This window comes from Halorubrum aquaticum (assembly GCF_900113615.1).
GTDB classification, from domain to species: Archaea; Halobacteriota; Halobacteria; order Halobacteriales; family Haloferacaceae; genus Halorubrum; species Halorubrum aquaticum.
This window is the reverse complement of the sequence record NZ_FOPZ01000003.1, coordinates 1-114,114: the sequence shown is the minus strand read 5'-3', so window position 1 is coordinate 114,114 and position 114,114 is coordinate 1. Positions and strand designations below refer to the sequence as shown.

The window sequence follows — 114,114 nt, the reverse complement described above, 5'->3', positions numbered from 1 at the left end:
TCCGGGTCGTCGATCCGCTCGGTTCCCTCGCCCACGTCGAAGACGCCGACCCCGGCGAAGCCGACGCAGAACCGCTCGCGGTACTGGAAGCATCCCATCGCCGCCCCGTACAGCGGAAACGTCGTGAGGACCAGCGTCCAGTGCGGCCAGCCGACGGCGAGGACCGCGGCGACGAGCGCGGCCGCGGCCAGAATCGAGACGCCGCCGAGCAGGAGCCGTCGCCGTCGCTGAGTCGGTCCGATGTTACAGACGCCGGGTTGATACTCCATGCCGGACCGTCGGTCGGCACGACGAAAAGGACATCGCGGCTCGATGGAAGCGGTCGGGTCACGCGGATTCGATCGGACGGGTCCGACCGCGCCGACTCGATCGAGCGCTCGGACGATCGCTTTATGATCCAAGCGGACACAGTGGGGACCGAGTAGCCACATGAGCGATCGAACGCGCCGCGATCGGGAGCTGCGGCGGTACGAGACCGTCCTGGAGTCGCTCGAGGACGGGGTGTACGCCGTCGACCCCGACGGGACCATCGTGTACGTCAACGACCGGTACGCCGAGATGAAGCGGGCGGACCGCGAGGAACTGATCGGGACGCACATCTACGAGTGGGCCACCGAGGAGGCCGCGGAGAAGGCGCGGCGGGCGCGCGAGGAGCTCGCCGCGGGCGACCGCGACGTCGGCGTGATCGAGTACGACTTCCAGACGGCCGACGGCGACACGTTCCCGGTGGAGATGCGGTTCGCCCGAGTTCCCGACGACGACGGCATCGACCGCGTCGGCGTCATCCGTGACGTCACGGACCGGAAGCGGCGGGAGGAGTCGCTCCGGCGGAAGAACGAGCGCCTCGACGAGTTCGCGAGCATCGTCAGCCACGACCTGCGGAACCCCCTCAACGTCGCCAGCGGGCGGCTCGAACTCCTTCGGGAGGAGTGTGAGTCCCCGCAGATCGACGAGATCGAGCGCGCACACGACCGGATGCGGTCGCTCGTCGACGACCTGTTGTCGCTGGCGCGGGCCGGCGACGAACTGGACGAGCCGGAGCGGGTGGAGCTGTCCGGGATCGTCGAGCGGGCGTGGGCCAACGTCGCGACGGGTGAGGCGACCCTCCGGATGGACGGTGACCTGTCGTTCGCCGCCGACGAGAGCCGGCTGGAAGGGCTCTTGGAGAACCTGATCAGGAACTCGGTCGAACACGGCGACGGCGCGGTGACCGTCGCCGCGGGCGTCCTCGAGGACGGTGGCGGGTTCTACGTCGCGGACGACGGACCGGGGATCGCCGAGGACCACCGCGAGGCGGTCTTCGAGAGCGGCTACACGACCGCCGAGGAGGGGACCGGATTCGGCCTGAGCATCGTCGAGCGGGTCGCCGAGGCGCACGGCTGGGAGGTCCGTGCGACCGAGAGTGCCGACGGCGGTGCGCGCTTCGAGGTGGCGGGGGTCGACGCTTCGGGGTGACGGGGATCGTCCGATTCGGGGTGAGTGGCATCGACGCCTCCGGGAACGGGGATCGTCCGGTTCCGGCGATCGCACCCGCGGTAGCAATCCTGAAGGGGGACCCCGTCGATCGACGGACGTGAAACGGATCCAGCTCGGGAACACCGTCTTCGAGGGCGAGAACGACGCCTACCTGATCGAGGCGGACCGGACGACGCTCGTCGACACCGCCGTCTCGATCCCGGCGGTGCGCGCGGACCTGCGGGAGGGACTATCGGAACTCGGCGTCGGGTTCGCCGACGTCGACGCGGTGGTGCTCACCCACTGGCACCCCGATCACGCCGGGCTGGCCGGCGAGATCCAGACGGAAGGCGGGGCCGAGGTGTACGTCCACGAGGCGGACGCGCCGCTCGTCGACGGCCGGGAACGCCCCTTCGCGACGAACCCGGCGGCCCAACGGGAGACGTTCGAGCGGTGGGGGATGCCCGCGGCGGCGCGCGACCGACTGACCGAGTTCTTCGAGACGGAGGGGACAGACATCTACGGCCGCGACGCCGAGGTGACGCCGATCGCCGACGGCGAGACGATCGACCTCGGCGGCGTGAAACTGGAGACGGTTCACCTGCCGGGACACACCGCCGGACTCTGTGCGTTCGCGTTCGACCCGCGGACGGTTCCGGGACACGAGCCCGTGAGCGGGAACGGCGGGGACGGAAACGGGGGAGAGTCGCCGGTAGAGGCGTTCACCGGCGACGCGCTGCTCCCGCGGTACACCCCGAACGTCGGCGGGGCGGACGTCCGGGTCGAGGAGCCGCTGGCCGCCTACGCCGACAGCCTCGTCCGGATCGTCGACCGCGACTGGGACGCCGCGCACCCGGGCCACCGCGAGCGGATCGACGAACCGAGCCGGCGGGCCGCGGAGATCCTCGACCACCACCGCGACCGCACTCGGCGGGTGATCGACGTCCTGGAGTCCGGACCGGCCACCGCGTGGGAGGTCTCGGCGGCGCTTTTCGGCGACCTCGAGGAGATCCACACGCTCCACGGCCCGGGCGAGGCGTTCGCGCACCTCGACCACCTGGAGCGCGCCGGCGTCCTCGAGCGCGACGGGACCGCCTACCGCCTGCTCGATCCGGACCCGAACGTGGACGACCTGTTCCCGACGACGGCGCTCGATGCCGCGAGCACGTGACTCGACCGCACAGAGAGCTCGTCGTCGCCGAACGCTCCCGTGCTGAAAGTCCCGTCGTCGCCGAAAGCTATTCCCGCACGAGCGCGCATCTACCGTCGTGAAGCGGGAGACCCTCTCGACCGCCCTCCTCGCCCTCCTCGCGGTCGTCGCTCTCGGCGTCGCGGCGGCGACGCTGGACTCCGCGGTCGCCGTCGACGGAGGCGGCGGGTTCAGCGGCGGCGTCGAGGGCGGCGCGGGCCCGACCGACGACCCCGGCGAGATCAGCCCCTCGGAGACGCCGGGCGGGCCGACGATGCTGGCGCTGCCGCCGGTCTGTTATCCGGTCTTACGGCAGCTACCGGCGCTGTTGCTTCTCGCGGGTGCGCTGATCGCGATCGGGGCGTTCGCGTATCGCGACACCGGGTCGCGGTTCGCCGCGGCCGTCGTCGCCGGCACGGTGGGCTTCCCGGTCGGCGTGATATGGTACGGGCTCTCGAGCTGTCGGGACCCCGAGAGCGTCGGCGAGCTCGACCTCGGACTGGCGGGCGAGGAGGACGGGCTGCTCCCCGCGGGCGGCGGCGGGGGCGCCGGCCTCGGGAGCGGCTCCGGGAGCGTCTCGACGCCCGAGGCGGCGTTCGTCGCGGTGGTTCTCATCGCCATCCTCGTCAGCCTCCTCGTGTTGGTGGCGGCCGCCGGCGACGACGAGGACGAGTCCGGGAGGAGCGTGCCCGCGGAGCCCGACCCGGACCCGGCGGACCCCGACCTCGCGGCGGTCGCGCGGACCGCGGGGGAGGCGGCCGACCGGATCGAGGGCGACGCCGGCGACAACGAGGTGTACCGCGCGTGGCGCGAGATGACCGAGGCGCTCGAGATCGACCGCCCCGCCTCCGCGACGCCGGGGGAGTTCGCGACCGCCGCGGTCGAGGCCGGCGTCGACGAGGAGCCCGTCTCGGAGCTCACCGACGTCTTCGAGCGGGTGCGGTACGGCGGCGCGGACCCGACCGACGACCGGGAGCGTCGGGCCGCGGCCGCGCTCCGTCGCATCGAGGACGAACACGGGGGTGAGACGTAGTGCGCCCGCTCGCGGCCGTCGGCGTCGCGGCGGTCGCGGTCGGCTTCCTCGTCGCCGTCGATCGGGGGCTCGCGAGCACGCTCGACCTCTCGTTCGTCGTCGTCACGCTGATCGGCGTGCTCAGCGTCCTCCAGGGCGTTCGATACGCGAGCGCTCGGCGTGGGCAGGAGCGCCGGTCCACGGACCTCGGCGAACCGGAGCGGCGGGAGCGGGCGGCGGTCCCCGGAGCCGACTTCGACGCGGCGGTCTCACGGGCCGCCTCCGTCCGACGGCGACGGGGACGCACCGCGCGCGACGACGTGCGGTCGCGGGTTCGGACGGCCGCGGTCCGGGCGGTCGCCCGCGAGCGGAACTGCTCGCGCGAGCGGGCCGCGGAGCTCGTCGACGAGGGGGACTGGACCGACGACCGCACCGCCGCGGCGTTCTGCTCGCGGTCGATCGCCTACCCGATCCGCGACCAGATACTGGGCGGGCTGCCCGGTCGGTCGACGTTTCGAGCCGGCGTGACCGCCGCCGTCGACGCCCTCGAACGGGCGACGGTCGGGATCGACGCCGGAGCCGATCGGGACGGCGAACGGACCGCCGGCGACGGGAGAGGATCGGCCGGCGACGGGAGAGGATCGGCCGGCGACGGGAGAGGATCGACCGGCGACGGGAGGGAGGGGGATCGATGACGGCGGCCGAGCGGGATCGGGTCGATTCCGCGGCGACCCCGGCGGACGAAACGTACGCGAGGGACGGGGACGACGGGGATGGAGACGGCGGGGAGAGAGACGGCGACGGCGATCAGAGGGACGAGGGCGGCCGCGACGACGCCGACGAGATCGACACCGGCCACGACGACCACCCGACTGACCGCCGGGCGCTTCGCCCGTTCGACACGGGACGGTGGGTCGGGGTCACCGGCGTCGCGCTCACGCTGGTGGGGCTCGGCGTCGCGCTCAGACAGCCGGGGATGGTCCTCGTCGGGGCGGCGGCGGTCGGGTACGGGCTGTACGCGCGCCTCGGCGAGGCGGGAGAGGCGGTACTCGAGATCGACCGCGAGGTGAGCGATCCGACGCCGGACCCGGGCGACGAGGTGTCGGTGACGGTGCGCGCGCGGAACGTCGGCGACGCGCCGTGTCTCGATCTCCGGATCGTCGACGGGGTGCCGCCCGGCCTCGAGGTCGTCGACGGCCCCGCACGGGTCGCCACCGCGCTCCGCCCGGGCGCGAGCGTGACGTTCTCGTACGCGGTCCGCGCGAGCCGCGGGGACCACGAGTGGGGGACGACGCGGGCGGTGGTCCGCAACGCCGCCGGCTCCCGCGAGCGGCTGACGGAGCTCGAGACGCCGACCCGCTTGACGTGTACCCCGGAGCTGGCCGCGGGGGGCGACCTCCCGCTCCGGGGACTGACGACCGTGTCACACGGCCGCGTTCCGACGGACGTGGGCGGCTCGGGCGTCGAGTTCCACGCCACCCGCGAGTACCGTCGGGGCGACCCGCTCAAGCGGGTCGACTGGAACCGGCGGGCCCGGACCGGCGAGCTGGCGACGCTGGAGCTCCGCGAGGAGCGCGCCGCGACGGTCGTCCTGCTCGTCGACGCGCGCGAGGCGGCGTACGTCGCCGATCGGCCGGACGGAGACACCGCGGTGGAGGCGAGCGTCGAGGCGGCGGGGGCCGTCTTCACCGCCCTGCTCGCCGGCGGCGACCGGGTCGGGATCGCGACGATGGGGCCGCGTGACTGCTGGCTGCCGCCGGGCGCGGGGAACGACCACGCGGTCCGGGGTCGCGAGACGCTGGCGACGGACCCCGCGCTCGCGCCGACGCCGTCCGAGGACCGGTTCTACCGCACCCTGTGGCGCCGCCGGTTCCGTCGGCGGCTTCCGGGCGACGCCCAGGTGCTGTTCTTCACGCCGCTCGTCGACGACGTCCCGGTCGACACCGCGCGCCGGCTCGACGCGTACGGCCACCTCGTCACCGTCCTTTCACCGGACACGACGGCGACGCGGTCGTCGCGGTTGTCGTCGCGGTTGCCGTCGCGGTCGACGAGCACGCCCGGCCGGAAACTGGCCGCGATCGAGCGTCGCGAGCGAATCCGGACGCTCCGGGGCGCGGGGATCCGGGTCGTCGAGTGGGGCGACCGGTCGTTCCCGGCCGCGGTCGCCGGCGCGAACGGACGGTGGTCGCGGTGAGCGCGGAGCGGAACCGGGGATCCGTGACGGACGGGGATCGCGGGGCGGAGGCGGACGGGAGCCGCGGGCCCGAGGCCGCCGAGGAGCGTGAGCGCGACGCGCGCCCGCCGACGCTCGCGGTCGTCTCGAGCCTCGTCGCCGCGACGGTCGCGACGGTCGCCGCGCTCGTCGCCGATCCGACGGGCGGGGCGGTCGTCGGAGCGTCGGTCGTCTGTCTCGCGGGCGGGTCGCTCCTCGGCTCCGCACGCGTCCTGTCCTGGGGGGCCGCCGCCGGGATCGGCGGGATCGCGCTCGCCGCGGCGTTCGGCGGCGGCGCGGAGCCGCTTCTCGTCGCCGGCGTCGCGCTCGCGGTCGCGTGGGACGTCGCCGACCACGGCCTCTCGGTCGGTCGACAGGTGGGAAGGAAGGCCCGGACCCGACGGAACGTGGCCGTCCACGCCGGGACGACCCTGCTCGCGGGGACGATCTCGGCCGGGGTCGTCTACGGGACGTACGTGGTCGCCGCCGGTGGGCAGCCGATCGCCGCGCTCGCGCTGCTCTGTTTCGGCGGCGTCGTGCTGGCGTCGGCGTTCCGGTGATCGTGTTGGCGTCGGCGTTCCGGTGAGGCGGATCGGCGTCGCTTTTGTACCCAGCGGACGACGAGCGGACATGGACACCGACGCGACCGCGCCGGGGTGGTCGGCGTGACGGACCTCGTGACGTTCGGCGAGACGATGCTCCGGCTCTCCCCGCCGCGGGGCGAACGGCTGGAGCGGACCCGTGAACTCGACGTTCAGGCCGGCGGCGCGGAGAGCAACGTCGCGGTCGGCGCGGCTCGGCTCGGCGCGGACGCGGTCTGGTTCTCGAAGCTCCCGGACTCGCCGCTCGGCCGTCGGGTCGTGAGCGAGCTCCGGAGCCACGGCGTCCGGACGGGCGTGGCGTGGGACGACCCCGACTCGAGCCGCGTCGGGACCTACTACCTCGAACACGGCGGCGAGCCGCGGGGGACGGACGTGATCTACGACCGCGCGGACGCCGCGGTCACGACGGTCGAACCCGCGGAGCTGCCGACGGCCGCCCTCGAGGCGGCCACGTACTTCCACACCACCGGGATCACCCCGGCGCTCTCGGAGACGGCCCGCGAGACGACGCGGGCGCTGTTGCGGACGGCCGGCGAGGCCGGCGTGGTCCGGACGTTCGACCTGAACTACCGGGCGAAGCTGTGGGAGCCGGAAACCGCGCGGGAGACGTATGAGAGCCTGTTCGCGGACGTCGACGTGCTGTTCGTTCCACAGCGGGACGCCCACGAGGTGCTCGAACGCGAGGGCGACGCGGTCGAGATCGCCCACGGCCTCGCCTCCGAGCACGGCTTCGAGTGCGTGGTCGTCACCCGCGGGACCGGCGGCGCGCTCGCGCTCCGGGACGGCTCGGTCCACGAGCAGGGCGTCTTCGAGGCGGAGACGTTCGACGCGATCGGGACCGGCGACGCGTTCGTCGCCGGCTTCCTCGCCGCGCGGATCGACGGCGGCGACGTGTCCACGGCCCTCGAACGGGCGGCCGCGACGGCGGCGCTCAAACGCACCGTCGGCGGCGACATCGCGGTCGTGACGCCCGCGGAGGTCGACCGCGTCCTCGAGGGCGACGCCGGGATCGACCGGTAAGCCGTCGGCGAGCGACCGATGACCGAACGGGGAACGGCCGATGACCGAACGGGGAACGGCCGATGACCGGGCGGCGAGCGACCGTCGACGGTCGGCCCGTCCCGCCGTTCCGACCGGTTTATAATCGCTCCGCGAGCCGGATCGGACATGACCGACGACGACCGACGGGACGACCTGATCGCGGCGTTGCGCGCGGCCGACGCCGTCAGGTTCGGCGAGTTCGAGCTCTCACACGGCGGCACGAGCGACTACTACGTCGACAAGTACCTCTTCGAGACCGACCCGGACTGCCTGACGCGGATCGCCGACGCGTTCGCCGGCCGGCTCGCCGACACGGACGCGAAGCTGGCCGGCGTCGCGCTCGGCGCGGTCCCGCTCGTGGCGGTGACCGCCGCGGAGCTCGGCAGGCCGTACGTCATCGCGCGGAAACGGGCCAAGGAGTACGGCACCGGCAACCGGATCGAGGGGAGACTCGAGGCGGGCGAGGAGGTCGTCGTCTTGGAGGACATCGCGACGACCGGGCAGTCGGCCGTCGACGCGGTCGAGGCGCTCCGCGAGGCGGGCGCGACCGTGAACCGCGTGCTCGTCGTCGTCGACCGCGAGGAGGGTGCCGCGGAGCTACTAGCCGACCACGACGTGGAACTGGAGGCGCTGTTGACGGCCTCGGAGCTGCTCGCCGATCGGGACGCCTGAATCGGCCGCTCACGCCTCCGGCGGCTCCACCGTCGGCACCGCGACGCGGTCGAGCGCGTCGGCGATCACGTCGGCCTTCTCCACGTCGTTGACGGTCGCGTCCGGCGTCAACACCAGCCGGTGTGCGAGCGTCGGCTCCGCGACGCGTTTCACGTCGTCGGGGGTGAGGAACTCGCGGCCGGCGACGGTCGCGTTGGCGCGGGCGGCCTCGAAGAGCCGCTGGGTCCCGCGGGGGGAGACGCCGACCTCGACCCGGCGGTCCTCGCGGGTCCGGTGGACGATGGACGCCATGTACGCGAGGAGGTCGTCGTCCACGCGGACCGTCTCGGGGACCGCTCGGAGGTCGGCCACGTCCGCGGGATCGAGCACGCGCTCGACGGTCGGACTCCGGTCGGTTCGGCCGGCACGCCGGCGGAGGATCTCCACCTCGCCGGCCTCGTCGGGATAGCCGAGCGACGTCTTGATCATGAACCGGTCGAGCTGTGCCTCGGGCAGCGGGAACGCGCCCTCGCTCTCGACGGGGTTCTGGGTCGCGATGACGTAGAACGGGTCGGGGAGCGCGTGGGTCTCGCCGTCGGCGGTGACCTGTCCCTCCTCCATCGCCTCCAGGAGCGCCGCCTGTGTCTTCGGCGGGGCGCGGTTGATCTCGTCGGCGAGCACGACGTTCGCGAAGATCGGTCCCGGCGAGAACGAGAAGGAGCCGTCCCGCTCGTCGAAGACGTTGGTGCCGGTCACGTCGGAGGGGAGGAGGTCCGGCGTGAACTGGATCCGCGAGAACTCCAGACCGAGCGCGGTCGCGAACGACCGCGCCGAGAGGGTCTTTCCGGTCCCGGGTACGTCCTCCAAGAGGACGTGGCCGCGGGCGATGATCCCGAGCGTGACGCGCTCGAGGAACTCGCGGTCGGCGACGACCGCGGATCCGATCTCGTCCATCACCCGCGAACAGGCATCGGCCGCGTCGGGGACGTCCATACGAGCGTCAACGGCGGAGGCGGCAAAAGGGTTGTCGCGGGCGGCGAAGACGGGAGGACGGACCGACCGCGATCGAAACCCATAACATCGGAAGCGGCGAATCGGGAGACGAGCCGAGGTAGCCTAGCCTGGCCAAGGCGGTAGATTCGAAATCTACTGTCCATTCGGACACCGGAGTTCAAATCTCCGCCTCGGCGCTCTCTCGTGGAACTCCTCGACCGAGAGACCCGTCTCTCGACGTTACGGCGGGCTTCCGAGCGACGCCTGTTCGGGGTCGGCGTCGCCGCGGAGTCGACGCCGGCGCTTGTCGTAGGCCGCCTCGAGCTTGGCGTTCGTCGCTCGCGAGACCAGATAGAGGTCGGCGACGCCGCCGTCTCGGGGGTGGGCGGCGGCGACCCACACGTGGCCGTCGCCCGCGGAGAGGTCGTCGGCCCAGCGCTCCGCGGCCTCGCGGCTCTCGAAGGCGTGTCGGGAACCGTCCTCGAAGACGATCCGGCCGACCTTCGCGTTGCGCTTGCGGGCGGACGGTTTGACCGCGACGACGACGCTCACGACCGATACTGGGGGCTCACCGATTAAAAACCCCGTCAGACGGGGATCGACCCCGGAGACGGTCGAGCGCCCGTCGGTTCGGCGATCGAAAGGAATCACACCCCCGGCCGCCCTAGCGGCCCGCATGAGCGATCCCGACTGGTACGAGGACGCGACCGTCTACTCCTTCGACGTGAAGACGTTCGACGACGGCGACGGCGACGGATGGGGGGACTTCCAGGGAGCGATCGACCGGCTGGGATACCTCGAGGAACTCGGCGTCGACGCCGTCTGGATCCGGCCGTTCTACCCGAGCCCGCTGCGGGACAACGGGTACGACGTGGCCGACTACTACGCGGTCGACGAGCGGCTCGGGACCCTGGCGGACTTCCGGGAGTTCGCCGAGCGCGCACACGACCGCGGGATCCGCGTGATCACCGACCTCGTGTTCAACCACACCTCGATCGAACACGAGTGGTTCCGGCGGGCCCGCGAGGACCCCGAATCGGAGTATCACGACTACTACTGCTGGACGAGCCACCTCGAGGACGCCCACCACCGCGGCAACATCTTCCCGGAGTACGAGGACGGCGTCTGGTCGTACGACGAGGTCGCCGGGAAACACTACTTCCACCAGTTCTACGGCCACCAGCCCGACCTCAACGTGGCGAACCCCGCGGTCCGCGAGGAGCTGTACGACGTGCTCCGATTCTGGCTCGAGCAGGGCGCGGACGGCTTCCGGATCGACGCCGCCCACCCTATGCTCATGCCGAAGGGGCATAACGCGACGACCCTCGAGGACACCGAACTCGACGAGCCCATCGACCTGTTCAAGCGCATGCGCGAGGTCGTCGAGGCCGAGCAGTCCGACGCCGTCCTGCTGGCGGAGGCCGACGACGAGCCCGAACACCTCGACTACTACTTCGGCGAGGGCGAGGCGTTCCACCTCCAGTTCAACTTCGTGATGAACGCGCACCTCACGTACGCGATCGGGGTGCGTGACGCGTGGCCGCTCTATCGGGCACACGAGGTCCTGCCCGACGTCGAGGGCGTCGGCGGCTGGGTGAACTTCCTGCGGAACCACGACGAGTGGAACCTGCTGAAGCTGCCCGAGGAGGCGTTCGAACACGCCCGCGAGTACTTCGGCGACGACGCGGGCAACTCGTGGATCTTCGAGCGGGGCCACAGGCTCCGGCTTGCGGACCTGTACGACGGCGATCACGACCGGATCGCGTTGGCTCACGCCCTGCTGTTCGCGCTGCCGGGGTCGGTCGCGCTCCAGTCGGGCGACGAGATCGGCATGGGCGCGGACCTCTCGTTGCCCGAACGCGAGGCGGTCCGCACCCCGATGCAGTGGGACGACTCGAGAAACGGCGGGTTCTCGACGGCCGACCCCGACGAGTGTTACAATCCCGTCGTCGACGAGGGCGAGTACGCGTACGACCGGGTGAACGTCGCCGCCCAGCGCGACGACCCCGACTCGCTCCTCTCGCGAGTTCGGGAGCTGTCACGCGCCCGCGGTCGGTGTCCCGAGGTCGCCCGTGGCGACTTCGGGATCGTCGACGCGGATCCGAAGGAGGTGTGGGTCCATCGGTTCGACCACGAGGGGGAGGTCCTGTTGTGCGCGCACAACTTCGCCGCGGAGCCGCGCGACGCCGTCTGCGGGTTCGACGTGGACCCCGCGGCGGCAGAGCGCGTCGTCGGCGAGGGCGGGTTCCGCGTCGCGGACGGCGGCGTCACGCTCGAGTTGGGCGGCCACGAGTACGTCTGGATCCGCGGCGAGAAGCGGTAGGGCGGTGTGAGAAAATACCGCGGTGCCAGGGAGTCGGGTCAGACGCCTTCCGGAGTCGCTGTGTATCGATCGTACAGCCGAACAAGATCGCCGGAGCGGTGGCGTCGCCGGCGCTACGCGCCGGCTTCAAGCGAGAGCTTCGCTCTCGCCCTGCGCCTGCGAGCGCCCGGGAGGGTGCGAGCAGCACGCGAGGGACGCTGCGAGCGGTGCGAGGTACGAACGAAGTGAGTACCTCGATAAGCGAGTGGCGAAGCCGCGAGCAGCGAGCAGCGAGGCTGGGGAGGCGTGAGGTGCGGGGCTGTGCGGTTGGGTGGGACGCAAAGGGGCAGTCGCGAGGGCGACTGGGGCTTTGGAGACGGTCACCGCGCCGGCAACGACCTCGTCCTCACCGGCCCGATTCCCGTCGAAACGACCGTACCACTACGCGTTCAGGCCGTCTCCATCTCGCGTTCGAGGTCGCGGAGCCGGTCGATCCGCTTCTCGGTCTGGGGGTGCGTCGAGGCGATCCGGCTGAGGAACCCCGCGCTGATCGGGATGATGAAGAAGGCGTTCATCTCCGAGCTGCCGTCGCGGAGGTCCTCCTGTGGGACGCGGTCCATCCGGCCGTCGATGCTGACGAGCGCGGACGCCAGCGCGCCGGGCTTCCCGGTGATGACCGCCGCGCCGCGGTCCGCGGCGTACTCGCGGTACCGCGAGAGCGCGCGGATCAGGAGGAACGAGACGATCCAGACGACGATCGACACCGCGATGGCGACGATCACCGGCGCGCCGCCGCCCTGCCGGTTGTTCCCGCCGAAGAGCCACCCCCACCGCACGATGAAGAAGGCGATGGTCGAGAGGAACGAGGCGATGGTCATCACCATCACGTCGCGGTTCTTCACGTGCGCGAGCTCGTGGGCGAGCACGCCCTCCAGTTCGTCCTGATCGAGCGTCCGGAGCAGCTCGGTCGTCACCGCGACCGTCGCGTTCTTCTGGTTCCGGCCGGTCGCGAACGCGTTCGGCACCCGCGAGTCGGCGACGGCGACGGCCGGCTTCGGCAGGTCGGCCTGCTGGCAGAGCCGCTCGATCGTGCGGTGGAGTTCGGGGTACTCCTCGGCGGTGACCTCCCGGGCCCCCATGCTCCGGAGCGCGAGCTTGTCGCTGAAGAAGAACTGGGCGATCGCGAACCCGCCGAGCATGACGAGCGGGAACAGGAAGTTATTGAAATACAGGGACAGCACGCCGACGAACACGACGTAGAGGGCGAAAAGCAGGAACATCGTGAACGCCATCCGTCCACGCAGTCCCCAGTCGGTCTTCCAGTCCATACCCATGGCTTACCGTTCGTGGCGTTAAAGCTTGCCGGAGCGGGAAGGCGCCCTCGTCGATCGACTGCGAGGCCGTGTGAGATCGACAGCAAGGCCGAGACGACACCGCCGAACGACGGCCTTTTTTCCGGGCTCCGCGAGGCCCGCACATGGACACCGTCCTCGTCACCGGCGGCCGCGGCGCGTCCGGCCGCTGGGTCGTCGACCGGATCGCCGGCGAGTACGACGTCGTCGTCGCGGACTACGACCACCCGGGGCTCGGGGTCGACCCGGCCCCGAACGTCTCGTTTCGCGCGGCCGACCTCGCCGACCGCGGCGAGGCGCTCGACGTCGTGAGCGCGGTCGATCCCGACGCGGTCGTCCACTGGGCGGCGATCCCCGTCGCGGGCACCCACCCGGAGGGCCGCGTCTTCGAGACGAACGCGCTCGCCGTCCACAACGTCCTGACCGCGGCGGGACGCGCCGACGCGCCGGTGGTCCAGGCGTCGAGCGACGGCGCGTACGGCTTCTTCTTCGCCGACCCCACGCCGCTGCCGGACGAGCTGCCGGTGACGGAGGAGCACCCGCGGCGGCCCGAGGACCCCTACGGGCTCTCGAAGGTGACCGCCGAGGAGAACGCCGCGGCGGTCGCCCGCCGACACGGCGTCCCCGCGGTCTCGATCCGCCCGTCGTGGATCCAGTATCCCGGCGCGTACGCGTGTCGAGAGGCGGAGTACGTGGAGGACCTCGCGGCCGGCGCGGGCAACTTCTGGTCGTACGTCGACGCCCGCGACGTGGCGGGTCTCGTCGACGCGGCGGTCGCGGACCTCCTCGGAAACGACCCCGCCGTCGAGCCGGGGGACCACGAGGCGGTCAACTGCGTCGCCGCCGACAACGCGCTCGGCCGCCCCCTGCTGGACCTCCTGCGGGAGGCGTACGGCGGGGTCCCCGACGACTGTGCGGTCGCCGAGGGCGACGACCGGGGCGCGTACGCGATCGAGAAGGCGAGGCGGCTGTTCGGCTGGGAGCCGACCCGGTCGTGGCGGGAGGCGGCCGAGGAGACCGTCGAGGAGCCGACGCTGTTCGAGCGGTAGGCCGGGAGCACGACGGCGAACCGACGCCCTCAGATCGACAGGATCGCGTTCACGAGCGTCCGGGTCGCGATCGCGGTCGCCGCGCCGAGCCACGTCAACAACACGAAGTGGATGTAGCCGTTCGCCGGGTTGCCGCCGTCGATCTTCCGGATCATCTGCGAGGAGAGCGCGGCGTTGAAGAGCACGACCGTGAGGAGCAGGTACTCGATGAGCGGGATGTCGTACGCGCCGGGATAGACGATCTGGCCGATGTCCATCTGGTCGATCTCGAAGTCGGCGGTCAGGTCGGCGAGGATGGCGACGATCTCGAGCCCGATGAAGAAGGCGAACGTCGCCGCCGCGGTGATCCCGTACAGGAGCCCGATGAACGTCACGGCGGACTGCCGGCGCTGCTCGCGGAGCTGGTTGACGGTGTTCATGTTCCGCGAGATCAGCTCGCCGAGCAGCTTCGGGTCCCCGCCCATCTCCCGGCCGACGAGGTACATCTCGGAGAACTTCTGGATGAGGTACGACCGCGTGTCACGCGAGAAGGCGCGCCACGCCCCCTCGGTGCTGATCCGCATGTTCAGCCGGCGGTACAGCCGGGTGATGGACGGCGAGAGCGCGCCGAAGTCCTTGTCGCGAAGCGTGGTCAACACGTCCGAGGTGGTGGACTGCTTGGCGCTCTCGGTCGCACCCAGCGCGCGGACGAACGAGGGGAACTCCCCGTCGCGGGCGGTGATCGCCTGCTCTTCGGTCCGGAGGATCACCCCGGTGATGAAAAGCGGGGTGATCGGGACCGCGATGTACAGCGGGAGCCTGACGTCCTCGAGAAAGAAGAGGAGGCCGGGTAGCCCCGGTCCGTACCCAAACATCCCGGCGGCGGTGAACCCGATGAGGAGAAGCGAGAGCGCGGCACCGATACCCAACGACGCCCACAGCTTCAGGTCGCCGGGCGCGCGGTCCTCGGGGTGATACCAGATCGGGTCGTACGGCGAGGTGGCCCGGATCATCGCGTAGAACCCGAGCTGGACGAAGACGAAGAGGACGATCACGGCCGCGACCGTCGCCGTGGGGTCGTTGCCCGTCAGGATGGGGAGCACGATGGCGAACACCAACGCGAACGTCATCGAGAGGATCATCGACATGTAGAGGTCCTTCATCACCTCCAGGTTCGACAGCGACGACTCGTACAGCGTCTCGTACTGGGCCAGCATGACGTCCTGTTCGGAGACGAGGAAGTCCTCGAGCGACTGGCCGGCCCCGAGCGTGTAGCCGAGCCGGTCGAAGAAGTCGGCCATGGCGTCGGAGGGGACCTCCTTGGCGCGACGACGACACGCGTCGTCGAGGCTCTGGTTCCAGGTGTCGACGAGGTGGACGACGCGACCGATCTCCTCGGCTGCGGCCCCGTACTCCCCCTCTTTCGCCAGCGTCCGGAACACCTCCATGCGGTCGATGTTCGTCGTCGACAGCACGGTCATGTGCGTCATCACGAGGTGGAGCTGGTTGTCGATCCGGTTCTCGACGCCGCTGAGGTAGATCTTCGGATAGACGACCGCCGACAGCAGCGTGAGCGCGCCGAACATCGGGATCGGCACCCGCGCGGCGACGGGCAACGGGAGGAGGAACCCCCCGGCCACGGTGGCCGCGAACACCAGGATCGCCGGGACGAGCACGTAGCCGACGTACTGTCGCTTGGAGATGTCGAGCTTCTCGTAGGAGTCAAGCACCTCCTCGGTGAGCCGCATCGCGGTCGCGAGCCCGTCTCCAGCCGCCTTCACGTTCATCGGGTCACCTGGTCCATGCGCGTGAACTCACCTGACGTTGCGGTGCATCTCGAAGGGTAGCCCCTCGACGCCGTCGCGCTGGAAGGCGTCGATCGCCTGGTTGACCTCGTGATAGCCCAGGATTCCCTCACTGATCATCCGCTCTATCAGCTCCGCGCGGAAATCCAGATCGTCGTAGATGTCGCGGGTGTCCGCGTACCCCAGAAGCGTCGCGATCTGCTCTTCGAGCACGTAGGAGTTGTTCATTCCCTGAAAGACGATGTCGTCCTCGACGGGGTCCCAACTGAACACCTCGCGGGTGACGACCCCCTCCATCTCCTTCGAGTACCCCTCGATCTCCTGGACGCTCGTCACCCGGCGGAGCACGTCGTCGCCCTGTTTCACCCGGTTCTGGAACAGCGCCACGTCGGCGTTGTCCATGAACGTCTCCGGGACGTTGATCGGGTCGGAGGTGAACCGCTGGATCATCGAGACGATGTCCGAGGCGTGGAACGTCAACATGACGGGGTGACCCGTCTGGGCCGCCTGGAAGGCCATGCGACCCTCCGCGCCCCGGACCTCGCCCACGACGATGTAGTCGGGCCGCGAGCGCAACGCGGCGGCGACCAAGTCGAACATGTCGACGTCGGAGGAGCCCTCGCCGCCGCCCTCGCGGGTCAGGAGCTGCTGCCAGGTGTTGTGCGGCGGGACGACCTCGGCGGTGTCCTCCGCGGTGTATATCTTCGATTCCTGCGGGATGTACGAGAGGATGGCGTTCAGCGTCGTCGTCTTCCCCGAAGCCGTCTCGCCGACGACGAAGACGGTCTGTTCGTTCTCCAGACACAGCCAGAGGTACGCCGCGAGCTGCGGCGAGAGCGTCCCCCAGTTCGTGATCTGGTTAATCGACAGCGGGACGTCCTCGCCCTGTCGGATGGTGAGCGAGGAGCCCTTCAGCGAGACGTCATCGGAGTAGATGATGTTGATACGCGACCCGTCCGGCAGCGTCGAGTCGACGATCGGATCGGAGTCGGAGAGCGGGTCGCCGATCCGCTCGCCCATGTTGCGGAGCCAGTTGTCGAACTCCTTCGGCGTCCCGAAGTCGACGGTGGTCTCGAGCATGCCGAACGTGCCGTGATCGACGTGACACTCGTGGGGACCGATCACGTGGATGTCCTCGTTCGCCGGGTCGCGCATCACGGGTTCGAGCGGACCGAGCCCGACGATGTCCCGGTTGAGACGGTACCGGATGCTCTCGTAGGTCTCCTCGGTGACCGAGAGCTTCCCGACGTTGAGGAGCTTCGAGACGCTCGATCGCCACCCGGTCTGCCCGTTCTGGATGTGGGTGACGTCCTCGAGCAACTCCTCGATGAGGTCGTCGTACTCCGCCTCCGAGGACGGAGCGGTGTGGCCGCCGCTGGCGGCGAGCAGCTTGTTCTTCACCCGCTCGAGGACGGTCGCCTGCGGGCCGGACATCTCCGGTTCGATCGCGTAGTACTTCGTCTCCTGGCCGAGGTCGCCGTACACGTGACAGTAGATCGGCCCGCCGACCGGGTAGAGCACGTTCGGACGGTTCGACTCGTACTCGTCCTTCGGCTCCTCGATGTACAGCGGGAACTCCCCGGTGATCTGTTTGAACTCCTTGAGGTGCTCTCTGAGGTGCGGCCGACGCATGGCGGCCTTCCGGAGCTCGTCTGAAGGTTTCGCGGTGCCGTGTTCGGTCATCGTTCGTGTCTCGTATCGTCGCTCCCCGCCGGGGGTGCCCCCGCGGCGGTCTCCTCAGGCGACACTGCGGCTCTCGATGACGATCCCCGTCCCCGAGCGGACGGAGAACCCGATGGTGTCGCCGACCTGTTCGCCCATGCCCGCGAAGCGTTTCACGTTGATCTGTCGACGGATGTCGTTGCCGACCTCGATCATCTCGAGCTGGAGGAAGACGTCGGCGATCGACCGGAACGGGCCGATCGCGTCGTCGTCGACGGCCGACGGGTCGACGGTGAGGACGACGATCTTTCCCTGCGAGATGATCTCGCGGAAGAACGAGATGATCTCGAGGGCTGCCTGCCGTTCCTCGTTCTTCCGGACGAGCGCCTCGAAGGTCGGGTCGTTCCGGAAGATCGCGTCGAACGTGTCGAGGAAGATCACGTCCGAGCGCCACATCGCGTCGGCGTTCATCAGCCGCTTGAGCAGCTCCTTGCGCTCGCCGTCGTCGTCGGAGAACGCCCCGCCGGAGTCGAAGTCGGCGTGGAGAAAGAGCAGCTCCTCGTTCAAGAGCGGCTTCACCATGTCGTACTCCAGCGAGTGCATCTGGTCGATGAACCCGCGGACGGTGAGCTCCGTCGACATCAGCGTCACCGACGCGCCCTCCTCGACGAGCCCGTAGGAGAACCGCTGGGACATGGCGCTTTTCCCCGCGCCGTAATCGCCCTCGATGAGCACGATGCTCCCGCGGGGGATCCCGCCGCCGAGCTCCTTGTTCAGCCGGTCGTGCTCGCCCAGGCCCAGGGACAGCAGGTTGTCGGCGCGGGGCATCTACGCCTCCACCCGGAACTGGAACAGTTCCTCGTCCCCGTTGACCGTGAGGTACACCCGGTGGTCGCTCGTGCCGCTCGATTCGCCGGGGTTGACGCCGACCACGTCGAGGTCGATCGTGAGCCGGAGCACGTCGCCGCGGCTCCAGGCGGTCGCGCCGTCGACGGAGACGAGTTCGCCGGTCGTCGCGTCCGGCCGCACGTACTCGCCGTCGAAGACGACGTCGACCCCGGAGCCGTCGGGGGCGAGCCGCTGGGTGCCGGTGTTCTTCACGAGGAGCGTGACGTTGTTCTCGGTCCCGTTGTACACCCCGCCGTTGGGATCGGAGATCACCGTCACGTCCGTGCGGAGCTGTTGGGTCGCGTCGAGGCTGCCGTCCTCGACGGCCGCGCTCACCCTGTCGACCCCGGTGGTGACCGTGCCGACGACGCCGGCGGCGATCACGAGGCTGGCGACGAACAGGATGAGGTGTGAGACCGGGACGCTGGCCATCTACGCGCTCACCCCCGTCGCGTCGCGGACGCCGGACTCGACGACGAGGACGACGCGGGAGTCGTTCGTGACGCCCGTCTCGAGGGAGTTCCCGTCGACCTCGACGGAGAGTCGCTCCCCGCCGAGCCAGAGGTCCGTGTCGCCGTCGCCGTCGACGGTCGTGGTCGCGTTGGCGACGTCGACGTACTCGTTGTCGACGACGAGGGTCGTGTCGCTCACGACGAGCCCGACCGACCCCTCGTTGGTCGCGTTCACGACGAGCCGGTCGTTCCCGCTCGCGTTGAACGTCGCGGAGTCGACGGAAAACGCCGTGTTCTGTCGTTCGAGCGCGCGCTCGTGGACGTCGCGTTCGCCCTCGGTGACGCGGTCGAACCCGTTGGCCGCGACCGGGTAGAAGGCGGTGAACGCGAAGAACATCCCCGCGACGATGATGGCCGTCGACGCCGAGACGCTAACGCCCATCTCCCCACCCTCCGTCCGCCGGGTCGGCGCGGTCGGGATGCGGATCCGGGTCGTTCATCGGTCGGGGCGACCTGCCGTTTCGACCGCGACCGTCGTCGGGTCGCGAACGGCGATCGCTTCCGTCCCGTGGGCCCGTCCCGTTCGACCGTTCCCGGGCGTTCTCGGCGGCGCGATTGGACGCCGACTCCCGTCCGTCACGCCCACGGGAGTCAGGGGAACCACGAGAGCCGCGGGCGGGAGCCGGCGGCCCGCCGCCGACCATCGAGCCGCCGGCGAGGTCGTCCCACCTGTCGAGGAGGACGAGGTTCCCGCCCGTGCCGTTGAGCTGCGTGATGTACCGCAGGCTCCGGGTGTGGTGTTCACGGACCAGTCGGTCGGTCCCCGGCCGGTCGACGAGGTTGCGGTCGATCGTTCCGAATCCGGACAGGAAGTCCCGGAGCCGCGCGGCGGCGTCCGGGCCGACCCACTCGATCCGCTCGTAGTAGTTCACCGCGCGCACCGCGTCGGTGACGTCGCTCTCGGAGACGAGGAACTCCAGCCACTCCATCACGAGCAGGTCGCCGACGTAGTCGCCGGGTAACTCGGTGAGGTACGGCTTCCCCCGGCGGCTCGAGAGGTCGTCGTCCCCGACGTACTCGAAGCCGTCCCCGGTCGCCTCGGCGGGATCGCCGCCCGGCGTCGGCCCGCGGGATCCGGCCGCGGAGTCGTCCTCGAACGTCCCGCCGACGTCGTCGTCGAAGTCGTCGCCGTCTTCGAGACCCTCGTCGTCGAACGGGTCCGGGTCGTCCTCGAAGCCGTCCCCCTCGGGTGCCGTCTCGTCGCCGGCGTCATCGGCCCAGTCGGCCTCCCCGGCGTCGTACTCCTCTTTGAGTTCGCTGAAGCTCTTTCCGTCGTCGTTCATGTCGTCGTCTTCCTCCGCCGGTTCGGTCTCGGACGCGGCGTCGGCGGGTTCGCCGTCGTCCGGTTCGCCGTTCGATCCGTCTCCGTCGTCCGCGTCCTCGAGCTCGTCGAAGTCGTCGAGCCCGTCGTCGTCGTCGAGCAGCTCCTCGTCGAAGAAGCCGTCCGCGTCCGCGCTCGCGACGTCGTCGTCGAGCTCCGCCTCGGCCTCGTCGTCGCCGTCGTCGTCGAAGAGGCCGAAGGAGTTGTCCGCGCCACCGCCGCCGCCGTTGAAGCCGCTGGATTCGTCGACGAACGGGTTGATCCCGCGGGTGACCATCTCGTAGATGTCGAGGAGGTTCCGGACGTCCTCCTCGATGTCGTCGACCGCGGCGGAGATCTCCTCGTTCTCCGAGCGCACCGTCGACACCGTCGAGGAGAGGGTGGCGACCTCGGCTTCGAGGTCGTCGAGGCGCTTTTCCAACTCGTCGGTGTCGGAGCCGCCCCCACCGTCGTCGAAGCCGTCGTCCCACTCGTCCATGCCGTCGAAGTCGTCGAAGCCGCCGTCACCCATCCCGCCGTCGCTCATGCCCCCACCGCCGTCCATTCCGCCGCCACCCATGCCGCCGCCACCGCCGCCTCCCAATCCGCCGCCCATACCACCGCCGTCTCCCCCCATACCGCCACCACCGCCTCCCATTCCATCGCTGCCGAAGACGTCGTCGCCACCGTCCGCGTCGTCCCCGTCGTCGTCGAGGAATCGGTCGAGAACGCTCGCACCGACGAGCCCCAGCGTGGCGACTGTCCAAGCGACCGTCGAGACGCCCCACACCGATAGTTCGAGGCCCATTGATCACAGCAATCCCCAGACGACACTTCAACCCACCCCTCAAAATATCAGGCGTGAGAACACAGGGGAGCGGGAGGATTTCCGGCGGGCGCTACAGCGTTCGCTCGAAGCCGTCGGCCGCCCGGACGGCGAGGTCCCCGCCGGGCAGGAACCGGACCGTCCGCCCGACCGCGTCGCCGACATCGCTGGCGACGAGGGGGATCCCGGCCGCCGCCAGGCTCTCGCGAGCCCGTTCGACGTTCCGTGGCCCGACCGCGGCCGTGAGATCGAGCATCTCCGCGCCCCCGACGAGCCGCGCCTCGAGCCGACCGGGCGACGCACCGGACGTCTCGAGCTCGTCGACGAGCGTGTCGAGCCCCGAGTCGACGTACTTCGCCGGACGGGGCGTCCGCCTCTCGTCCCCGTCAGCGGACGGTAACATGGCGTGGAGGAGCCCGCGGATCTCGGTCGCCGGATCGACGAGCGCGATCGCGACACAGGAGCCGAGCCCGCTCGTCGTCAACACCGCGCCGTCGCTCGAAACGGCGAGATCGCCGACGCCGACCTTCACGCGCCGGGGAGGGTCGTCCCGGTCCGAGACGGGCCGGTCCCCCGACGGCGTGAGATGGCTCATGTCTCCGAGAGGCGTTCCAGCGCCGCGGCCAGTTCGCGCTCGTCGGGGAGCGCGTACACGTCACAGCGCGCCTGGACGCCCTCCGTCCGGATGGCGGCGTCGATGACGAACCCGTAGTCCTGGCGTCGGCTCAGCGAGGCGACGAGCGGGCTGACCGTCGCCGAGCCGATGTCGTGGACGAATTCCGGCGGCGAGTGCGAGATGGACGTGCCGAGGACGTTCGCCCAGCCGTCGATGAAGCCGCTCGTCATCACGTTGCCGAGCTCACAGAGCGCGTTCTCGGCCATCCCGCCGAGCGGCTCGTTCGGCTCCATCGGCAGCATCTCCTCGGCGATCGCTGCCGCCGACTCCTCGGAGAAGAGGATCGCGAGGTAGCCGCTCGGCTTCCCCTGAAGCTCGAAGACGGTCCCCGCGTGCGGCTCCGTGCCCACCTCGCTCGGCACGTCCGCGAGCGGGACGAACCGGAGCCGGCTCACGTCGACGGTGGTCTCGAGCCCGGTCATCATCCCGATGTTGTCGGCGGCGTTCGCCGAGCCGCGCTTCGCCAGCGACGCGAACGTCGAGAGCGACTCGTAGGGGACCGCGGTGGCGTTCGCGCCCGCCGCGGAGCCGCGGGCACCCTCCGCGCCCGCGGTCGCCGCCGTGGCGGTCTTGCCGACCACGAGGTCGCGGAACGGCCCGGAGTCGGGCAGCATGTAGATCGAGAAGTCGAGGTCGGTTCCCGTGGCGTCGAGCCGGCTCTCGAAGAGGAAGACGCCGTCTCCGGCGAGCGCGCCGTCCGGCAACACCGCCGCGCCGTCGGCCTCGAAGTACCGCGGCGGGGTCATGTCGATCGCCCGCCCGAGGTAGTTCGCCCAGCCGTCGAGGAAGCCGCCGAGCGCGATGTTGCCGACCTCCGTCACCGCGCTCCGCCCCATCGACGAGCCGCCGGGGAGCACCGAGAGCAGCCCGTCGATCTGTTCGGCGTCGAACGCGAGCACGGCCGCGCCCTCAAGGCCGCCGTCGAGCCCGACGCGCACGCCGATTGACTCGCGGCCGGAGAAGGCCTCCGCGAGGTCCTCCCCGGTGGCGACGCTCGCGCCCGTCACCTCAACCGCGAGGTCCGACCCCGTCAGCTCGCCCAGCGCGTTGGCCGCGCGTTCGGCGCCGCGCTCGGCGAGCCGGTTACACGCGCCGAGCGCTCGAACGTCGACGCGCATCAGACTGCCGACCCGATCGCGTCGAGGACGTTCGGCTTCTGGAACGGCTTCGTGATATACCCCTCGGCGCCGGCCTTGATCGCCGCCTTCATCTTCTCCTCCTGACCGACGCTGGTACACATGATCACCGTCGCCTCCGGGTCCTCGCCTTTGATCTCCGTCGTCGCCTCGATCCCGTCGCGGATGGGCATCACGATGTCCATCATCACGAGGTCGGGACCGTGTTCGTCGTACATGTTCACCGCCTCCACCCCGTTCTCGGCCTCGCCGACGATCTCGAACTCCCCTTCGAGGATCTCACGGAGCAGGTTCCGCATGAACTCCGAGTCGTCAGCGATGAGCACGCGCTTCGCCATATCACGAACTCGGAGCCAGCGTCCACTTAACCGCTCGCCTGCGGTTCTCATCGTTGAGAACGGACTACACACTCGTCCGAGCGGAATTCAGATCCAATGGCCGAGCAGATACGTCACGCCCACGACCACGGTGCCACCGAACGCCTCGCGGGTGCCGACCGGGATCAACGCGGGTGACGCCGGGTCGGCGGGAGTTCCCGGGCCGTCGCCGTCGCTTCCGTTGGGGGGTGAGCCGTTCTCGGCGTCCGTGCCGTTCTCCGTCTCCGCGCCGGTTCCGTTCGTCGTCCCCATGCCGTTTCCGGCCTCCGTGCCGGTTCCAGCCTCCGTATCGTTTCCAGCGTCCGTGCCGTTTCCGGAGTCGGTTTCGCTTCCGGGTCCCGTGTCGTCGGGTTCCGTCCCGTTCGCAACCTCGGTTCCGTTCTCCGTCTCCGCGTCGCTTCCGGGTTCCGTGCCGTTTCCGGTTCCGCCAGCGTCGCTCCCGTCGCCGTCGTTGGCGTTCCCGTCGTCGCTCGTTCCACCGCCGTCCGTTCCGTCGTCGATCCGTGTCACGGCGGGGTCGGGATCGACCGTCAGCGTGCCCGCCGTCTCGTCGTCGGCGATCGCCAGCGTGTACGAATACGTGCCGGGCTCGAGGTCGACTCTCGTCCCGTTGAACGTCTCGTTTCTCGGCTCGTCCGGGCCGACGGTCACGTACCGTTCCTCGTAGATCTCCCCGCCGGCGACGTCGAGCGACAGCGGCTCCCGCCCCTCGACGACGCCGGCGTTGCGAACCGTCACGGACAGCTCGGAGAGCGTGTCGCCGCGGGTCACGTTGAGCTCGGTGGTTTCGTCGTCGAGCCGCAGCCGATCGGGGTCGGTGGCGTCCGAGGCGACGATCGCCGTCCGGCTGTCGTAGGGCCTCGAATCGGCGTACAGGTCGACCGTCAGGCGGTCGCCGGGCTGCGCCTCGCCGATGCCGGGATCGACGCTGAAGTTCCCGCCGTCGTCGATCCGGACCGTCGCCTCCGAGGTTCGCGGCGTCTCGCCGCCGTCGTAGGCGAACACGGCGGTCAGTTCGGTCGCGGGCAACAGCGTGGTGGTTCCGGTGACGCCGTCGCCGTCGACGAGGACCTCGCCGTCGTCGGTGACGTGATCGTACCGGAGGTATCGCTCGCTGACCGAGAACGTCGCGTCGGCTGAGACGCCGGTCTCGTCCGTCGAGAGGTACGGGAACTGCTCTGGTACCCCGTCGTCGCCGACGGACGCGGCGGCAAAGGGAGCATCGGCGTCGACGGCGCTGGGATCCTCCGCGAACCGATACCGCTCGCCGTCCGCTCCGTCGAGTCCGAACTCGACGCGGTACTCCTCGCCGGGCTTGAGCCGGTCGCCGAGCGCGTTCCCGTCGCTCGTGTCGATCACGACGTAGAGGCGGCCGGCGGTCGGGTCGTCGGGCGCGGCCTCGAGCTCGCTCGCCGACTCGAAGATCAGCGTGGCGTCCTCGAGTTCGTCGGGGCCGATCCGTGTCGCTTGGTTCGGCCGGTTCGTCTGTTCGATCCGCAGGTGAACGCCCTCCTCGGCGGCGAGCAGGTCGGCAAGGACTGCGCCGGTCGCGTTCTCGCCGGCGGCCACCGGCCCCGCGTCCCGCTCGTCCGCGAAATGCGACAGCGCGCCCCAGATCCCGGCCGCCTCGACGCCGATCACGAGCCGGTCGCCCTTCGTGACGGCCGACCGCTCGAGGCCGTCGCTCCGGAGGGACCCCACCGGCTCGATCCCGGCGTCCGACTCCGACTCCGCCGGCATCGTCGTGAACATCTCGATCTCCTCCGCGATCCGCCGCTCCGGCTCGGTCACGACGAGCTCCGCCCGGTTGGAGGCGGCCGCGGGGGCGACGACGCTGGACTCGTCGACGGTGAACGTCGCGTTGTCGACGAGCGAGAGCCGGTACCGCTCGGGGACGAGCGGGCGCACCAGCCCGTCTGCGCCCGCTCTCGACGGGAGCCCGGAGAGGGAGTTCGCGACGGGCTCGCCGTCCTCGTCGACGAACGAGAGCGAGCAGGCGGAGACCGAACAGCTGGTCGCACTGCCCCCCTCGCTCGTGACGGACGCGTACTCAACCCCGGTGCCGGCCGTGCGGGTGTTGAGGGTTACGGTGGTCGAGCCCTCGCCGCTGACCTCGATCACGTCGACGAACCCCACCGGCGCGTTCGGGTCGCTCAGCCGGTTCCCGCCCACGAGGAGATACTTCGTTCCGTCCTCGACCTCGACGGTGAGTTCCACGGGGTCGCCGGCGGTCGTCGTGTACGTGTCCGACCCGAAGGAGGCGTTCACCGCGGCGGGACCGCCCGCGACCCCCTCGGCGTCGATCGCCATCGAGCCGGACTCGGCGACTGCGGAGCTGTCGGATGCGCCATCCCCGACCGGAGTCGCGCCGATGGCCGGTGCCGCGCCCGCAAGGAGGAGTCCGAGGAGGGCGACAGCGAGGACCCCGACGGCGAGGACGCGCGCGGTCGATCCTCGTGTGGGATGGGTGCGACGGGTCCGTTCGGCTTCATCGGTGGAGTCAGCGTCGACGGACGGGTCGGGCTCGTTCGTCGACGGTTGCGGGGGTGGCTGTGACATCGTTTGGTCGTTCACGCGGCCCGTTCGCGGACGGACCGCCGGTCGTCTGGGTCGACTCGGCGGCGTGTCGACTAAAACGTGCGCCCCCGATTATCAGCGTGGAAAACGAGGCGATCGGCCGTGAAATAAGGGGAGAGCGCCCGAGTGGTCGGATGAGCGATCCGAGATCCCGGTCGAATAGAGCCGCGGACCGAAGAGTTAAGCCCGACCGCGGTGCCGTTCCGATGAGGATGAAGTCCTGTCCCCGTTGTGAGGCGCCGATCGACGACTCCGCCCGGTTCTGCTCGCAGTGCGGCGCGCCGCAGAACGAGGAGGCCGCCGAGGAGCTCGACCAGTACGTAAAGCGTCAGGCGAAGCAGGTGGTCGGGGGGTCGGGCGGCGGTAGCGGAGCCGGCGGGGGCGGAAGCGGCGACGTCACCGCGGCCGACGTCTTCGGCGTCGCCGCCGAGGAACTCACGGAGCGGGAACAGCTGTGGCGACGGGGGAGCTACGTGCTCGGGTACGCGACGATCGTCGTCGCGCTCACGCAGATCACGAACCCCGGCGCGTGGCTCCTGCTTCTGGGCGGGATCGCGATCCTCCCGCCGACCCGCCGGCTGCTCGGGCTGCCCGTCGGCGGGACGTTCAAGCGGGAGGCGATGGCGGGGCTGTACGTCGTCTTCGTGGTCCTCGGTGCGGCGCTGTTCTTCGTGTTATAGTTCGAGATATGGTCGGTTTAAACGGTGGCGCGCCTCCGAGCGCCCGACAGGGCGCGAGGAGCCCGCGAGGGAGTCGGTCGCCGCTGGCGACCGACGAGGCTGGGGAGGCGTGAGGTGCGGTGCTGGGCGGTCTGGATGGGACTCAAAGAGGCAGTCGCGAGGACGCCGTAAGCGAGTACGGCGTCCTCGCGACTGGGGCTTTGGTGGTGTTCGCCGCGTCAGAATCGATCACGACCAACCGATCGCCCGATCTCACTCGATCCGAAACCCGCCGGCCTCCTCGGCGGCGCGGATCAGATCGCCGATGGAGTCGTTCGCGGAGAGCCCCTGGCTCGCGGCGAACCGCTTGATCGCGACCGGCGGCACGTCGATCGGGGTGTCGGCGGCGACGAGCAGCAGCCCGAGCGCCTCCGCCGAATCGGTTCCCGGCCCGGCGTTGGAGACGAACCACGAGAGGGTGTTGTCGAACGTCGCCGTCACGTCGTTCGAGACCATGCGGTTGCGGGCGGTCGACCCCTTCGCGTGGAGCGTCATGTCGACGCCGTAGTCGAAGCCGTCGTCGTCGAAGGAGTCCGCCAGCCACCGACTCACCGCGCGGCGGTCGACGCCGGCGTCGCCTCTCGACGAACTGGTCTCAGCACCCGAATTGCGGCGATCTCCGGCGACCGGTTCGCGCTCGTCGGCGGGGGCGGGGTCCGTCGGCGACCGGAACCCCGAGTCGTCGGCCGGGCCGGGTTCCGGCTCGGGGGACCGGCGGCGGACGTTGGGGCGGCCGTCGGTCCCGACGACGTACCGACCCTCCCCGATCTCCACGACGTTCTCGTCGTCGGTGAAATCGAGTTCCTCGGGGTCGGCCGGCGATGCGTCGTGGTCACTCATGGCGTAGCCGTGGTGACGCGAGAAAATAGGTGTTCCGGGCGGACGTGCCGCCGGGGACGTGGTTAGCAGGCCGTTCGTGGCTCGTTAGAGCTGGACCGCTGCACCGCCCTCACTGAAGAGGTCAGGAGCACGGAGTTCGACCGTCGTCGTCGCACCGGCAGGCGAGACGATGTCGAGAGTCGCAGTGTTTCCTTCACCGAAGGTACCCTCGTTAAATGCACCCGCGCTGGGGTTGATCAGGATCGTGTACTGATTTTCGCTGTTGAGGACGGGCGAACTCTCAAAGTCACCATCAGGATCGTCAATGGCAAACTCGTCACCATCAAGATTCTGGACTGTTGCCGCATCATCGACTGTACCAGTCAACTCAGCAGGACCGTCCTGTGCACCAACAGTTTGTGTGACAGTACCGATTTCTTCGTCCTCAGCACCAGAAGTATCGTAAATCGTGACAGTAATCTCGTCAGGATTCACAATTTCGCTTGTAGGAGCAGCAAGGTCCGTGCTGGCAGAATCAGCAGTACTCTGATCAACGATATTGAAATCAGTATTTCCTGAATCGTCTCCAGTTTGTTCGGTAGTTACAGTCGAACCTTCAGAATCATCAGTGAGGCTGAACTCAACTCTCTGGGCAGTAGTCGAATCGAAGGAATCAAACGCATCGTAGTTAGTCGAAACAGACACTGTCACAGGCCCATTATTGGTTAGATCTGATTCTTCATCCACTTGTGGGATCGAGAGTGCCGCAACGTCGCTCGTCGGCTGATCAGTGAACACGAGATTCGATTGACCACCCGGACCCACTGCCTGAAGTGTTGTGTCGGCGAGGTTGATATCGTCAGCCCCTGCAGCACCGGAAACCGTGAGACGGATCTCGTCGAGCGCAGACGGATCCTGACCAGTCTCAACGATACCGACCTCGCTCGTAACGTCGATCCGTTCGGACACGAGGTCCGTACTGTCTTGCCCAGTCGCCTCCGCCTGTGTCTGGAGGAACCCAGCCGTGTTGATCAGGACGCCGGCAGCGATCGCCGCCACCAGCACCATCGCAATGAACACGATGAGCGTCCCGATCCCCACTTGACCGCGCTCTTCCGTGTTAGTAATGAATTCGAACATTGTTACAGCCTCACCGAATCTCTAACTACGGTACTCGGAACACGCAGTTCCGTCGTTGTCGTCGCCCCCGACGGCGTAGTGAACGTAACGGTCAACGAATCACCTTCTTCGACAAGATAGCCGTCGTTACCGACGATATGACTGATCTCCCCACTTGAATCATCCAAATTGAGAGTAACCTCGGCACGATCACTTGTGTCAGTTAATACAACATCACCGGGACTACCAGTGAAGATGTTGATCTGGGATCCGTCATCGTTGAAATCCGAACTCAGAGTGAATGTCTCTTGACCGTCTCCTCCGAGGATCTCAACGGATGTCTCACTCAGATCGATATTATCTGAACCCGGAGACTGCGCAACAACGAAGTCAACGGATTCGATCACACCTTCTGCATCATTGAATGAGCCGGACTGGCTCACGACCTGTAGCCGATCGCTGACCTGGCTCGTACTCTCCTGCCCCGTCGCCTCCGCCTGCGTCTGGAGGAACCCGGCGGTGTTGATCAGGACGCCGGCGGCGATCGCCGCCACCAGCACCATCGCGATGAACACGATGAGCGTCCCGATCCCCACTTGACCGCGCTCTTCCTCGTCCAGTATGGTTTCGAACATTGGTTGTTGTGTGGGCCCGCGGTCCGCCCGGCGGGCGTTATCGCTACGGAGCGGGAATCACCTATTAAAGACACGGGGCAGATTATTCGAGTTGATAAACTACCGCAGTCGTGCGTTTTTGGGGATAATTCCAAAAAAATAGTAAAAGAATCAAAAAACGACATGCCCATCTGATTATCAGAGATGGATCCGATGAGTCACTGGTCTCCAACCTCGCTGATCTCCGACTCGGAGATCACGAACTCGCGCGTACCCGGCTCGTAGACCACGAGACTCCCCGCGACGAGCGCCATCGACCCCGCGAGCAGGCCGGTGTTGACCAAGAGCAGCGCTCGGGGGTTCGCGAACGCCGTCCGAAACGCCGCGAGGGGAGTGGCGAGCGCGGCGACGACGACCAGTCCGAACCCGACGGCGAGGTACGCCATCGCGGTCCGCCCGGAGGAGCGGTACGCCGTCACCGCGAACGCCGACAGCGTCGCGCCCGCCCCCGCGAGCACGGTGGTCGTCACGAGATACAGTCCTTCGATGAGGTCCATACGCGGCCTGCCCGCTCGGCCACGATAAAGCTCCTGTAACGGGTATCAATACCGATAACGTTCGGCGGATCGACGATCGGTCATACGCGACCGATCGCCGCGCGGCCGCAGACCCTCGGAAACCCGACCGTTCCGCGTCGACGACTCGACGAATGCCGGCGGCGGCCGTGCTCCCTATCAATATCTTTTTGGGTCCGGGACTCACAATTGATAACGATAATGGTGGGGGACGACCTGATCACGGTGCTCGGAAACAAGTACAACACGGACATCCTGACGGCGACGGGCGACGCCAAGTCCGCCCAGGACCTGAGCGAGGAGCTGGAGGTCCCCATCGCGACGTGTTACCGCCGGATCAACGAGCTGGAGGAGGCCGACCTGCTCGAACTCCACGACCGACCGCTCTCCGACGAGCACCGCCGGGTGAAGGTGTACCGCCGGAAGGTCGACGGCGTCGACGTCGACTTCCGGGACGGGCTCACCGTCGAGGTCGAGGAGCGCTCCGCGGTCAAGAACCGCCTCGACGACGTGTGGCGCGACCTCTCGGCGAAGGGCGACTGAGTCAGAACGACGGCTCGTCGGACCGGCTCATCATCGAGAACCCCCCCGCCCGCTCGTGGACCGTGATCCCTCCCTGTCCGATCTCCATCGGGAAGATGTCCGTGTCGATGTCCTGTTTGCGCATCTTCGCGACCCAGACGTAGCGGTTGACACCCGAGTCCGTCGGCGTCTGGATGAAGTAGATGTTGCCGTCGGTGAGGAAGTTCTCCAGACCGACCTCGGTGTCGGGGAACACCGCGCCCTGCTCGTTGATGAGAAGCGAGGTCAGCCCGTTCGCCTTGAGGATGTCGGAGAACTTCAGCAGGTAGGTCCGTTTCTCCTGTTCGTCCTCGAAGAACAGCTGGAACATCGACAGCGAGTCGAGCACGAGCCGGTCGAAGTCCTCGCCCTCGATCGTGTCGAGCAACTTGTCGACGGCGGTCGAGAAGTCGGTCTCCCGGAGCATCTGTCGCTTGTCGAGGATCACGATCTCGCCGTCGTCGACCAGATCGCCGAAGTCCTCGAACCCGACCGATTCGGCGGCGGCGCGGATGTCGGCCTCGTCCTCCTCGAAGGAGACGTACACGCCGCGCTCGTCGTGGTCGGTGACGCCCGTATAGAGGTACTGGATCCCGAAGATGCTCTTTCCGGTGCCGGGGTTCCCGGAGACCAAGACGGTCGACTGCTCCGTGATGCCGCCGGTGAGGATCGAGTCGAGCCCCTCGACTCCGGTAGAGACGAGTTCTGACATTCGCCTCGGTCTTCGCGGCGGGAGTATATAAAAGACGATCCGTTCGAGCCGCCGGGGCGGCCCGAGAGACGACCGGACCTTTGCGGATGGGAAGACGGCGACAGCTTTATTCGTCGACACGCCGCCACGTCCAGTATGCCCGGTGAAACGTATCCCGTCGCTTCCGACGGTGATCGGCGGTGAGCGAAGCGACGGTCCTCGTCGTGGAAGACGAGCCGGACATCGCGGCGCTTTACGCCGGCTTCCTCGAGGAGCGCTACGACGTCACCGTCGCCGAGACAGCCGCCGAGGCGATGGACGTCGTCGACGGGACCGTCGACGCCGTCCTGCTCGACCGACGGCTCCCCGACGGCAGCGGCGACGACGTGCTCGAACACATCCGCGAGAACGACCTCGGATGCCGAGTCGCGATGGTGACCGCCGTCGAACCCGACTTCGACATCATCGGCATGGGTTTCGACCTCTACTTGACGAAGCCGGTGAGCCGCGCGAACCTCCTCTCCGCGCTCGAGACGCTCCTGACCCGCGACGAGTACGACGACCTCCTCCAAGAGGCCGCCGCGCTGGCGAGCAAACGAGCGGTCCTCAAGGCGCAGAAGCCGACCGCCCAACTCGACGGAAACGAGGCGTTCGCCGAACTCGTCGACCGACTCGACGACCTCGACGCCGACATGGACGCCATCGCGGAGTCGCTCTCGACGGACGACTACCGCGCGATGTTCCGGGACATCGGCGAGGCGTGACGGCGACCCGGAGTGACGGTTGCCCCTACGAGAGCTGATCCCCGACCAGTTCGTCCGCCGTCGCGAGGAACGCGTCACGCTCGCCGACCGGGATCGTCGCGCCGGCGGCGACGTCGTGGCCGCCGCCATCGCCGCCCACGGACCGGCTCGCCTCGCGCATCACGGCCGAGAGGTCGAGCCCCTGCCGAACGAGCCGTTCCGTTCCGCGCGAGGAGACCTTCAGCTCCGTGTCGCCCTTCTCGGCGAACGCGATCACGGGCTTCGAGCGGTCGACGGCGGGCGATCCGGCCGCCATCCCGGCCACGATCCCGACGATCGTCTCGCGGATCCGCGAGCCGGCGTCGAACCACTGGAGGTGCTCCTCGTGGGTCACGCCCTCCGTCTTCACCCACTGGAGGCCCTCCGAGAGGTTCCGTCTGTGGTTCCGGAGCAGCCGTCGTGCCTCCGCGAGCGCCGCGTCACGGTCGCCGAGACACACCACCAGTCCGACGTCCGCGCGCTCGTACCGCGCGGTCGCGTTGAGCAGCGTCGAGAACTCGCTGACGTCCCGGAGTTCGGTGCCGGGCTCCTCGTCGAGCAGCGTGTACGAGGTGCCGACGAGCGTCTCGATCCGGTCGGCGGGAACGCCGGAGGCGACGGCGCGTTGCATCAGCGCGGAGACGAGCGTTCGTCGCTCCTCGCCGTCGAGGTCGACCCAACGCCGCCACTCGCCGTCGCGTTTCACGTCGACGTCGAGGTCACGGAGGAAGCCGATCGCGCCCGCCTCGTCGTTGGAGATTCCCGGGATCCGAACGTCGGAGGCGTACTCCAACAGCTTCGGGAGCGGCCGGGTCTGTCGGCCGTAGAGGTCGAGGTCGGTGCGCTCCTCGAGGACGCCCGCGGCGACGCCGTCGGCGACGATGGCCTCGTTCGCCCCGACGAGTCCCCCGCCGCCGTCCTGCATGTCGCCGACCGCGCCGACGACCGCCAGCCCCGCGAGGTCGCGGTTGTCGCCGTCGGAACCCTCCAAGGCGCGGGCGAGGACGTAGCTCGCGCCCGCCCCCGAGAGCTCGCTCGCGCCGTCGATACCTTCGAGCAAGGGATTGAGATGGAACTCCGTGTCGGGGTCGGCGGGCTGGTGGTGATCGGCGACCACGGGGACGAAATCGCCGCGGCTCTCGTGGTCGGCGATGACGTCGAGCTGTCCGGAGCCGAAGTCGGTGAACAGGACGACCTCGAACTCGCGGGCGGCGATCCCCGCTATCGACTCGGCGTCGAGCTGCTTCTCGAAGACGACCTCGTGGTCGATCCCCGCCCGCGCGAGCGCCGACGAGGCGACGGCGGCGCTCGTGAGCCCGTCGGCGTCGATGTGCGAGGCGAGCAGGACGCGGTCGGCCACACGCAGGCGGTCGGCACAGGCGCGGGCCCGACCGCCGAGGTCGGGAACCGGGTTGTCGGCGGCTGCCATTACCGGACCGTGGGGCGCCATCGGGGATAAACGCACGTGTCGAGGCGGCGGAACGACAGGGAGTCGGACCTCATCGCCCGATCGCAAGTTCGAACCGAGCGTCACGCGAGGACCGGCCGATCTCGACGACGTACTCCCCGTCGTCGACGGTCCATCCGTCGTCGGGGTCGTACCGGGAGAACACGAGGTCGTCGAGACGGATCTCGACCGTTGCCGTCCCTCCCGCGGCGACGGCGACGCTCTCGGCACCGGCGAACTCGCGGACCGGCCGGTCGACGCCCGCGACGCGCGGCGGGCGAACGTACGCCTGGACGACCTCGCGCCCGTCGCGGTCGGAGACGTTCGCGATGGCGACCTCGACGGTCGTGTCGTTCCCCTCGTCGTCGACGACCGCGTCCCGGTACTCGAACGCCGCGTACGAGTTCCCGTGGCCGAACGGGTAGGTCGGCTCGACGTGGCGGGCGTCGAACCGGCGGTAGCCGACGAACACGCCCTCGTCGTGGTGGACCCGGTCGTCGACCCCGGGGAAGCGACGGCGCTCGGCCGTCGGGTACGCGGACTCCGGAGCGAACGAGACGGGGAGCCGGCCGCCGGGGTCGGCGTCCCCGTAGAGGAGCGCGGCGAGCGCGTCGCCGTGGACCTGTCCCGGATACCAGTTCAGGAGGACGCCGTCGACCGCCTCGCGCCACGGGAGCTCGACCGGGCCGCTCGCCGCGACCGCCACGACGGTCCGACCGTTGGCCGCGGCGACCGCCTCGACCAGTTCGTCCTGGCGGCCCGGGAGCCCCAGCCCGTCCCGGTCGAGCGCCTCCGTCGCGGTGTCGCGGACGACGACGACGGCGACGTCGGCGGCCTCGGCGGCCGCGACCGCCGAGTCCACGTCGTGCTCGCGGCCGGACTCTTCGCCCCCGTCTCCGTCCTCGTCAGTGTCGTCCCCGCCGGCCAGGAGGTCGAGCATCGAGATCCCCTCGACCGGCGGGTGACCGGGAACGACGGTCACGGCTCCGCCCGCCCGCGCCTCGATCCCCTCCCGCGGGCTCGTGCTCGTCTCCGGCGTCGTCTCCGAGGAACCGCCCCCGCCGAGGACCGCCTCCTCGACCGCGGGACCGACGAGCGCGACGTCGTCGTCCGCCAGCGGGAGCACGCCGTCGTTCTTCAGCAGGACCGACCCGCGCGTCGCCACCCGGAACGCCAGCCGGCGGTGGGCGTCCGCGTCGACCGTCCGCCGATCGGCGTCGCCTGCCCGGCGGTCGCCGTCGAGCAGACCGACTCGTCCCATCGTCCGGAGCACTCGCGTTGCCATGTCGTCGAGACGTTCCCGCGGGAGGGTTCCGTCGCGGACCGCGGCGGGGAGGGCCTCGTCGAACGGCTCGCAGGATTCCGGGTCGGGCATCCCGCGAGCGATCTCCGGGGGGATCGGGTCGGACGGGTCCGCCTCGTCGTCGTGGTCCGCCATCGGAACGCCGGGCATCTCGACGTCGAGGCCGGCGGCCGCGGCGTCGACCGCGCCCTCGGTGCCGTACCAGTCGGAGACGACGTACCCGTCGAACCCCCACTCGCCCTTCAACACGCCCGTCAACAGCCGCCGGTGGTCGCTCATTCGGGTGCCGTTCACGCCGTTGTACGCCGACATGACCGATCCGGCCCCGGCCGCGACCGCCGCGCGGAACGACGGGAGGTACAGTTCACGGAGCGCACGCTCGTCGACCTCCGCGCTGACCGAGGCTCGACCCGTCTCCTGGGCGTTCGCGACGTAGTGTTTCGGCGTCGCGACGACGGCCGCGGACTCGATCCCCTCGACGACGGCGGCCGCGGTCCGCGCCGAGAGCACGGGGTCCTCCGAGAAGTACTCGAAGTTCCGCCCGCCCTGCGGGACGCGGATCAGGTTCGTCCCCGGCGCGAGCAGGGAGTCGGCGCCGGCGGCGCGGGTCTCACGGCCGAGCGCCGCGCCGTGCTCGCGGGCCAGGTCGGCGTCGAACGTCGCGGCCAGCGCGATCGGGGCGGGGAACGCGGTCGCCGACTCGTCGGGGATCCGGACCCCGAGGGGGCCGTCGACCATGCGGAACGGGGGGATCCCGAGCCGCTCGACGCCCGCGAGGTACCCCGTCGCGCGCCCGGTCGGGTCGGTCGTGCCGGAGACGAGCCGAACGGCCTCGTCGATCGTGAGCGCGTCGACGAGCCGGCCGATCTCCGCGTCCGTGGTCATGTGTCGGGATCGGTTGGCGGCGTTATAGGGGTTGGCCCCGGGTCCGGCAGGCCTTGCCGTAACTGACAGTTATAGAAGTCTAAAGAGATATGCGCTACATACATGACACGTGGGTTCGACACCCGGAGTCTCCACGCCGGGGCGACCGCCGATCCGGCGACCGGGGCTCGCGCGACGCCGATCCACCAGACGACGTCCTACGAGTTCGAGGACGCCGACGCGGCGGCCGACCTCTACGCGCTCCGGGCCGACGGCGACGTCTACTCCCGCGTCTCGAATCCGACCGTCCGCGCCCTTGAGAACCGGCTCGCGAACCTCGAGGGCGGGTCGGGGGCGGTCGCGACCGCCTCGGGGATGGGCGCGTTCGACGCGATCACGACGGTGCTGGCTCGCAGCGGCGACAACGTCGTCGCCAGCGAGGAGATGTACGGCGGCACCGCGACGCACCTCACGAGCATCGCGAACCGCCGCGGGGTCGAGGCGCGTCTCGTCGGCACCACCGACTACGAGGCGTACGCGGAGGCGATCGACGAGAACACCGCCTTCGTCCACGTGGAGACGCTCGCGAACCCCTCCCTCGTCACGCCCGACTTCGAGCGGCTCGCCGACGTCGCCCACGAGCGCGCGGTCCCGCTCGTCGTCGACAACACGTTCGCGACGCCGTCCCTCTGTCGACCGATCGAACACGGCGCGGACGTGGTCTGGGAGTCGACGACCAAGTGGCTCACCGGCAACGGCACCACCGTCGGCGGGGTCGTCGTCGACGGCGGAACCTTCCCGTGGGACCACCCGGACGCGGAGTACGAGGAGCTCTCCGGGGAGTCGCCCGCGTTCCCGATCGACTTCGTCGAGCGGTTCGGCGACGCCGCCTTCGCGAACGTCGTCCGCCAGCGGGCGGTCCGTCCCACCGGGAGCCAGCAGTCCCCGTTCGACGCCTGGCAGACCCTCCAGGGGGTGGGGACGCTCCCGCTGCGGATGGAGCGCCACTGCGAGAACGCCCGGCGAGTCGCCGAGTTCCTCCGCGAGGACGACCGGGTCGACTGGGTGACGTATCCGGGCTTCGACGAGCACCCGTCCCACGGGAACGCGACCGAGTACCTCGCCGACTACGGCGGGATGATCACCTTCGGGGCCGCGGGCGGCTACGAGGCCGCGAAGACGCTGTGTGAGTCGGTCGAGCTCGCGAGCTTCCTCGCGAACATCGGCGACGCGAAGACCCTGATCATCCATCCGGCCTCGACGACGCACGCACAGCTCGACGAGGAGACGCGGGAGGCCGCGGGGGTCCCGGCGGACATGGTGCGGCTCTCGGTCGGCATCGAGGAGGCCGCGGACGTGATCGCCGACCTCGACGCCGCACTGGAGACGGCGACGGCGTCGGCGTCGACGGAGGCGTGAACATGGCGGCGACACCCACCGACGCCGGCGTCGCGCGACTCGGAGAGTTCACCTTCGAGTGCGGTCGGTCGATCCCGGACCTGCGGGTCGGCTACGAGACGTACGGCGAGTTCGACGGCGACAACGTCGTGCTCGTCTGTCACGCGCTCACCGGCAGCCAGAACGTCGCCCGGACGCCCGAGCGCGACGCGGACGCGGGACAGGCCGGCCAGGCCCGCGCGTGGTGGGACGACGTGGTCGGTCCGGGCAAGGCGATAGACACGACCGAGTACTACGTCGTCTGTGCGAACGTCCCCGGCTCCTGTTACGGCACCTCCGGGCCGGCCAGCGAGCGGCCGGCCGACCTGGACCTCCCCGGCGAGGAGCCCGACCACGACCGCTGGGGGACGGCGTTCCCGCCCGTTCAGGTCGAGGACTGGGCGCGCGCACAGCGCCGGCTGCTCGACCACCTCGGCGTCGGTCGACTCCGGGCGGTCGTCGGCGGCAGCGTCGGCGGGATGAACGTCCTCGAGTGGGCGAAACGCTACCCCGACGACGTGGACCTCGTCGTCCCCGTCGCGGCCGCGGCCAGACTCGACGCGCAGTGTCTCGCGCTCGAGGCCATCGCCCGCCGAGCGATCCGGTCGGACCCGAACTGGCGGGGCGGCGACTACTACGGCGAGGATCGAGAATCGCCCGCCACCGGGCTGGCGATGGCCCGCCAGATCGGCCACGTGATGTACCTCTCGAAGGCGTCGATGGAGCGGAAGTTCGGCCGGCGCTCGGCCGGCCGCGACTCGCTGAGCCGCGAGCAGGGCGACCTCGGACTCGACGCCGACCCCGCGGCCGCCTTCTTCCCGTACCGCGAGGTGGAGTCGTACCTCGACTACCAGGCGGAGGGGTTCGCGGAGCGGTTCGACGCCAACAGCTACCTCTACCTCACGCGCGCGATGGACGAGTACGACCTCGCCGCCGGCTACGGCTCCGACGCCGACGCGCTCGCGGCCTTCGAGGGCGAGGCGCTCGTGATCAGCTTCACCGGCGACTGGCACTTCACCGTCGAGCAGGCCGACGCCGTCTCGACCGCCTTCCGCGACCGCGACGTCCCGGTCGCCCACCACGTGATCGACTCCGACCACGGCCACGACGCGTTCCTCGTCGAGCCCGAACACGTCGGCCCGCCGCTGCGCGACTTCCTCGCGGACGGCGTCGAGGGCCGCGCAGTCGACGATCAGGGCGGAGACGACGCGGGAGACGACCCCGACCGCAGCCCGGACCACGCCCCCGTCCACTCCAGCCTGTTCGGGGGGTGACTCCGACTGAGGATCGGGAACGGAAAGACGATCTGTGGTGGAAGGAGATCACCGCGGTGGCGCGCCGGTGAGCGCCCAAAGGGCGCGAACCCGACCGCGAGGGACGCGGCGAGTGGTGAAACCACGAGCCGCGAGGCTGGGGAGGCGTGAGGTGCGGGGCGGTTGCGGTGCGGGGTGGGACTCAAAGGGGCAGCCGTGAGGGGGTCGCAGGCGACGTAAGCACCGAAAGGAGCGAACGAAGTGAGCGACTGAGGAGCACAACGAGCGTGCGACCCCCTCACGGCTGGGGCTTTGGCGGTGTTCACCGCACCGACAACCATGTAGAGCCGAGCGAATGGGGCTTTGGAGATGGTCACCGCGCCGGCGACGATCTCGGTTCAAACGACGAGAGCGCACTCGAAACGATCCCATGCGAGAGAACGGACCGGGCTCGAGCGGGTTCGAACCCCACTCACTCCGCTCGCTTCGCTCGCTCCGCTCCCTGATTCGAACCCGCCCTCGCGTACATCTCTGTGCCTCACTTCGTTCGTCCCAGAAATGGGCTCGGGCGGGTTCGAACCGCCGACCTCAGCCTTGTAAAGGCCGCGTCATAACCAGCTAGACCACGAGCCCTCGTCGAGACCAGCCGCCGCGAGCGGAAAACGGTTTCTGTCTCGACCGCGAATCCCGGCCGTGAACCGTCGTTTTCCCGCGCTGACCACCGCCGCCATCGTGGTCTTCGTCGTCGCCGCCCTCGTGATCGCCACCGCTCCGACGATCCTCATCTCGAGTTACGACACGACCACGGTCGAGGCGACGGACGCCGAGACGGGCGAGACGCTCGCGACCGTCGAGGCCCGGATCGCCGACGGCCCGATGAAACGGTACGTCGGCCTCTCGACGACGGACGAGCTCGCCGACGACGAGGGGATGCTGTTCGTCCACGGCGAGTCCGGCGAGCACGACTACGTGATGCGCGACATGGCCTTCGCGATCGACATCGTCTTCGTCGCCGCCGACGGCGAGATCACGGAGATCCGGGAGGCCGAACCCGAGTCGCGCCCGCTCACGACCTACGAAGGGACGGGGCAGTACGTCCTCGAGGTCCCGAGGGGGTGGAGCGCCGACAACGGCGTCGAACCCGGCGACAGCCTCGAGTTCGAGTTACCTTGAAGCCCTCGACGGGATCCGGATCCTGAACGCCCCGACGAAACCCTTTCACGCCTCGCTCGCGTGCGACCGCGTATGACCGGTCCCCTCCGACGCGCCGCCTGGAACCTCCGGTACCGCTGGCGGCGGGTGTTCGCGCTCTGTGTCGTCGGCGGCGGCGTGCTCGCACCCTTCCTCACGGACCTCTGGTGGACGCTGCCGCTGATCTGGTTCCTCGGCCTGTTCGTCGTCCTCCCCGTGCTCCACACCCTCGCGAAGCCGCTCCCGTCCTCGGACGACCGGAGCGGTGGAGGTGAGCGTGAAGGCACGAACGACCCCGCGCTCGACGCGTTACGCGAGCGCTACGCCCGCGGCGAGATCGACGAGCGCGAGTTCGAGCGGAAACTCGACCGCCTGCTCGAGACCGAGGACGCGGAGGTCGCGGAGCGCGACCGCGACGTGGCCGCCCGGATCCGCGGGACCGTCGAGCGCGAACTCGAGCGAGTTCGGGAGTGACTCGGACGGGCATCGACGACCGGCCGGACCGATCCGACCGGACCGACCCGGGTCGCCCGGACCGACCGTTTCTTGAGCGCGCGGCCCGGAGGGAACCCTAATGGACGGACCGCTGTGGATCGACACGCACGCGCCGGAGCTGTCGGAGATCCGGCAGACCGACGCCCGCGACCGGCTCCGCCGAGCGGTCGACGAGCCGATGAACCTCGTCGTTCAGGGGCCGCCGGGGGCCGGGAAGACGGCCGCGACGCGGGCGCTGGCGCGGGAGTCGCACGCCGAGCCCGAGAGCGACCTGATCGAGATCAACGTCGCGGACTTCTTCGGCCGGACGAAAAAGGAGATCCGGACGGACCCCCGGTTCGAGGGCTTTCTCCAGGGGAAGAGCCGGATGGCGAAACGCGACATGATAAACCACGTCCTCACCGAATCGGCCTCCTACGCGCCGATGTCGGGCGAGTACAAGACGGTGCTCCTCGACAACGCCGAGTCCATTCGGGAGGACTTCCAACAGGCGCTCCGCCGGGTGATGGAGAAGCACCACCGGACGACCCAGTTCGCCATCGCCACCCGCCAGCCCTCGAAGCTCATCGCGCCGATCCGGTCGCGGTGTTTCCCGATCCGGCTGCGCGCGCCGACGACCGACGAGACCATCGACGTGCTCGAGACGATCTGCGACCGCGAGGGCGTCGAGTACGACGACGACGGACTGGAGTTCGTCGCCAGCGCGGCCGGCGGCGACCTCAGACGCGCGATCCTCGCGGCACAGACGACCGCCGTGGAGGGCGAGGAGATCACCATGACGACCGCCTACGAGACGCTGGGCGAGGTGGGCGACGACGACGCGATCCGCGAGGCGCTCGCGGCCGCCCGCGAAGGGGACCTCAAGGACGCCCGGAGCACCCTCGACGACCTGCTCGACGAGGGCGGGTACGACGGGCCGGGGCTGCTCCGTGAGACGCTTCGAGTCGCCCGCGCCGGCTCCGCGTACGGCGGCGACGACCTGGCGCGACTCCACAAGCTCGCCGGCGAGGCGGACCTCGCGTTGACCGACGGCCTCGACGACCGGCTCCACCTCACCCATCTGCTCGCGGCGTGGGCGGCCGGCCGAACCGACCTCCACGCCGGGTTCCACGAGCCCGACCCCGCGGAGACGGGGGTGGACGCGTGAGCCGGAACCCGCCGCTCGCCCGGCTGCTCCCGTTCGCGGTCGTCGACGACGCCTGGCGGCTGGCGCTCGCCCCCGCGCTCGCCGCGGCCGTCACGCTCCCGTTCGTCCCGCCGGTCGGGCTCGGACTGGTCGCGCTCACGTTCGGCGTCCTCTGGTTCCACCGTGACCCCGATCGAACCCCGCCCGACCCGGAACGGGCGGTCGTCTCGCCCGCCGACGGCACCGTGAGCGTCGTCCGCGAGGAGGGGACGCGGCTCCGCGTCGGGGTGTACATGAGCGCGGCCGACGTCCACGTCAACCGCGCGCCGATCGCCGGGAACGTACGAGAAGTGCGGCATCGACCCGGCGCGAACCGCCCGGCGTTCGACAAGGAGTCCGAGCGCAACGAGCAGGTCGCGATCGACTTCGGCGAGTACGAGCTGCTCGTCATCGCCGGCTGGTTCGCCCGCCGGATCCACCCCGCGGTCGAGGCCGGCGACCGCGTCGAGCGGGGCGACCGCGTCGGCCACGTCTCGTTCGGCTCGCGCGCCGACGTGGTGTTGCCGGCGGACGTCGAACGAGACGACCTCCTCGTGAACGAGGGCGACGCGGTCCGTGCGGGCGAGACGATCATCGCCGAGCGGGAGTGAGGCCGGACGGGGAAGAGCGGATCCGACTCGTGTTCGGGTCAACCGACGGCGGTGAGGTCGTGACCGCGCGTGGAGGCGTGCGCCGGTGAGCACCCGACGGGCGCGAACCGTCCGCGCGAGGGACGCGGCGAGTGCTCGGAGAGCACGAGCCGCGAGGCTGGGGAGGCGTGAGGTGCGGGGCGGTCTCCGCGCCGCCCCGTGGCCGACCCGATCGCCCGGATTCCGGCCGCCCGCGTCGCTCCCGTCCCGACCATACCGTTTTGTGTGTTCGCGGAGACGTGCCCGTGTATGCCCGACGAGACCGAAGAGACGGTCCACGAGTCAGAACGGTCGCGCAGTCGACAGGCGCTCGCAACCTACTTCCGCCGGATCGCGAAGGCGCTGGGGCGCGGCGACCCCGTCCCCGTCGACGACGCCGGGACGGTCACCGTCGACCCGCCGGCCGAACCCGACCTGGAGGTGGAGATCGAACGCACCGGCGAGACGGTCAGCCTCGAACTCGAGATGGAGTGGACGGAGGAGGAGGGCGACGTCGACCTCGACGCCGCCGCGAGCAAGGCGACCTTCGAGGTGTACGCCGACGCCGCCGACGACTGGCGCTGGCGACTCGTCCACGACAACGGCAACATCATCGCCGACGGCGGCGAGGGGTACTCGGACAAGCGGGACGCCGAGAACGGCATCGAGTCCGTGAAACGGAACGCCCCCGGCGGGCACGTCGTCGACCTGAAGAGCGAGGAGGAGCCCCCGGAGGAGGGCGGCAGCAACGCGACGTTCGAACTGTTCGAGGGGAAGGACGGGAAGCGGCGCTGGCGGCTCCGCCACGACAACGGCAACGTCATCGCCGACGGCGGCCAGGGATACGCCTCGAAGCGGAACGCGGTCGGCGGCCTCCGAAGCGTGAAGGCGAACGCGCCGGGCGCGGCAGTCGAGGAAGTCGACGAGTAGGGGGAGACGGGCGGGCTTCAACGGGGCCGAACGGAGCCGTTTAACCCGCCGGGCGGTCACCCTCCTCCCATGACGAACGCACTGGAGGTCGAGGACCTCCGGAAGAGTTACCGGGACCTCGACGCCCTGAAAGGGGTGTCGCTGACGGTGCCCGAGGGCTCGTTCTTCGGCCTGCTCGGCCCCAACGGCGCGGGGAAGACGACGTTCATCAACGTATTGGTCGGACTCGTGCGCGCGTCCGGCGGCGACGCGCGCGTCTTCGGCCACGACGTGGAGGACGACTACCGGCAGGCACGCGACTGTATCGGGCTCGCCCCCCAGGAGTTCAACGTCGACCGGTTCTTCCCGATCCATGAGGTGTTGGAGCACAAGGCGGGGTATCACGGCGTCCCACACGAGGTGGCGGCCGAGCGCGCCGACCGCGCGCTCAAGCAGGTCGGGATCTACGACAAGCGCGATACCCGCTTCGACTGGCTCTCCGGCGGGATGAAACGGCGGTTCATGCTGGCGCGGGCGCTCGTCACCGACCCCGACCTGTTGATCCTCGACGAGCCCTCCGCGGGCGTCGACGTCCAACTGCGCCGCGACCTCTGGGACCTCGTGACGGAACTCAACGAGGAGGGGACGACCGTCCTCCTCACCACCCACTACATCGAGGAGGCCGAGCGGCTCTGTGACGAGGTCGCGATCCTCGACCGGGGGCGGGTCGTCACCGTCGCCTCCCCGGAGGAGCTGATGGACCGCGGGACCGACCGGGTCGTCATCGCGCTCCGGGAGCCGCCGGCGTCCGCGGACGCGCTCTCCGAGCTCCGTCCCGGTGACGACCGGATCGAGGACGTGAGCCTCGAGGAGGACCGGCTCGTCGTCACCGCCCGGCAGGGCGGGCTGGTCGCGCCCGACCTCGTCCGCGAGCTCGATCGCGCCGGACACGAGATCCTCGACATGGAGATCAAACGCACCTCCCTCGAGGAGGTGTTCGTGGACATGACTCGCCACGAGGAGGGGGACGGTCGCCCGGACGGGGACGGCGTCGACGGCGACGACGACGATGAGGGTGGGAACGACCGCGACGACGACGCGCCGCTCGAAACCGCCGCGACCGGCGATCGGGAGGGGTCCCGATGAGCGGCGACGGGCGAACGGTCGATCTCACCGGCTTCCTCACGCTCACCAAACGCGAGGTCCTGCGGTTCCTCCGGCGACCGAGCAACACGTTCGCGCCGCCCTTCATCACCAACGTGTTGTACTTCTCGGTGTTCGGCGTCATCCTCGGCGAGCGGGTCGGGACGATCACGGGCGTGCCGTACATCCTCTTCATCCTGCCGGGGCTCGTGGTGCTCGGCGCGGTGTCGAACAGCTTCGAGAACGCCTCCTTCTCCATCTTCCACGGCCGGTGGAACGAGTACATCCACGAGGTGCTCACCTCGCCGCTGTCGTACGCGGGGATGGTGGGCGCGTACGTCCTCGCGGCGGCGACCCGCGGGCTGCTCGTCGGCGGGCTCATCGCCGCGATCGGGTGGGCCATCGTCTCGGCTTTGTTCCGGCCCGTCCCGGTCGAGGAGCCGGTGTACCTGCTCGCGTTCATGCTCGTCATCACGCTGCTTTTCGCCAGTCTCGGCGTGATCGGCGGGTTGGCCGCCAGCGACTTCGACGACCTCACCGTGATGAACCAGTTCATCCTCCGGCCGCTGGTCTTCTTCGGTGCGGTGTTCTACTCGCTCGAGGACCTCACGCCCCTGCTTCGGGACGTCTCGCTTCTCAACCCGATGGTGTACATGGTCAACGGCGTGCGCTACGGCTTCCTCGGCGTCGCCGAGGTCGACCCGCGGCTCTCGCTCGTCGTGCTCGCCGGGATGACCGCGGCCGCCGTCGGCCTCGACGTGCTGTTGTTCAAGCGGGGATACGGGCTGACGGATTGAGTCGGCGACGACCCCGCATCCCGGACCGCACCGCTTATTCGCCGCGGCTCTCTACCTCGGGCCGGACATGGACGCGCTCCACGCCAAGTACCCGTTCTTCGAGGGGGCCCGCGACGCAGTCGCCGGGGCGTCGGCGTCGCTGCCGGAGCTCGTCGCCGCCGACGCCCCGGCGGTCGACCGGGCCCGCGAGCGCGTCGAGCGGGCGTTACTCGAGGGCACCGTCGAACCCGAGGCCGGCGCGTTCGGCGGGTCGGCCGTCGACGTCGACGCCCGTGCGGAGCTGCTCTCGTATCCGATCGCGCGGATCCTCGTCTCGCTTCTCGACTCTCAACCCGCCATCGAGAAGTACGCGGCCGCGGAGGCGTCGACCGCGCTCGACCGGCTCCGGGCGGATCTCGAGCGCGACGACGGGCTCAGGTCGACGCCGACCCCGACCGTCGACCTCGACGACGTGCTCGCCGAGTTCGATCTGTCGGAAGCCGTCCGCGCCGAGCCAACTCGCGGGAGCCACGACCCGAGCCACTACCGGATCGCGGTCGGCCCGTACCTCCGGCTGAGTTCGCCGTCGTGGGGCGACTCCTGGCGGCTCGTCAACCGGGCGCTCGCGGACGGCGCGGTCCGGGTCTCACGCGAGGAGCTGCTGGAGGCGCTCGGGGCCGCGATCGAGGCACGGGTCCGCGAGGGACTCCCATTTGAGTTGGAGGCCGGCGAGGGGATCGCGGCCGAGCTGGAGTCGCGCGTCTCGGAGCTGAAACGGCTGCTCTCCGAACGGACCTACGCCGGACCGATCGACATCGTCGCGCCCGAGCTGTTCCCGCCGTGTATGGAGAACCTGATCGGGAAGGCCGAGCGCGGCGTCGAGCTGTCGGGCCCGGAGAGCTTCGCGCTGATGGCGTTTCTCGTCGGGATCGGGATGTCGCCGGACGAGGTGGTCGCCTTCTGTGCGGACACGAGCCTCGATGCCGAGGGGATCCGCTATCAGACGGAGTACCTCGCGGACGACCGCGGGACGCAGTACCCGCCGCCGACCTGCGAGACGCTCTCGAACTACGGGATCTGTCACAACGAGGAGGACCACATGCGCGTCGCCGCCGACCCCCTCTCGTACTACGAGACGCGGGTGAACGACGCCGACGGTGACGAGATCGTCGACTGGCGGGAGGAGCACGGCGGGGGCGTCGAGGCCGAGAGCGGTGGCGAGGCCGAAAGCGGCGACGAGGCGGGTGTCGACGACGGCGCGGCTACCGAAGCGGGAGAACCCGTCGAGAAGTGACGCCGGCGGGCGACTACGCGTCGCCGTCGCCGGCCCGGATGAGGTACGCGCCGACTAGCGCCATCAGCAACACGAATCCGGTGAGAAGCCCGACCAGCGCGATCGCGCCGGACTCGGGGAGCGAGGAGCCGTCGAACGTGACGCCGATGGCGACCAGTCCGGCGACGAACACCACCGCGGCCAGAAGCGAGACGGTGATCTGTCGACGCAGCTCCGCATCGATTTCCATGCCTCCGGTTCCCGTCGGCACTAAAAAAGGACTTCGATGGATGAGTCGCGGGCACGGCCGGGTCGGGCGAGCAGCGACGGACGACCCGTCGGGGCCGCACGTTAAGCCCGATCCGCCCGTACGTCGGGACGAACCGGGAGGACCCCGGCGAACGCCATGACTCACAGACCGATCCCGCCCGCGTCGTTCGCGGTCGACAATAGCGCCGGCAACGGCGGAAGCGGGGGACACAGTGTCGACGGGAACGGAGGACGCGACGACGACTCGGGCCGCGACCGTGACGTGGACCGCGCCGGTGACGTGGACCGCGATCCCGACTCGAACCGCGAGGACGGCCGGTCCGAGCGGGCGAAACGGGAGCCGATGACGGTGCGGCCGCTCCGGGACCGCCGGTACGTCGTCGAGACGGACGGGGGGACCTACGTCGTCGCGCTCGATTCGGGCTCCTGTAGCTGTCCGGACCACGAGATCCGTGGGTCGCGGTGTAAACACCTCCGGCGGGTCGCCATCGAGGTGACGGAGGGCCGGCTTCCCGCGCCCGACGAGCGGATCGGCGTCTGTGCGGTCTGCGGGGTCGAGACGTTCGTCCCGTTCGCGGCGTCCGGGCCGCGGCTGTGTGAGAGACACGGGTTCGACCGCGGCGATGCCGTCCGTGACCGCGAGACGGGGAAACTGCTCGTCGTCACCCACGTCACGGAACGGCGGGCCGACGAGTACCGGACCGACGAGGGGCGACCGATCGACCAGTACCCGACCAACGCGGCCTACGGGGCGCACGAACCCGTCGTCGAGGCGGTGTACGCGGAGTCGCTCGGCCCCGCCCACGGGATCGACGACGCCAGACGGTACGGCTTTCCGGCCTCGCGGCTGGTCCCGGTCGATGTCGATCGCGAGGAGTGAGGAGGGAGGAGACGGCGTCGTTGCCGGCGCGGTGATCGTCTCCGATCCCCGCCCGCTCGGCTGTACGTAGTCGATACCTCCGTGACGAACGCCGCCAAATTCCCAGCTGCTTGGCTTTACACGGTTGTTAGCGTGCGGTGGACACCGCCAAAGCCCCAGCCCTTTGAGTCCCCCCGAACCGCACCACGACCGCGCCTCACGCCCCCCCGGCCTCGTCACCGGCGGCGAAGCCGCCGGTTTCAAGCGAGAGCTTCGCTCTCGCCCTGTCGACTGCCCTCCGCTTCGCTCCGGCCAGTCGACTCCACCGAGGGACCGAAGGTCCCTCTGGCAGCCGGCGCGTAGCGCCGGCGACCTCGCGCGGGTCGTTCGCGGCCCGGGGGCCGCTCACGGCACGCGCCACCGTGGTCCGTAACGGGCGGTCATAACACGTCGAGGGCGTCCTCGACCGGCATGTGGCCGTCACGGACGGCCTCGAGGATCTCGCGGCGCTCCTCGTCGGGGTCGGTCGCGACCTCATCGAGGGTCACCTTCTCCGTCTCGCCGATGAACTCCGGGAAGTCGGTCCCCTCCGCGAGCGCCGTCGCCTTTTTCACGCGATAGGACCCGGCGTCGGTGGTGTACAGGTCGCCCGGGTGGAAGAAGTACCAGTCCTCGCGGTCGAACCGAACCGCGATGCGGGCCTTCGCGCCGAAGTTCCGCGCGAAGAAGAGCAGCGCCTCCACCTCCTCGCCGGAGAGGTAGATCGGGTCGCCGGCGCTGGACTTCGCCTCGATCGCGTAGAAGGTCTCGCCGTCGCCCGCGAGCACGTCCGGGAGCTCCCGTTCCGTCGCGGAGCCGCTGGCCGGCGCGCGCATCACGGCGAAGCCCGCCTCGTCCAGCGCGTTGACCAGCTCGCGCTCGCGGCGGTCGCCCTTACGGTTCGCCGACACGGTCGCGTTCACCCCGGTGAGTCACGTCGATCGGTACTCGAGAGGTGCCTAAAAGGCCGACGGGTCGCCGGCGGGAGGCGTCGGGGCGCGCGTCGAGCGTACGTGTCGAGGCGCACGTCGGCCCGTACGCCGGGATTTATCCGGCCACGACGCGTATCATGCGCCATGATAACGCGTGTGCTCGTCGCGATGGACGGATCCGAGGTCGCCGAGCGGGCGCTCCGGTACGCGCTCGAGGTCCACGAGGACGCGGCGGTCGTGGTCCTCCACGTGGCGGGGGAGCCGTCCTCGATGATGGGCGAGGCCGCGGAGATGGCGCTCGCCGAGGACCTCGAGGGCAAGGCGCGCGATCGGTCGGAGGAACTGATCGAGCGGGCGGGCGAGATCGCGACCGAGTACGACACGACGGTCGACGTCGAGGTCGCGGTGGGGCGGCCCGGCAAGCGGATCGTCGAACGGGCCGAGGACTTCGACACGGTAGTGGTGGGGACTCACGACGGATCGCTCGTCGATCGACTGCTCGTCGGCAACGTCGCCCAGACGGTCTTCCGGGGGTCGCCGGTGTCGGTGACGGTGGTTCGGTGACTCTCGCTCGGTGAAGCCGACCGTCCCCGAACACGTTCGCCCGTCGAGACAGGTGCCTTCGTGACCGAACGAGATACATGAGCCAGACCGACGTCGGCGGTATCAGAGACGCCACCAGCACCACCGAAGACCTCCCCGCGTTCCTCACGGAGGAGCACGCGGGGTCGTGGTCGGCGAACCTCGAACTCGACCGGTACGCCGACGACAGGGAGATACTCGTCGAGCACGCGCTGCTCGCGTTGGAGCGGACGTCCCCGGAACACCACGTGAACCTCGTCACGCATCCCGAACACGGGGATCCCGAGCCGTACCTGGAGGACGCGATCCTGGAGCGGTTCCCCGAGGCGACCGCGGAGGTCGTCGACCAGTGTGGGTGCGGAGGATACGTCTACCGGGTCGAGCCGTGACCCGCGTCGTCGAGCGAGCCGTGACCCGCGTCGTCGGCCGACCCGAGTGACCCTCCTCGTCAGTCCTCGAACTCGACGCCGGTGACCTCGAAGCGCGCGCCGCCGTCGGTTCCGTCGACGACCCGGACCTCCCAGCCGTGTGCCTCGGCGACCCGTCTGACGATGCTGAGCCCGAATCCGGTGCCGCCCTCCTCGGTGGTGTATCCCGGATCGAACACCTCCTCGCGAGCGTCCCGAGGGATGCCGACGCCGTCGTCTTCGAGATAGAACCCGTCCCCGTCCGCGAGCTCGCCGACCGTGATCGTCACCACGTCCCCGTCTCTCGAACCGTGTTCGACGCTGTCGCCGGGCGAAGCCCGGCTGCCCGTGGAACCGTGTTCCACGCTGTCGCCGGATTCCTTTGGAATCCGGCTGCCAGTCGAGCTATGCTCGACGCTGTTTCGGAGCAGGTTCTCGAAGAGCTGCTGGAGGCGGGTTCGATCCGCCCGGATCGTTCGGTCGACGTCGACGCGGAGCCGCGCGCCGGACGGTCGCTCGACGTGATCCCAACACCCGGAGAGCAGGTCGGCGAGGTCGACCGCCTCGAGTTCGCCCAGCTCCTCGCCCTCGCGAGCCAGCGTGAGGAGGTCGCCTATCAGCTCGTTCATGCGGTCGTGCGCGCGGGCCACGTCCGCGAGGTGCTCGCTGTCGCACTCGTCGGCGGCGAGCCGCAATCGCCCCTCCGCGACGGTGAGCGGGTTCCGGAGGTCGTGGCTCACCACGTCGGCGAACTCCTGGAGGCGATCGTTCTGCCGTTTCAGTTCGTCGCGGCTGCGCCGGAGTTCGCGTTCGCGTTCGCGTTCGTCCAACGCCGTCTCGGCCGCGGTCGAGAGGATCCGTGCGAGGAACTCGTCCGTCGAATCGAAGGCGTCGGGCGTCGTCTCGCCGATCGAGAGGGTCCCGTGCTTACCCATCGGCAGCAGCATCAGGCTCCGCAGTCCGGTCCCCTGATCGAGCGCGTCCCCCTCGGCCTCGATGTCGTCGTACACGCGGACCTCGCCGGCCTCGTAGGCCGCCCAGTTGAGACTGCCCGAGTCGGGGGTGAACACCTCGCGCTCCGGAACGACGTCGCTGACCGCCTCGGAAGCGGCCACGGGAACGAGCCCGTTCTCCTCGGACTCGTAGAGACGGACCACGGCGACCGAGAAGCCGAGGATCTCCTCGACGGCCTCGATCACGCGGTCGGCGATCTCCGCCCGCGACTCGGCGCGGATCAGCTCGCGCGTGGCGTCGTGGAGCCGTTCGAGCCGGTTCTCGCGCGTGCGGAGCGTCTCCTCGCGGGCGACGCGGTCGAGCGCCGCCTCGAGGTAGTTTGCGAGGATCTCGACGAGGAGGACGTCCGTCTCGGTGAAGCGGTTCGGTTCGGACGAGGAGATGATGAAGACTCCGTGGTCTCCGATCGGGTGGAGAACGACGCTCTCGGCCGGCGTCTCCTCGGTGAGCCGGGACGAGGCGGAGACGTCGTTCAAGTGGACGGACTCCGACTCGCGGAACGCCTCCCAGACGAGGTGTGCCCGCGTTCCCGGCTCGGCCGAGCGGTCGTACCCCGGTAGCTCGTCGAACAGTTTCGGAACGCCCTCCGCGAACGCCGACAGCTCGAGGCGCGTCCCCTCCTCGTTCAGGAGGTGAACGCCGGTCAGGGACGCGCCGATGATCTCGTCGGCCGCCTCCGTCGCCAGCCGCGTCGTCTCCTCGACGGTCCGCGTGTAGTTGAGTCGTTGCGTTCGCTCCCGCAGCTCCTCGAGTTTCCGGTCTCGACGCTTTCGATCGGCGACGTTTCGACTGCTCACCAGGAATCGCTTCTCGCCGTCGATGTCGAAGCGTCTGAGGTGGACCTTGACGGGGAACGTCGACCCGTCGCGGCGCTCGAACTCGCTTTCGAGCTCCAGCCGGTCCTCGACGTCCATCTCCCTCCAGATCTCGCGAGCCTCGTCGGGATCGAGTCGACGATCGAGGTCCCAGACCTTGGTTCCGACCAGTTCCGACTCGTCGTAGCCGGTCTCCGCACACAGTCGTGGGTTCGCGTCGAGGATCGTCCCCTCGGCGTCGTGGACGTCGATCATGTCGGGGGAGTTCTCGAAGAGCGCCTCGAGCCGGGTCGTGGTCCGTTCGAGCCGCCGTTCGCGTTCCTTCCGGTCCGTGATGTCGGTGATGAACCCCTCGAGCGCCTCGAGGCCGCCGTCGTCGCGGACGGTACGTCCGCGCTCCCAGAGCCACTTCGTCTCGCCGGCCCTCGTATGGATCCGGTAGGTCACTTCGAAGGTGCCGTCGGTCTCGATCGCCTCCTGGACGGCGGACCAGGCGTTCTCGCGGTCGTCCGGGTGGATCACCTCCTCGCCCCACACCACCTCGTTTCGCTCCAGCGTCTCGGCCGTGTACCCGGTGAGCGATTCGGCTTCGCCCTCGACGGTCTCCATCGGCCATTCCGGGGTGTTTCGACATCGGTAGATCATCCCGGGCAGGTTCTCGATGAGCGTCTCCAGACGGCGAGTGCGCTCCGCCAACAACTCGCGAGCCCGATCGGCGTCGACGGCGTTGCGGATCCGGTTCGCGAGGAGCGCGTACTGTTCGGTGCCGCTACGTTTCTGGAGGTAGTCGGTGACCCCCGCGGAGATCGCCTCGCTCGCGACCTCCTCGCTTCCCTTTCCCGTGAAGAGGACGAACGGCAGGTCCGGATGGTCCGCCCGAACGGCTCGCAGGAGCTCGATGCCGTCGCGACCGGGCATGTCGTAGTCGGAGACGACACAGTCGACCTCGTCGTCCGCCAACGCTCGCAGTCCCGCCTCGGCGTCGTGCTCGGTCCGAACCTCGATGCGGTCGTCCTCGCGTTCGAGGAACGTCGCGACCATCTCGGCGAGACCCGGATCGTCGTCGACGTGAAGGACGCGGATCATGTCGAGGGTCCCGCTCATATACGTGAGATGCTGCCAACACGCAGTGATAAGTGTTTGTGACGAACGCCGGGTCGCGTCCGCGGATCGAGTCCGTGGGTCGGATCGCAGTCGAGTTCGTGACCGTGGGTCGGATCGCAGTCGAGTTCGTGACCGTGAGTCGGGCCGCAGTCGAGTTCGCGAGTCGGCGGGAGCTACCGCCGGTAGCGGTCCGGGACGTACCGTGACAGCACCTCCGGGGCGTAGCCGAACACGACCGGAGCGAGGGAAGCGAGCCGCCGGCGAAGCGCGACGTAGGTGACGCCGACGGCGAGTGCGGCGGCGGCGACGAGCCGAAACGGACCCTCGAGAACGACGAGAAGTGGAAGCGTCAGGGCGACGAGAAGCGTCAGGTCACCCGGCGAGCCGTCGTACCGGATCCAGCGTTTCGGGCGACGCCAGCGGCCCCGGACGTGGTCGTACACCGCGCGATCGGAGTTCTCCTCCCACGGTCGAAGCTCGAGACCGCCGCCGTACCGGTCCATGCGGCAGTGGACCGCCGCCCCGACGAGGAACGCGGCGAGCGCGACGGCCGCTGGGAGCGTCGAGACCGCCGCGAGGACGACCGCCGGAGCCGCGAGGAGGGCGTAGACCGTGGGGTAGTGAAGGGTTCGCCGATGACCCGAGTAGAGATCGAGGTCGGGGAGGACGCTCCCGGCGAGCGCGCCGGCGAGCGCGGCGGGAGCGAGGTCGGGCGCGAGCGCGGAGATCGGGGCCGCGATCGCCAACCCCACCGTCGCGTGTGTCGGAAGCATCATGGTCGTCGTGTCGACCCGGCGTACGCGGCGACGGCCTATATGTCCGACGCTTGCGTGGCATCGACACTCCTGCCATTCGAGGCGGGGTCACCCGTCGCGAAACGGGGGACCCCTCGCCGCGAAACGGGAGAATCGATTATCGTCCGCGCGGATGTGACTCCGGTATGAACGAGCCGGCGGTGTTCGACCGCGTGGTGACCGCGCTCGACCGGTACGGCCCGCTCGCGCGCGATGAACTCGTCGACGTCATCGCCGACGAGTACGGTTTCGGGGCCGGCGACGAGACCGTGGCGAGCGCGCGTACCCTCGGGCTGGTTACCGTGGGATCGCCGCACGAACTGACCGCACAGGGCGAGTTGGCCGCGACGGTCCTCCGCGGCTACGGGATCGAGGACCTCGACGACCTGCGCTTGAGCAAGGAGGACGTCTCGACAGCACCTGAGGCGACCCCGTCGATTGCTGCTCGTCACTAGCCATTATAATATATCTAAGTATGATATTCTAGAATATGATTATTCAGAATATTTTTATTTCGGAGTCACGAACCCGTCGCCATGGCAGACTTCGTGAACCGGTCGGAGGAGTTGAAGCGGCTTCACAGTCTTTTCGACTCGGAGACCGCGGATCTCGCTGTCGTGTACGGACGGCGACGGCTGGGAAAGACGAGACTCGTGAAGAAGGCGCTTGAGGGACGAGAGAACGCGGTCTTCTATCAGGCACGACAGAAGACGCGGGACCTCCAACTGGAACAGTTCATCGAGGCTGCGGCTGACACGGTTCCCGGTATTGAGGATATTCGCCCAGACTGGGAGCGACTGTTCCGGTATCTGGCCGACCGGAACGCGATCGTCGTCCTCGACGAGTTTCCGTACCTGATCGAACAGGACGAGAGTCTCCCGTCGGTGTTACAGGCGTTGTTCGACCACGAGTTCGACGGGTCGGAGACGACGTTCGTTCTCGTCGGGTCGTCGATCAGCATGATGGAGGAAGCGACGCTGCTCGGAGACAGCCCGCTGTACGGGCGAACGTCCCTCACACTTGACATCCGTGAACTCTCGTTCGACGCCGCGACGGAGTTTTTACCAGACGATGTGACACCGGACGAGGCCGTGCGTGCGTGGAGTGTGTTCGGTGGGGTTCCCTACTACCTCGAGGAACTTGACGCCGACCGATCACTCGGCGAGAACATCCAGCAGACGGTGCTGACTCGTCACGGATCGCTCCGTAACGAACCGGAGCATGTCCTCCGCATGGAGCTGACAGAGCCGACGCGCTACTTCTCGATCCTCGAAGCGATCGCCGGCGGGGCGACCGGCCGCAACGAGATCGCCGGTGTGACCGGTATCGACTACAACCAGCTGTCGACGTATCTGGATCGGCTCTCTCGACTTCGACTCATCGAACGGCACGTGCCGGTGACTGAGAAGCCGGAGCGATCCAAGCGAAGCCAGTATCGGCTGCGTGACCCCTTGTTCCGGTTCTGGTTCCGATTCCTGTACTGGAGTTCGGATCGCTACGATCAATTTGGCGACGAGGGCTACGAACGACTCGTCGAGCCGGAAATGGCGGACTTCGTCGCTCCCGCCTTCGAGCAACTGTGCTGTGAGGCCCTGTGGACGTTGTACGATGAGACGCCGATCGTCGATGTCGGACAGTGGTGGTATCAGGACCACGAGATCGATGTCGTCGGACTCACCGACGAGGAAACGCTCGTCGTCGGCGAGTGTAAATATCAGGAATCGCCGCTCGACTACGGCGCGCTGGCATCGCTGGAGACGCACGTCGAGGAACTCCGATGGCAGCCCTCGGGCGGTGGCACGCGAACCGTCGAATACGCGCTGTTCTCTCGGAGCGGGTTTACGGATAGCGTCCGCGAAGCCGCTGCCGGACGTGACGATTTACGTCTCTATACGATCGACGACATTGCTGCCGCACTCGGAGAGTGAGCAATTGAAGCACGGGGAAAAGCGAAATAGCGGTGAATTAATGCTCTCGCCGCTCAGTGAGCGTTTCCTCTAATTTCGTCGCTGCGCGCTCGAAGTGTTCGCTGAGCAACGGCGTCCCGGATACCGCCCGGTCCCTGAGGAACGCGACGGCGTCGGCGGCCTCGTCAACGTCGATATCTTCGGCCGTCACGCAGTCGACGTACCCGTCGAGCGCTCGCTTGAATGCCTGCGAGAAGTGGTCGTACGTCCCGTCGACACGTTCCATGTTGCCGTCAAGCGATTCGATGAGGGCACGATACACTGCCGCCGCCGACGCGTACCTCCCCTGATCGCGATACTCGCCCGCAAGGTCGAACCACTCCGAGAAGTCGATCGGCTCGAAGACGACGAAGTAGTCGGGATTCGTCTCTTCGAACTGCCGGTCGATCGCGTCGCGCAGTTCGTGGACCGACCGCGTCGGCGACTCGCCGAAACGGGCGAAGAAGCGTTCACGGAGGGCAACATCGGTCGCCAGCGCCTCCCGGAGGAAATCCCGGAGATCGTCGGCGTCGGCAGCTTCGAGCGCGGCGTCAAGCCGGTCGCCCTCGTCTGGAAGACAGTCGTCGACGCATCGAAGCAACACGGAGACGACGTGCTTACACGCTCCCGGCCCGTCGTACGGGCAGTCACACCACGGATCGAACCCGTCAGCAGCGAGATCGACACGCGCGTCGTACTGACGGTTGCCGTTCACGACGGCAGTCACGGTAGTGTCAACGCGATGAATATCGAGGATGCGGTCCTCAGCAAGGTATCTCTCGCCACGTTCGAAGACCGCGTCAGTGCAGATCTTTCGAACTGTTCCTTCCGTCACGTCCATGGATGTGAGCAGTGTTCTGCCGCGGTCCAAAAAAAGTCGACACATGAATCTCGCTTTCGTTCCAAATCACAACGCTCTGCTTCTGAAGGAAGTCACTACCCCGCCGCTGTCATGCGATTAGAAGACTACGGGCTCGACGGGAGCTGGTTCGACTGTCGAACGACTCGACCTTTCAGGTGTGAGGCGGTCGAAATCGGCGTCCTGAAAACCGTGATTTTTGACATCGCTCACCCGGCTCATCTATAGCAACATCTACACTGGTACAGCGATGACGTTGGAGCGAAATGGCCGACCCGTTGTGGTATCCGTCCGCCGAAGACGTCGTTGCCATCCACGACGACATCGTCGCGGAGTATCCCGATACACCCGCCGGTGTTCGAAACCGCGGTGACATCGAATTCGCATTGGACTACATCGAAGAGGGCAGCTTCGGCTCCTCACCGGAAACCGTCCACGAAAAGGCGTATCACCTCCTTCGACTCCTCGTCGCCAATCACCCCTTCGTCGATGCGAACAAACGTACCGCGCTCAACGTGACGGTCGTCTTCTATTTCCTCAACGGGTATCGGTTCGAGTATGACAACGAAATTAGGGCAGTTCTGAAAGGGTTCGGCACTGACGAAGCGGCCGTCGATGAGGAGGACACCACCGAGTATCTCCGATCCCACACAGAAGAACTGGATCTGGTCGGTGAGATCGAAGAGTGGCGAGACGAATTCATCCAGTACGGGCTAGATCAGTTGACCGGCGGTTCTTCGGACCCGAACGATTAACGGCGTTCGAAGCGTCTGTTTAGGTATGGCCACCGAAGAAAGAGCAGAGACGACCTCCCCGCTTGACGACGTGATGGAGGACATCCGGCGGGAACTGGTTCGGCGGGTTGCGGCGGACGACCGAGATGCGAACCGGGACGTCTACGACGCTCTCGAAGACGAATAACGATTCTAGCGAGGTTTATTTGTAACACTCTCAGTGATCGATACGCAGACATGTTTCATCGACTTTGTTAGAGAAAACAACTAGGGTTCTGTACAGAATATACGCTCGCTATTCAGTAGTTGGATCCTGTTCGGATTTGAGATGAACTCTCCGACCAAGCGAGATGGATTGGTCAATCAGCGATTGATTTTCTCTACTGAGTTCAGTTTCAATGTAGGCGAATCTCACCGATACACCCGTGGACGACTAGCTATCGAACGAAAGCACGCACCTCGCAGTATTACAGTATTTATCCCGTCGCAGTCATGCGATTAGAACGATACGGGCGCGACGGGCCTTGAGAATCTGGAATCGCACGACAGCGTCGGGTTCGATCGTTTTGTTAGTGTGTATCATTCTTGAATAATCCTCCAGCGGCGATCCGCTTTCTCGCGCTCCGAAGCGCGATCGTAGTGCTTGTCGAGTACGTCCTCGCTCGCGTTGAGCTGGTCCGAGACGACACCCCGAGGGACGCCGTCGTTCGGCGACGACGACGCGACCGTGTCGGCCGTCGTCGAGGAGGAGCTGCCGGAGGACCTCAAGCCGGAGTCGATGAAGGCCGGCGACGGTCCCGCCGAGGAGACGAACGGGCACGACGAGACGATCGGCTTCGAGCTGCTGGATGAAGCCGAGGCACTGTCGATGGAGGACGCCAACTGATGGGAAACGACAAGACGGGAGCGTACGCGGCGGCCGAACTGGGATCGAAGCTCCGGGGCGAGGATCCGGGCGAAAACGTCCGTTCCTTCGCCGGGCTCATCGACGATCGGCGGACGCTCGCGCTTCTCAACTACTACGACGGGCTGATAGACGCCCCGATCGAGGAGACGGAGATCGGTCGGCTCATCATCCAGAACGCGGCGACCCGGACGATCGACGAGGCGGTTCGACACGGCTCGGTGTCGCAGATGAAGTCCGCGACCGGGCTCACCGGACAGGAACGCGACGGCGGCGACCTGTACGCGGCGGCGGCGAACGAACTCACGCACGAGGGAGCGATCGGGCTTGTGTTTGGGTCTCCCGGCTCCGGGAAGACAGCGACCACGCTCGACGTGGCGCAGTCATGGAAGGTCCGGACCGGCGGGAGTCTCATCGGAAACACCTCGTGGGACGGCTACGATCGAGTGGTCCGGTCGGACCGAGAGATGCTCGAGGCGATGGCGAACATCGAGGGGCCGGTGCTGGCGGTTCTCGACGAGATCGCGCAGGAACTCTCCGGGTTCGGGAGCGGGAACAAGGCCGCCGAACAGTTCAGCGACTCCCTGCTTTTCATTCGGAAGAAGGAGGAACGACACGGACCGCACCCGAAGCGCGGATCGGTCCTGCTCGTCGGGCACACGCGGACGAAGACAGCGAAGTCTATCCGGCGGGTCGCGTCGTTCGCGATCAACAAGCCGAGTCGGAGCGATCCCGGCGTCGCCCGGCTACTCGAGAGCGAGGGCGGGAAGGACGAATTCACCGAGGCGGGCGACTACAAGGGGCTCACGGACACCGCCGAGAACTACCCGGAACACGAGGCCTCGGAGTTCGATATCATCCTCGAGGACGACGAGGACGGCGACGACGCGATCGACGTGGACGAGGTCCGCAAACAGGAACACATCGCGACGGCGATCCGCGCGGCCGACGGCGGGGCGACCTACGACGAGGTGGCCGAGTTGGTTCCGTACTCGTCGGACTGGGTCGGGAAAGTGTATCGAAACTGGAGGGACGGAAAACGCCATACGGAGATAGTTCCGCGAGAGAATGCTCCGGCTGATGACTAATCCGATGACGGACACCCACCCGGCGCATACCTTATTTTATACGCCGGCGATCTGCGGGGGGCCCGGCCGCGATCGACTCGCGAGCAAGATCGGCCGGCGGTTCGGCGACACAAACCCAAACGGATCCGTCCATGAGCTACGATCCGGCGATCGTCGGTCGGTACGGGAAGCTCGTCGAGCTGTGGGCGACGGATCGATACCCCCTCACGCTGGAGTATCCCGTCGTGGACGGGCTCAAGTTCGACGCGAGCGACGAGAACGGCCGTCCGTGGGACGTGAAGGGCTCGATGGTCAACGGCGTCCGACCGACGTTCAAGTTCTGGGAGGACCAACACACGACGCTGGCGGACGCTGACGGCGGCTACGCACTCGTGTGGTACCGAGCAGAGGGTCGCGAGATAACCGTCGTCTCGTCGCGTACGGTCCGCGCTCGCGACCTCGAGATCACGAATTGGACGAATCCCGGAGATACGCACTACCGAAGTCACTCACGGGAGGCACAGATTCCCGCGTCAACTATCCAGCAATAATAACAGAACTTTTAGAATATGGTATAAAGGATAAGATACCAAAAAGAGACGAAAATACCGAGTAGTATCATATACCAGTTATCGTCATCGGAATCAAGGCCTCTGCGTGATTCTTTAAGTAGTGTTCCAATAAGAAGTATGAATATTAAAAATAATGACACGAGTGTGAATACAAGTGCTCTAGTCTGATTAACTCCTCCTGTTGGCTCCAACACAGAAAACAAGAGAACAATAAAAATCGGTCCAAGCGATGCTAATCCTATTCCGCCGACAAACAGACGATATAAATGCCCATCATCCTCCTGAATACTATTCATAGAGATCGCGACAACAAGCGCGAGAAATCCAGCTAGTACAGATGCTTGGGTACCGATCGATGTTGTCATACCCACGTTACACTCGATAGGCCCAATATATTTTGTTGAGGGTGCCATAGAACTCTTCACAAGGACTTGTGTCCGTTGAGGAGGGTGTGCAAGAGCCGTTCCGTTGAGCTTGCGCACTGATTATAGGTTCCTGTCAGTTTCAGATGGTGTTGTCACCACCGCATAAGACGTAGGGCACAAGTCGATCACTTGGTGTCCGCTGTGAGCCAACTTTTCAGTATGTAACTCGTGGCTCCGACGGCGGCGATCCCCGTGCCGATTCCAAATCCGGGAACTGAGTCGCTACTTTCCTCCTCATTGTTCGGTGTGATATTGTCTGATGAGTTGACTTCTTTTGTGTCTTCATTCTCTGATGAGACAGATTTCTCTTCAGAAGAATCCATCTCTGATGAAAGAAAACTACTGTTGCCATGATGGCCGAGAGTTCCAAGGTCGATGCGTGAACCCCCACTTGAATCACTTACGTTTGTATCCAGCGCATACAGGTTCCCGTCGTCACTGCCGACAAAAACGGTCCCATCCACTACTGTCGGGGATGACTCAATGGAACCTTCAGTCTTGAATCTCCATCGTTCAGTACCACTTTCAGCGTCCACCGCATACAGGTTTTTGTCCCGATTTCCTACAAATACGGTGTTATTCACCACTGTCGGGGACGACTGAACGGTATCGTTAGTTGTGAAGACCCACTGTTCGTTACCTGTTTCAGCATCCACCGCGTATAGGTTGCCATCAGAGCTACCGACAAAGACCGTCTCATCCACCGCTGTCGGCGATGAATCGACTGGACCACCAGTTGAAAACACCCACCGTTCGTTACCCGTTTCAGCATCCACCGCATAGAGATTGTTGTCACTACTACCGACGTAGACGGTACCGTCTACTACTGTCGCTGATGAAATAATTGCTCTTTCAGTTTCAAAGATCCACTTTCTAGAGCCCGTATCAAGGTCTAGTGCGTTTAGAATCCCATCTTGTCCACCAATAAATACCGTCTCATCAACGACCGTTGGTGATGCCGTTACAGACTCACTGGTAGTGAATGTCCAGTTCTCTTCACCCGATTCTTTATCAATTGCGTATATACCACTATCTTCATCAGTATTAAATCGATTTCCGAAAAGTACCATCCCACCGGTTACCATTGGTGAGGAATTGACCCCCTCCCGATCTAGAACTTCACCCGTTGAGAACTTCCATATTTCATTTCCTGAGGCCGCATCGAGGCAATATACATTATTATCACTACTTCCAAAGTAAACCCGCCCATCCACAACCGTCGGTGCTGCTCTCACGGAACCGTTAGTCTGGAACGACCAAATCTCGTTTCCAGTTGCGCTATCAATGGCGTAGACCGCTCCAGCCCAGTTTCCAATAAAGACGTTACTGCCGATTATCGTCGGTGGCGTCTGAATATTGTTTTCGGTCTCAAAAACCCACTCAACCCTGTCATTAGATTGTGCGGATACTGTACTACTCCCGATGGTAGTTACAAGTCCAGCCACACCAACCGTTTTTATCAGTGTTCGTCGAGTGGATTTCAGCGAACTTCGCCGCTGTTTGGTCATACAGTCGTGTCATACCATCATATAAAAAACATTTCGACAGGAATTTCATTGACAATTGTACTTTCCGATAGTGTAAGACATACGCGCCGCGCGCCAACCCGTGTCTCGTATACTACTGAGTTTTATGTGCGATCGATCACTGGAATGAACTGCTAAACTCATACTCTCCATCTTGTACAGGTTTCTTCGCGTTATGTCGATCAGCTGTACTGAACGATCAACAGTAGCGGTGGATCGGGTATGCGAACTGTTCTATGACTCCCATTTTGTTAGATTTAAGATCGCCTCGGAAGCGTGCGGACAGTCCGCGAAAACGGGGTGGGTACCTTAGAATCTGTGGCCTTAGCCACACCCCTAACAGTCGACCGACCCCCGGGGGTCGATCCGACCCTGCCGATCGACGTCTTCCGACGAGATCGTGCTTGTGTTGCGGTCGCGATCGACGCCGCTCGAGGAGTCGATCCCGGTCGAACCCGGCGAAAACTGTCGCGAAAAGGGGATCAGGGTAGTGTTGCCACTCACGAGGGGCCGCCTCAGCCGAGTTTCCGACCCACCCCCCAGGCCCCGCGCGCCGGCCTGATCTTCGGTCCCGCGTCGTCGCGGTAGTGCGTCTCCGCCTCCTTCAGCCGCTCCGGGTCACGACCCGCGTCGACCCAGTACCGCTTCAGCCGCGTGACCAGCTCCGACCAGGACTCGCCGCCGAGGTAGCCCATCTTCACCCGGAGACGCGCCTCGCGCTCCTCGACGTGGATCCCGTTCGCTTGGCAGAACGCGATCAGCTCGTCGGTTCGGTCGTCGAGCGACTTCCGCTCGGCGTTCTGGACCATGTTCGCCGCCGCGCCCATCGCGTTCCGTACGCCGGCGCGGGCGGACTCGAGGGCTTCGACCACCTGCTCGGCGACGTGATGGGACCGCAACGCCACCGACCCCTGCTCGCGGACCACCATGTCCTCGATCCGCCGGAGCCCTCGCCGGACGCTGTCGGGATGCCAGTCGTGTTCCGCCGCGATCTCCGCCGGCGACACGTCCCCGCCGTCCGTGACGAGCGTCCGAAGCGAGTCCCACTCGACCGGCGAGAGCCCGTCGGCGAGCTGCCGGACGACCACGTTCCGCTGGTCGCTCTCGACGCGCTCGAGATTCAACGGGAGGACCCGCGACCGGTCGACCGTCTCGGCGTCGAAGTAGGGATCCGGGACGAACGTCCGCCCGCCCCCCGGCCCGTCGTCGTCGATCCGCTGGGTGGGAAGTCCCGCTTCGTTGAGCGTCGCGAGGACCGCCTCCTCCAGCTCGTCGGCGAGGAGATCGTGGTCCGTCGGCCGGAGCGTTTCGTCCCACCGCTTCGTCTGATAGGACGCCTCGACCTTCGGATGCGCGAGCGGGTGGTCCTCGGGAAGCGACTCCGAGTTGCGGCCGTAGTAGTGTTTCAACTCCTTCGGCACTCGGTGGTCCGGGAAACACTCGCGGATCCGTTTCGGTCCGAGCGTCACCGTGTGGTAGTAGCCGGCCCGCTCGGTGTCGTCTTGGACGACCTTCCGGTAACCCGACCGGTCGCTCTCGAGGAGGTGGCCCATCCGCGCGAGCGGCCCCTCGCGGGCGTGGATCGGCCCCGACACGTCGCGATCGAGCCGAACGTACCGCGCCGCGTCCATCACGACGCTGTACTCCTCGTTGCGGTTCTCGAAGTACATCGGGTCGAGCGTCACCGCGCCCGCCGCGCGCTGGATGACCGTCTCGATCGTGTCGAACTCGACGTTCGACGCGTTCACCCGGACGTTCACCACGTCGCCGAGATCCCACATCGGCCGGGCGACCGACTTCCCGCTCTCCGACTCGAGCCCGTACCACCGCGGCTGGATCAGGGCCTTCACCTTCCGTTCGCCCACCTCGTCGTCGACGACCGCGTTCAGCCGGAACTCCCGAAGCATGTCGAAGTCGATGCGCGTCCCGTCCGGCGTCTCGCCGCCCTCGGGCGGGGCGAGCCCCGACTCCTGGTACGACAGGGTGACGTGCCATTTCTCGCCCTCGAGCCGGAAGCTCCCGCGCCGGCTCCCCGTCGCGTCGACGAGTCGGGCGGCACCGAACCACGCCCCGAGACCCGGATAGACGTAGTTCGCCATGTACTCGTGCGGAGCGGTCGCGACTGCCTTCATCGCGAACGCACCTCGCGGTCGAGATAGCAGCCGGCACACTCGACGCGGCCGCCGAGACGAACCCGAACCGACGGGCGATCGCGGCCGCACGTCTCGCAGATTCGGCTCACGCAAACACCACCACCAAGTTCACCGCGGCGACGATCGTGCCGACCGTCGCCACTGCGAACCCGGCCCACTCGGGGGCGTCGACGGCGTCGGCGGCGGTCGGCCATGCGGCGGCCGCGACCGCAACACAAGCACAGATACCGACGATCGTCGCGATCTCTCCCATCGCGAGCAACTCACGAACGATCGGGTTCGCCTCGGCGTGCGGGCCGACCGCTCGAGCTGCGAGGACGGTCGTCACCGCGTCGAGAATCCCGTGGGACGTGAAGATCGCGGCCGCTTCCCCTGTGCGATTTCCGTACCTGACCGAAACGGCGCTTTGTCTCTGGGACTCGTCTTCTCTACTACCGGAGCATCCGGGCTGCGTTGTCAGAGGCACACGCCCGCGCACGGGTTTCTCGCTCCGGTCGATCACGCCGACCGCCTCCGTTCGGCATCGTGCTTCCACCGGAGTCGAGCGGCATCGCGAACGGCGTCACGCGGACCGTGAGCCGGGTCGTACAGCCGGCTCGCACGAACGAACGGCGTCATCCCGAGAGCCCTCCGTTCCACGGCTCGCCAGCGTTGCGGGAGGGGCTCGTCTGCGGGTCCGGCGTCGACACGTCCTTGCCGGCCGCGCTTCCCTCACAGATCCGGATCCACGAGTCACACTCGGGGCACCGGTGAGCCCGATCGTCCTCGTCGCCGTGAACGCGACCGAAGTCCGGCGGGAGGTTCGCACCGCAACCCAAGCAATCGCCGGGTTCAACGGCCGCTACCCGGAGATCCATCATGTCGACACCACCCGGAGGTTTGTCAGGGTGATCGACCGACGTGAAGGGGTCGCGATCGGTGACGTATGGAACCCGATTTCAGGGGCCGGTTCGTCCCGAACCGGATCGGTCGAAATCAGAGAGTAGAACGTTGCTACGGTAGAATCGTCATTAGTCGGATAACGGTTCGTGACAAGGCGGGCGCGACGGGATTTGAACCCGCGGCATCTTGGTCCGGAACCAAGTGCTCTGTCCGCTGAGCTACGCGCCCTCACGAGGGCGTATCCCGGGCGGGCGTTTAACGCTTCTGACTCTCGGTGGGGTAGTGTTCAGATAAGCTGATTCCATGCGAAAGCAAACGATCTCAACCACTCGTCAGCAGTTTCTGCTTCGGCGTTGCTGAAACAGTTTGAGAAACAGGTAGTTCTGCGTTTTACCTCTCGAAAGACACGTTCGACGCTGTTCCGATTTCCATGTCGTTCGTATCTGAAATCGAGGCCATGTTTTTCACAGGCTCGGTGAAGTGGAACCGCGCCATCAACAAGAAAGATCGCGTCATCCACATCGTGTTTTTCGCGGAGTTCCGCGAAAAACTGATCTGCGATCACGTTCGCTCTTGTTGGCTCAAGCTTTGTATGTAGCAGATCGTTCGAATCAGGATCGACGGCAGCGTACAGCCAATAGTGCTCGTCATCAAGCTGAATCACCGTTTCATCGACCGCAACGTGATTCGGGCTTCGGCCAGATTTCGGCTGTAGATCGGCCTTGTGAACCCAGTTGTGAACGGTGGATCGAACCCGATCAACACCAAATACCTCAAGAAACTAAACAGTATTCGAAAGCGATAATCCTGCTAAATGGAGCTGAATACTGAGCTTCATCAACAGCCGCGGTGTTGCTTCTCGCTCCACAAACTCTAAGTTAATCTCGTCTAAACAGCCGCTGAGGCGGTCGTTTTCGGGCATAGACACTTTGAAAACGCACCGCCTCACCTTTCAATCCTTATCTGAACACCGCCCTCGGTGGGGGTGGTGACCGAGGGGATCGACTCAGTCGACGAACAGCCCGTCGACGATCGTTTCGATCAGGGCGGTTTCGACCTCCTCGTACTCGGAGACGTGGAGGATGCCGATCGGGGAGTCCTGCGCACGGGTGACGAAGATCAGGGAGCGAAAGAGTCCGCTGATCAGGTCGGGGTCGTCGTATCTGACCTCGTCCATCGCCGCCCAGCGTCGGGCGTAGGGGAGTTCGGTCTCGCGGGCGTCGGGACCGATCGACTGCCGCTCCGCTTCCGAGAGTTGGTCGTAGAGCAGCTGTAGCTCGCCCTCGACGATCAGCCGGGAGGCGAGCCGATTCGACCGCACCTCCCGGAAGGTCGTTCGGAGCATCGTCTTCACCTCCTCACGAGGCGTGTCCGCCTCGGAGACCGCCTCGTCGATGTGTGTCTCGAGCCGTTCGCGTTCGGCGTGGAGCACCGCGACGTACAGCGCCTCCTTCGAGTCGAAGAACTGGTAGAACGTGCTTGTGCCGATGCCGACCGACTCGGTGACGTCTCTGATCCGGGTTCGATCGAACCCGAACCGGGCGAACAACTCGCGACCGTCCTCGATGAGCTGTGAACGGATCCGGTCGCGTTCGGACTCGGAGAATCGACTCATGGACGTGTCCTCACACGAGCGCCCCGAGGGTCTTTCCGTTTCGTCATGGCGGCAGTAGGAACTCAAAAACAAAGGTGTTATTGATTCGTGGATTCACATACGACCGTGAAACAGACGCAGGATCACGCCGGCAGTCGGTCCGGATTCCGGGGATCTCGGACGGAGCGACCGGCCGAGCGGATCAGTTCGCATCGAGGAGGGCGGCGTCGATCGCTTCCGGCCGTCGGTCGGGGTGAGAAATGAACGCGCGGACGGTCCTCGTCGCGCTCGTCGCGGTGACGCTGTTGACGAGCGGAACGGCCGGTCTCGCCGTCGCGGCGGCGACGGGCGGCGGATCGGCCGGGGGTGCCGGTCCCGCTGCGGGTACGGCCGGAGGGTCCTCGGGGTCCGTCGACTCGGCAGTGACGCCCCAGCAGTCGGGCGGGCTGATCCGCGGCTCTCCGGATCTGGCGGTCAGCACGCGGAATTCGACCGTCATTCCGGGCCAGACCAACACGGTACCGCTCCAGATCACTAACGACGGCGACCTGGATCTCGGCACCTCGTCGTCGCGCGCGGTGGTCACCCGAGCACGAAACGTCCGAGTCGAGGCGGACGCGGAGGGAACGCCACTAACCGTCGAGACCGGAACGCTCGCGCTCGGCGCCGTTACGGAGGACAGACCGGGCGAGGCACCGATCGGCGTGAGCGTCCCCGAAGACGTCGATGAGGGTACCTACACGATCGACGTCGAGGTCGAGTACTCCTACACCTACCAGCAGTCGGGAGGAGTCACCTACGACCGCGAGCGAACGCTCTCGACCGAGATCGACGTCGAGGTCAACGAGGACGCCCGCTTCGAGATCACGAACGCGACGACCGACGCGACGGTCGGCGGCGAGGGAACGCTCGAGGCGGAGGTCCGGAACGTCGGCGCGGACGCCGCCCGCGACCTGACCGTCGTTCTGGAGTCGGCGAGTCCCGGCGTCGGGTTCGGCGGCGAGCCCAGCGACACGGCAAGGATCGACGAGCTCGCGCCAAACGAGACGCGGACCGTCCGGTACGACGTCGGCTTCACGCCGGGGGCGTCGGTACGCGAGTACGTCCTCGACGGGTCGGTCACCTTCGAGACGCCGGAAGGATACGAGCGCGCCGACGTGGACCCCTCCGTCGGCGTGACGCCGAGGCCCGAACAGCGGTTCAGCGTCGGCGACGTGGAGTCCGACCTCTACGTCGGCGAACGGGGGAGCGTGTACGGGACCGTGACGAACGAGGGGCCGAACGAGGCGCGCAACGTCGTCGTCCAGTACGCCGATCAGTCGGCGAACGTGATCCCGATAGAGCGGTCGGTCGCGGTCGGGACGCTCGAGGCGGGCGAGTCCGGGTCGTTCCGGCTCCCGCTCGAGATCGGCGGCGAGGCGGAGGCGGTCGATCGGACCTCCGACGTCGTCGTCCAGTACCGCAACGAGGAGTTCGAACGGCGCGCCTACGACGACGTGGAGCTGCTGTACGACGTCGAGCCACAGCGTGACCAGTTTCGCCTCGAGGTCGAGAACCGCGAGATCGAGGCCGGCGGGAGCGTCGAGATGGACGTCGAGGTGACGAACAACCTCGACGAGACGATGACCGACGTCGAGGCACGGCTGTTCGCCGACAGCCCGCTCGATAGCGCCAACGACGAGGCGTTCGCCGCGTCGCTCGAGCCCGGCGAGTCGACGACGATGACGTTCGACCTCGAGGCGTCGGCGTCGGGGACCGCGAAGACGTACCCGGTCTCCTTCGACTTCCGGTACGACGACGGCGACGGGAACAGCCAACTGTCCGATACGACCCGTGTCCCGGTGACCGTCGTCGAGGCGGAGGAGAGCTCCCCGCTCTCCGGGGTCGGAACCGTCCCGCTCGTGCTCGGCGTCCTCGCGCTGCTCGCCGTGCTCGGCGCGGGAATATACGTCACACAGAGGGAGTAGATGAGCCGAGCCGGCCGGTGGATCGAGAACGCCACCACGCGACTCAACGGGGTCATCGTCTCGCGGCCGCGAGCCGTCATCGTCGCGTTCCTGCTCGTGACCGCGACGTTCGCCGGCGGCATGAGTGCCATCGAGACGCAGACGGAGCCGACGGAGGGGTTCTCCGAGGACCTCCCCGAACAGGAGGCGCTCGACGCGATAAACAGCGAGTTCGACGATCCCTTCGAGCCGGAAGCGGAGCGGACACAGCTGATCCACCACGGCAACGACGTCCTCACCCGCGAGGAGACGCTCACGATGTTGCGGCTGTTGGAGCGGATCGAGTCCCGGGAGGACCTCCGGATGGGGTCGGCGAACGGCCCGGCGACGCTCGTCGCGCGATCGATCGATCCGACCGCGGAGACGCCGGCGGAGATGCGGCGCGCGGTCGAGGGCGCGACGGAGTCGGAGTTCCGGCAAACCGTTCGAGGCCTGAGCGAGAACGAGCGCTTTTCGATGGTCGTCTCCGACGACTTCAACCGCAACGAGGCGTCGGCGTCGACGACGATCACGGTCGTGACCCACGACGTGCCTCCGGGGTTCGACGACCTCCAATCGATCCAGACCGACGTCCGGTCGCTCGCGGAGGACGAACCGGCCGACATCCGCACCTTCGGGACCGGCGTCATCAACGCCGAGACGGCCAGCATCATCGCCGACTCGCTTCTCATCGTGATGCCGATCGTCCTCGTCCTGCTTTTGGGGTTCCTCGTCGTCGCCTATCGGGACCCGATCGACTTAGCGCTCGGGCTGTTCGCGCTGTTGATGACGCTGATCTGGACGTTCGGCTTCCTCGGCTTCTCGGGGATCCCGTTCGACCAACAGCAGATCGCCGTGCCGGTCCTGTTGTTGGCGGTCGGCGTCGACTTCGGGATCCACTTCATCAACCGGTACCGCGAGGAGACCGTCCAAGGGTACGACGCGGTTACCGCGATGCGCACCGCCGCCGACCAGCTGGCGATCGCGTTCGTCATCGTCACCGTGACCGCGGTGTTCGGCTTCGGCGCGAACGTGACCTCCGACCTCGACCCGATCCGGAACCTCGGGATCGTCTCGGCGGTCGGGATCGTCTTCACGTTCCTCATCTTCGGGCTGTTCCTGCCCGCGGCGAAGCTCGAACTCGACCGGCTCAGAGAGCGGTACGGCGTGCCCGAGTTCGGCACCACGCCGATCGCCTCCGAGGACTCCGCGCTCGGCCGGCTGTTGGCCGTCTCCGTCGACGTCGGCGAGCGTGCGCCGGCGGTTTTCGTCGTCCTCCTGTTGCTCGTCGGCGGCGGATTGGGGGCGTACGGCGCGGGCGTCGACACCACGTTCGAACAGGAGGACTTCCTCCCGCCCGAGGAGGAACCCGGATACGTCGAGTACATCCCCGAGCCGTTCGCGCCCGGCGAGTACACGGTCACCGAGACGCTGAGCCTGCTCGAGGACGACTTCGAGGCGAGCCAGGACGCGTCGCTCACGGTGTACGTCGAGGGACCCTTCGAGGAGGACCACGCCCTGGAGGCGCTCGCCGCGCCGACCGACGACCCGCCCGACACGCTGGCGGTCGGCGAGGGCGGACGCGCGGAGACGACGAGCATCGTGACGATCATCCAGTCGCACGCCCGAACCGACGAGGAGTTCGCCGCGCTCGTCGCTCGAAACGACCGCGACGGGGACGGGATCCCCGACCGCAACCTCGACCGGATCTACGAGGAGCTGTTCGACTCCCCGATGGCCGCGGAGGCCGGCCGATACCTCACCGACGACCGCCGCAGCGCACAGGTCGAGTACACCGTCGAGAGCGGCGCGACCCAGAGCGAGGTCTCCGCTGACGGCCGCGAACAGGCGGACCGATACCGGTACGCGGCGACCGCGACCGGACAGATCGTCGTCTTCGACGCGATCACGGCGATCATCTTCGACTCCGCGATACAGGGACTCGTGCTCGCGGTGGGACTGAGCGGCGTGTTCCTCGTGTTCACCTACGGCGTTCTGGAGGGGATGCCGATGCTCGGGATCGTGAACGTGTTCCCCATCACGATCGCCGTCACGTCGCTCGTCGGGACGATGCGCTTTCTCGGCTATCCGCTCAACGCCCTGACGGCGACGATCCTCTCCATCGCGATCGGGATCGGGATCGCCTACTCGGTCCACATCACCGCCCGGTTCATCGACGAGTACCGGGAGAACGGCGACGTGGCGGCCTCGCTGCGGACGACGCTCACGGGCACCGGCGGCGCGCTGACCGGGAGCATGCTCACCACGGCGCTTGGCACCGGCGCGCTCGGCCTCGCGATCACGCCCGTGCTCGGCGACTTCGGGGCGCTCATCGCGTTGAGCGTGTTCTACTCGTTCGTCATCTCCGTGATCGCGCTCCCGCCCGCGCTGTTCCTCTGGGATCGACTGCGATCCGGTACGCCGACGGGCGAACCGGCAGAGACGGCCGACCCGACCGTCGAACCGTGACCGGCCCTCCGTAAGAATCATTTTTGATAATTGGATCGGATGGGTTTATCTCCCGTGATCCGAACTCCCGACGCGTAGATGGAGCCGCGTTCCTCCGGTCGACGGTCCGCCCCCGAAGCCGCCTCGAGCGCCGATGCCGACGGCTCGAAACGCCGGTACGGGAATCGAGCGGACGTGCCGACCGCGGGCGGAGCGGCGATCGATGCGCCGGGCGGGATCGGAGCCGATCCGGACCGGTTCCTCGCCGCGGTCGCCGTCGACGGCGAGGTGTTGTTCGCGGGACCGTCGATGCCGGCGCTGATCGGCGACGACCGGGAGGCCATCCGCGGGAGCGACTTCCTCGAGTACGTCCACCCGAACGAGCGGGACGAGGTCTCCGACGCCCTCTCCGCGGTCGCGACCGAGCGACGGGTCACACACCGGATCCGCCGCGCAAACGGCGGGTACGCCTGGGTCGAGTCCGTCGTCGACGACGACCTCGCCCCCGAGTTCGGCGGACGGGTCGTCACCGGACGGCGTATCGACGCCGACCGGACCTTCCCCGAGCGCTTTCGCGAGTTCCTCGAGTACGGAACCGACATCGTCACCGTCGTCGACGCGGACGGCCGCGTGCGCTATGAGAGCCCCTCGGTCGAGGACGTGCTGGGGTACGAACAGGGCTCGCTCGTCGGACGCTCCCCGCTCGGATACGTCCATCCGGACGACCGAGACCGGATCACGGCGGAGTTCTACGAGGCGCTCGCGGACCCCGACCGCGCCGACGCGCTGGAGTATCGATACCGGACCGCCGACGGCGACTGGGTCTGGCTCGAGTCGCGGGCGCGAGCGCTTCCCGACGACGCCGCGGTCGGTCGGCTGGTCATCAACTCGCGTGACGTATCGGAGCGGAAGCGGCGCGAGCGCCGGCTCGCCGACCGGAACGAGCGCCTCGATCGCTTCGCGAGCATCGTCTCGCATGACCTCCGGAACCCGCTCTCCGTGATCCGTGGGTCGATCGAGATGGCGCGGGTGAAAGACGACACCGAGCCGCTGGAGCGCGGCGAGCGCGCGACCGAACGGATCGAACAGCTCGTCAGCGAGCTCCTGACGCTCGCTCGGCAGGGTTCGGGGATCGACGAGCCGACCGAGTTCTCGCTCAAGGGGGTCGTCCGCGACGCGTGGGGGACGGCCGGCGGCGAGAGGGCCGAACTCGTCGTCGCGGCCGACGCGCGGATCCGCGGAGACCGCGGCCGGCTCCGGCAGGCGTTCGAGAACCTGTTTCGGAACAGCGTCGAACACGGTTCCACGAGCAGCCGGACGAAGTCCGGCGACAGCGTCGAACACGGCTCGACTGGCAGTCGGCCACGGGCCGACGCCGCCGCTCCCCTCACGGTCGTCGTGAGCGCGACCGACCGCGGGATCGTCGTCGCCGACGACGGTCCCGGGATCCCGCCCGAACACCGCCAGGACGTCTTCGAGTCCGGGTTCACGACGCGGACCGACGGGACCGGCTACGGCCTCGACATCGTCCGCGAGATCGTCGACTCACACGGGTGGGTGATAGAGGTCGTCGAGCCCGGTTCGACTGTCGAGGCCGATCCGCGGATCGCGGACCGGATCCCGAACGGAGCCCGCTTCGCGATCCGCGCGCCGACGCCGGCGACGGTCGACGACGCGGAGCCGTGGATCGAGCCGTGACCCGGACGACAACGGGACCCGCGCGGTCCTCGTCCGTCCGAGCGCGGGAGGAGCCCGTCGCGTTTATTCCGGGGGATCCCGAAACGCGGACGTGACCCCCGCCGAGGTGACGATCCGGCCGGTCGAGCGCGCCGACCTCCTGTCGGTACTCCGGATCGAGCGCGAGTGTTTCTCGGACCCCTGGCCGTACGACGCCTTCGAGCGGCTGATCGACGAGCCGGCGTTCCTCGTCGCCGAGCGGGAGGGGGCGGTGGTCGGGTACGTCGTCGCGGACATCACCCCGAACGCCGGCCGTGACATCGGCCACATCAAGGACCTCGCGGTTCACCCCGACGCTCGAGGCCGGGGGATCGGCCGGGCGCTGTTGCGAGCCGGGCTCGCGCGGCTCCGGGCCGCCGGCGCGGCCGTCGTCAAACTCGAGGTCCGCGAGGGCAACGATCCCGCCCGGTCGCTGTACGCGACCGAGGGGTTCGAGCCGGTCCGGCGGGCGAAGCGGTACTACCGCGACGGCGAGGACGCGCTCGTGCTCGTGGTGGACCTCGCCGAGTGGGCCCACGGCGGGTGACGCCTCGACCACCTCGACCGCTTCGGCCCCCCGACCGCTTCGAGCGCCTCGACCGCCCCGAGACCTCCCCGTTTCCGACTTTGACAAGGCTTAGTGCCGAGGGGATCGACGGGGGCGTATGAGTTCGGTTCCCGAGCGGTCCGAGATCGACGAGGCGTACAAGTGGGACCTCGAGAGCGTGTTCGACGACGACGAGGCGTGGGCGGCCGCCTACGAGGACGTCGAGGGTCGGATCGACGAACTCGGGGCCTACGAGGGCCGCGTCACGGAGAGCCCCGAGACCCTCCTCGAGCTGTTGGAACTCCGCGAGGAGGTGTTCCGCGAGCTGTCGGCGGTCTCGGTGTACGCACAGCTCCGGAGCGCGGAGGACACGCGGGACCAAGAGTACCAGGCGATGTCGGCGAGGGCGTCCTCGCTCCAGTCCGAGGCCTCGAGCGCCATCTCGTACCTTCAGCCGGAGCTCCAGTCGCTGACCGAGGAGGCGCTCGCCGAGTTCCTCGAGGCGGAGCCGGACCTCGCCGAGTACGAACACTACCTCGAGGACGTGTTGCGGATGAAACCCCACACGCGCTCGGCGGAGGTCGAGGAGGTGCTCGCGGACCTCTCGGAGGTCACGAGCGCGCCGAGCGAGATCTACTCGATGCTGACGAACGCGGACATGACCTACGGCGTCGTCGACGACCCCGACGGCGAGTCGGTGGAGATCACCCAGGCCAACTTCACGAAGCTCCAGACGAACCCGGACCGCGACTTCCGCCGGCGGGTCCACGAGACCTTCTACGACGAGTGGGAGGACGTCCGCAACACGGTCGGCACCTCGCTGGAGAAGGCGGTACGCGAACACGTCGCGAGCGCGGGGATCCGCGACTACGACACCGCCCGCGAGGCCGCCCTCGACGGCTCGAACGTCCCCGTCGAGGTGTACGACACCCTCGTCGACACGGTCGACGACAACCTCGGGACGCTCCACCGCCACGCCGAACTGAAGGAACGAGCGCTCGGCGTCGACACGCTGGAGAGCCACGACCTCTACATGTCGCTGACGGGCGATCAGGGGCCGGACGTGGAGTACGAGCAGGCCGTCGAGTGGGTCGTCGAGGCGGTCGAGCCGCTCGGCGAGGCGTATCAGGACCGGATGGCCGAGGGCCTCGAGAGCCGGTGGGTCGACGTCTACGAGAATCGCGGGAAGCGCTCCGGCGCGTTCTCCTCGGGCACCTACGACACCCAACCGTTCATCCTGATGAACTATCAGGACGACGTGGCCTCGATGTACACGCTGGCACACGAGCTCGGCCACTCGATGCACTCCGAGCTCGCGGGCGACGCCCAGCCGTGGCACGACGCGAGCTACGAGATCTTCGTCGCCGAGATCGCCTCCACGGTCAACGAGACGCTCCTCACCCACCACTTGCTCGAGACCGTCGAGGACGACGAGCTCCGGACCCACGTGCTCGACGAGTACCTCGAGCGCTTCCGTTCGACGCTGTTCCGACAGACGATGTTCGCGACGTTCGAACAGCGGATCCACGAGCGCGTCGAGGCCGGCGAGGCGCTCACGCCGGACGTCCTCGACGAGACCTACGCCGACCTCAAGGGCGACTACTACGAGCCCGCCGAACTCACCGGCGGCATCGAGCGCGAGTGGGAGCGAATACCGCACTTCTACTACGACTTCTACGTCTACCAGTACGCGACCGGAATCTCCGCGGCCGCCGCGATCGTCGAGCGCGTCCTCGAGGAGGGAGAGCCCGCCGCCGCCGACTACCGCGAGATGCTGGAGGCGGGCGGTTCCGACTACCCGCTCGAGGTCGTCGAGCTCGCCGGGATCGACATGGCCTCCTCGGACCCGATCGAGTCGGCCGTCGGGATCTACGACGACTACCTCGACGAGGTCGCGACGCTGCTGGAGTTGGAGTAGCCGTCGGTTCTCACGCGTCGTATGCGTGAGCCTCGAGCGTCTCCAGTTCGACCGTGTCGAGCACGGCCTCGTTGGTCGCCTCGAGGACGACGGGCGGAACCGTCGTCTCAGGGAGTCGCCGGCTCCGCGTGGCCTCCAGCGCCTCGACCCAACGCCCGAGACAGAGACACCAGCGGTCGCCGGGGTCGAGCCCGGGAAAGGAGAGCTTCGGCCGCGGCGTCACGAGGTCGTTGCCCCGTTCCCTGCTGAACCGCAGGAACTCGGCGGTCATCACCGCACAGAGCTCGTGTCGCCCTCGGTCGTCGGGGTGGGTTCCACAGCAGCCGTCGCGCTCGAAGCCGGTCGTCGGGTCCGTGCTACAGGCGGCGAGTTTCCCCCCGTGGACGTTCCGGTCGGCCATACCCTCGGGTCGAGGCGCACGACTAAAAAGCCGGCTTCGGAGACGGCCTCGTTCGTAACCTGTCCGGAACCCACGACGCTACGTGCGGTGGAGTCGCCGACCGCCGAGCTCGGCGAGGCGTTCAGTGCGTCGGCACCGATTTACCTCCCGGCCACGACTCGCCGATCATCATGGACGAACGCGTACGCGAACACGCAGAGGTGCTCGTCGACTGGAGCGCGCGGGTCGATCCCGGGGACCACGTCGTCGTGAGCGTCGCCGAGGACACACACGAGCTCGGCGTCGCCGTCGCGGAGGCGCTCGGCGAGCGCGGCGCGGCCGTGACGACGCTGTACGGCTCCGACGAGATGAACCGGGCGTATCTACAGGGGGCCACGTCGCGGAGCAAGGAAGGAGAGGTAGGAGAGGAGAGCGACGAGGACGCTGGCGGCGACGACCCCGCCGCATCCGTCCCCGAGTTCCCCGACCCGGTCGTCGACCGGGCGCTCTTCGAGGCGGCCGACGTCTACCTCCGACTCGGCGGCGGCCGCAACACGGCCGCGACCGCGGACGTGCCCCGCGAAACCAGACGCGCCCACGCGAGGTCCCGGCAGGAAGTCAGAGAGCGCCGGATGGACACCGACTGGGTGTCGACGGTCCACCCCACCCGCTCGCTCGCCCAGCAGGCCGGAATGGCCTACGAGGAGTATCGCGAGTTCGTCTACGACGCCGTCCTGCGTGACTGGGAGGCCCTCGCCGAGGAGATGGCGGAGATGAAGCGGATCCTCGATGCGGGCGAGGAGGTCCGGATCCACACCGAGCGCGAGGACGCGCCCGATACCGACCTGACGATGTCGATCGCGGGCCGGACGGCGGTCAACTCCGCCGCGTCGGTGGCGTACGACTCGCACAATCTCCCCTCCGGAGAGGTGTTCACCGCACCCTACGACACCGAAGGCGAGGTCTTCTTCGACGTCCCGATGACGATCGACGCGACCCGCGTCGGGAACGTCCACCTCGTCTTCGAGGACGGCGAGGTCGCCGACTTCGCCGCCGAAACGGGCGAGGACGCGCTCGCGAGCGTCCTCGAGACGGACCCGGGAGCCCGTCGGCTCGGCGAGCTCGGCATCGGGATGAACCGCGGGATCGATCGCTTTACCGACTCGATCCTCTTCGACGAGAAGATGGGCGACACGGTCCACCTCGCGGTCGGCCGCGCCTACGACGCCTGCCTGCCGGACGGCGAGTCCGGTAACGAGAGCGCGGTTCACGTCGACATGATAAGCGACGTGAGCACGGGTTCCGTCATGGCCGTCGACGGCGAGGTCGTCCAGCGCGACGGGACCTTCCGATGGGAGGACGGTTTCGAGAGGTGATCGAGCGGACCCGTCGTCGTGGTCGACGGGCGTCGTTCGACGACCGTGTCTACTCGTTGGAACATTCTGGCGCATGAGTAGTCGGCTGTGTTTGATTTATGAACACGACATGAGATAGGCCGAGAAGGTCGTGATCCGGAGCGTATCGAAATGGTTCAGGTCTTCGGGCGCGGATCCACTGGCGTTATCGTCCGTCACTGATCTGGACACCTCGTTCAGGAAGCGCTCGATATGGTCTTCGATATCGGTGAACCCGATACCGGTCACGTCCTTCGCGTGCCGTGGTGACCCGATTCACTCGTCCTCGTCGAGCAGTTGTTGAGGGAGATCCGCACCGTGCTCGACCAATTCGGAATCAAACGAGACGAGGGTTGCGTCGGCAGCGTCGGCCGCCGAAAGGATCATCGCGTCCATGGGGTACAACAGCGTTTCCGATTGGAGGCGGTTCGCCGCCATCATATCGGAGGCGTCTGGAAAAGTCACGGTCATACGAGCGGTAACTCGGTTCTCGATGGCATCGATTCGGTCCCGTTCGAACCGTTTCTTTTTGCTCAGAACACTCCGTAGTTCCATGAGACTGAGAACCGAAACGAGTGGGGGTCATCAACTCGGTCAAGCAGTTCGATTGCCTCATCGGACCGATCGGTATCCCGAGTAACTGCTGCGACGAGAACGTTAGTGTCGAGAAGTATCCTCATAACCGTTCGCGGACGTCACGAACGGCTTCGACGGAGTCAACCTCGACATCGAGTCCCAGCTCTGAGAGTGCCTGTCCGAGCGGGACCGTTTCGTCATCATCGGGGTCAGAGGAAACGAACTCCTCGAAGTCGTCCGAAGTGAGACTCATACCTGACTTTGCCCACCAACTCGCAAAAGACTACTGGTGGTCCCGTTGTCCGTGGTGATGCGGTGCTACTCGAATGTACACCGGCAGAATCGACGCCGAGCGACACATCGGAGATTAACAGTTCGTCGCCGTGGCCTCTTCGAGTTGCCCGAAGAAGTCGTCCGAGTCGGTCACTGCGACCACACCCAGATGGGAGCCAACTGTGGACGAAGCGGTCGCTCAGGGTCGAAATAGAAGTTAAAGGAGTGTAGATGTTCGTTACTCGTTGCCGAACATCTGGCGCATCATCTGCTAAACGGGTCCCTTTTGGGGACCAGCGTGAAAATTGTGCCATTGCGTACCTGGTCACATTTAGAGTGAGCTATCTGGCTCCAGTGGCACATAAACAATGGAGGCAACAGGAGCTGTTCGGACTGGCACAGGTCATCCTGAGCGCGTGCGCCTTCGCGCGCGTTGGGCGGTCAAATACCGTGTTCGCTCCGCGACCAACTGCCCCTCGAATTATAAAAGTAATGTGAGGCACAGCGTTCTGCGATACAACCGTTGAGCGGGCCGCTGTCCCGTAGGAGTCCACCGGTTCAAACCCGATCTGCAGATCTGTTAGTTGCCGGGCCCTCGACTCTCAGCAGAGGTAACACCGAGCGGGCACAGTGAGCGATAACACTACCCGGTAACTGTGAGCGATAACACCGGGACTTCGACTCTCCCATCGGCACACACAGACTGTTTTAAGCGTAGCTTCGCCTTCTGCTATATTTTAAGAGAGTCGTGGCAGGATGGGCGCTGCAGGATTTGGAACCCCAACCTTTTCCCCTCGCTCACCCCTCCCGCGTCGGGGTTCGCGTCGGGCAAAAGCTTGACCAAAACGCTTGGTCCGAAGGTTCCCAATCATCTTCTGAGCTCGACTTGCCGCCCGCTTCGGCTGGCGGTTCAATCTCTCATTCGAGAGACAGTGACAAGAAGGTTCATGCTGGCCCGTAGGGGCCGGTGTGGTGCTTGTCACACATGTCGGTAACAGGCCTGGGGTTGCCAGTAGCGCCCGCTTCTGACGGCTCTGCTCGATCGTGAGCAGTGCTTACCGGCCAGTGTGTCCGCTACTGGACTTCAATCGCGCTTCCGTCCCTTCACCGGTTCAAATCTGGTCCCGCTCAGTAAGCAAAGACCGCGTCCATGTTTTCAACCCTTCAGATTGGTTTCCGCGGGACATATCTTCCTGAAATTCGTCTTCGCCTACTACGTCAGCGCTTAGAACAGACCGGTGTCGAACGTGTCGTCCCTGCAGTAGTCTATGACAGTGATGAGCGCGGCAGGTACTCCTGTTCATCGTATTTTTCGGTTGCATGGAGGGCGTCGCGGTGTGCTGAGATCCGGGAGGAAAGCAGATCAAACAAGACAGTCAATGGATCCGCTTGGGGCAGTAAATTCTAATCTGGCTCTGTTGAAATCCTCTTCTTCAGATATTTTCTCGCCTGAAACAGCTGTCGATGGGAGTTGCAAAGTTATCGGTCATCGGTCAAAGGGGTGTTTTAGCTTCCCATACCACCTTATTTACAGACGGTTTAGTGTTAGTTATGAACCGCCGCAACCTCCTCTCTCACATTGGAGGTGGGTCAATCGTCGGTATCGCTGGTTGCCTCGGTGGCGCTGAGACGCCTGATGAGCCAGAAGCCGGCAATGAATCAGATGGAGAAGTAGATACTCTAACCCCCGAGATTGATGACCAGCCGTGCCCGCTATACGAAACGGAACGTGATAGTGCCGTCTGTTCTCACACAGTAGACACAGACACGGCATCAGTGTATATTGAGCCGAATCCAGAAAGCAGCACCCTCGATGACGGGACACCTGTTGACGATATTACGCTGACCTTCTACAATCAGTCCTCCAATGAACTCACGTTCAATCCACACAGTTGGAGCATCTGGCACAATTCGGGAACTGAATGGGAGGAACTCCAGCAGGAACTGTCGGGTGATGGACGCCTGACTACGTCGCCAGATGATACACATTCGTGGTCGTTTATCGAGGCGGTGGAGTCCATTCAGGAGGAACCGGCATTTGAGCCGGGTTTGTATGCTGCGGAACTCGGTGTTCCTGACCCAGAAAACAGCGACGAGTGGGTTGCTTGTATTGCACTTGTTCAACTTGACACAGCCGAGTAAGGTACACCCTCTACTGACCAGGTGATTCATTTCCAATAGTCCTGAAATCAACCACCTTGTGAACTGTTCTATGACACCCTGGATGAGTGGAAGCAAGTGTAGAGAGCGGCTGATTCAGGAGAGACAAAGAGGGGGAAGACACGAAGGAAACGTGTGACGGGTAGCTCTTTCTTAGTGGCCGTCCACGTTATTCGTCAGTGACCGTGCGATTCTCTGGTTGCAGGTCAATCCTGATAATCTCGTCCGAGGGGACAGTCGGGGTGGTTCCGTCGCCTTCGACTTCGAGGGTGAAGGTGCCGTCTCCGCCGCGTTCGATTGAGCTCTCGTTGAGCTCTATTGGGGTAACTTGGTCAGCGGTGAGCCTCGTGGTGTTTTCTTCGTCGTTCGTGCCCTGACTGTGGTCCGTGTCGTTGAGGTCGTAGTCGCTGGCGTTGATCGTGATGGCGTTGGAGGCGTTGAGTTTCACCGGTTCATCGATGTAGGTGACCCGCTGTTGCGAGAGGTTGACATCGGCGATGACTCGTGTCTCGTCCGGCTCCTTGATTGGGGCAACCTTGACGTGGATCACGTCCTCGTCCAATCCGGAGGCCCAGACCTCAAAATGGACAGCAGCATCGTCATCGAAGTAGCTCCGAACCGTCTCGTTCTCCCAAGCTGTCTCGATGGCTTGGTCGATTTTTTCATCGCTCATCTCTCCGGGGTCGATGACATCGACAGAATGGTTGGCTGGTAATACGTCATCCGACGCTGTGTCGGTCGTAGGAGTGTCCATTGCGGCGACGACACTGCCTGTACCAAAGGCAAGCAGTGCGGCGACCGCAAGGACGGCAAGTTTCGTGCGCATAGTTCGTTAATTCACCTCGTCGCGTGGAGGCACCACCGAGGCCTCCAAACACAGGAGGAGTGGTGCGCTCCACGTAGACTGTTATATGAAAGACCAGAAAGTGATTGATTGGAAACGCATTACGGAATCGGTTTGGAACCCGTTTCAGCCGGTCGTTCAGCGAGGATTAGGTGAGAACGACGACGTTGCCCATTCCCTTGCGTTTCCGTTCGACCAAATCCTTGCTTTCGAGGGTGTCAAGGGTCCGGCTGACCGTGGCCTTGGACAGGTCGGTCCCCTCAACAATGTCGCGTTGCGGGAGTTCGCCGCCAGCCTCAAGCACGACGGTGTAGACTGTTTCCTCGTTGTTGTATAACCGATCGACTGTTTTCTCCCACCGTTTCTCAGGGTCCGTTGTGTCGTGCTGGACGGCTCCGCTGCCGTGTCCGTCACTAGCCGCCAAGCGTGTCAGTTGTTGACCGTCGTTCGCGGTGGCATACGGTGTCGTCGATTCAGTAGCGGTGACCGTTGTGGTGTAGTCGTGGAGTAGGAGATAGGTGCCGCTGGCACCGAGGAGGGAGGACGCGAACGTGATGAGGGCGACATCGGTGTAGGTGAAGTACTGGCCGAGTTGGGTGGTCTGTGCGCCGTTGTCTCCGAGAGAGACCATAACTGGTGAGGGCGTGATCAGTTGGACGGCAAGCACGAGGACCGCGGCGACGAACACGGCCGCCGCGACGAGGCGCTTGCCGTGGAGGGCTGACAGGTCCATATGAACGGGTAGTGAGGACTCCGTCTAATGCGTATCGCTCTTTGGCTGTAAAACCGGGTTGAAACACCTGTGAAACGCGTTTCAAAGCGTTTTCCAACTGGTTTCACGCAGCACTGATGTGTTCTTTCACCCAAATCCCGAATACGAATGACATCAGATTTGCGGTCCCGTCTCACCGTATTGGTGATCCTCGCTGTTATCGGTGTCGGGCTCGCTGTTATCGGCACCGAAGTCGGTGCGACCACCCACCTCACCGCCTCCGGGCCAGGTGCAGCGTTTGTCGTATCCGAAGACAACGTCACCTTCGAACACGGCGACCAGCAGGCGACCGTCCTCGGCAACATGACCCGTGTCGATAGCATCAAGATTGAACAACAGGGGAGCGGCACCTACCAGGTGAACACGGAGACTGACGACCCGTTAACGGACCGCGAGCGTAGCCAGGCCAAAGCAATTGCCCGAGACAATGCGACCGTACAGGAATCCCTCCAGGACCTGAACCAGTACGAACTGGCCGTGGAACCGATCCACAAACTGACCGTAGACTCTGCCCAGACCCGGTCCTTCACCGGTCTCAACAACTCTTCGATAGACGGTGAGACAGCTGAAGGAGAGGAAACGTTCTCCCTAACGGTCGAAGACAGTGATGAGACGGGTACAGTCACTATCGACCGGGATCCCGAATACGTCGAGGGCGAGGCCGTCGTCAGGTTCCGCGACCCTGCTACCGACGAGACGTACTATTCTGCCACAGTCAACCTTGAAAACGAGACTGTCATCGACTTCACGGAGTGGGAAACAATCTGAGACAGACCCTCGTCAATCTCTCTTCTGATCCCCGGTACCATCGAAGGCTGTCTGAATTCGACTTCTATAAAGGTGAATACAGGGCGCAAATGCAGAACTCACACCGAATGTGATTGAAGTCTGTCGCAGTGCTCAGTGAAATGGAAGTGAGTCTTTCGCGGACTGGACGGCGATCCGGCTGAGCATGTGAACTGGACCGCGTTTGGGGAGGCTCTTGGCCACGTTAAGTGTGCCTGGCGAGTCGCTGCCAGTGAGTGAGAACGTCCAGTCCGATTCTGTCTCGAACCGTTCAAGTGCACCTCTAACGCGCTCTTGGACGGCACTTGGCTCGACAGTCAGGTATTCACCGTGGTCCAGCAGGATGGAGCCGTCAACGACGACCGTCTCCACGTCTGCCGGTGTGGCGTGGCCAACGAGATGCCCGGACACGTTCGTCGAGGGAGTGAATTTCGGAACATCCCACTTGAGGACAATCAGGTCTGCGCGTTTGCCGGGTTCTAGACTGCCGATCTCATCGCCGACGCCGAGTGCTCGTGCACTCTCAATAGTTAACATCCGCAGCAGTTCCACGGAGTCGAACTGGTTGGCACCTTTCTTCAGGTTGGCCGCGAGCCGTGCTTGCCTCGCCTCGCCGAACATATTGTAGGAGTCGTGCCAGTAGTGGTCGTCAATACCTAATCCGACATCGACACCTGCTGCGCGAAGCTCGGGGACTGGCGTCCACTGCATATCCGGGTCAACGTTCCAGTGACAGAAAATGGACGGACAGTGTGCGACTGACACGCCGGCCTCGGCGGTCCGTTCGATGTCTTCTTCGTCCGCGACGCGATAGTGTGCGCCCACGAGACGGTCGTTCAATAGCCCTACTTCGTTGAGAAGATTCAGTGAGTCTTCTCCGCCGCTTGAGCGTGCTACTGTGTTGCTCTGCTCCAGTTCCAGAAGGTGCGTGTGGACCATGACATCCGGATACTCTGCCGCAAGATCCGCACACTGCTCCCACAGGTCTCTGGTAACCGACCAGTCGTCATGCGGACAGAGCGTCGCCCGGATCCGGTCATCGTAGCTCCCGTGGTACTGCTCGGTGAACGACCGGAATCGTTCGACCTGTTCGTCAACGGGATGGTCCCAAAAGAGGTCCGAAATACTTGGTCCAAAGAATCCACGGAGTCCGGTCTCGGCGTATGTGTCGATACCCGCTTGTGGGCGAGCATCCATTGAATTTACTGTCGTCACGCCGCCGCGAAGGAAGTTGAGTGCGGCTAACTCCATGCCTGCGTCTATGAGATAGTCCAGCTCACCAGTCCAGAAGTCGTCGTACAGCGCGGTCATCCGCGTCATCATCTCCGTGAGTTCCATGTCGCTGAATGCCCCGATCAAGGGCGTCAGTTCCAGATGCGTGTGTGCGTTCACGAGCCCCGGCATCACGAGCTTCCCGTCACCGTTGATAACGCGGTCGGCGTCGCAGGTTCGGTCGCGGTCGCGCGTGGACCGCACCTCGGTAATCACATTATTATTGATTATTACCGTCCCGTTCTCGAAAATCCGGTTGTCTCCGTCAACCGTCACAACCATTGCATCGTGGATCACGATGTCCGCTTCGTCTGCCGTGCTGACGGTACCGACGGAAGACCCTTGATCTGTTGACGCTGTCATATTTTTATTTACATTTGCCAACTCGATATAATTGACAGTCGTGGTTCAATGGCCAGCCCGTTCGCGTTGGGAGAGGCTGATCTCGATCGGGTCTCCCGGCTTGAGATTCGTGCTGGCGACCAGTTCTGGGTTCGGTTCAGACGCAAGTTCGAACGTATACTCGCTAAGAATCGTCGCCAGGACGGTCTTCATCTCCATACGCGCGAAGCGCATGCCGATGCAGTGACGCGGCCCGCCGCCGAACGGGAAGTACGCGTATTCAGGTCGGTCGGCATCGTCTGCGAACCGCTCTGGACGGAACGCCTCGGGGTCGTCCCACCACTCCGGGTCACGGTGGACAGCCCACTGCGGCAAGACGAGGGTCGTGCCTGCTGGGATGTCGTATCCTTGGAGCACTACGTCTTGCGTCGCTTCGCGGAAGAACATATACACGGGTGGGTAGAGCCGGAGCGCTTCGTCAATAACGCGCTCCATGTATTCAAGGCCGGGGAGGTCCTCGGCAGTTACGCGCCCGTCACCGACGGTGTCGATTTCCGTGTAGAGTTTCTCTTGTTCTTCGGGGTGTTGGGCGAGACAAAGGAGAGTGTACGTTAGCCCGAGTGCTGTCGTTTCGTGACCGGCGAAGAGGAAAGTGATCATGTTGTCACGGAACTCCTCCTGCGTGAGATCACTTGCTTCGACGAATGAGACGAGGATCGAGAGTAAATCATCACCTCGATCAGCAGGTGATTGAGCGCGCCGCTGGTCTGCGAGGTCGTCAACAAACGCGTTGAGCTGGTCGAGTTTTTGCCTGTATCGCCGGTTCGTCGGCGTTGGGATCTGGTCTGGGAGGAACGACCAGAACCGGCTCGTGTCGAACCGTGCGAGAATCGCGTCCGAGGCCTCTGAGACGATCGGGTTCTCCGTTACGTCCACACCGAACAACGTGCGGCCGAGTACGTCCATCGTCGCCTCGGTCATCCGGTCGTTTACATCAACGACCATCCCGTCACGCCATTGTTCGACCGTTTCTTCCGCCGTGGCACGCATCTCAGGGACGTACGTGTTCAATCGGTCGCGGTAGAACGCTGGTTGGACCTGTGTCCGCTGGTTCTGCCACTGTTCGCCACCCGTCACGAAGAGTCCCTCACCCATTGTGTCGGCGAGGTTTCGCGTCAGCACCTCGCCTTTCTCGAAGGCCTCGTGTTTATCGAGGAGTACTTGCTGAATTGCGTCCGGATGAGCGACCATACACGCATCTGTCCCAAATACTTCGTAGCTAGCAATATGGCCGTAGTCATCGCGTAGCTCCTCGAAAAACGCGAAAATATCGCGGCTCAAATCGACGGTGTTTCCGACGACTGGCAGTCCACGTGGACCGGGCGGGTACCTCGTCTCTGTGCTCATACGAATACATTTTCGACACGTGAACTCCGGTGTTCTGTCGGACAAGTCCACCCTTTTTTACTACCCCTGGACTGCTGTCTCCGACAATGCGATACCTCCAGCTGCAGATTCACTTCCCACCTGAAGCGAGACATCCGATGCACCAGTTCCTCGTCGAACAGAACTCGATTCAACGAGCGCATTTACGCCACTGGAACTTCTCGAACCCCGAGTACGTGACGACGCTGCTCCACGTCATCGGGAAGGTCGAAGAAGGCCGTGAGGAGTATGTCGCAGCGCTCGACACCGTCGAGACCATTCAGGAATACGATGTGACACCAGTCGATGACCGCAGTTTCTACGTCTTCATTCGGGAGACTGCACAGGATTTCGCCAGTCGCCTTCGGGCCCTCCTTACCGATACGGAACTACTCATCGTGCCACCAGTCGAATACGGGTCTGACGGTGAGATGCTCTTCGAAGTCGCCGGCGACCAAGACGCACTGCAAGGCTTGGTTGCCAATCTACCCGATCAGCTCGCTGTGTCTATCAACCGGCTTGGTGAGTACGACGCGTATCGAGAATCCCACGTCACAGCGCTAACTGACCGGCAACAGGAAGTACTTGAAGTAGCACGGGAACGCGGCTATTATGAAATTCCTCGTCAGGCGAGCGTTCGTGAAATCGCTGATGAAATCGGGTGTTCGAAAAGCACCGCCGCGGACCATCTGCGAAAAGCAGAGGCGCGTCTTGTTGCGCTCTACGACGACCGGTCTGCGACGGGATGAGATGAGGTGACTCGGGCTCAGTCGCCGCTCTCGGGAACTGGGTTCTCCTCTCCGTCGATGAAGGGGCGCACCTCAGCTGTGACGCGATCGGGTGCTTCTGTCGGGCCACCGTGACCGACACCCTCGAACTCGACAAGCTGACGGTTCGAGAGGGCGTCATCAACCGCACGGATGCCATCTTGGAGATGGGGCGGTCCTTCGGTTCCGGTCAGCATAAGTACTGGCGCGTCGATGTCTAGCGAGTCGGGGAGACGGTACTGTTCGATGGCACGATTGATTCGTGCGATGTTCTCTGTCAGAGCGACGATGTCGGGCCACGGCGGCCACTCGGCGAGCCAGCCGTCGAGATCGTCAATGTCGCCACCGTGCATGACTTCACGGATGTAGAACTTCATCGCTTGCCGGCGGTCCCCGTCATCGATTCGTGCCTGCATCTGTGACGCGAGGTCTGCTTGTTCTCTGTACTCACCAACGAGGACTGCCGGTTCGTATACGATGAGTTTCTCGACTGACGTAGTCCGAGCGGTCTCGATCGCCAGCAAGCCGCCGAATGAGTGTCCGAACAGAACCGGTTCCCCATCAACTGCATCGATAACCGCACGAACGTCCTCGACACCCCGGTCCAGGCTATACTCTTCAGAGTCGCCGCTTTCTCCCACGCCGCGTCGATGGGGGATAACGACCGTATAGTCTTCGGCGAACCGCGGAACTATCGGCTTCCAATACTGGGGAGACGAGCCACCGTGGAGGAGAATGAGCGGTGGTCCCTCTCCGTGTTGCTCGAACGCGATACTGGTACCGTCTGCGGAGGGTACTGTCTGCATTGTACATCTCTATGGTCGCACGGACCCGAGGAATTACTGTCTCTCAATCATCCGGCCGTTTAAGTACGGGGTGATCTCAGTGTGTGGTGGTTCGGTCAGGGAGAGGCGGCCAGGTCGTCGCCACTGTCTCCTCGATGAGTTGCGTCTGAGCGCGGCGCAACCGTTCGGACACCGACGATGCAGAGATGTTTAGTTCTGCAGCGACCGTCTCCAACGACGCCTGCCGTGGGATGTCGAAATAACCCAGTTCGTAGGCCGTCCGAAGCGCCTCCTGCTGCTGGTCTGTTAATCCGTCGCCGGGCGGTTCAGATTCGCCGTCACGAGTGAGGCGAGATAACTGAAAATCGGCGTTCTGTTGCCAGAACGAGGCGAAATTGTCGAATGCTTCGCGGCTGGCAAACCAGCCTGTCTGTTGCCAACCATTCGGTAATACCTCGATTCGCTCGATGATGGCGTCTGCCGTCGCAAGCGATTCAAGCCCCGAAAGGTCGTCAATGTGGCCACCGAGTTGCTCTTCGAAACTGAGCGCCGGTATAACCTGATAGCGGTGTGTGTCCCCGGCCTGTCCGACTAGCGTCCACTCACCGACATCGTAGGCAGCAGTAAGAGCGTCCCCAATCTCTTGGTGTGAACTACCACTCACGGTGACGAGAAAGAGCGGTCGTTCCCCGTGATTGAATTGCAGCTTGAGGATCAACGTTGCCTCGGGAACTGACGATGCTACTTCAACGAGAGGGAGAGCCTCGCACTTGATCTCGAATTCAGCGACCAGTCTCATATACGACGGTTCAAGTAGTGTCGTTGATTATTTGTTTCGAACCCTATTGATTAGGGGTCTCGAATTGCGTTTGTGTGTAGTTGACCGAGTACACGGCCCATTTCACGTATTAGCGTCTTTTTCTGCTCCCGGGGAAACGATTTGAACTGCGGAATGCTCGTCAGCTCATCACCTGGTACGTATTCAACGATCGAATACGGATACGAGAGCTTGGAGGGGGAGGGGCGAATAGAGTATACTGCTGGAACTGGAACCTCCGTTAGACGGTGGAGATACTCATACATCTCGGCTCCTTTCTGAATGCGGTCTGCAGCCTCTTCTGGAGCGACTTTGAGAACGTACTTTGACGCTTTATCCTCGGCTGTGAAGACGTATGTTAATGCCGCCAGCTCCGGTTGTTAGCTCTCTGTGGAGGGTGACGGAGTCCGCATCCGGAAGCACTGCTCGTGCTGCGTCTCGGACTTCTTGGGGTTCGACATCTACCTTTGAATTGATCGCTGCGTTTCCACGGTCGGCAGCCTGTTCCAGTTCCGTAATGTATCCCAAGCTCGGAAGCATTGTTGATTCTTCTATGGTTCGTTAATGAGTGGTTTGTCCTACAACGAGAGGGACCCTAACGTAACGAGTTGCCAGCAAAATCCGAGTCCCAGTAGCGCTAAGACTGTTTGGTGAATTCGGGCTCGAAGTGACCAGTACCGATTCCACCACGCGAGCCCTGCACCAACCGTCGTTCCAATGGTGAGAACCGCGATCACAACTGGGAGTGCTAACGCGATTTGCATCGGGAATGGTCGCGTAATGAGCGCGAGTTCGCCGCTCGTTTCCAAGACGAAGAGGAAAAGCACCACGAACCCGATGGAGACACTGCTCAGAGCGACGCCTGCTGCGCGGGCGAGCCAGGAGGGACTGGTCACTCGGCGTTTGACACCGTAAGCGAACCTGTTCCGGTCATCGTGCTCGGTCTGCTGTCCGGTCTTGGACTGAGAGACAGGTTGTTCTGTCATTGGGAGTCCTCCATACCTAGTTCGTCGTCACTACGATGCTGCTTCCACTGCTGCCAGACGCTGTGGCCACCCCACCCGGCGAGCGAGAGGCCGAAGCCCGAAAGCGCCGTCCCGAGGATACCTCCGGTGACGACCTGTTGTTCATGGAACGGGACTGGCTGGTAGACGCCGGTCGGTTCGCTGCTCATATTCATCACGTCTACGGTACCATCTGTGACTTCGAAAGCGATGACATCGTGTCCGCCGACCTCGTGGTAGACATACGGTTCGGTCTCGACCCACTGTCGGGCGTCGCCTTCGAGTGTCGTCGTGCGGAGTTGGCTGTCGCCTGTAGGTTCGACAGTCACGTGTTCCAGCAGGTCCGCTACCTGGAGTGGCCCGCGTTGGGGAAGGTACGTGACACTGTACTCTCCAGCGACGGTTTCGGCGCGCTTTCGGCCGTCTTCTTTGGCTGTCGGTTGCGGGGTGGTCGGTGCGGGTTGCAGGTCGTACTCGGCGACGATTTCATCAACGATGGCTGCTGGTTGCTCGCTTGGCTTGCTGTTGTAGGCGACGAAGATACCGACGTTATGGTCAGGGGCGAGCAGCAGATGGCTCGTGAAGTTAACCGTGGCCCCGGAGTGAGCGATGAGGTTAGCGTCGGGATCACCGTACTCGTGGAAGCCATACCGCCAGTTGGTGACTGCCGGGTGTCGGACGTGGTGGCGGCTGTGCATCCGCTCGGCGGTGTCCGCATCGAGAATACGGCTGTCATTGAGTGCGCCGTCGCCGAGGTGGGCGCTCATAAACGCTGCCATGTCGGTCGCTGAGGCGCTGAGCGAGCCCGCTGGGCGCATGTTGATGTACACGTCGTCAGCTGCGAGGAACGACTCGCTGTCACGGACGTGTGGGGCTGCGAGGTCGCTGGGCTGATCGCCTGGCACGGGTTGAGCGAACGTGCTGTGGGTCATTTCCAGCGGGTCGAAGATCTCCGACTGGACGTGCTCTTCGAACGTGGTGTCGTGGGCTTCGGCGACGATGTGGCCGGCGAGCGCTGCGCCGTAGTTGGAGTACCCGACGTGTTCACCGGGCGGGCGGACACGTGAGCGCTGGTGATCAGCGAGCAACGTTTCCAGTGAGGTGAGTGCCTCGGGGTCAGCGACGATTTCCGGGTCAAGTGTTGACTCGAACCCGGCGGTATGGGTACCGAGGTGCCGGAGCGTCACGGGGTCATCGTACGTGTCTGCGACTGTAACGGCGGAGTCGGTAAGGTACGTGTTGACATCCGTGTCGAGGTCAAGCACACCCTGTTCGACGCCTTGCATGACGGCCGTGTACGTGACGAGTTTCCCGACTGATCCGACCCGGAAGACCGTCTCGTCAGCGCGGACCGGGATATTTGCATCGACATCAGCGGAGCCGTATCCTTTGGTGAGGATCGGTGTGTCCCCGGAAACGATGGCGACAGTTGCGCCGGGGGTCGTCGTCCCAATCCGGTCAGCGATCACGTCGTCAACGAATGCTTCGAGTTCGACTGAGTCAGGGAACGGGTCGGTACTTGAACGTGCCATATCGGTATGGGCGTCGGTCGTGGCGCTGGCTTGACCTGTGGTGCCGAGACTTGTGAGTCCGAGTGCGCCGAGGGTCGTGAGGAACGCTCGCCGCGTGGTTCCATCGTCGCTGGAGCGTACTGTGGCGGATCGTGATCGTGTCATGAGTCGGAACGGGTGTGGGTGAGGGGTGTGCGTTGCTGGGCGGTACTGGTGTCGTGTCGCCATCGTGTCCACGCGATGACGAGGCCGTACCCGATGAGGATCGCTGCGAACAGCGGGAGGCCGCGACCCGGACTCCACAGGCCGGTTGCGGTGTGTTCGACCGTGAGTAGCGTCGGGATGCCGGGCGTTTCTGCGGCACCGATGCCGAAGACGTGCATCAACGCATAGTTCACACCGAGGTGCAGGCCCATTGGGAGTGCGAGTTCGCCGGTGCGCAGGTACGCGACGCCGAACAAGCCGCCGAGTAACCCGGTCTTCACGGCAACGAGCACGACGTTGGCGTCTGCGATGATCGCACCCGGCAGGTGGATGAGTGCGAAGGCGGCCGTGCTTGCGAGCAACGCAACAGCAGTTGCGACAGGCCGAGTGACACCGCGAGCGGTGAGTCCCTTGACCGTGTTCGTGATGAACGAGCCGCGGTAGATGAACTCCTCGTAGAAGGCGACACCGACGAACCCAGCGAAGAACGCGATGAGCCAGCCAAGGGTGGTGGCATCTGGGAGGACTGTGTTGCTGGTCACTCGTAGCGACCCGGTGTAGCGCGCGATAACGAACGTCATGCCAACGACGAGACTCCCGAGTCCGATGCCGACGACGAGGTCGAGCCACCAGTTACGGGACAGGGTGTACCCGTACTCTCTGACTGGACGGCGGTCGAGATACCGGGCCGAGACGCTGAGCACAGCCAGCATGACGAGGGTGGTTCCGGCGAAGGCGGTCAGCATCATTTCACCGCGATTCAGGTCGAATCCGAGCGCGGCTGCACCTGCGAGTCGTAACGCGAGGAAGCCAACGAGTACCGGGACGAGGACGCGCCAGACGGCGCGGACGCGGCCAGTTTCCTGACCCCAGACGATGGAGTGAAGACGAGCTCGGACGTTAGACATACGGCACCTCCGGCGTGTCGGCCGAACTCGGGGTCGGGGCCGTATGCGTGCTGTGCTGCTGTCGCATCGGTCGGCCGGGAACCTTAGTAGTGGAGTGGTTGGTGTTGTGTCGAGGCGTGGAAGTGCGGGTAGTATGAGTGTTCATTGGATGGTCACCTCGGAGTGGCGTCGATGGTAGAGATGAGGCTGAAGAACGCCGGGGAGACGTTTTCGACCGAGAATCCTGCGCGCTGGACGGTCGCCACGGGTTCGTGGTTCAATCGACAGCCGTTCTTCTCGTAGTGGGACTCGGCGCGCCAGTCCTGGAGCCAGGCGAGCGGTGCGGCGTCGCTGCGACGGTGTTCGAGCAACAGTATCTCGCCGTCAGGGTCACAGACGCGCTCCATCTCGTGGAGCGCTGCGACCGGGTCGGGGAACGTGCACGTGGAGAACGACGAGATGACGGTGTCGAAGCTGTCGTCGGCGAAGTCGAGTGCCTGCGCGTCCATCTGGTGGACGCTGCCGTCTAGTCCGAGTCGGTCGAGTTCGTCGCGGGCATGAGTGAGCATGTCGGCGCTGATATCGATACCGACGACTTCTCGCGCATTGCTGAGATATCGGAAGTTCCGGCCGGTGCCACAGGCAACGTCGAGGACACGGCCGTCCGCATCCGCGAACTGGTGGCGGCGATATCGACCGGCGAATAGACGGTCGAGGTGTCGCCATCGGGCGAGTTTGTCAGCTACGTCTGCGTACGCGTCGGCGATATCGTCGGCTGACATCGAACGTGATTGGTCTGACTGCTTTTGGTCGTCACTGGGACTTTGCGGACGGTGCTGCTGGTCTGGCGTGTCAGCGGGGGTGTTTGATTGCATGGGTCGGTGTCCGTTGACTGCAAGTGAGAGTCGTACCTCCAGCACCAATAAAACTATCGTATATTTGATAATTTATCGCGTTCGTTTCAAAATATCGGTTGAGCGAATTACCCGACGTACAGGCGATTATCACCGCCGGTTAGGGAAATCGATGGTCAACAGGACGCATCTCTCAACGCCGCTTTCGTAAAAATTCTGTTAGGTTCGCTAAAACTCGCGGCTCTCACGTCGCACGCGCTCAGTCGCCGTGACGGTCGCGCTCGAATCAAGCCGAAGTCGAAGAGTGTCCTCACCGTGTTGCATCAGAGCTTCGTACTCGTCAGGATCAGACGCCACTTGCTCAGACGCCCACCGTCCATCGTAAACGTACTCGTGAAACTCCCAGATACCTTTCGTCGTCACGTCAATCCCGTGGTCCCAGTAAAACGCGATAGACGCCGGATGGTAAGCGACGCTGTAAGTCAGCGGGCTGTTGTACGTCCGTAGACACGCATCACACTGACTCGTCACGAGAAACGAATCAGCATCCGGTAATGGACTCTCTGGCAGCCCCAGTACTTCAGCTGAGAGTTGCGCCCCACACTCAGGACACAGTCCCCGTCGCACCTGCCTGTAATCCTCCGCACCCTGTAATTTTACACTTCGGATGAGCGCCTCGGCCGTTCGGTCCCGAACCTGTGCCGGCGTAATTGGCTGCCCTGCAACCTGTTGGTCACACGCCGCACAATCAATACGGAAAAACTGATGCGAGAGACGTGTTTCAAGTGCTTCTTCGCCACAGAACACGCACATCCCATCGACCGGTTCCGGCCCGAACGACTCGGGCTGCTCGTAATTACCCGACAGGATGAATCGGACGATACGTTCCCCCGCATGCGAGAGCGAATATCCCTCATCACTCTTCCGAAGATAGGTTCCTGTGAGTTCTCCGAGATGGTACGACAACTTCGATGTATTTTCTACGTCTACATGGTCGTAGATGTCGGAGAATGCGAGTTCAGCTGGTCCTGACCCAGCCTGTTCGAGTTCAGACTGCGCGACGGCGATCGCACACAGAATATCGACCCGGGTTTCGTCGGAAAGCAATCGGAAGATCTCGGTCGCTGAGGAAGACTCTCCCATAGTTGATCATATAACGCTCAACCCGCCTCGCTATTGAATCCAAGGCTCCGCAGAGAAGATCACGGGGGCAAATTCTCTAACAAGGACATCACGGTATTGCCACCCCCAAGACAATCACGACCAGAAGTGCCACGAGGGCCCCAATCAGGAAGCTAAAGCCACTTCCATCGTATCCATAGGGAAAGAACGGTAGTACCAGACGACTATCTCCGTGCATCCGTCCGATCGGCACATAGGAGAGGTTGTCTGTTCCCGGCGTGATATTATCGAGTTGCAGGAGCGCGAACTTCGACTCTACGTGATGGAAATGAACGTCAACTTCCCGGTGAATATAGCAGCTACCCTCGCATTGGGCCGTCAGGTGACAACACTTGGGATATCGGGAGCGACATAGAAGATCGAGATAATCCTGACCCCCCAAGCGCATGGTGACACCTTTAGCAAATTCAAGAACGACAGCTCAAATGCCACGAACTGTCGTCAATCAAACCGAATTCGCGTCTCATCCGTAATAAGTGTCTCATCAACGCTAAAGGCAGACCCCGTTGAAGGCGTCGTTTCCACAACCATAATTTCACCAACATCTACCTCCACTGCCTCACCCGCAACCGCACCCTGATCGGCTACTTGCCCCCGGATCTCGTTTTTCTCCGTTGGCAGCAGGCCATTCCCATCTAGGACCACCTGCTCAGCATCCGGTCCATCCACCGTCTCGTCCTGCGCCTCTTCTCTGTCTACCTCGTTATCAACATCATCGTCATCGCCGGTATCCAAGTCATCGTACGATGCCGGAATCTCCGGCGCATACTCCTCTACAGCCACCTGGTCCACATCATCCAACACAAACTGTGAGATTTCGTGCCCATAATCGATCAACCGAGGTTCCCCTTCCCAGACCCCCCAGTTCTGGGCCGCTACCACCTCATTAGACAGAATATCCTGCTCGTGTACCAGTTCCTGCGACCGCTGGGAAATCAAGTCCCGATCTACGCTCTCAGTATCAGCACAAGGCATCAGTAACCACCGATACAGCTGGCCGGACGCGAGTACTGGCAGTAAATACGGCCGTAGCTCATTCGATGCCTCAGCCCACAGATTCACCTCACACGCGTTCTGGTACCTACCGTCTCGTGGATCATCTCGGTAAATCGGGAGTTTGAGCACCAATGGTGCTCCATCATATGGCGCACAGGCCGTCGGAGGAATCTTGATCACTAGTCGCGCCCCGCCATTATCGAGATACTCCCATCCGTGCTCTTCAGCCGTTTCTTCTGTCCACGTAATCACAGGATGAAGCCACCCCATACTCGAATCACGCGACTCGTACGTCTCTTTGACCATTGAATAATAGCGTGACGCGAACTCCTCAACTTCCGTCTGCAGCGAATCGGGGATCGTGATATCTGTGACCGGCATCAGAGTACCATAATGAGCTCACACTGGTAAATAACGGTTTACAGTTCAACTACCGCGGCCGATCCACGACGATCCGATAGATAGACCGAGTGGTCTTTGATTTGTCCGGTCCTGTCGTCGGTGATGTTATCGATCCCGTTCGTGAACGTATCACCGATGTCCGGGCGTTTCATTATCTAATTTTTTAGATACTAATACATCATTTTTCGTCGGAGTTACTCGTTGTGTTCCGATACGTCAGGCGTAGTATCCCAGTTGAACCAGTCGTATGTGAAGTACTCGCTGTTAAATACCCGGCTTCTGATGTCTGAACAGCATAAGTAGACTCCAAACTTCACCAATTGCCATAAGATCCGGGGTTGGTGTATGAGTCAATAACAGTATTCAGGATGTTCTTGGGGTAGACCAGGGGTATGGATAGAGGATGATCCCGAAGCACATTCATATCGACTTATCGAATGAAGCCACAATCTCCGAAAGAAGATCTACATCAGTGTCGATAATACTCTCCTTGGGTGCGGCGAAGACAGACGTATCGTCAACCTCAGATAATCCTTTAATGACAGTTCGACCGATACGAGACTCTTTTTCGTTCAGAACTACACGTAGTGAGGCTGAAAGCACGCTCTCACAAAGAGACAAGAAAACATCTTCATCTACCTCACTGACTTTGAACCCTTCTTGATAGGTCTCCGGGAGTGTGATTTCGAGGTGTTGAGCGTCGTCTTCAGCATCCCAGAAATCAGCATCAACGAGGTAATAGATGTAGTTTTCAGTCTCACAGAGAGATTCACCGTCGTAGAGATCGACGATAGTTGGTGTATTATCGTCTTGGCGTACAACAACGTACGCGTAGTGAAGAACGACCGCTAATGCAATCGAATCAAACTCATCGGGCAGACCTTCTTCAAACATAAACATCAGCGGAGCAATACATTCGGCGGAAGCAGGGGTGTGATCGAAGATTTTGTCAAGGACGGAATCCAGTTGGTTGGAAGATGCCTCACTGAGGGAAACGACGACTCGATGGAATGCGTTGGAATCCACTTCGTGAAGCTCGTAATGAGCCAGTACGCGTTCTACGAACAAACATCGCTTCTCAACTGAAAGTTCACTCACTATATCGAAATCGACAGCCGATGGGTCTGGAGCTGTGTCCCGAGGGTCAGCATTACTGTTCTTAAAGTAGAGTAGGCCGAGGTCATTCAACGTATAGAATATATCCCAGGAGACGATATCTCCGTCTTCGTTCCCGGTCGCAAGAACCATGTCTCGTGCCTCGGGTTCCAGTTGGTAGGTGTGGAAGTCCCCGTGTCGCTTTGGGACAAAATAATACGAGCCTGCGCCCTTGTGCTTGTGGAATCCTGGCATCTATTATTTGTATTGGAGAGTCACCACATAAACCCAGAGAGCCCGTAATCAAATTCTCAACGTAGGGTGATAATGGAACTACCAAACCCAATCGACGACTGAGCACACCAGAGGTGGGTAAAAAATAGAGGCCGGGAGCTCACGAATTGGTGTCGTAGAGCTCCTTCACGTAGGCTCCATCGTGGAGCATAAGCTGGACTTCGTCCCGGGGGTCGTAGTAGTGGTCTTTGCCGTTCAACATGTAGACCTTTCCAGGTTCAAGTCGAACGTCGGGGTCGTAGACAACGAAGGCCCGGATGTCTCCGTAGTTCATCGACTTGTCCCAGAGGAGTCCCTTCTGGTAGGGGCGATGGCTGTTCAGGTCTTGCTCACATGTGACCTGAGCTTTGACCAGGACATTGTCGCCTGACCCGGACAGATCTGTGAGATCAGCGAGTCCCTGCTTTTGTGCCATCTTAGTTACCTCCCTTTCGAGTGATGCTGATCGCTCCGGTGCTCCGGCCAGCCTCGGCGGTCGAACCACACCACAGGCAGGTTTCGTTTGTTCGGAGCGGTTCATGGGGATGACCACACCCCTGACACCGGACTTTGCCGGGTGCTCGAACCCGTGTTTTGCTGGCGTACATCACGGTTGTGATGACTCCGTTCTTGCAGGTCATCAGGAGGTCCATCAGCGGATGGAGCCGAGCCTCGTGGTAGTCTTTGTCCGGTGCTTCGACTCGTACACCGCGTTCCCACGCTGTTGCGAGGGGGATGTCTCCGTTGTCGAATCGGTTGTCGTACTCGTCTGCTGCGTGGGACGACACAACTGGACGCTGATGCTGGTCGCTAGTGGTTTTCGTGTTCATGGGTAGAATCCTCTGGTCGGCAGGACGGAGCTGGCCCTACCGAAGTGTGCTCAGTCGGACGAACGGTCTCTGAGAATTGCTATCGTGCCGTTGGGTGAGGGGAATCTCGGACCGGCAAGCTACGCGCTACGCTCAGTGACGATGCTTTGGGCTCAAGTTCACTTTGGCAGAATGGTAACTGAAGCAAGGCTGCTGCTTAGAACATTGAATACCCTTCGCAATCCACGGAGTCATCTCCTGACACCGCTCGACGTAGGGTCAAAGGGCCCGAAGCCCCTTCGTGTCTAATCCTTCGCGGGCGAGCGCCACAAGTAATACCCTTAGCTGACGAAGTCGAACCTATCGCCAGAACCTGCCATAAGGCAGGTAAAGGGTGTCGGGGAAAGCCTCGAATAGAGGCTGGGAAATCGGCATACTCTCGCTGGCTCTTCGAGCCACCTCAGCCGGGAACCCCTCAATAACAGTATTGTCGCAGGACCATATTTAAACCAAAATTAAGCAAGCACCTCCATTTTTATTTTGGATCCTATTGTTTTCCTGACTGTTCAGCAGCGCTGCATTAAAGAATGCGTCCTGTACAGGGTTAATAGATGAGCCAATCGGTATGGGAGACTGCCACTATTGACGATACTATCCGGGATATCACTACTGGTGCCCGGTTAGATTATCGGGCAGGCCCCATACACGAGGGCGAAGGGGACGGAGATCTGCCGCCGGCATGGGGAGTCGATGTTGAATCATACGCCGTCGGGTACGAACCTGTCGGGGAGACCTCTATTGGGGATGCTTCAGAGCGTTACCGCCACTCCAAGTTCTCTCGGTTTCGAACACCAGCTGATCGTCTCGCCAAACATAACGAGGGACGGCATCCGTCAGATGGGACGCTGAGTGCGCGACTTGCTCGACTTGATAAGAAGCGGATCACGCAAGCGTACTGTTCACGGTTCGATGTCACTCAGTTCCAGCGAGATGAGGCAGTACGGGCGATGCTATTGTTGAATCTCGACGACTTCGGGCAGAACAAACGGATCGAAAAAGTAGCGTTAACAGTCATTCGGGTCGTCGTCAACTACAATCGCTTCGCACACTTGCGGGACGAGGATGGTACGCGAATTTCGGAGACTGGAGATTTCAAACGTCTCGCTGAGTCAGTTAATCTGGATAAGCGAACGATGCGACGGCTATCGAGGAGTATCAAGGAGAAGCTGAGTGCGGCCGAGTTCTTCCAAAAGGATCTGGAGCGCCAAGACCTTCGACAAGCGGAGTTCCAGTATCGAAACGTAAGTGACACGCAACAACCGGGCCACGCGTGGCCTGACCATAACTCAGAATGGAACGCGTAAACCAGCCCTACAATTTCCCCCCATCGGTCAATTGTTTTCAGAAGTCCTCGAATAATGGACTGAATACATCCTGTGGAGGCAGCCCCCCTCGCCAGAGACCACATACTAGCTCTCACACGACTCTCAAGCACAGAGACACCAACTAATGGCAACCGTACAAGATGAATATTATGAGTAGTGAGAGCGGTGACTAAGATCTGGGTGCCATCATTTCTCCGCCAAATAGCGCTCCTTCCTGTCCCACACACGACGAGCGGTGTCCTTGGCGACACCCGTCTCAGTAGCGATCTTCCTCCACGAGACACCGTCTTTCCGGAGAGCGATGACATCCAAGACGTCGTCGAACCGTTCACTAGGAACCCAATACTCACCGGTGTCGTCGAACTGGAGGCCGATCGGCGGGCGACCGTGGTCGTAGCCGTTCTCGATCCTCTCCTTCGTTGCCCGCTTCGAGCGCTCTATCTCCTTTCGTTTCTCGACGTCATCGGTCGTCGCCTTGATCGACTGTTGCACGAGTTCCCAGTCGTCGTCGAGATTGACTGCGCGCCCGAGCTCGTGCGAGTGCAGCTCCACGTCGGTGGCGTCGAGGTCCAAAAGCAGCCGGAGACGTTCCTTCCGATCGCGTGAGAGGCGTGAGAGGTTCGGCACGACGACAGCGGCGACGTCGCCGTCACCGACGTGCTCCAGTAGCGACTGGTACTCCGCACGGTCCTCGTCGAAGCCAGAGGCGTGTCGGCCCTCGTTATACACCTTCATGAGGTCGAAGTCTTCTGCGTCAGCGTACTCCTTGACGTCACGGTGCTGGCGCTCCAGCGACTTCCCGTCTTGCGAGAGACGGATGTAGCCGACAGCTGTTTCACTCATCCTTAGCGTCCACGATCGTCAGTTCGAACTTGTTCCCAGACGCGACTTCCCAGTCGAGTTTCTTCCCCTCCAAGTCGAACGACTCAGCGAGCCCCTTGGGAACGGTCGTTCTGTACTGCACGATCTCGCGGTCGCCACTCCTCGACGTCGTTTTCGTGACGGTGGTTTCGGGCATGCGTAATTAGTACTAATCGTAGCCATACACTTAGTGTTAATTAGGTGTGTCTCAGAAACCCACCTTTCTGAGACAGTTAAGCGGGAGCCACAGTCCCAGATCACGGAGCCAAGTTAATCACCAGAGGTGCCGACTCTAAAACATGGATCTTGTCACACATACTCAACGCGAACACAGCAATCACGGCGTTGTTACCATCGAGCGTATTTATCGAGAGTACTCATCGGTCGAGGTGTCTGAAACTGAGACACAAGGACGGGTCCCAAGTGGTGTGATCCTTATCGATTTCAAAGACGATGACGGCCAGGTCCATACGGAGGCAGCAGTCGATTTCGCCGATCGTCTCGGCTGATGTGACTCCGATGAGCGACACCAACCACTCTGTGATCCAATTTAACTGTGATGTAGCATCTGTTGCGCACGAAACGTTACTCGATAGGTGAACGTCAGATCTCGGTTGGTCTTCCTAAGATTCGGTCAATTTCACTAACATCGAACAGCGACCACGCATCATCCAACTCCTGATCGAGTCCCTCCACGAACCCGCTCCTCGAAAACAACGCGAATCGTTCAGTCCGAGAAGCCGGTCCCCACCGTACGTATTCGGTTTTCGCACGGAGGTCTTCGACGAGTCCCCGGCCAACCGGCTCAGAGGTCCACTTACACTCGGCAAAGAGAATTCTGTCGTCTGTCGGCGAGAGCCCGACAATATCGATCTCATTCTCACCGTACCACCACCGGCCGAGCTCCGAGTACTGCTCAAACTCTTCGCGTCGAATACCTTCCCAGATCGCCTCCTGACAGATGTCTTCGAACGTCTCGCCGACGTGGTTCGGGAGGTCAGGTTCGATCGTGTTCTCGTATACGATTGCCGGTGCTTCCTCGATACTCGATCGGTTCGGCTCGACGTAACGGAACCAGAACCGGAGGAACTCGTCCGCGACGTAGTACTTGGAGCGCTTCGACTTCTTCGCCGATGCGGTCACGGGTACTTCCCGATCGATGAGCCGCAGCTGCTGGAGCTTACGGAGATATTTCGAGAGGGGCCCCGAGTCGATCCCGGTCGCCCCCGAGATCTCGTTCGGTGTTGTGTGGCCGAGGGCGATTGACTCCAAGATGCTCATGTAGCGTGCTGGACTCCGTAGTTCCGTCCGAAGGAGGAATTCCGGCTCATTGTAGAGTACTGCCGACGGCGAGAGGATGTGAGATCGAATGTTCTCAGCAGGAGAAGAGTCGAAATAGTCGAACAGGGTAAGATACATCGGCGTCCCACCGGTGACCGAATAGGATCGAATCGCGTCCTCAATATCATACAGGATGACCTCGCGTGCCTGCTGAAACGAGAACGGCTGGACGTTGAGTTGTCCAGTTCTACGACCATAGAGGGGGCTCTCGTGACCGAGCACTTCCGACTCCATCGTACTGATGCTTGACCCACAGAGAACGAGCATCGAGTCCGTTTCCTGCAGATGCTCGTCCACGAACGACTGGAAGTAGGACGGGAGTGAATCGTTCTCTTCGACGAGATATGGGAACTCGTCAATGGCGACGATGAGATCTTTATCCGCGATCTTATCTCCCAAGTACTCCAGAGCCTCGTCCCATCCGTCGATTCTCGGTACGCGATCGTCGAAGTGATCCGCTATTTGCTCAACAAATTTCTCTCGTTGTCGTTCCTCGGCTTCCTGAGAGGCGAGGAAATAGACGTGAGACCGATGTTGGCAGAACTCTTTTAGAAGTTCTGTCTTCCCGATCCTCCGTCTACCATAGATGACGTAGAAGTCGTGGCCCGGTGACTCGAATGCCGCGTTGAGAGCCTCCAGTTCATTGTTCCTGTTGTAGAAGGCCATTCGCTACCTAATGATTATCCAGATAATGACTTAGTTATTTTGGAAGGTGATCTTCGGAATAGGGATCGAGAGAAATAATCCGGTCCCTGTTCATACCCTAGATAATCATTATTTAGGTAATGGGGTCTCGATCGGAAATGGCACCCTGGCAGTTCAGTATCGGTGCCTGATAAGACTCGATAGTTAGAACGTCTGCTTGCTGACGATGTGCACTCTATCGTACTACCCCGCACGGCTGATAATGTTGATACGTAAATACCTTTCTCTGACGAGGACCTGGCGCGCACTCGGTTAACGCTCTATTGGTCCGTTGAAACCATCAGAAACAGATAGGAAAATTTGGGAATACAGAGGCCGTATAGCTCAATGACTTCGTTTGTTTGGGTTTGCTGTGCTGAATCAGTTGGTAGAGGTGTGCATTTTCGTTACTATCATCATGACTATTATGCAAAAATGAAGGCGAAGAACGCGATAATCCCGCCCAAGAATACAAGCCAAGCCAAGACCCCAATTACCCCAAATACACTCGTTTCAAGAGACGCTACGGCTATGATTGCCGAAGCAAGCCAGACTACAGAAGGTAGTGACAGGCTAATCCACGCATCTGGCATAGTGAATTATGATTAGACGACGATATAAATGCTTAACCACGCTATGACTCGGTCCAGAACTGTATTGACCGATTCAATTTGGTTCAATCTACAGGAAATGTCGTCCAAGACTCGAACCCTGTATTCAGCACGTTATTGAAGACTATCCCCTACTGAGAATTTCACGAATCCCTATCTACTGAAAGAGGAACGCGAGATTCACCGCTAGTGGCCACACAACCAGCATGATGTACGCGGTTGTTCCCTTCGCCAGTCGTTTTCCGTCTGGGACAGCACCCCCACCAGCCATCCAGTATTGATCCCACTCCCGACCAAGCCGCGACCACACAGTTCCAGCCGTGAACACGGCCGCACCTGTGAAGGTTGTAGCCGCCAACCTGTCGCTGTCGTGGTCCTCGTCAAGATAGTCCGACAGCCGGGTGTCCACTGTCTCCGCACGGTACTCTTCCGGTAGCGCATGCTCACTTGGATCTACACGGTGAGGGTCCTCAAGGTCTGCAATCGTCGTCGCTGTCGTCACAGGTTCACCTTTGTCAAACTGAACGCGGTCGGAATCCCAATCCAAATGACCAGGTAGATCGTGCTTCCGGGGATCGTAACTCAGATCGTCTACGTCCGGGAAGCCAGCATAGTTGTACGGGAGCGAAGCCTCGCGTGGATGGACGAGCCGAATCGGGGTATCACGTTGCTCATGATGGCGGGCAAGCCGGACATCTCGGTCGAACCGAATTCCGTCTGGCGTGATCGGCGCGAACGGCTCCCCCTCAAACGGAACCGGATTCATCACGACTGGATATTGATACTCGGGCTCGGACGGCACGACAGGCGGAGCTTCGTCTTCTTTTCCGAGCAACGAGTATACCTTGTGGCTTGTAATGCGGCCACTCTCCCGCAGGTATCGGGCAGCGGTCTGGATATCTTGCCAACCCGCAAGGTCGCATAGCATCTTCGGGTCAACAGAAATGTCCGCAAGAAACGTGAGACCGGTCGCTCGAAGTGGATGGGGAGACAGCTCATCAGGGTCCACGCCGTTGGCGTTTTCCGCAGCTTTCGTAATCAGTCGGCTTACCGAGTACCGCTGGTGTTGGAGACAGTCATTGTGGTCGAAGAATGTTATGAGGCACGCAGTGATGCGTTCAGACCACCCGAATGGGACGGTACGTGCTGACCGGTCGTATTTGGGTTCCCAGCGCTCGCTGTAGAGGATGTCCTCTAAGCTCTCTGGCCGACAATAGCTCGCCTTCTCAACGACGGTGTCGCGGGCGTCTGCGTTCAGGTCCCGCCACTTGATGTCACCATCCCACTCGCCTTTGTCTTGGAGCTCCGATAGGCCGCGGCGGCCCCAGATGTCGCGGGCAGTGAGCCAACACCGCTTGCAGCCGCAGGGATCGTAGCTGGGTATCTTGATTTCGCCGCGTCGCCAGTCGATCCACTCCTCACGGAGGTGTTGAATCTCTTGGAGGCGGAGTCCAAGTCGCCCAGCGAGCAGGATGATATAACAGGCGGCGAGTCGTGCACTTGGGTCCTTGATCCGGAGCGCGCCCTGATAGAGTCGAAAGTAGGCGTCCGTGTTGAGGGCTTTATCGGCCGACGGAAGGGCGTTTGGGTTCGTCATGCACACCTCATATGAGCGTTTGCGGGAAAAGGGTCAGCCGTGAGACAGAGAAGTATTCATTCGGTCCGGTTTGCGTTTGGGGCGATTCTTCATGAAAGTCATTCGCGTTGGGTTTCAGTCCGGTAGATGTGAAGTGGGATCGTCGCCACTCAGGCGGCTACTGTCGAACTAGAGCAGCGAGTCTCCGTTTCACGACGTCCGACGGCCACGACGACTCTACTGTCTCACGCTCGACTCCGAAGGTCTCCACAGTCCGATGTACGGAGGTTTTCGAGTGTTGCTGCTGTTCGAGGAGGTACGAGTAGGCTGCCACTTGGAGCTCGTACCGTCGTCGTGTTTCCGGTGTTGGGTCCGTCAGTGTGATTTTCACGTCTACCACGTGCCGTTCTCCGGTGGGTGACTCGACGATGAAGTCGATCGTCCCGTGGATTTCGATTTCGACGTCGTCGATCGTGAGGAGCCCATCGACAGGCCGCTCAACCGAAACGCGTTCGGCCCGTTGAATACGACTCCAGAGGTCGGACGCAAGGAAGTCGTCGAGGACTTCCCCTCGGAAGAACGTGAACAGTCCGTCACGTTCGTCGTCGTCGATTCGCGGAGCGCGGTCGTCAATGACGTCGTCGAACACGTTGCGAACTTCGTCCTTCGGCGAATCGAGTGTCTCTTCAGAGACCTCGCGTTCGACGGTCGTAGTCAGAACCTCGTGTAAACAGGATCCCACGTCTTCCGGACCCAGCTCGTCGAACTGTAGCGGAATGTCGTCACGGACATCGTTCGTCTCGGTGTGAAGCGGCTCACCCAGCAGATGCGGAATGATGTGCTCGTCCAGCGACTCCGTCAGTGGATACATCGTGCTAGGATCGAGGAACCGGGGGATCCACCGTTCAAGATCGCCTCGCCGTGGCGGAGTTACCGAAACTCCGTTGTTGGTCGGGGGGGCTCCCGTCGGACGCCACTCTGTGAACAAGTCAGCGTCGTTGACGCCGATCTCGATATCATCCGCGTTCGGATCCGAGGCACCGAGTTCGAGCGTGTACGAGTCGGTGCCGGATTGATCGAATTCGATCCCTTCACGGATCGTGTCGAGCCACCGATCTCGTGATTGGTCTCCCTCAAAGTCGGAGCGAGGTAGCGGTACGACGAGGTGGTCCCGGGCACGAGTCAGCACCACGTACAACAAGCGCCATGCTTCGGCGCGTTCGTTCGCCGCGACGCGACACAGACGTTCGGAGCCGACGAGTTCGTCACGGGGCGCTGAATCGGACACGGAGTCGAACCAATGGGCAGTCGCCCAGCGAAGGCCGGTGTCACGGTCAAACCCGCCCGGTGCCTCATAAAGTCCGCACCCGAATGGCGGAATCGTGATGTCACGGGGGATATCTGTGTCCGTCGGTGGTGCGAGTCCCGCAATCGAGGCCTGCGTGATGAACCGCTGGGTATGCGGGCCTTGAGACCAGACGTCGAATCCGGGGTCAGCCATGACGACGACGTCGTCTTGATCTCCTTTTGCCCTATGTGCGGTTCGGAATTCGACGTCGTACGTGGTTGCCGTCGTACTCGGCTGCGTCGGACCATCGTCGGGATCGTCGCGGAACGGTTGTACGAGGTCCGTCAATTCGGCCGGCGTGTAATGCGTCTCACCCTCCCACTGGGAGAGAGTCTCGACGAGCGCATCCAGATTGGCGACTCGTTGTTTGGGTCCACTTCCAGTGGCTATCTTCTGTGGATCGGCTCTCAGTTCGAGCGCTTCGACGATTTCTTCTACGTACACGCTGGCCGGCTGGCGTTGGAAGACGTCACTTCGATCACGGAGCCGAAGCAGAGCACGCAGTGTCCGCCGTTGCGTCTCTGTGAGGTCAAGTACATTTTCGCTAAGTACACGGTCTAGATCCCAGGAGTGGGCCTCAAACGCTTCCGTGTCCTCGATGATACCCAGCAGAGGTTCGGTGAGAAGAGTCTCCGTACGGTCAGGAGAGCCAGGGTGTTCTAGCCAGTCGCAGACGGCAAACACAGCTTCGACCGCAGGACAGTCGAATAGCCCCTCACCCGTGGTGTGGACGCGGAGACCCTCCGCAGCGAACGCTTTCTCGTACTCTGGCATTCGAGTACCACGTCGGAACAGCACCGTGACATCCAGTGGCTCGCCCTCGTCGTCGCAGAACGTACCGTCGGCGAACCCTCGTGAGATGTGAGTCGCCAGCATGTTCGCCTCTCCGACCTCTCCATCGGGATTCGCCCACGCTTCCGATCCGGGGTGACCGATGCCGGTGAACGAGGAGACGTGTACCGATGGCTCGTCGGTACCGTCACGAGCCGCGTCCAACCGTGCGTACGTGGTGTCCAGGTCACCGATATTCCCACGAGCAAGATCGGTGACCATCGGCTCGGCGATCGCGTTAATACCCGCAGCGATGTCGGGGACACACCGATACGTCGTGGTCGCGGTCCGATTCTCGTGTGTGTCCCAGTCAACGCCGAGGTACTCGCCTCCCCTCGTTGCGGCGTCGAACCAGGTCGGGTCGGCGTGCCGCCACAGGTAGATTCCCTGTAGAACATCTCCACAGGCGAACACGCGTGAGTCGTCAGTCACGAGATGGGACAGCGCTGCGTGCTGGATGGCCGAAACGTCCTGGGCCTCGTCAATGATCAGGCTCTGGATCCGTGACCGGTACCGCTGGAGGACTCGTGTTCGGTGCGAGTCGTCGATAGCGCGGAGTGGCTCGGGAAGCTCCGACCGGTCAGTCGTGTCGTCAAAGTAGGCGTCCACGAGATAGGCGACATCGGTGTGAGCGACGACACCGTAGTCACGGACGGTCTCACGATACGCGGCACGGTACGCCGAAAGGACCGTACAGAAGTCGTCGATCCGGTCACACCACGCCTCGTACAGCTCGCGGTCGGCTTCGAGCAGCCGGTCGCGGTCCAACTCGTGTACCGCGTCTCTAATCCGTTCGCCGACGGCCTCATCGTCGCCGGCGAACCGTTCGACCGACCGCACGATATCGGAAAACGAGTCCGGTTTTCCACCGGGATACGTAGAGTCGCGCGTCCGCTCCAACTCGTCCCGGAACTCCGCAGTCGAGATGCGCTGGTCGCGGCAGAACGTGAGCGCGGCTTCGAGCATTTCGGCGACGCTGTCGTCGTACTCTCCATCGGGGTATGCTGCTTCGAGAGCGTCAAGTCGTTCGGTGTAGTCCGGGGTACTCTGAAGCCGTTCGTAACAGTCACGGTGGACTCGGTTCAGCAGTGCGTCGTTCCCCACCGACGGCATCTCGTCGAAGCCGGCATCGTGAGCGATATCCTGAAGAATACTACGCAGGAGCCCATCGATGGTTCCAACGTAGGGGGCTTGTCGGATGCGCTGGAGGAGGTACTGTAGCTCTTCGTCGGAGATATCGGACGCGACTGGAACGAGGTCGTGTTCAACGATCGTCTCCAGTCTCTCGCAGACCTCCGGAATGATGTCGGCGGCCTCATCGCGGTTGAACGAGACCACCGCGACGTGTAGCTCCGGCGTAGGGTCGCCAGCCACGTATCGACGAAGGATATCTTCTGCAGCGAGGTGATGGGCGACCACCGATTTTCCGGAGCCAGGTACGCAGTTCAGCGTGAAGAGCCCGGTTTCGTAGTCGAAGTACGCTTCTCGTATCGCTCGCTGTGCGTCCTGCAGAACGATCGGGTCCACATCTCCGTCGCCAGTGTCGTCACTCATCCGGCTCCTCCGTTTCCTTGACGAATCCCTGCACTTCCGGTGGAAGGTCACGCTCAGTCCCGACCAGCCGTCGTCTCGCTTCCTCGGTGACGCGCTCCGGATCGAGATGATCGAGGAGCGGTGAAGGTGGCACGTCGTCGCCTTCAGCCGTTCGTGTGTGTCTCGACAGAATGACGCACCGGCCCGCCGATCGAAGCGTGTCTAGGAACTGGTCGCGGTCTCGGCCGCCAGCCCACACCGGTTGCGGCGCGAGAACCTCCGCCCGTTCGTCTCCGCGCAGAACTGCCTCTCGAAATTCCGGGGGAATCAGGGACTGTGGTGGCTGGGGCCACTGGTCGTCCGTTAACCCGAGGGTGATGACGTACGGAATATCCAGTGCCCACACGTCGTTCGCCTCCAGTACGTCCAGCGCCCGAGCGTTCGAGTGCTCCCGGCGGCCTGGCCGTTGTGTAGCGATCACACCAGCGAGTTCGGCGACGTCGCCCCAGGAGCGTGCGACGGTGCCTTCTTCGAGCCGATCAGCGAACTTGAGTCGCAACTGCTGAACCAGCGTCCGAACGCGGACGACCGCGCGAGCATCAAGTTCCGTTTCGAGTAACGCCGGCGAATCCACGGCTTTCGTCTCTGGAAGCCCGTGTTCCGCGTACGCTTCGACCACGTCGTCAAGCAACGAAGCGATCGACTCCGGTTCCGGATTCGGAGCGTCCGAAACCCACTCCGCGAACTGTCGGAGTCGGGTATCTACACCGTCGGTCGCTTCGACGATCTCGCTCCACTCTGAAGCTGTCCGGGCATCACGTGGTAGTCGCTCGACCGATCGATACAGCTCTCTCGGCGAGAGCGGCCACGTCTCGGACCCTGCTTCGGGCGGTGCCCAGCCGAGTTCGAGTGGCTGAATCAGCGTCTCCAAGTCGGTGCTATCCTCCGCCAGAGTTTCACAGACGGCCGCGATAAGTGCGTACGGTCGGGTTCTCGTCACCCGCAACTGTGTCCAGAACACGGGCGTGATGCCGTACTGGACCGCCGCACGGAACAACGGTTCCTCGTACGGGTCGAGGTCTCGAACCACGACGGCGATATCCCGAATCGGCACGTCCCGATTACGGAGTTCGGATACGACGGCCATCGCACATCGTGCTTCCTCTCGACGCGTCGGCGACACGATTTCAACAGTCGGAACGTCGGGTGTCTCGATTGTCCCGGAGAGCGCAAGTCTATTCGAAGACGTCATTCGAACACCTCAGTTCCGGGATTAGTGATATCGAGGAGGCTCTCGACCCGGCTCTGCAGGTACTCCCCGGTTCCGGATCGAAAATGAACGTGTACCTCAACGGGCGTCGTCGCACACAGCGCGTGTACCAAGTCCGTGTGTGGAGCGGAGAGACTGCTGAGACCGAGCAGGGAGACACGCTGGATGTCCGGGTACGCCTCCTCCCAGACGGATCCGTCCGTCCGTACCAGCGAACGAGTCGCACGCCGGATGAGGCCGGTCTCCGAGACAGCCTTTGTAGTTCGCTCTCGAAGCTGACGCTCCACGGCGAGTGCGGTTTCGAGAAACACCTCGGCCTCTTCGTCGATTGGATGGTAGATTTCGGTTGCCGTGTTTCGCCACGCTGCGACACGCTGGGGGTGGAAGTTGGTGATCGTCTCGACCTCCGTGCGGATCTGCTCGATCTGTTGTGGAGCGCGAGACGAAATCCCGGGTGGGAGAGAGACTTCCATCTCCTCATCAGGCGTCGATCCGTCGAAGAAGGACCGGAGCAGACTGAGACGATCGATCCGGTCGATGGTCGTCGTCGATCCCCTCGTCTGATCTAGTATCTGATTGCTTATTCCGACGGGATCTTCGAAAGAGAAAGCGTTCTTCGGAAGGTTCGCCTCTCGTAGCCGGCGCTGAAGGTTCCGTTGATGGAGCTCAACGGGGGAGACAATGAGTTCTATCGGTTGGGTACACCGCTGAGCCCGCTCCCACAAGGCGTCTTCGCCACCTACGTGAACCGTCAGTTGGTCCGGCATCCGATCGACCTGGCTGCGTTCGACTTCCATTGTTTTTCGACGACGACTCGTCGTTCCCGTTGCTACAGCGTCCCTGCCTGAACCGTTGTCGGTCATCACTCGGTGACCTCCATATCCACGTCACCGCGATAGTGGGTCCCGCTCGCTTCCTCGACAGTAATCTCGCTCAGCATCATCGGTCGCCTGTACTCGGGGTCGTCCCATTTGGTGATCCACGCGGACGCGATCACGTCCATACTGTCCGGTTTGGGGTCGAGCGTCGTGTCGCACTCGTCGCAGACAAACGAGTCGAGAAACCACGTGAGTAACTCCAAGGGTCTTCGGGCTACGACTGTGACTGGCTCGTAGGGACCGAGAGTCTGACCACACTCGCTACAGGTCGTATCCGTCGGTAGCGACCAACCGGTAAGTGCCTGTTCCGCAGCAAACTCCACCTTCCGCTGCGAGTAGGATCCCAACACGCTGACGAACGGTTCGGTTTCACCGTTATCCACGGTGAGACACTCCAACAGCTGGAGCGTCCGGTCGAACTGATACGTCAGATTCCGAATCACCAGCTCCCCAGTTAGATCGTCGTCATTCACACGGGGCATTCGGATCCCTCCGGTTCGTAGCACACGCGGGTGATTTCTCGGATGTGACTGGCGATCGGCTGCGTAGCTCGGGTCGCCTTGACTCGCTTCCCCCTTTCGTCGTAATCCACCACACCAACATCGTCCAGCGTCTCTAGGTGAGATTGAATCAGGGCGACGTAGACGGTCGTTCGCTGCTCTCCTGTCACTTCACTCGGATCGACGAGGTTCTCTATCGCGGCAATCTCACGGGCCAGTTCGGAGGCAGTGAGCGGCTCGTCCGACTGTGTAAGCGATAAGACCACCTGCCGACGACGGCTGTTGGACATCACCCTGAACGCGTCGTCCGGATCGATCGGTATGCCGTAACCTTCGTCGGGACCCGTCATCGCTGGCCTCCAGTGAGACGTTCGCCACGGTGTGTGAGCACGATCAGTTCGTGCTCAGACTCACCGATCAGATCGACGTAACCGCTATCCGTCAACTTCCGAAGCTGGGTATCCAGATCCGCTGGAGGAAGATCGGTTCTCGCAACGAGATCTCTGCGCGTCGTCGTGCCGCCAACGGCGCGTGTTTCTTCGACGATTCGTCTGTATCGTGTATCGTGTTCGGAGACGATCTCCGCACTCTCGGGGGCCCGAGAGTCAGAGTTATCACTCCCGACACGATTAGTGTCGTTTGCTGTCATAGCTGGCAGCGATGTTCCCGGTGTCTCAGCACCGGGGGCGTTTTCAGCCACTTCTGGGTAATGCATTCATTATAAAAACTATTTGTATATTAAATCAGAATAGTATTTCCGATTGATCAGCCACAAAGGATTCTTTGTGAATATAATCGATGCGAATTTCGATGACTGCATCGGGATGTTCGGAAATGGCGATAAACCACAGTCATCACCCAAACGTGATTATAGATATGGACGAAATGACATTCATTTCATTAACGGCGAGAACGTAGCGATCGTTTTTCTGCGTAGCGACTCGTGCCGCGAAGCAATCCGCGCCGCGCTCAACGAATTACCGGACGTGCCTGCTCCAGACTGGGACAAGCCCCGCATCGTTCACAACAAGGACGACGTGTATGTGGTTCGTATGAGCCGCACCGTCCCTGGCGGGTGGTAGAAGTTGGAAGAGGTCTAGATATGTTTGAGGGTGTCATAGAAATGTTCCAACACCCGGATCAAGATCGCTCAATACAGGGTACCTACGGATCGCTCAATACATTCAGAAAATAAAGCTATCCATAGCTTAGTGTAGCGGAAATTTGTATATCTTCAAGATCATCGTCAATATCTACATAGGGGTAGAGTTGCTCTACGGCGTGATTAAACCATTGTTGGACGCCTGTATTCATAATCGCAGTCGGAACATTTGTCGGTTCCATATGGTCGGTTTTGGACGAGTTACTAGCTCGCTGTACGTTCGTCGCAGAGCCATAAAAGGCTACAATAGCTTCGACCTCATTCTCTGTGAGAAGCCCAAGATCATCCGCGTTACACTCGTAGACGGTCTTCCGGAGGAATTGGTCTTCAGGGCCCCGCTTACCCGAGAGGTAGGGTCGCATTGTCATCATCTCCGCCCAAATTGCCCGTCGTAAGTTCTCCCGACGTTTCTGCTCGTTCCTTATTTGCCAAAGAATCCGAACGGTCGCACCAACAAACGCACCTATGAGAGTTGTAAGGGCGAGAATCAGCGTTCCGAATTGGATGTTGACTGCCATACCTCTATACGCAATAGTTCCGTAGGACAAGAAATTTCTTGACACTGATGGTTCTCAGATACAATCGAAACGCCTGAAAATGACATGATTCACTATTATTAATCAAAACGCAGTTCATTCTACCAGGTGGTTTGGATAGAAGATAGTGAAAACAACATCTTGTGAAGTGTTCTATAGCATCCTCATGTTTGTGTAGCTTCTCAATCTCACGCTACGACCAACCGGCCTCCCCACGCATCACGTCGTCACGTAGATCCTCTATCGTCTCTACGATATTGTCTTCGTCCATCATCTCTACACGTCGGACTGTCAGCTCCTCCCGGAGTAGCGTCGTGGTTCGACTCACGATGTTACTGTTAGAGGGGGGATCACCATACGTGTCCTCTTCCTTGATCTCGTTTAGTGTGTCGTGACAGAGGAGATCGCCGCAGGCGTGCGTAACAGGACTGTATCGTGCGAAATCGTGGTCTAGGATATCGTTGGCGAGTTCCTGAAAACCGAGGACCTGCTTCGTTCGACTGTAGTCCCGATCCTCAACCGCCCCTGAGTCAGCCTCCTCGTAGGTGAGTTCAGCACCCCACCAGATCCGGTGCAGTGCATTGGAGTAGGCGTCCGTACCGGCCTTCAGAAACTTCTCTTCCATATTGTCCGGACTCTCCGGATCGAATACATGATCCCACCGGTAGTGAACGAACTCTGGGAACCGAACGATACAGAGGTAGTGCCACAGCCCAGCGTCTGCTGCTTCGTTGCGTGTCAGATCGAGAGTGCGGTGGAGTGTGGGTGCTAACTCGGCGTCAATGAGAGGATCCTGGGCGTCAATGTCATCGTCTGCTCGAATCTCCTCAATTCGCTCGTCTACCGGACTTAGGTCTATAGATCGACCTAGCGGCTGTAAGTACGGACGGAGGTCATCCTTCGTGAGCTCGCGGTCACCCGCAAGGAATCGGTTGTCGATCATCGGATGGGCTGCACTCTGTAAGTGGTAAAGCTCAGTCGTCACTCTGGATCGCCTCCTCAATCAGATTCGTGGTATCCGACGGGATATCGTACTGCTGGTGAACCGTACGCCCGATCCGCTGAACAAGATCCGGAATGTCAACGTGACTCCGGACATCTTCAGCAAGTTGAATCGCCGCTTCGTCGTCTGCAAGGTTCGGATACAAATCATCTAAGAAGATGTCTAATACGTCTTCCTGCCAGCCGTACTCTGGTTCGCCGGTGTCTGGGCTCGTATCACGTGCTGTCTGTAACAGTAGTTGCGTCCAGACGGAGTGCTCAATGTAATCATAGAGTACGTCTCGCAGTCGGGGAGGTCCACCCGTGTATCCCGTGTTGTTCAGAACCTCAACCACCTGTGGATGTTCTCTGTTCAGGTAGAGCTGTGGGTTCCGAGGTGCCTCTAGGCTGAGATAGTGGATGTGATTCTCGTCGGGGAAGCTGTCGTAGTCGCTGAAGTCCTCAATGATCGGCATGAGAAGGCTTCCGCCGTCGTCCCTTTCGTCAAGTCGGACGATCCACGAAATGCCGTCAGCGACTCGTGAACCGACCTTAGACGCGTGTTTTGATCCACCAGATCCACCTTTCTCGGTTCTGGTGAGGAACGGCTTGATCTTCACCTGCCCACGGTAGTCGTCACGGTTGATGGACAGAGTGAACTCGTAGGAACCTCCATTGAAGGGAGAGTCGGCGAGTATCTGCCGATCTCGACTCATTGCGAGGGGGTTCTCCGTCACCAGTGCCAGGCGACCTGGCGTCCCCTCCCACTCGTCAAACGGGAAGACCTCCTCAACAGTGTCCTGATCCACGGCGACCGTACCTTCCAACTCCAACGTCTCCCAGTTACCCTCGTCCACCAAGGACAGGAACTGATCATCCTCATCCAGTTCACCTCTATCACTGAGTGGAGATCCATCTAGACGAAAAGAATCAACATCGAATTCCAGCGCTTCTTCTCGGTACTTATGCGGAAGAGACTGGCTGACTAAGCTACCGGTCCGGACATCTTCTTCTTCTTCCGGTTCTGTACCTTCAACTCCCTCGTTGACAGTCGCCATTATTTCTCCCTCCGCTCTGCCACGTCAACCGACACTTTCAATCTGGTCTCAACCTGTCTATTGTCTTCTGTCGAAACTCCCTCAAAGGAGATTTTCGATGTGCCAGAAGTTGGCTCCAGCCGACCTACTTGGACTCCATTCTGCTCCGGAAGCGATATCGAAACGCCGGCCGTATCTGACGAGATGTTCTGTACCGGGAGACGATCCGAAGTCGCTCTTTCCTCAGCCATCCGGATCAGTGAGACGGTCACCGCCCGTATCTCGTTTCGGTCGCTCAAGGGTTCCACTTCACCATTGAATGACCAGTGTGTGTACACCTCGTCAAAGGAGATGTTCGTGTTTCCGGTAACACGCTGGCTACTGGGCGACTCACGATCAGCTCGACCACCTCTTGCTTCGTTTCCGATTTTGAACCGGTTCCCCAGACGCTGAGGTCCAGTCGTGCCTCGGTCAACGTCCGGTGCGACGAGTCCACGTAACGTCTCGGTCACGTCGGATTTGACACCCTCCACTGCGGTCCGGAATCCCCGAGAGTAGGAGTTCGCCAGTGTCTCCGTTCGTACCCACTCGTCGTGTTGAGGCGGCTCTGCAGCGGTCAAGAATTCCTCTACGATAGTGTCTGCGTCTCGGGAGCTCTCATCAGTCCCCCACGTACGTGCACGGCCACCGAGGAGGACGGCGTGAAAGTCTTGGTTTCCAACGACGACTCGATTTCGGTCGTAGTACTCAACGACCATCCCCGCGCCTCGGACGAACGCTACCTCGTTCCGATGCTGATACTCGCCCGAATCTGCATATCGAACTAGTAAATCAAGTTGGCCGTCTGCACCATCACCGCCGTCACTCTTCTCGGGTACGTTCAGTGAGATCGTCTCCTGAGCTACATCTCCAGGTTCGTCCAGTTGGCTGACCGAATCATCTCGGTCGTCTAGACAGGTCGTGAAGGGTTCGTACTGGGGATATTCGTCGATACTTGCTTGCTTCGTCTCGCCTTCTACTTCAACTGCCACCTCCAGATCACCACGATAAATCGCGGGCCAGAACCATTCGATTGCCATCTCCGTGATCTGGTCCGCTAACTCCTCGTTATCCAGTCGCTCTTCCGCTGTGGGTACACGGAAATCCACGACTTGGATGCTCGTTCCCGGTACGTCCGGACGGCTCAAATGGAGGGCATCTGCGATCGATTCGGATTCGTCTCCCCAGATAGACTCGGGTCTCGCACCTTCCTCGTCGCTGTTCAGACTACCGTACCAACCGTGTCCTTGGTAGACCGTATCTCCGTCCTCAGACTTGTGTGTTGGCAAGCGCGTCCGACCGATCAGCCGGGGGGACTGGTCTTCCGGGTCAGGTTCGCTCAGCGTGGAGTTGAACATGACGAGTGAAAGGCCCGAGTACAGCCAGAGAACAGCTTTCCCTAGACCATAACTCCCGCCGGCGGTGTCTCCCGACTTGCTGCTGAATAGAACGTCCCGAACGAGAGCAGTGAAGTTGGATTCGTCGGCGTTCTCTTCACCGAGGAGTCCCTCCGTGTTCTCGTCCTCAATAGTCAGAACCCGGAGCTCCTCTTCGTCTTGTATCCGTTTGATCGCCTCAGCGATATGCTTCCCGCTCTCCGTGTCTGTCGCTAGATTAGCGTGGTCAGACCACGTCTCGATATCCAGTGCCCTGAGATACTCAATTGCCTCGTCGTCTTGTAAGGATTCCAGCTTGAACGTCACCCGTGCTGGTTGATCGTTGTCCAACCGTGCGTCGTTCGAGTTCTGTAGTACCTCTCGGACGAAAGTCTTCAGCCCGGGTTCACCGTGCGACATCGCGTACTTTGCGACGTCGTCACCGTATCGAGCATCGGTCGGCCGAGACGTGGTGAAGCCCCACTGACCGCTCATCACGACACCCCACTGACGTTAGCGGAAGTGACCGCAGGGAGACGGGAGAAGTGTGCGATACAATTCATGATTGGCACAACGCCGCCCAGCCGACATAAATTTGTGCGGTACGTTGCCGGGAGAATCCACCCGTTGGGCTCTGATGGGATGAAAGCCTGCTAAGTCCCCAGCGTGCGTGAAGAGGCACTGGGGCGGTCAAAGGCCGATGATTCAACAGCGTCATAGAACGCGTGGCTCTGATTGGCCTACCTGCCAAGGACGCACTATCATGGGAGGCCGCCCGGATGCCGTCAGCATCCGGGCGGCGAACCCGAATAGGTGTGGCTCCCTTCACGCACAAACCGCCTCACAGGAACCATGTACTACCTCGGAATCGACCTTCATAAAGATGAGTCGCACGTCGCTGTT

General features: G+C 63.9%; 103 protein-coding genes, 3 tRNA genes and 3 pseudogenes (1 of these 109 only partly in view). 44 read left to right on the top strand and 65 right to left on the bottom strand.

The features are described 5' to 3' along the window. A protein-coding gene (locus tag F3H10_RS03920) for a hypothetical protein (protein WP_149783533.1) crosses the window boundary here: on the bottom strand, positions 1-269 show its 5' portion. The gene continues 109 nt to the left of window position 1, outside the view; only the first 269 of its 378 coding nucleotides appear in the window; it begins with the start codon at positions 267-269; the stop codon falls past the left edge of the window. Positions 270-429: 160 nt separating this feature from the next. Between F3H10_RS03920 and F3H10_RS03915 the strand changes: the two genes are divergently transcribed. From F3H10_RS03915 to pyrE, 8 genes are all read left to right on the top strand, one after another. Then, positions 430-1,455, top strand: coding sequence for a two-component system sensor histidine kinase NtrB (locus tag F3H10_RS03915; protein ID WP_149783532.1), 1,026 nt, complete (start codon positions 430-432; stop codon positions 1,453-1,455). Positions 1,456-1,573: 118 nt separating this feature from the next. After that, entirely contained in the window at positions 1,574-2,626 is a 1,053-nt protein-coding gene (locus F3H10_RS03910) for an MBL fold metallo-hydrolase (protein WP_149783531.1), read from the top strand. Positions 2,627-2,723: 97 nt separating this feature from the next. After that, the gene (locus F3H10_RS03905) at positions 2,724-3,677 is read left to right on the top strand and encodes a DUF4129 domain-containing protein (RefSeq protein ID WP_149783530.1); all 954 of its coding nucleotides are present in this window, start codon (positions 2,724-2,726) and stop codon (positions 3,675-3,677) included. Continuing rightward, the gene (locus tag F3H10_RS03900; RefSeq protein ID WP_321167754.1) at positions 3,677-4,351 is read left to right on the top strand and encodes a DUF7269 family protein; all 675 of its coding nucleotides are present in this window, start codon (positions 3,677-3,679) and stop codon (positions 4,349-4,351) included. The genes F3H10_RS03905 and F3H10_RS03900 overlap by 1 nt, the downstream gene beginning before the upstream one ends. Further along, complete coding sequence (locus F3H10_RS03895; protein WP_149783529.1) at positions 4,348-5,850, top strand: DUF58 domain-containing protein; 1,503 nt, start codon at positions 4,348-4,350, stop codon at positions 5,848-5,850. Before F3H10_RS03900 ends, F3H10_RS03895 begins: the two co-directional genes overlap by 4 nt. Further along, entirely contained in the window at positions 5,790-6,428 is a 639-nt protein-coding gene (locus F3H10_RS03890) for a DUF7519 family protein (RefSeq protein ID WP_149783528.1), read from the top strand. Before F3H10_RS03895 ends, F3H10_RS03890 begins: the two co-directional genes overlap by 61 nt. A 96-nt stretch (positions 6,429-6,524) precedes the next feature. Then, positions 6,525-7,490: a bifunctional 2-dehydro-3-deoxygluconokinase/2-dehydro-3-deoxygalactonokinase gene (gene kdgK1, locus F3H10_RS03885; RefSeq protein WP_188127860.1), complete on the top strand. Its 966-nt coding sequence runs from the start codon at positions 6,525-6,527 to the stop codon at positions 7,488-7,490. Positions 7,491-7,637: 147 nt separating this feature from the next. Further along, positions 7,638-8,183 (top strand): orotate phosphoribosyltransferase, encoded by a 546-nt coding sequence (gene pyrE, locus F3H10_RS03880; protein WP_149783526.1) that lies wholly within the window; start codon positions 7,638-7,640, stop codon positions 8,181-8,183. A 9-nt stretch (positions 8,184-8,192) separates the two neighbouring features. Here pyrE and F3H10_RS03875 read toward each other — a convergent pair whose 3' ends face one another. Further along, positions 8,193-9,155 carry an AAA family ATPase gene (locus tag F3H10_RS03875; protein ID WP_149783525.1) on the bottom strand — a complete coding sequence of 321 codons (963 nt, stop codon included), beginning with the start codon at positions 9,153-9,155 and terminating at the stop codon, positions 8,193-8,195. Positions 9,156-9,267: 112 nt separating this feature from the next. Between F3H10_RS03875 and F3H10_RS03870 the strand changes: the two genes are divergently transcribed. Further along, positions 9,268-9,352: transfer RNA gene (locus F3H10_RS03870), tRNA-Ser, on the top strand. Positions 9,353-9,395: 43 nt separating this feature from the next. On the opposite strand, the gene F3H10_RS03865 is transcribed toward F3H10_RS03870, so the two are convergent. Beyond that, entirely contained in the window at positions 9,396-9,707 is a 312-nt protein-coding gene (locus F3H10_RS03865) for a hypothetical protein (protein ID WP_149783524.1), read from the bottom strand. Between the two features lie 124 nt (positions 9,708-9,831). Here F3H10_RS03865 and F3H10_RS03860 point away from each other — a divergent pair, with 124 nt between their 5' ends. Then, positions 9,832-11,478 (top strand): alpha-amylase family protein, encoded by a 1,647-nt coding sequence (locus tag F3H10_RS03860; RefSeq protein WP_149783523.1) that lies wholly within the window; start codon positions 9,832-9,834, stop codon positions 11,476-11,478. Between the two features lie 428 nt (positions 11,479-11,906). Here the strand turns inward: F3H10_RS03860 and htpX are convergent, their stop codons facing one another. After that, positions 11,907-12,785, bottom strand: a complete 879-nt coding sequence (gene htpX / locus F3H10_RS03855) for a zinc metalloprotease HtpX (protein ID WP_149783522.1) — start codon at positions 12,783-12,785, stop codon at positions 11,907-11,909. A 149-nt stretch (positions 12,786-12,934) separates the two neighbouring features. Between htpX and F3H10_RS03850 the strand changes: the two genes are divergently transcribed. Next, entirely contained in the window at positions 12,935-13,858 is a 924-nt protein-coding gene (locus tag F3H10_RS03850; RefSeq protein WP_149783521.1) for an NAD-dependent epimerase/dehydratase family protein, read from the top strand. A 29-nt stretch (positions 13,859-13,887) separates the two neighbouring features. Here the strand turns inward: F3H10_RS03850 and flaJ are convergent, their stop codons facing one another. The 10 genes from flaJ to F3H10_RS03800 all read right to left on the bottom strand — a co-directional run bounded on the left by flaJ (position 13,888) and on the right by F3H10_RS03800 (position 25,578). Continuing rightward, entirely contained in the window at positions 13,888-15,624 is a 1,737-nt protein-coding gene (flaJ, locus tag F3H10_RS03845) for an archaellar assembly protein FlaJ (protein ID WP_149783520.1), read from the bottom strand. Positions 15,625-15,651: 27 nt separating this feature from the next. Beyond that, on the bottom strand, positions 15,652-17,325 hold the full coding sequence (locus F3H10_RS03840; protein ID WP_149783519.1) for a type II/IV secretion system ATPase subunit: 1,674 nt from the start codon (positions 17,323-17,325) through the stop codon (positions 15,652-15,654). Between the two features lie 54 nt (positions 17,326-17,379). Continuing rightward, positions 17,380-18,132: an ATPase domain-containing protein gene (locus tag F3H10_RS03835; RefSeq protein WP_149783518.1), complete on the bottom strand. Its 753-nt coding sequence runs from the start codon at positions 18,130-18,132 to the stop codon at positions 17,380-17,382. Further along, on the bottom strand, positions 18,133-18,624 hold the full coding sequence (locus F3H10_RS03830; protein WP_149783517.1) for a flagellar protein G: 492 nt from the start codon (positions 18,622-18,624) through the stop codon (positions 18,133-18,135). Further along, on the bottom strand, positions 18,625-19,086 hold the full coding sequence (locus F3H10_RS03825; RefSeq protein WP_149783516.1) for a flagellin: 462 nt from the start codon (positions 19,084-19,086) through the stop codon (positions 18,625-18,627). Beyond that, positions 19,076-20,812, bottom strand: a complete 1,737-nt coding sequence (locus tag F3H10_RS03820; protein WP_149783515.1) for a FlaD/FlaE family flagellar protein — start codon at positions 20,810-20,812, stop codon at positions 19,076-19,078. Before F3H10_RS03820 ends, F3H10_RS03825 begins: the two co-directional genes overlap by 11 nt. Positions 20,813-20,903: 91 nt before the next feature. Beyond that, positions 20,904-21,425 carry a chemotaxis protein CheD gene (locus tag F3H10_RS03815; RefSeq protein ID WP_149783514.1) on the bottom strand — a complete coding sequence of 174 codons (522 nt, stop codon included), beginning with the start codon at positions 21,423-21,425 and terminating at the stop codon, positions 20,904-20,906. Then, complete coding sequence (locus F3H10_RS03810; RefSeq protein WP_149783513.1) at positions 21,422-22,624, bottom strand: chemotaxis protein CheC; 1,203 nt, start codon at positions 22,622-22,624, stop codon at positions 21,422-21,424. Before F3H10_RS03810 ends, F3H10_RS03815 begins: the two co-directional genes overlap by 4 nt. Then, positions 22,624-22,980, bottom strand: coding sequence for a chemotaxis protein CheY (gene cheY / locus F3H10_RS03805; RefSeq protein ID WP_149783512.1), 357 nt, complete (start codon positions 22,978-22,980; stop codon positions 22,624-22,626). Before cheY ends, F3H10_RS03810 begins: the two co-directional genes overlap by 1 nt. Before the next feature lie 87 nt (positions 22,981-23,067). Then, positions 23,068-25,578 (bottom strand): ICP22 family protein, encoded by a 2,511-nt coding sequence (locus F3H10_RS03800; RefSeq protein WP_149783511.1) that lies wholly within the window; start codon positions 25,576-25,578, stop codon positions 23,068-23,070. A gap of 230 nt (positions 25,579-25,808) precedes the next feature. Here F3H10_RS03800 and F3H10_RS03795 point away from each other — a divergent pair, with 230 nt between their 5' ends. Then, entirely contained in the window at positions 25,809-26,276 is a 468-nt protein-coding gene (locus F3H10_RS03795) for a zinc ribbon domain-containing protein (protein WP_149783510.1), read from the top strand. A 252-nt stretch (positions 26,277-26,528) separates the two neighbouring features. Here F3H10_RS03795 and F3H10_RS03790 read toward each other — a convergent pair whose 3' ends face one another. The 4 genes and pseudogenes from F3H10_RS03790 to F3H10_RS03775 all read right to left on the bottom strand — a co-directional run bounded on the left by F3H10_RS03790 (position 26,529) and on the right by F3H10_RS03775 (position 29,424). Continuing rightward, the gene (locus tag F3H10_RS03790) at positions 26,529-27,155 is read right to left on the bottom strand and encodes a DUF7500 family protein (RefSeq protein ID WP_149783509.1); all 627 of its coding nucleotides are present in this window, start codon (positions 27,153-27,155) and stop codon (positions 26,529-26,531) included. 462 nt (positions 27,156-27,617) lie between these two features. Beyond that, a pseudogene (locus F3H10_RS16530) lies at positions 27,618-28,274 on the bottom strand (archaellin/type IV pilin N-terminal domain-containing protein); the annotation flags it as partial. Between the two features lie 2 nt (positions 28,275-28,276). Further along, entirely contained in the window at positions 28,277-28,888 is a 612-nt protein-coding gene (locus tag F3H10_RS03780; protein WP_149783508.1) for an archaellin/type IV pilin N-terminal domain-containing protein, read from the bottom strand. 197 nt (positions 28,889-29,085) lie between these two features. Further along, positions 29,086-29,424: a hypothetical protein gene (locus tag F3H10_RS03775; RefSeq protein ID WP_149783507.1), complete on the bottom strand. Its 339-nt coding sequence runs from the start codon at positions 29,422-29,424 to the stop codon at positions 29,086-29,088. 219 nt (positions 29,425-29,643) lie between these two features. Between F3H10_RS03775 and F3H10_RS03770 the strand changes: the two genes are divergently transcribed. Further along, a complete protein-coding gene (locus F3H10_RS03770) occupies positions 29,644-29,985 on the top strand; it encodes a helix-turn-helix domain-containing protein (RefSeq protein ID WP_149783506.1) in 342 nt (113 codons plus the stop codon). Between the two features lies 1 nt (position 29,986). Here the strand turns inward: F3H10_RS03770 and F3H10_RS03765 are convergent, their stop codons facing one another. After that, positions 29,987-30,715, bottom strand: coding sequence for an RAD55 family ATPase (locus F3H10_RS03765; RefSeq protein WP_149783505.1), 729 nt, complete (start codon positions 30,713-30,715; stop codon positions 29,987-29,989). Between the two features lie 179 nt (positions 30,716-30,894). On the opposite strand from F3H10_RS03765, the gene F3H10_RS03760 reads away from it, so the two are divergent. After that, positions 30,895-31,458 carry a response regulator transcription factor gene (locus F3H10_RS03760; RefSeq protein WP_149783504.1) on the top strand — a complete coding sequence of 188 codons (564 nt, stop codon included), beginning with the start codon at positions 30,895-30,897 and terminating at the stop codon, positions 31,456-31,458. A 25-nt stretch (positions 31,459-31,483) separates the two neighbouring features. On the opposite strand, the gene F3H10_RS03755 is transcribed toward F3H10_RS03760, so the two are convergent. Further along, entirely contained in the window at positions 31,484-32,905 is a 1,422-nt protein-coding gene (locus F3H10_RS03755) for a DHH family phosphoesterase (RefSeq protein ID WP_149783503.1), read from the bottom strand. 70 nt (positions 32,906-32,975) lie between these two features. After that, positions 32,976-35,111 (bottom strand): beta-glucosidase family protein, encoded by a 2,136-nt coding sequence (locus F3H10_RS03750; RefSeq protein ID WP_149783502.1) that lies wholly within the window; start codon positions 35,109-35,111, stop codon positions 32,976-32,978. Between the two features lie 102 nt (positions 35,112-35,213). Here F3H10_RS03750 and F3H10_RS03745 point away from each other — a divergent pair, with 102 nt between their 5' ends. Next, the gene (locus tag F3H10_RS03745; RefSeq protein ID WP_149783501.1) at positions 35,214-36,509 is read left to right on the top strand and encodes an O-acetylhomoserine aminocarboxypropyltransferase/cysteine synthase family protein; all 1,296 of its coding nucleotides are present in this window, start codon (positions 35,214-35,216) and stop codon (positions 36,507-36,509) included. Positions 36,510-36,511: 2 nt separating this feature from the next. After that, positions 36,512-37,801 (top strand): homoserine O-acetyltransferase MetX, encoded by a 1,290-nt coding sequence (gene metX / locus F3H10_RS03740; RefSeq protein WP_149783500.1) that lies wholly within the window; start codon positions 36,512-36,514, stop codon positions 37,799-37,801. 538 nt (positions 37,802-38,339) lie between these two features. On the opposite strand, the gene F3H10_RS03735 is transcribed toward metX, so the two are convergent. Next, positions 38,340-38,413, bottom strand: a tRNA-Val gene (locus F3H10_RS03735). 60 nt (positions 38,414-38,473) lie between these two features. On the opposite strand from F3H10_RS03735, the gene F3H10_RS03730 reads away from it, so the two are divergent. The 8 genes from F3H10_RS03730 to F3H10_RS03695 all read left to right on the top strand — a co-directional run bounded on the left by F3H10_RS03730 (position 38,474) and on the right by F3H10_RS03695 (position 45,382). After that, entirely contained in the window at positions 38,474-38,953 is a 480-nt protein-coding gene (locus F3H10_RS03730; protein ID WP_149783499.1) for a DUF192 domain-containing protein, read from the top strand. A gap of 72 nt (positions 38,954-39,025) precedes the next feature. Continuing rightward, positions 39,026-39,445, top strand: a complete 420-nt coding sequence (locus tag F3H10_RS03725) for an SHOCT domain-containing protein (RefSeq protein ID WP_149783498.1) — start codon at positions 39,026-39,028, stop codon at positions 39,443-39,445. A 100-nt stretch (positions 39,446-39,545) separates the two neighbouring features. Then, positions 39,546-40,613, top strand: a complete 1,068-nt coding sequence (locus F3H10_RS03720; RefSeq protein ID WP_149783497.1) for an AAA family ATPase — start codon at positions 39,546-39,548, stop codon at positions 40,611-40,613. Further along, a complete protein-coding gene (locus tag F3H10_RS03715; RefSeq protein ID WP_149783496.1) occupies positions 40,610-41,242 on the top strand; it encodes a protein sorting system archaetidylserine decarboxylase in 633 nt (210 codons plus the stop codon). Before F3H10_RS03720 ends, F3H10_RS03715 begins: the two co-directional genes overlap by 4 nt. Before the next feature lie 288 nt (positions 41,243-41,530). Then, the gene (locus F3H10_RS03710) at positions 41,531-42,190 is read left to right on the top strand and encodes an HVO_2922 family protein (RefSeq protein WP_149783495.1); all 660 of its coding nucleotides are present in this window, start codon (positions 41,531-41,533) and stop codon (positions 42,188-42,190) included. A gap of 69 nt (positions 42,191-42,259) precedes the next feature. Further along, positions 42,260-43,315, top strand: a complete 1,056-nt coding sequence (locus tag F3H10_RS03705) for an ABC transporter ATP-binding protein (protein WP_149783494.1) — start codon at positions 42,260-42,262, stop codon at positions 43,313-43,315. Beyond that, entirely contained in the window at positions 43,312-44,109 is a 798-nt protein-coding gene (locus tag F3H10_RS03700; RefSeq protein ID WP_149783493.1) for an ABC transporter permease, read from the top strand. The genes F3H10_RS03705 and F3H10_RS03700 overlap by 4 nt, the downstream gene beginning before the upstream one ends. A gap of 67 nt (positions 44,110-44,176) precedes the next feature. Further along, positions 44,177-45,382 (top strand): DNA primase large subunit PriL, encoded by a 1,206-nt coding sequence (locus F3H10_RS03695; RefSeq protein WP_149783492.1) that lies wholly within the window; start codon positions 44,177-44,179, stop codon positions 45,380-45,382. Between the two features lie 13 nt (positions 45,383-45,395). Here F3H10_RS03695 and F3H10_RS03690 read toward each other — a convergent pair whose 3' ends face one another. Beyond that, complete coding sequence (locus tag F3H10_RS03690; protein ID WP_149783491.1) at positions 45,396-45,611, bottom strand: DUF7472 family protein; 216 nt, start codon at positions 45,609-45,611, stop codon at positions 45,396-45,398. A gap of 156 nt (positions 45,612-45,767) precedes the next feature. Here F3H10_RS03690 and F3H10_RS03685 point away from each other — a divergent pair, with 156 nt between their 5' ends. Continuing rightward, positions 45,768-46,511, top strand: a complete 744-nt coding sequence (locus tag F3H10_RS03685) for an SWIM zinc finger family protein (protein ID WP_223174194.1) — start codon at positions 45,768-45,770, stop codon at positions 46,509-46,511. Positions 46,512-46,930: 419 nt separating this feature from the next. Here the strand turns inward: F3H10_RS03685 and hjc are convergent, their stop codons facing one another. After that, positions 46,931-47,452 (bottom strand): Holliday junction resolvase Hjc, encoded by a 522-nt coding sequence (hjc, locus tag F3H10_RS03680; RefSeq protein WP_149783490.1) that lies wholly within the window; start codon positions 47,450-47,452, stop codon positions 46,931-46,933. 153 nt (positions 47,453-47,605) lie between these two features. Here hjc and F3H10_RS03675 point away from each other — a divergent pair, with 153 nt between their 5' ends. Both F3H10_RS03675 and F3H10_RS03670 read left to right on the top strand, forming a co-directional pair. Continuing rightward, complete coding sequence (locus F3H10_RS03675; RefSeq protein ID WP_149783489.1) at positions 47,606-48,025, top strand: universal stress protein; 420 nt, start codon at positions 47,606-47,608, stop codon at positions 48,023-48,025. 77 nt (positions 48,026-48,102) lie between these two features. Further along, entirely contained in the window at positions 48,103-48,432 is a 330-nt protein-coding gene (locus tag F3H10_RS03670) for a CGCGG family putative rSAM-modified RiPP protein (protein WP_149783488.1), read from the top strand. Positions 48,433-48,491: 59 nt separating this feature from the next. Here F3H10_RS03670 and F3H10_RS03665 read toward each other — a convergent pair whose 3' ends face one another. Further along, entirely contained in the window at positions 48,492-51,383 is a 2,892-nt protein-coding gene (locus tag F3H10_RS03665) for a hybrid sensor histidine kinase/response regulator (RefSeq protein ID WP_149783487.1), read from the bottom strand. 173 nt (positions 51,384-51,556) lie between these two features. Next, positions 51,557-52,159 carry a metal-dependent hydrolase gene (locus F3H10_RS03660; RefSeq protein ID WP_149783486.1) on the bottom strand — a complete coding sequence of 201 codons (603 nt, stop codon included), beginning with the start codon at positions 52,157-52,159 and terminating at the stop codon, positions 51,557-51,559. A 164-nt stretch (positions 52,160-52,323) separates the two neighbouring features. Here F3H10_RS03660 and F3H10_RS03655 point away from each other — a divergent pair, with 164 nt between their 5' ends. Next, entirely contained in the window at positions 52,324-52,632 is a 309-nt protein-coding gene (locus tag F3H10_RS03655; protein WP_223174192.1) for a hypothetical protein, read from the top strand. 81 nt (positions 52,633-52,713) lie between these two features. Continuing rightward, a complete protein-coding gene (locus tag F3H10_RS03650) occupies positions 52,714-54,105 on the top strand; it encodes an ATP-binding protein (protein ID WP_149783485.1) in 1,392 nt (463 codons plus the stop codon). A 37-nt stretch (positions 54,106-54,142) separates the two neighbouring features. Here F3H10_RS03650 and F3H10_RS03645 read toward each other — a convergent pair whose 3' ends face one another. Further along, entirely contained in the window at positions 54,143-54,964 is an 822-nt protein-coding gene (locus F3H10_RS03645) for an SWIM zinc finger family protein (protein ID WP_149783484.1), read from the bottom strand. A 284-nt stretch (positions 54,965-55,248) separates the two neighbouring features. Between F3H10_RS03645 and F3H10_RS03640 the strand changes: the two genes are divergently transcribed. The 5 genes from F3H10_RS03640 (at position 55,249) to F3H10_RS03625 (ending at position 58,238) form a co-directional block, all read left to right on the top strand. Continuing rightward, positions 55,249-55,737, top strand: a complete 489-nt coding sequence (locus F3H10_RS03640; protein ID WP_149783483.1) for a type II toxin-antitoxin system death-on-curing family toxin — start codon at positions 55,249-55,251, stop codon at positions 55,735-55,737. Between the two features lie 25 nt (positions 55,738-55,762). Further along, a complete protein-coding gene (locus F3H10_RS15945) occupies positions 55,763-55,903 on the top strand; it encodes a hypothetical protein (RefSeq protein WP_188127859.1) in 141 nt (46 codons plus the stop codon). Between the two features lie 480 nt (positions 55,904-56,383). Beyond that, on the top strand, positions 56,384-56,602 hold the full coding sequence (locus F3H10_RS15940; RefSeq protein ID WP_188127858.1) for a hypothetical protein: 219 nt from the start codon (positions 56,384-56,386) through the stop codon (positions 56,600-56,602). Further along, positions 56,602-57,708, top strand: a complete 1,107-nt coding sequence (locus F3H10_RS03630; RefSeq protein ID WP_223174191.1) for an ATP-binding protein — start codon at positions 56,602-56,604, stop codon at positions 57,706-57,708. The genes F3H10_RS15940 and F3H10_RS03630 overlap by 1 nt, the downstream gene beginning before the upstream one ends. Before the next feature lie 131 nt (positions 57,709-57,839). After that, positions 57,840-58,238, top strand: a complete 399-nt coding sequence (locus F3H10_RS03625) for a hypothetical protein (protein WP_149783482.1) — start codon at positions 57,840-57,842, stop codon at positions 58,236-58,238. An 11-nt stretch (positions 58,239-58,249) separates the two neighbouring features. Here F3H10_RS03625 and F3H10_RS03620 read toward each other — a convergent pair whose 3' ends face one another. From F3H10_RS03620 to F3H10_RS16600, 5 genes are all read right to left on the bottom strand, one after another. Continuing rightward, positions 58,250-58,624: a hypothetical protein gene (locus F3H10_RS03620; protein WP_149783481.1), complete on the bottom strand. Its 375-nt coding sequence runs from the start codon at positions 58,622-58,624 to the stop codon at positions 58,250-58,252. A gap of 185 nt (positions 58,625-58,809) precedes the next feature. Next, entirely contained in the window at positions 58,810-60,192 is a 1,383-nt protein-coding gene (locus F3H10_RS03615) for an outer membrane protein assembly factor BamB family protein (protein WP_149783480.1), read from the bottom strand. Positions 60,193-60,725: 533 nt separating this feature from the next. After that, the gene (locus tag F3H10_RS03610; RefSeq protein WP_149783479.1) at positions 60,726-62,342 is read right to left on the bottom strand and encodes a DUF7845 domain-containing protein; all 1,617 of its coding nucleotides are present in this window, start codon (positions 62,340-62,342) and stop codon (positions 60,726-60,728) included. Positions 62,343-62,448: 106 nt separating this feature from the next. Beyond that, positions 62,449-62,865, bottom strand: coding sequence for a hypothetical protein (locus tag F3H10_RS03605; protein WP_223174190.1), 417 nt, complete (start codon positions 62,863-62,865; stop codon positions 62,449-62,451). A gap of 112 nt (positions 62,866-62,977) precedes the next feature. Next, complete coding sequence (locus tag F3H10_RS16600; protein ID WP_149783478.1) at positions 62,978-63,220, bottom strand: DUF7563 family protein; 243 nt, start codon at positions 63,218-63,220, stop codon at positions 62,978-62,980. On the opposite strand from F3H10_RS16600, the gene F3H10_RS15935 reads away from it, so the two are divergent. Continuing rightward, complete coding sequence (locus F3H10_RS15935; protein ID WP_188127857.1) at positions 63,113-63,349, top strand: hypothetical protein; 237 nt, start codon at positions 63,113-63,115, stop codon at positions 63,347-63,349. The two genes, F3H10_RS16600 and F3H10_RS15935, sit on opposite strands and share 108 nt — an antisense overlap. A 51-nt stretch (positions 63,350-63,400) precedes the next feature. Here F3H10_RS15935 and F3H10_RS03595 read toward each other — a convergent pair. The 3 genes and pseudogenes from F3H10_RS03595 to F3H10_RS03585 all read right to left on the bottom strand — a co-directional run bounded on the left by F3H10_RS03595 (position 63,401) and on the right by F3H10_RS03585 (position 64,860). Next, positions 63,401-63,473, bottom strand: a tRNA-Arg gene (locus F3H10_RS03595). Positions 63,474-63,531: 58 nt separating this feature from the next. Further along, positions 63,532-64,167: pseudogene (locus tag F3H10_RS03590) on the bottom strand (IS6 family transposase). 84 nt (positions 64,168-64,251) lie between these two features. Then, a complete protein-coding gene (locus tag F3H10_RS03585; RefSeq protein WP_149783477.1) occupies positions 64,252-64,860 on the bottom strand; it encodes a TetR/AcrR family transcriptional regulator in 609 nt (202 codons plus the stop codon). A gap of 239 nt (positions 64,861-65,099) precedes the next feature. On the opposite strand from F3H10_RS03585, the gene F3H10_RS03580 reads away from it, so the two are divergent. From F3H10_RS03580 to pepF, 5 genes are all read left to right on the top strand, one after another. Then, positions 65,100-66,806: a COG1361 S-layer family protein gene (locus tag F3H10_RS03580; RefSeq protein WP_149783476.1), complete on the top strand. Its 1,707-nt coding sequence runs from the start codon at positions 65,100-65,102 to the stop codon at positions 66,804-66,806. Then, positions 66,807-69,293 (top strand): efflux RND transporter permease subunit, encoded by a 2,487-nt coding sequence (locus F3H10_RS03575; RefSeq protein ID WP_149783475.1) that lies wholly within the window; start codon positions 66,807-66,809, stop codon positions 69,291-69,293. 78 nt (positions 69,294-69,371) lie between these two features. Beyond that, complete coding sequence (locus F3H10_RS03570) at positions 69,372-70,970, top strand: PAS domain-containing protein (protein ID WP_149783474.1); 1,599 nt, start codon at positions 69,372-69,374, stop codon at positions 70,968-70,970. Positions 70,971-71,061: 91 nt separating this feature from the next. Next, complete coding sequence (gene rimI, locus F3H10_RS03565; protein WP_149783473.1) at positions 71,062-71,535, top strand: ribosomal protein S18-alanine N-acetyltransferase; 474 nt, start codon at positions 71,062-71,064, stop codon at positions 71,533-71,535. Between the two features lie 118 nt (positions 71,536-71,653). Continuing rightward, positions 71,654-73,453 (top strand): oligoendopeptidase F, encoded by a 1,800-nt coding sequence (gene pepF / locus F3H10_RS03560; protein ID WP_149783472.1) that lies wholly within the window; start codon positions 71,654-71,656, stop codon positions 73,451-73,453. A 10-nt stretch (positions 73,454-73,463) separates the two neighbouring features. Here pepF and F3H10_RS03555 read toward each other — a convergent pair whose 3' ends face one another. Next, entirely contained in the window at positions 73,464-73,853 is a 390-nt protein-coding gene (locus tag F3H10_RS03555; RefSeq protein ID WP_149783471.1) for a DUF2237 family protein, read from the bottom strand. A gap of 170 nt (positions 73,854-74,023) precedes the next feature. On the opposite strand from F3H10_RS03555, the gene F3H10_RS03550 reads away from it, so the two are divergent. Continuing rightward, positions 74,024-75,208 (top strand): aminopeptidase, encoded by a 1,185-nt coding sequence (locus tag F3H10_RS03550; RefSeq protein WP_149783470.1) that lies wholly within the window; start codon positions 74,024-74,026, stop codon positions 75,206-75,208. Positions 75,209-75,502: 294 nt separating this feature from the next. On the opposite strand, the pseudogene F3H10_RS03545 reads toward F3H10_RS03550, so the two are convergent. Together F3H10_RS03545 and F3H10_RS15930 are read right to left on the bottom strand one after the other, a co-directional pair. Beyond that, positions 75,503-75,906, bottom strand: a pseudogene (locus F3H10_RS03545) (type II toxin-antitoxin system VapC family toxin). Further along, positions 75,903-76,055: a hypothetical protein gene (locus F3H10_RS15930; protein ID WP_006114452.1), complete on the bottom strand. Its 153-nt coding sequence runs from the start codon at positions 76,053-76,055 to the stop codon at positions 75,903-75,905. The pseudogene F3H10_RS03545 and the gene F3H10_RS15930 overlap by 4 nt, the downstream one beginning before the upstream one ends. Positions 76,056-77,539: 1,484 nt before the next feature. On the opposite strand from F3H10_RS15930, the gene F3H10_RS03540 reads away from it, so the two are divergent. Beyond that, on the top strand, positions 77,540-78,217 hold the full coding sequence (locus tag F3H10_RS03540; RefSeq protein WP_149783469.1) for a hypothetical protein: 678 nt from the start codon (positions 77,540-77,542) through the stop codon (positions 78,215-78,217). Between the two features lie 187 nt (positions 78,218-78,404). Here F3H10_RS03540 and F3H10_RS03535 read toward each other — a convergent pair whose 3' ends face one another. Next, the gene (locus F3H10_RS03535) at positions 78,405-79,061 is read right to left on the bottom strand and encodes a hypothetical protein (protein ID WP_149783468.1); all 657 of its coding nucleotides are present in this window, start codon (positions 79,059-79,061) and stop codon (positions 78,405-78,407) included. A gap of 166 nt (positions 79,062-79,227) precedes the next feature. Beyond that, the gene (locus F3H10_RS03530) at positions 79,228-79,812 is read right to left on the bottom strand and encodes a helix-turn-helix transcriptional regulator (RefSeq protein ID WP_149783467.1); all 585 of its coding nucleotides are present in this window, start codon (positions 79,810-79,812) and stop codon (positions 79,228-79,230) included. A 183-nt stretch (positions 79,813-79,995) separates the two neighbouring features. Between F3H10_RS03530 and F3H10_RS03525 the strand changes: the two genes are divergently transcribed. Next, positions 79,996-80,619, top strand: a complete 624-nt coding sequence (locus tag F3H10_RS03525) for a hypothetical protein (protein ID WP_223174188.1) — start codon at positions 79,996-79,998, stop codon at positions 80,617-80,619. 132 nt (positions 80,620-80,751) lie between these two features. Here F3H10_RS03525 and F3H10_RS03520 read toward each other — a convergent pair whose 3' ends face one another. Next, on the bottom strand, positions 80,752-82,272 hold the full coding sequence (locus F3H10_RS03520; protein WP_149783466.1) for an amidohydrolase family protein: 1,521 nt from the start codon (positions 82,270-82,272) through the stop codon (positions 80,752-80,754). A gap of 45 nt (positions 82,273-82,317) precedes the next feature. After that, complete coding sequence (locus F3H10_RS03515; RefSeq protein ID WP_149783465.1) at positions 82,318-83,658, bottom strand: cytochrome P450; 1,341 nt, start codon at positions 83,656-83,658, stop codon at positions 82,318-82,320. A gap of 86 nt (positions 83,659-83,744) precedes the next feature. On the opposite strand from F3H10_RS03515, the gene F3H10_RS03510 reads away from it, so the two are divergent. After that, the gene (locus F3H10_RS03510; RefSeq protein ID WP_149783464.1) at positions 83,745-84,425 is read left to right on the top strand and encodes a helix-turn-helix domain-containing protein; all 681 of its coding nucleotides are present in this window, start codon (positions 83,745-83,747) and stop codon (positions 84,423-84,425) included. 17 nt (positions 84,426-84,442) lie between these two features. Here F3H10_RS03510 and F3H10_RS03505 read toward each other — a convergent pair whose 3' ends face one another. From F3H10_RS03505 to F3H10_RS03390, 23 genes are all read right to left on the bottom strand, one after another. Then, a complete protein-coding gene (locus F3H10_RS03505; protein ID WP_149783463.1) occupies positions 84,443-85,249 on the bottom strand; it encodes an alpha/beta fold hydrolase in 807 nt (268 codons plus the stop codon). 76 nt (positions 85,250-85,325) lie between these two features. After that, entirely contained in the window at positions 85,326-86,027 is a 702-nt protein-coding gene (locus tag F3H10_RS03500) for a helix-turn-helix domain-containing protein (protein ID WP_149783462.1), read from the bottom strand. A gap of 50 nt (positions 86,028-86,077) precedes the next feature. After that, complete coding sequence (locus F3H10_RS16525; protein ID WP_149783664.1) at positions 86,078-86,416, bottom strand: phosphotransferase family protein; 339 nt, start codon at positions 86,414-86,416, stop codon at positions 86,078-86,080. A 611-nt stretch (positions 86,417-87,027) separates the two neighbouring features. Next, the gene (locus tag F3H10_RS03490) at positions 87,028-88,725 is read right to left on the bottom strand and encodes a serine hydrolase domain-containing protein (RefSeq protein ID WP_149783461.1); all 1,698 of its coding nucleotides are present in this window, start codon (positions 88,723-88,725) and stop codon (positions 87,028-87,030) included. Then, positions 88,722-89,672, bottom strand: coding sequence for a CPBP family intramembrane glutamic endopeptidase (locus F3H10_RS03485; RefSeq protein WP_149783460.1), 951 nt, complete (start codon positions 89,670-89,672; stop codon positions 88,722-88,724). Before F3H10_RS03485 ends, F3H10_RS03490 begins: the two co-directional genes overlap by 4 nt. A gap of 152 nt (positions 89,673-89,824) precedes the next feature. Beyond that, a complete protein-coding gene (locus F3H10_RS03480) occupies positions 89,825-90,433 on the bottom strand; it encodes a class I SAM-dependent methyltransferase (RefSeq protein WP_149783459.1) in 609 nt (202 codons plus the stop codon). A gap of 300 nt (positions 90,434-90,733) precedes the next feature. Beyond that, the gene (locus F3H10_RS03475) at positions 90,734-91,648 is read right to left on the bottom strand and encodes a DUF7351 domain-containing protein (RefSeq protein WP_149783458.1); all 915 of its coding nucleotides are present in this window, start codon (positions 91,646-91,648) and stop codon (positions 90,734-90,736) included. A 480-nt stretch (positions 91,649-92,128) separates the two neighbouring features. Beyond that, positions 92,129-93,064, bottom strand: coding sequence for a hypothetical protein (locus tag F3H10_RS03470; RefSeq protein ID WP_149783457.1), 936 nt, complete (start codon positions 93,062-93,064; stop codon positions 92,129-92,131). 441 nt (positions 93,065-93,505) lie between these two features. Continuing rightward, positions 93,506-94,435: a hypothetical protein gene (locus F3H10_RS03465; protein WP_149783456.1), complete on the bottom strand. Its 930-nt coding sequence runs from the start codon at positions 94,433-94,435 to the stop codon at positions 93,506-93,508. Positions 94,436-94,574: 139 nt separating this feature from the next. Then, a complete protein-coding gene (locus F3H10_RS03460) occupies positions 94,575-94,994 on the bottom strand; it encodes a hypothetical protein (protein WP_149783455.1) in 420 nt (139 codons plus the stop codon). 1,839 nt (positions 94,995-96,833) lie between these two features. Further along, entirely contained in the window at positions 96,834-97,490 is a 657-nt protein-coding gene (locus F3H10_RS03455; protein ID WP_149783454.1) for a recombinase family protein, read from the bottom strand. Further along, entirely contained in the window at positions 97,483-97,665 is a 183-nt protein-coding gene (locus F3H10_RS03450) for a hypothetical protein (protein WP_149783453.1), read from the bottom strand. Before F3H10_RS03450 ends, F3H10_RS03455 begins: the two co-directional genes overlap by 8 nt. Positions 97,666-98,111: 446 nt before the next feature. After that, positions 98,112-99,515, bottom strand: a complete 1,404-nt coding sequence (locus F3H10_RS03445; protein ID WP_149783452.1) for an ATP-binding protein — start codon at positions 99,513-99,515, stop codon at positions 98,112-98,114. 786 nt (positions 99,516-100,301) lie between these two features. Then, entirely contained in the window at positions 100,302-101,741 is a 1,440-nt protein-coding gene (locus F3H10_RS03440; protein WP_149783451.1) for a tyrosine-type recombinase/integrase, read from the bottom strand. Between the two features lie 157 nt (positions 101,742-101,898). Then, positions 101,899-105,453: a UvrD-helicase domain-containing protein gene (locus F3H10_RS03435; RefSeq protein WP_149783450.1), complete on the bottom strand. Its 3,555-nt coding sequence runs from the start codon at positions 105,451-105,453 to the stop codon at positions 101,899-101,901. After that, positions 105,446-106,684, bottom strand: coding sequence for a PD-(D/E)XK nuclease family protein (locus F3H10_RS03430; protein WP_149783449.1), 1,239 nt, complete (start codon positions 106,682-106,684; stop codon positions 105,446-105,448). The genes F3H10_RS03435 and F3H10_RS03430 overlap by 8 nt, the downstream gene beginning before the upstream one ends. Further along, a complete protein-coding gene (locus tag F3H10_RS15925; protein ID WP_223174187.1) occupies positions 106,681-107,565 on the bottom strand; it encodes a hypothetical protein in 885 nt (294 codons plus the stop codon). The genes F3H10_RS03430 and F3H10_RS15925 overlap by 4 nt, the downstream gene beginning before the upstream one ends. After that, positions 107,565-108,062 carry a hypothetical protein gene (locus tag F3H10_RS03420; RefSeq protein ID WP_149783448.1) on the bottom strand — a complete coding sequence of 166 codons (498 nt, stop codon included), beginning with the start codon at positions 108,060-108,062 and terminating at the stop codon, positions 107,565-107,567. Before F3H10_RS03420 ends, F3H10_RS15925 begins: the two co-directional genes overlap by 1 nt. Beyond that, complete coding sequence (locus F3H10_RS03415; RefSeq protein WP_149783447.1) at positions 108,050-108,430, bottom strand: DUF7344 domain-containing protein; 381 nt, start codon at positions 108,428-108,430, stop codon at positions 108,050-108,052. Before F3H10_RS03415 ends, F3H10_RS03420 begins: the two co-directional genes overlap by 13 nt. Before the next feature lie 847 nt (positions 108,431-109,277). Continuing rightward, complete coding sequence (locus tag F3H10_RS03405; protein WP_149783446.1) at positions 109,278-109,760, bottom strand: hypothetical protein; 483 nt, start codon at positions 109,758-109,760, stop codon at positions 109,278-109,280. 211 nt (positions 109,761-109,971) lie between these two features. Then, complete coding sequence (locus F3H10_RS03400; RefSeq protein ID WP_149783445.1) at positions 109,972-110,721, bottom strand: DUF6339 family protein; 750 nt, start codon at positions 110,719-110,721, stop codon at positions 109,972-109,974. Positions 110,722-110,752: 31 nt separating this feature from the next. Continuing rightward, on the bottom strand, positions 110,753-111,817 hold the full coding sequence (locus F3H10_RS03395) for a hypothetical protein (RefSeq protein WP_149783444.1): 1,065 nt from the start codon (positions 111,815-111,817) through the stop codon (positions 110,753-110,755). Beyond that, positions 111,817-113,706: a hypothetical protein gene (locus F3H10_RS03390; RefSeq protein WP_149783443.1), complete on the bottom strand. Its 1,890-nt coding sequence runs from the start codon at positions 113,704-113,706 to the stop codon at positions 111,817-111,819. The genes F3H10_RS03395 and F3H10_RS03390 overlap by 1 nt, the downstream gene beginning before the upstream one ends. Positions 113,707-114,114 lie beyond the last annotated feature (408 nt).

Bases quoted from the DNA above. Each gene is read 5' to 3' on its own strand.
- F3H10_RS03915 (WP_149783532.1), top strand. From the start codon at position 430: ATGAGCGATCGAACGCGCCGCGATCGGGAGCTGCGGCGGTACGAGACC.
- F3H10_RS03895 (WP_149783529.1), top strand. From the start codon at position 4,348: ATGACGGCGGCCGAGCGGGATCGGGTCGATTCCGCGGCGACCCCGGCG.
- pyrE (WP_149783526.1), top strand. From the start codon at position 7,638: ATGACCGACGACGACCGACGGGACGACCTGATCGCGGCGTTGCGCGCG.
- F3H10_RS03875 (WP_149783525.1), bottom strand. From the start codon at position 9,155: ATGGACGTCCCCGACGCGGCCGATGCCTGTTCGCGGGTGATGGACGAG.
- F3H10_RS03860 (WP_149783523.1), top strand. From the start codon at position 9,832: ATGAGCGATCCCGACTGGTACGAGGACGCGACCGTCTACTCCTTCGAC.
- htpX (WP_149783522.1), bottom strand. From the start codon at position 12,785: ATGGACTGGAAGACCGACTGGGGACTGCGTGGACGGATGGCGTTCACG.
- F3H10_RS03850 (WP_149783521.1), top strand. From the start codon at position 12,935: ATGGACACCGTCCTCGTCACCGGCGGCCGCGGCGCGTCCGGCCGCTGG.
- flaJ (WP_149783520.1), bottom strand. From the start codon at position 15,624: ATGAACGTGAAGGCGGCTGGAGACGGGCTCGCGACCGCGATGCGGCTC.
- F3H10_RS03840 (WP_149783519.1), bottom strand. From the start codon at position 17,325: ATGACCGAACACGGCACCGCGAAACCTTCAGACGAGCTCCGGAAGGCC.
- F3H10_RS03835 (WP_149783518.1), bottom strand. From the start codon at position 18,132: ATGCCCCGCGCCGACAACCTGCTGTCCCTGGGCCTGGGCGAGCACGAC.
- F3H10_RS03830 (WP_149783517.1), bottom strand. From the start codon at position 18,624: ATGGCCAGCGTCCCGGTCTCACACCTCATCCTGTTCGTCGCCAGCCTC.
- F3H10_RS03825 (WP_149783516.1), bottom strand. From the start codon at position 19,086: ATGGGCGTTAGCGTCTCGGCGTCGACGGCCATCATCGTCGCGGGGATG.
- F3H10_RS03820 (WP_149783515.1), bottom strand. From the start codon at position 20,812: ATGGGCCTCGAACTATCGGTGTGGGGCGTCTCGACGGTCGCTTGGACA.
- F3H10_RS03815 (WP_149783514.1), bottom strand. From the start codon at position 21,425: ATGAGCCATCTCACGCCGTCGGGGGACCGGCCCGTCTCGGACCGGGAC.
- F3H10_RS03810 (WP_149783513.1), bottom strand. From the start codon at position 22,624: ATGCGCGTCGACGTTCGAGCGCTCGGCGCGTGTAACCGGCTCGCCGAG.
- cheY (WP_149783512.1), bottom strand. From the start codon at position 22,980: ATGGCGAAGCGCGTGCTCATCGCTGACGACTCGGAGTTCATGCGGAAC.
- F3H10_RS03800 (WP_149783511.1), bottom strand. From the start codon at position 25,578: ATGTCACAGCCACCCCCGCAACCGTCGACGAACGAGCCCGACCCGTCC.
- F3H10_RS03795 (WP_149783510.1), top strand. From the start codon at position 25,809: ATGAAGTCCTGTCCCCGTTGTGAGGCGCCGATCGACGACTCCGCCCGG.
- F3H10_RS03790 (WP_149783509.1), bottom strand. From the start codon at position 27,155: ATGAGTGACCACGACGCATCGCCGGCCGACCCCGAGGAACTCGATTTC.
- F3H10_RS03780 (WP_149783508.1), bottom strand. From the start codon at position 28,888: ATGTTCGAAACCATACTGGACGAGGAAGAGCGCGGTCAAGTGGGGATC.
- F3H10_RS03775 (WP_149783507.1), bottom strand. From the start codon at position 29,424: ATGGACCTCATCGAAGGACTGTATCTCGTGACGACCACCGTGCTCGCG.
- F3H10_RS03770 (WP_149783506.1), top strand. From the start codon at position 29,644: ATGGTGGGGGACGACCTGATCACGGTGCTCGGAAACAAGTACAACACG.
- F3H10_RS03765 (WP_149783505.1), bottom strand. From the start codon at position 30,715: ATGTCAGAACTCGTCTCTACCGGAGTCGAGGGGCTCGACTCGATCCTC.
- F3H10_RS03755 (WP_149783503.1), bottom strand. From the start codon at position 32,905: ATGGCAGCCGCCGACAACCCGGTTCCCGACCTCGGCGGTCGGGCCCGC.
- F3H10_RS03750 (WP_149783502.1), bottom strand. From the start codon at position 35,111: ATGACCACGGACGCGGAGATCGGCCGGCTCGTCGACGCGCTCACGATC.
- F3H10_RS03745 (WP_149783501.1), top strand. From the start codon at position 35,214: ATGACACGTGGGTTCGACACCCGGAGTCTCCACGCCGGGGCGACCGCC.
- metX (WP_149783500.1), top strand. From the start codon at position 36,512: ATGGCGGCGACACCCACCGACGCCGGCGTCGCGCGACTCGGAGAGTTC.
- F3H10_RS03725 (WP_149783498.1), top strand. From the start codon at position 39,026: ATGACCGGTCCCCTCCGACGCGCCGCCTGGAACCTCCGGTACCGCTGG.
- F3H10_RS03720 (WP_149783497.1), top strand. From the start codon at position 39,546: ATGGACGGACCGCTGTGGATCGACACGCACGCGCCGGAGCTGTCGGAG.
- F3H10_RS03710 (WP_149783495.1), top strand. From the start codon at position 41,531: ATGCCCGACGAGACCGAAGAGACGGTCCACGAGTCAGAACGGTCGCGC.
- F3H10_RS03705 (WP_149783494.1), top strand. From the start codon at position 42,260: ATGACGAACGCACTGGAGGTCGAGGACCTCCGGAAGAGTTACCGGGAC.
- F3H10_RS03700 (WP_149783493.1), top strand. From the start codon at position 43,312: ATGAGCGGCGACGGGCGAACGGTCGATCTCACCGGCTTCCTCACGCTC.
- F3H10_RS03695 (WP_149783492.1), top strand. From the start codon at position 44,177: ATGGACGCGCTCCACGCCAAGTACCCGTTCTTCGAGGGGGCCCGCGAC.
- F3H10_RS03690 (WP_149783491.1), bottom strand. From the start codon at position 45,611: ATGGAAATCGATGCGGAGCTGCGTCGACAGATCACCGTCTCGCTTCTG.
- F3H10_RS03685 (WP_223174194.1), top strand. From the start codon at position 45,768: ATGACTCACAGACCGATCCCGCCCGCGTCGTTCGCGGTCGACAATAGC.
- F3H10_RS03675 (WP_149783489.1), top strand. From the start codon at position 47,606: ATGATAACGCGTGTGCTCGTCGCGATGGACGGATCCGAGGTCGCCGAG.
- F3H10_RS03670 (WP_149783488.1), top strand. From the start codon at position 48,103: ATGAGCCAGACCGACGTCGGCGGTATCAGAGACGCCACCAGCACCACC.
- F3H10_RS03665 (WP_149783487.1), bottom strand. From the start codon at position 51,383: ATGAGCGGGACCCTCGACATGATCCGCGTCCTTCACGTCGACGACGAT.
- F3H10_RS03660 (WP_149783486.1), bottom strand. From the start codon at position 52,159: ATGATGCTTCCGACACACGCGACGGTGGGGTTGGCGATCGCGGCCCCG.
- F3H10_RS03655 (WP_223174192.1), top strand. From the start codon at position 52,324: ATGAACGAGCCGGCGGTGTTCGACCGCGTGGTGACCGCGCTCGACCGG.
- F3H10_RS03650 (WP_149783485.1), top strand. From the start codon at position 52,714: ATGGCAGACTTCGTGAACCGGTCGGAGGAGTTGAAGCGGCTTCACAGT.
- F3H10_RS03645 (WP_149783484.1), bottom strand. From the start codon at position 54,964: ATGGACGTGACGGAAGGAACAGTTCGAAAGATCTGCACTGACGCGGTC.
- F3H10_RS03640 (WP_149783483.1), top strand. From the start codon at position 55,249: ATGGCCGACCCGTTGTGGTATCCGTCCGCCGAAGACGTCGTTGCCATC.
- F3H10_RS15945 (WP_188127859.1), top strand. From the start codon at position 55,763: ATGGCCACCGAAGAAAGAGCAGAGACGACCTCCCCGCTTGACGACGTG.
- F3H10_RS03630 (WP_223174191.1), top strand. From the start codon at position 56,602: ATGGGAAACGACAAGACGGGAGCGTACGCGGCGGCCGAACTGGGATCG.
- F3H10_RS03625 (WP_149783482.1), top strand. From the start codon at position 57,840: ATGAGCTACGATCCGGCGATCGTCGGTCGGTACGGGAAGCTCGTCGAG.
- F3H10_RS03620 (WP_149783481.1), bottom strand. From the start codon at position 58,624: ATGACAACATCGATCGGTACCCAAGCATCTGTACTAGCTGGATTTCTC.
- F3H10_RS03615 (WP_149783480.1), bottom strand. From the start codon at position 60,192: ATGACCAAACAGCGGCGAAGTTCGCTGAAATCCACTCGACGAACACTG.
- F3H10_RS03610 (WP_149783479.1), bottom strand. From the start codon at position 62,342: ATGAAGGCAGTCGCGACCGCTCCGCACGAGTACATGGCGAACTACGTC.
- F3H10_RS16600 (WP_149783478.1), bottom strand. From the start codon at position 63,220: ATGGATCTCCGGGTAGCGGCCGTTGAACCCGGCGATTGCTTGGGTTGC.
- F3H10_RS03585 (WP_149783477.1), bottom strand. From the start codon at position 64,860: ATGAGTCGATTCTCCGAGTCCGAACGCGACCGGATCCGTTCACAGCTC.
- F3H10_RS03580 (WP_149783476.1), top strand. From the start codon at position 65,100: ATGAACGCGCGGACGGTCCTCGTCGCGCTCGTCGCGGTGACGCTGTTG.
- F3H10_RS03575 (WP_149783475.1), top strand. From the start codon at position 66,807: ATGAGCCGAGCCGGCCGGTGGATCGAGAACGCCACCACGCGACTCAAC.
- F3H10_RS03570 (WP_149783474.1), top strand. From the start codon at position 69,372: ATGGAGCCGCGTTCCTCCGGTCGACGGTCCGCCCCCGAAGCCGCCTCG.
- pepF (WP_149783472.1), top strand. From the start codon at position 71,654: ATGAGTTCGGTTCCCGAGCGGTCCGAGATCGACGAGGCGTACAAGTGG.
- F3H10_RS03555 (WP_149783471.1), bottom strand. From the start codon at position 73,853: ATGGCCGACCGGAACGTCCACGGGGGGAAACTCGCCGCCTGTAGCACG.
- F3H10_RS03550 (WP_149783470.1), top strand. From the start codon at position 74,024: ATGGACGAACGCGTACGCGAACACGCAGAGGTGCTCGTCGACTGGAGC.
- F3H10_RS15930 (WP_006114452.1), bottom strand. From the start codon at position 76,055: ATGAGTCTCACTTCGGACGACTTCGAGGAGTTCGTTTCCTCTGACCCC.
- F3H10_RS03540 (WP_149783469.1), top strand. From the start codon at position 77,540: ATGGGAGTTGCAAAGTTATCGGTCATCGGTCAAAGGGGTGTTTTAGCT.
- F3H10_RS03535 (WP_149783468.1), bottom strand. From the start codon at position 79,061: ATGCGCACGAAACTTGCCGTCCTTGCGGTCGCCGCACTGCTTGCCTTT.
- F3H10_RS03530 (WP_149783467.1), bottom strand. From the start codon at position 79,812: ATGGACCTGTCAGCCCTCCACGGCAAGCGCCTCGTCGCGGCGGCCGTG.
- F3H10_RS03520 (WP_149783466.1), bottom strand. From the start codon at position 82,272: ATGACAGCGTCAACAGATCAAGGGTCTTCCGTCGGTACCGTCAGCACG.
- F3H10_RS03515 (WP_149783465.1), bottom strand. From the start codon at position 83,658: ATGAGCACAGAGACGAGGTACCCGCCCGGTCCACGTGGACTGCCAGTC.
- F3H10_RS03510 (WP_149783464.1), top strand. From the start codon at position 83,745: ATGCGATACCTCCAGCTGCAGATTCACTTCCCACCTGAAGCGAGACAT.
- F3H10_RS03505 (WP_149783463.1), bottom strand. From the start codon at position 85,249: ATGCAGACAGTACCCTCCGCAGACGGTACCAGTATCGCGTTCGAGCAA.
- F3H10_RS03500 (WP_149783462.1), bottom strand. From the start codon at position 86,027: ATGAGACTGGTCGCTGAATTCGAGATCAAGTGCGAGGCTCTCCCTCTC.
- F3H10_RS03490 (WP_149783461.1), bottom strand. From the start codon at position 88,725: ATGACACGATCACGATCCGCCACAGTACGCTCCAGCGACGATGGAACC.
- F3H10_RS03485 (WP_149783460.1), bottom strand. From the start codon at position 89,672: ATGTCTAACGTCCGAGCTCGTCTTCACTCCATCGTCTGGGGTCAGGAA.
- F3H10_RS03480 (WP_149783459.1), bottom strand. From the start codon at position 90,433: ATGTCAGCCGACGATATCGCCGACGCGTACGCAGACGTAGCTGACAAA.
- F3H10_RS03475 (WP_149783458.1), bottom strand. From the start codon at position 91,648: ATGGGAGAGTCTTCCTCAGCGACCGAGATCTTCCGATTGCTTTCCGAC.
- F3H10_RS03470 (WP_149783457.1), bottom strand. From the start codon at position 93,064: ATGCCGGTCACAGATATCACGATCCCCGATTCGCTGCAGACGGAAGTT.
- F3H10_RS03465 (WP_149783456.1), bottom strand. From the start codon at position 94,435: ATGCCAGGATTCCACAAGCACAAGGGCGCAGGCTCGTATTATTTTGTC.
- F3H10_RS03460 (WP_149783455.1), bottom strand. From the start codon at position 94,994: ATGAACCGCTCCGAACAAACGAAACCTGCCTGTGGTGTGGTTCGACCG.
- F3H10_RS03455 (WP_149783454.1), bottom strand. From the start codon at position 97,490: ATGAGTGAAACAGCTGTCGGCTACATCCGTCTCTCGCAAGACGGGAAG.
- F3H10_RS03450 (WP_149783453.1), bottom strand. From the start codon at position 97,665: ATGCCCGAAACCACCGTCACGAAAACGACGTCGAGGAGTGGCGACCGC.
- F3H10_RS03445 (WP_149783452.1), bottom strand. From the start codon at position 99,515: ATGGCCTTCTACAACAGGAACAATGAACTGGAGGCTCTCAACGCGGCA.
- F3H10_RS03440 (WP_149783451.1), bottom strand. From the start codon at position 101,741: ATGACGAACCCAAACGCCCTTCCGTCGGCCGATAAAGCCCTCAACACG.
- F3H10_RS03435 (WP_149783450.1), bottom strand. From the start codon at position 105,453: ATGAGTGACGACACTGGCGACGGAGATGTGGACCCGATCGTTCTGCAG.
- F3H10_RS03430 (WP_149783449.1), bottom strand. From the start codon at position 106,684: ATGACGTCTTCGAATAGACTTGCGCTCTCCGGGACAATCGAGACACCC.
- F3H10_RS15925 (WP_223174187.1), bottom strand. From the start codon at position 107,565: ATGACCGACAACGGTTCAGGCAGGGACGCTGTAGCAACGGGAACGACG.
- F3H10_RS03420 (WP_149783448.1), bottom strand. From the start codon at position 108,062: ATGCCCCGTGTGAATGACGACGATCTAACTGGGGAGCTGGTGATTCGG.
- F3H10_RS03415 (WP_149783447.1), bottom strand. From the start codon at position 108,430: ATGACGGGTCCCGACGAAGGTTACGGCATACCGATCGATCCGGACGAC.
- F3H10_RS03405 (WP_149783446.1), bottom strand. From the start codon at position 109,760: ATGGCAGTCAACATCCAATTCGGAACGCTGATTCTCGCCCTTACAACT.
- F3H10_RS03400 (WP_149783445.1), bottom strand. From the start codon at position 110,721: ATGATCGACAACCGATTCCTTGCGGGTGACCGCGAGCTCACGAAGGAT.
- F3H10_RS03395 (WP_149783444.1), bottom strand. From the start codon at position 111,817: ATGGCGACTGTCAACGAGGGAGTTGAAGGTACAGAACCGGAAGAAGAA.
- F3H10_RS03390 (WP_149783443.1), bottom strand. From the start codon at position 113,706: ATGAGCGGTCAGTGGGGCTTCACCACGTCTCGGCCGACCGATGCTCGA.